Annotated in this window: 111 protein-coding genes (2 of these 111 cut by a window edge); 4 read left to right on the top strand and 107 right to left on the bottom strand. The window is 31.8% G+C overall.

The window, feature by feature from the left end:
* The 5 genes in view from aroB to DWZ69_RS06300 are tightly spaced (at most 35 nt apart) and all read right to left on the bottom strand, a layout consistent with a single transcriptional unit that may run on beyond the window.
* On the bottom strand, positions 1–553 hold the 5' portion of the coding sequence (gene aroB, locus DWZ69_RS06320; protein WP_117999605.1) for a 3-dehydroquinate synthase. 563 nt of this gene lie to the left of the window's left edge; 553 of the gene's 1,116 nt are visible here — the first part of the coding sequence; its start codon is at positions 551–553; the stop codon falls past the left edge of the window.
* 35 nt (positions 554–588) lie between these two features.
* Positions 589–1,344 (bottom strand): YlmH/Sll1252 family protein, encoded by a 756-nt coding sequence (locus DWZ69_RS06315; protein ID WP_117999604.1) that lies wholly within the window; start codon positions 1,342–1,344, stop codon positions 589–591.
* Positions 1,345–1,364: 20 nt separating this feature from the next.
* Positions 1,365–1,949, bottom strand: a complete 585-nt coding sequence (locus tag DWZ69_RS06310) for a cell division protein SepF (RefSeq protein ID WP_117999603.1) — start codon at positions 1,947–1,949, stop codon at positions 1,365–1,367.
* A 14-nt stretch (positions 1,950–1,963) separates the two neighbouring features.
* Entirely contained in the window at positions 1,964–2,656 is a 693-nt protein-coding gene (locus tag DWZ69_RS06305; protein WP_117999602.1) for a YggS family pyridoxal phosphate-dependent enzyme, read from the bottom strand.
* A 15-nt stretch (positions 2,657–2,671) separates the two neighbouring features.
* Complete coding sequence (locus DWZ69_RS06300; protein ID WP_118436485.1) at positions 2,672–4,042, bottom strand: HlyD family efflux transporter periplasmic adaptor subunit; 1,371 nt, start codon at positions 4,040–4,042, stop codon at positions 2,672–2,674.
* 173 nt (positions 4,043–4,215) lie between these two features.
* On the opposite strand from DWZ69_RS06300, the gene DWZ69_RS06295 reads away from it, so the two are divergent.
* Positions 4,216–4,428, top strand: coding sequence for a DUF378 domain-containing protein (locus DWZ69_RS06295; protein WP_022166109.1), 213 nt, complete (start codon positions 4,216–4,218; stop codon positions 4,426–4,428).
* A 103-nt stretch (positions 4,429–4,531) separates the two neighbouring features.
* Here DWZ69_RS06295 and DWZ69_RS06290 read toward each other — a convergent pair whose 3' ends face one another.
* The 55 genes from DWZ69_RS06290 to pta all read right to left on the bottom strand — a co-directional run bounded on the left by DWZ69_RS06290 (position 4,532) and on the right by pta (position 61,968).
* On the bottom strand, positions 4,532–4,930 hold the full coding sequence (locus tag DWZ69_RS06290; RefSeq protein ID WP_022166108.1) for a methylglyoxal synthase: 399 nt from the start codon (positions 4,928–4,930) through the stop codon (positions 4,532–4,534).
* A 39-nt stretch (positions 4,931–4,969) separates the two neighbouring features.
* Positions 4,970–6,112, bottom strand: a complete 1,143-nt coding sequence (locus DWZ69_RS06285; protein ID WP_118436483.1) for an FtsW/RodA/SpoVE family cell cycle protein — start codon at positions 6,110–6,112, stop codon at positions 4,970–4,972.
* Positions 6,112–6,357 (bottom strand): cell division topological specificity factor MinE, encoded by a 246-nt coding sequence (gene minE, locus DWZ69_RS06280; protein WP_117999599.1) that lies wholly within the window; start codon positions 6,355–6,357, stop codon positions 6,112–6,114. Before minE ends, DWZ69_RS06285 begins: the two co-directional genes overlap by 1 nt.
* Positions 6,354–7,151, bottom strand: a complete 798-nt coding sequence (gene minD / locus DWZ69_RS06275) for a septum site-determining protein MinD (RefSeq protein ID WP_117999598.1) — start codon at positions 7,149–7,151, stop codon at positions 6,354–6,356. Before minD ends, minE begins: the two co-directional genes overlap by 4 nt.
* A gap of 57 nt (positions 7,152–7,208) precedes the next feature.
* Entirely contained in the window at positions 7,209–10,034 is a 2,826-nt protein-coding gene (locus DWZ69_RS06270) for a penicillin-binding transpeptidase domain-containing protein (RefSeq protein ID WP_117999597.1), read from the bottom strand.
* Positions 10,024–10,557: a rod shape-determining protein MreD gene (mreD, locus tag DWZ69_RS06265; protein WP_022166104.1), complete on the bottom strand. Its 534-nt coding sequence runs from the start codon at positions 10,555–10,557 to the stop codon at positions 10,024–10,026. The genes DWZ69_RS06270 and mreD overlap by 11 nt, the downstream gene beginning before the upstream one ends.
* An 18-nt stretch (positions 10,558–10,575) precedes the next feature.
* Positions 10,576–11,427 carry a rod shape-determining protein MreC gene (mreC, locus tag DWZ69_RS06260; protein ID WP_117999596.1) on the bottom strand — a complete coding sequence of 284 codons (852 nt, stop codon included), beginning with the start codon at positions 11,425–11,427 and terminating at the stop codon, positions 10,576–10,578.
* Positions 11,428–11,472: 45 nt separating this feature from the next.
* On the bottom strand, positions 11,473–12,504 hold the full coding sequence (locus DWZ69_RS06255; RefSeq protein WP_199521889.1) for a rod shape-determining protein: 1,032 nt from the start codon (positions 12,502–12,504) through the stop codon (positions 11,473–11,475).
* Between the two features lie 80 nt (positions 12,505–12,584).
* Positions 12,585–13,265 carry a DNA repair protein RadC gene (radC, locus tag DWZ69_RS06250; RefSeq protein WP_117999594.1) on the bottom strand — a complete coding sequence of 227 codons (681 nt, stop codon included), beginning with the start codon at positions 13,263–13,265 and terminating at the stop codon, positions 12,585–12,587.
* A gap of 123 nt (positions 13,266–13,388) precedes the next feature.
* A complete protein-coding gene (locus tag DWZ69_RS06245; RefSeq protein ID WP_117999593.1) occupies positions 13,389–14,684 on the bottom strand; it encodes a methionine gamma-lyase family protein in 1,296 nt (431 codons plus the stop codon).
* 139 nt (positions 14,685–14,823) lie between these two features.
* Positions 14,824–15,765, bottom strand: a complete 942-nt coding sequence (miaA, locus tag DWZ69_RS06240; protein WP_117999592.1) for a tRNA (adenosine(37)-N6)-dimethylallyltransferase MiaA — start codon at positions 15,763–15,765, stop codon at positions 14,824–14,826.
* An 8-nt stretch (positions 15,766–15,773) separates the two neighbouring features.
* Positions 15,774–17,768, bottom strand: a complete 1,995-nt coding sequence (gene mutL, locus DWZ69_RS06235) for a DNA mismatch repair endonuclease MutL (protein ID WP_117999591.1) — start codon at positions 17,766–17,768, stop codon at positions 15,774–15,776.
* Between the two features lie 9 nt (positions 17,769–17,777).
* Positions 17,778–20,468: a DNA mismatch repair protein MutS gene (gene mutS, locus DWZ69_RS06230; RefSeq protein WP_117999590.1), complete on the bottom strand. Its 2,691-nt coding sequence runs from the start codon at positions 20,466–20,468 to the stop codon at positions 17,778–17,780.
* A 2-nt stretch (positions 20,469–20,470) separates the two neighbouring features.
* Positions 20,471–21,877, bottom strand: a complete 1,407-nt coding sequence (miaB, locus tag DWZ69_RS06225) for a tRNA (N6-isopentenyl adenosine(37)-C2)-methylthiotransferase MiaB (protein ID WP_117999589.1) — start codon at positions 21,875–21,877, stop codon at positions 20,471–20,473.
* A 22-nt stretch (positions 21,878–21,899) separates the two neighbouring features.
* Positions 21,900–22,445: a 5-formyltetrahydrofolate cyclo-ligase gene (locus DWZ69_RS06220; protein ID WP_117999588.1), complete on the bottom strand. Its 546-nt coding sequence runs from the start codon at positions 22,443–22,445 to the stop codon at positions 21,900–21,902.
* Position 22,446: 1 nt separating this feature from the next.
* On the bottom strand, positions 22,447–22,656 hold the full coding sequence (locus tag DWZ69_RS06215; protein WP_117999587.1) for a DUF896 domain-containing protein: 210 nt from the start codon (positions 22,654–22,656) through the stop codon (positions 22,447–22,449).
* On the bottom strand, positions 22,657–23,844 hold the full coding sequence (locus DWZ69_RS06210; protein ID WP_117999586.1) for a hypothetical protein: 1,188 nt from the start codon (positions 23,842–23,844) through the stop codon (positions 22,657–22,659).
* Positions 23,845–24,040: 196 nt separating this feature from the next.
* Complete coding sequence (locus DWZ69_RS06205) at positions 24,041–25,618, bottom strand: FAD-dependent protein (protein WP_117999585.1); 1,578 nt, start codon at positions 25,616–25,618, stop codon at positions 24,041–24,043.
* A complete protein-coding gene (locus tag DWZ69_RS06200; RefSeq protein ID WP_117999584.1) occupies positions 25,618–26,787 on the bottom strand; it encodes an aminoacetone oxidase family FAD-binding enzyme in 1,170 nt (389 codons plus the stop codon). Before DWZ69_RS06200 ends, DWZ69_RS06205 begins: the two co-directional genes overlap by 1 nt.
* A 14-nt stretch (positions 26,788–26,801) precedes the next feature.
* Positions 26,802–27,140 carry a BofC C-terminal domain-containing protein gene (locus DWZ69_RS06195; protein ID WP_117999583.1) on the bottom strand — a complete coding sequence of 113 codons (339 nt, stop codon included), beginning with the start codon at positions 27,138–27,140 and terminating at the stop codon, positions 26,802–26,804.
* Positions 27,141–27,220: 80 nt separating this feature from the next.
* Positions 27,221–28,876, bottom strand: coding sequence for a polysaccharide biosynthesis protein (locus DWZ69_RS06190; RefSeq protein ID WP_158561084.1), 1,656 nt, complete (start codon positions 28,874–28,876; stop codon positions 27,221–27,223).
* Between the two features lie 50 nt (positions 28,877–28,926).
* Positions 28,927–30,012, bottom strand: a complete 1,086-nt coding sequence (locus DWZ69_RS06185; RefSeq protein WP_117999581.1) for a DUF3048 domain-containing protein — start codon at positions 30,010–30,012, stop codon at positions 28,927–28,929.
* A 2-nt stretch (positions 30,013–30,014) separates the two neighbouring features.
* Positions 30,015–30,512, bottom strand: a complete 498-nt coding sequence (ybeY, locus tag DWZ69_RS06180) for an rRNA maturation RNase YbeY (protein ID WP_117999580.1) — start codon at positions 30,510–30,512, stop codon at positions 30,015–30,017.
* 85 nt (positions 30,513–30,597) lie between these two features.
* A complete protein-coding gene (locus DWZ69_RS06175) occupies positions 30,598–31,602 on the bottom strand; it encodes a PhoH family protein (RefSeq protein ID WP_117999579.1) in 1,005 nt (334 codons plus the stop codon).
* Positions 31,603–31,606: 4 nt separating this feature from the next.
* Positions 31,607–32,830, bottom strand: a complete 1,224-nt coding sequence (locus tag DWZ69_RS06170; protein ID WP_117999578.1) for a sporulation protein YqfD — start codon at positions 32,828–32,830, stop codon at positions 31,607–31,609.
* A complete protein-coding gene (locus tag DWZ69_RS06165; protein WP_117999577.1) occupies positions 32,811–33,062 on the bottom strand; it encodes a YabP/YqfC family sporulation protein in 252 nt (83 codons plus the stop codon). The genes DWZ69_RS06170 and DWZ69_RS06165 overlap by 20 nt, the downstream gene beginning before the upstream one ends.
* Before the next feature lie 124 nt (positions 33,063–33,186).
* On the bottom strand, positions 33,187–33,363 hold the full coding sequence (rpsU, locus tag DWZ69_RS06160; protein WP_005362674.1) for a 30S ribosomal protein S21: 177 nt from the start codon (positions 33,361–33,363) through the stop codon (positions 33,187–33,189).
* Positions 33,364–33,482: 119 nt separating this feature from the next.
* Positions 33,483–36,119, bottom strand: coding sequence for an alanine--tRNA ligase (alaS, locus tag DWZ69_RS06155; protein WP_117999576.1), 2,637 nt, complete (start codon positions 36,117–36,119; stop codon positions 33,483–33,485).
* Positions 36,120–36,136: 17 nt separating this feature from the next.
* Positions 36,137–37,363: a tyrosine--tRNA ligase gene (tyrS, locus tag DWZ69_RS06150; protein WP_118436481.1), complete on the bottom strand. Its 1,227-nt coding sequence runs from the start codon at positions 37,361–37,363 to the stop codon at positions 36,137–36,139.
* A gap of 95 nt (positions 37,364–37,458) precedes the next feature.
* Positions 37,459–38,925, bottom strand: a complete 1,467-nt coding sequence (gene spoIVA, locus DWZ69_RS06145; protein ID WP_117999574.1) for a stage IV sporulation protein A — start codon at positions 38,923–38,925, stop codon at positions 37,459–37,461.
* 64 nt (positions 38,926–38,989) lie between these two features.
* Positions 38,990–40,558 carry a cardiolipin synthase gene (gene cls, locus DWZ69_RS06140; RefSeq protein WP_117999573.1) on the bottom strand — a complete coding sequence of 523 codons (1,569 nt, stop codon included), beginning with the start codon at positions 40,556–40,558 and terminating at the stop codon, positions 38,990–38,992.
* Between the two features lie 41 nt (positions 40,559–40,599).
* The gene (locus tag DWZ69_RS06135; protein WP_117999572.1) at positions 40,600–41,610 is read right to left on the bottom strand and encodes an NAD(P)H-dependent glycerol-3-phosphate dehydrogenase; all 1,011 of its coding nucleotides are present in this window, start codon (positions 41,608–41,610) and stop codon (positions 40,600–40,602) included.
* Between the two features lies 1 nt (position 41,611).
* Complete coding sequence (plsY, locus tag DWZ69_RS06130) at positions 41,612–42,271, bottom strand: glycerol-3-phosphate 1-O-acyltransferase PlsY (RefSeq protein ID WP_117999571.1); 660 nt, start codon at positions 42,269–42,271, stop codon at positions 41,612–41,614.
* Positions 42,272–42,297: 26 nt separating this feature from the next.
* Positions 42,298–43,620: a ribosome biogenesis GTPase Der gene (der, locus tag DWZ69_RS06125; RefSeq protein ID WP_022166077.1), complete on the bottom strand. Its 1,323-nt coding sequence runs from the start codon at positions 43,618–43,620 to the stop codon at positions 42,298–42,300.
* A 54-nt stretch (positions 43,621–43,674) separates the two neighbouring features.
* The gene (pgeF, locus tag DWZ69_RS06120) at positions 43,675–44,523 is read right to left on the bottom strand and encodes a peptidoglycan editing factor PgeF (protein WP_117999570.1); all 849 of its coding nucleotides are present in this window, start codon (positions 44,521–44,523) and stop codon (positions 43,675–43,677) included.
* On the bottom strand, positions 44,523–44,873 hold the full coding sequence (locus DWZ69_RS06115) for a YraN family protein (RefSeq protein ID WP_158561083.1): 351 nt from the start codon (positions 44,871–44,873) through the stop codon (positions 44,523–44,525). The genes pgeF and DWZ69_RS06115 overlap by 1 nt, the downstream gene beginning before the upstream one ends.
* Positions 44,874–44,960: 87 nt before the next feature.
* Positions 44,961–45,719: a ribonuclease HII gene (locus DWZ69_RS06110; protein ID WP_117999568.1), complete on the bottom strand. Its 759-nt coding sequence runs from the start codon at positions 45,717–45,719 to the stop codon at positions 44,961–44,963.
* 12 nt (positions 45,720–45,731) lie between these two features.
* Positions 45,732–46,571 carry a ribosome biogenesis GTPase YlqF gene (gene ylqF, locus DWZ69_RS06105; RefSeq protein WP_117999567.1) on the bottom strand — a complete coding sequence of 280 codons (840 nt, stop codon included), beginning with the start codon at positions 46,569–46,571 and terminating at the stop codon, positions 45,732–45,734.
* A 72-nt stretch (positions 46,572–46,643) separates the two neighbouring features.
* The gene (rplS, locus tag DWZ69_RS06100) at positions 46,644–46,988 is read right to left on the bottom strand and encodes a 50S ribosomal protein L19 (protein WP_022166072.1); all 345 of its coding nucleotides are present in this window, start codon (positions 46,986–46,988) and stop codon (positions 46,644–46,646) included.
* A 96-nt stretch (positions 46,989–47,084) separates the two neighbouring features.
* Positions 47,085–47,813: a tRNA (guanosine(37)-N1)-methyltransferase TrmD gene (gene trmD, locus DWZ69_RS06095; RefSeq protein ID WP_117999566.1), complete on the bottom strand. Its 729-nt coding sequence runs from the start codon at positions 47,811–47,813 to the stop codon at positions 47,085–47,087.
* Positions 47,813–48,322, bottom strand: a complete 510-nt coding sequence (gene rimM, locus DWZ69_RS06090; RefSeq protein ID WP_117999565.1) for a ribosome maturation factor RimM — start codon at positions 48,320–48,322, stop codon at positions 47,813–47,815. The genes trmD and rimM overlap by 1 nt, the downstream gene beginning before the upstream one ends.
* Before the next feature lie 99 nt (positions 48,323–48,421).
* Positions 48,422–48,649: a KH domain-containing protein gene (locus tag DWZ69_RS06085; protein WP_022166069.1), complete on the bottom strand. Its 228-nt coding sequence runs from the start codon at positions 48,647–48,649 to the stop codon at positions 48,422–48,424.
* 17 nt (positions 48,650–48,666) lie between these two features.
* Positions 48,667–48,912 carry a 30S ribosomal protein S16 gene (gene rpsP, locus DWZ69_RS06080; protein WP_022166068.1) on the bottom strand — a complete coding sequence of 82 codons (246 nt, stop codon included), beginning with the start codon at positions 48,910–48,912 and terminating at the stop codon, positions 48,667–48,669.
* 45 nt (positions 48,913–48,957) lie between these two features.
* Positions 48,958–50,307, bottom strand: coding sequence for a signal recognition particle protein (ffh, locus tag DWZ69_RS06075; protein ID WP_117999564.1), 1,350 nt, complete (start codon positions 50,305–50,307; stop codon positions 48,958–48,960).
* 11 nt (positions 50,308–50,318) lie between these two features.
* On the bottom strand, positions 50,319–50,651 hold the full coding sequence (gene ylxM, locus DWZ69_RS06070; RefSeq protein WP_022166066.1) for a YlxM family DNA-binding protein: 333 nt from the start codon (positions 50,649–50,651) through the stop codon (positions 50,319–50,321).
* A gap of 103 nt (positions 50,652–50,754) precedes the next feature.
* Entirely contained in the window at positions 50,755–51,975 is a 1,221-nt protein-coding gene (gene ilvA / locus DWZ69_RS06065) for a threonine ammonia-lyase (protein ID WP_117999667.1), read from the bottom strand.
* A gap of 19 nt (positions 51,976–51,994) precedes the next feature.
* On the bottom strand, positions 51,995–52,912 hold the full coding sequence (ftsY, locus tag DWZ69_RS06060; protein WP_117999563.1) for a signal recognition particle-docking protein FtsY: 918 nt from the start codon (positions 52,910–52,912) through the stop codon (positions 51,995–51,997).
* A 14-nt stretch (positions 52,913–52,926) separates the two neighbouring features.
* Complete coding sequence (gene smc / locus DWZ69_RS06055; protein WP_118436479.1) at positions 52,927–56,487, bottom strand: chromosome segregation protein SMC; 3,561 nt, start codon at positions 56,485–56,487, stop codon at positions 52,927–52,929.
* Position 56,488: 1 nt separating this feature from the next.
* Positions 56,489–57,178 (bottom strand): ribonuclease III, encoded by a 690-nt coding sequence (rnc, locus tag DWZ69_RS06050; RefSeq protein ID WP_118436477.1) that lies wholly within the window; start codon positions 57,176–57,178, stop codon positions 56,489–56,491.
* Positions 57,179–57,249: 71 nt separating this feature from the next.
* Positions 57,250–57,477 carry an acyl carrier protein gene (gene acpP / locus DWZ69_RS06045; protein ID WP_022166061.1) on the bottom strand — a complete coding sequence of 76 codons (228 nt, stop codon included), beginning with the start codon at positions 57,475–57,477 and terminating at the stop codon, positions 57,250–57,252.
* A 2-nt stretch (positions 57,478–57,479) separates the two neighbouring features.
* Positions 57,480–58,493 (bottom strand): phosphate acyltransferase PlsX, encoded by a 1,014-nt coding sequence (gene plsX, locus DWZ69_RS06040; RefSeq protein WP_117999560.1) that lies wholly within the window; start codon positions 58,491–58,493, stop codon positions 57,480–57,482.
* Positions 58,494–58,786: 293 nt separating this feature from the next.
* Positions 58,787–58,966: a 50S ribosomal protein L32 gene (gene rpmF, locus DWZ69_RS06035; RefSeq protein ID WP_022166059.1), complete on the bottom strand. Its 180-nt coding sequence runs from the start codon at positions 58,964–58,966 to the stop codon at positions 58,787–58,789.
* A 3-nt stretch (positions 58,967–58,969) separates the two neighbouring features.
* On the bottom strand, positions 58,970–59,494 hold the full coding sequence (locus tag DWZ69_RS06030; RefSeq protein WP_117999559.1) for a DUF177 domain-containing protein: 525 nt from the start codon (positions 59,492–59,494) through the stop codon (positions 58,970–58,972).
* Between the two features lie 150 nt (positions 59,495–59,644).
* Entirely contained in the window at positions 59,645–60,838 is a 1,194-nt protein-coding gene (locus DWZ69_RS06025; protein WP_118436475.1) for an acetate kinase, read from the bottom strand.
* Between the two features lie 134 nt (positions 60,839–60,972).
* Complete coding sequence (pta, locus tag DWZ69_RS06020) at positions 60,973–61,968, bottom strand: phosphate acetyltransferase (RefSeq protein WP_118436473.1); 996 nt, start codon at positions 61,966–61,968, stop codon at positions 60,973–60,975.
* A gap of 143 nt (positions 61,969–62,111) precedes the next feature.
* Between pta and DWZ69_RS06015 the strand changes: the two genes are divergently transcribed.
* Positions 62,112–63,329, top strand: coding sequence for a nucleotidyltransferase (locus DWZ69_RS06015; RefSeq protein WP_118436471.1), 1,218 nt, complete (start codon positions 62,112–62,114; stop codon positions 63,327–63,329).
* A gap of 195 nt (positions 63,330–63,524) precedes the next feature.
* Here the strand turns inward: DWZ69_RS06015 and DWZ69_RS06010 are convergent, their stop codons facing one another.
* From DWZ69_RS06010 to DWZ69_RS05895, 23 genes are all read right to left on the bottom strand, one after another.
* Positions 63,525–64,889 (bottom strand): PFL family protein, encoded by a 1,365-nt coding sequence (locus tag DWZ69_RS06010; RefSeq protein ID WP_118436469.1) that lies wholly within the window; start codon positions 64,887–64,889, stop codon positions 63,525–63,527.
* Positions 64,890–64,905: 16 nt separating this feature from the next.
* Positions 64,906–65,178, bottom strand: a complete 273-nt coding sequence (locus DWZ69_RS06005) for an ACT domain-containing protein (protein ID WP_117999554.1) — start codon at positions 65,176–65,178, stop codon at positions 64,906–64,908.
* Between the two features lie 32 nt (positions 65,179–65,210).
* Positions 65,211–66,017, bottom strand: a complete 807-nt coding sequence (locus tag DWZ69_RS06000) for an MBL fold metallo-hydrolase (protein WP_118436468.1) — start codon at positions 66,015–66,017, stop codon at positions 65,211–65,213.
* A gap of 1,319 nt (positions 66,018–67,336) precedes the next feature.
* Positions 67,337–67,930 carry a hypothetical protein gene (locus tag DWZ69_RS05990; RefSeq protein WP_022166050.1) on the bottom strand — a complete coding sequence of 198 codons (594 nt, stop codon included), beginning with the start codon at positions 67,928–67,930 and terminating at the stop codon, positions 67,337–67,339.
* A 2-nt stretch (positions 67,931–67,932) separates the two neighbouring features.
* Positions 67,933–68,421, bottom strand: coding sequence for a pantetheine-phosphate adenylyltransferase (gene coaD / locus DWZ69_RS05985; protein WP_022166049.1), 489 nt, complete (start codon positions 68,419–68,421; stop codon positions 67,933–67,935).
* A gap of 1 nt (position 68,422) precedes the next feature.
* Positions 68,423–68,983 (bottom strand): 16S rRNA (guanine(966)-N(2))-methyltransferase RsmD, encoded by a 561-nt coding sequence (gene rsmD, locus DWZ69_RS05980; RefSeq protein WP_118436464.1) that lies wholly within the window; start codon positions 68,981–68,983, stop codon positions 68,423–68,425.
* A gap of 72 nt (positions 68,984–69,055) precedes the next feature.
* Positions 69,056–70,153: a 30S ribosomal protein S1 gene (rpsA, locus tag DWZ69_RS05975; RefSeq protein WP_118436462.1), complete on the bottom strand. Its 1,098-nt coding sequence runs from the start codon at positions 70,151–70,153 to the stop codon at positions 69,056–69,058.
* Complete coding sequence (gene ispH / locus DWZ69_RS05970; protein WP_118436460.1) at positions 70,134–70,985, bottom strand: 4-hydroxy-3-methylbut-2-enyl diphosphate reductase; 852 nt, start codon at positions 70,983–70,985, stop codon at positions 70,134–70,136. Before ispH ends, rpsA begins: the two co-directional genes overlap by 20 nt.
* Before the next feature lie 25 nt (positions 70,986–71,010).
* Entirely contained in the window at positions 71,011–71,664 is a 654-nt protein-coding gene (gene cmk / locus DWZ69_RS05965; protein ID WP_118436458.1) for a (d)CMP kinase, read from the bottom strand.
* Between the two features lie 15 nt (positions 71,665–71,679).
* A complete protein-coding gene (locus DWZ69_RS05960; RefSeq protein WP_118436456.1) occupies positions 71,680–72,909 on the bottom strand; it encodes an NAD(P)/FAD-dependent oxidoreductase in 1,230 nt (409 codons plus the stop codon).
* A 76-nt stretch (positions 72,910–72,985) separates the two neighbouring features.
* Entirely contained in the window at positions 72,986–74,392 is a 1,407-nt protein-coding gene (locus DWZ69_RS05955) for an oxaloacetate decarboxylase subunit alpha (RefSeq protein ID WP_022166043.1), read from the bottom strand.
* 40 nt (positions 74,393–74,432) lie between these two features.
* Entirely contained in the window at positions 74,433–75,572 is a 1,140-nt protein-coding gene (locus DWZ69_RS05950) for a sodium ion-translocating decarboxylase subunit beta (RefSeq protein WP_117999546.1), read from the bottom strand.
* Between the two features lie 28 nt (positions 75,573–75,600).
* Positions 75,601–75,963 carry an acetyl-CoA carboxylase biotin carboxyl carrier protein subunit gene (locus DWZ69_RS05945; protein WP_117999545.1) on the bottom strand — a complete coding sequence of 121 codons (363 nt, stop codon included), beginning with the start codon at positions 75,961–75,963 and terminating at the stop codon, positions 75,601–75,603.
* Between the two features lie 32 nt (positions 75,964–75,995).
* Positions 75,996–76,829 carry an OadG family protein gene (locus tag DWZ69_RS05940; protein ID WP_243002590.1) on the bottom strand — a complete coding sequence of 278 codons (834 nt, stop codon included), beginning with the start codon at positions 76,827–76,829 and terminating at the stop codon, positions 75,996–75,998.
* A 9-nt stretch (positions 76,830–76,838) separates the two neighbouring features.
* Positions 76,839–78,251, bottom strand: coding sequence for a carboxyl transferase domain-containing protein (locus DWZ69_RS05935; RefSeq protein WP_118436454.1), 1,413 nt, complete (start codon positions 78,249–78,251; stop codon positions 76,839–76,841).
* A gap of 187 nt (positions 78,252–78,438) precedes the next feature.
* On the bottom strand, positions 78,439–80,322 hold the full coding sequence (gene asnB / locus DWZ69_RS05930) for an asparagine synthase (glutamine-hydrolyzing) (RefSeq protein ID WP_117999543.1): 1,884 nt from the start codon (positions 80,320–80,322) through the stop codon (positions 78,439–78,441).
* A gap of 29 nt (positions 80,323–80,351) precedes the next feature.
* Positions 80,352–81,827 (bottom strand): UDP-N-acetylmuramoyl-L-alanyl-D-glutamate--2,6-diaminopimelate ligase, encoded by a 1,476-nt coding sequence (locus tag DWZ69_RS05925; RefSeq protein ID WP_118436452.1) that lies wholly within the window; start codon positions 81,825–81,827, stop codon positions 80,352–80,354.
* Positions 81,828–81,928: 101 nt separating this feature from the next.
* Positions 81,929–82,762 carry a diaminopimelate epimerase gene (dapF, locus tag DWZ69_RS05920; protein WP_117999542.1) on the bottom strand — a complete coding sequence of 278 codons (834 nt, stop codon included), beginning with the start codon at positions 82,760–82,762 and terminating at the stop codon, positions 81,929–81,931.
* 141 nt (positions 82,763–82,903) lie between these two features.
* A complete protein-coding gene (locus DWZ69_RS05915; protein ID WP_118436450.1) occupies positions 82,904–84,115 on the bottom strand; it encodes a D-alanyl-D-alanine carboxypeptidase family protein in 1,212 nt (403 codons plus the stop codon).
* 203 nt (positions 84,116–84,318) lie between these two features.
* Entirely contained in the window at positions 84,319–84,885 is a 567-nt protein-coding gene (gene scpB / locus DWZ69_RS05910) for an SMC-Scp complex subunit ScpB (RefSeq protein WP_118436448.1), read from the bottom strand.
* Positions 84,886–84,887: 2 nt separating this feature from the next.
* Positions 84,888–85,631 (bottom strand): segregation/condensation protein A, encoded by a 744-nt coding sequence (locus DWZ69_RS05905; protein ID WP_022165305.1) that lies wholly within the window; start codon positions 85,629–85,631, stop codon positions 84,888–84,890.
* A 204-nt stretch (positions 85,632–85,835) separates the two neighbouring features.
* Positions 85,836–87,071: a D-alanyl-D-alanine carboxypeptidase family protein gene (locus tag DWZ69_RS05900; protein ID WP_118436446.1), complete on the bottom strand. Its 1,236-nt coding sequence runs from the start codon at positions 87,069–87,071 to the stop codon at positions 85,836–85,838.
* 59 nt (positions 87,072–87,130) lie between these two features.
* Complete coding sequence (locus tag DWZ69_RS05895) at positions 87,131–89,389, bottom strand: LTA synthase family protein (protein WP_158573364.1); 2,259 nt, start codon at positions 89,387–89,389, stop codon at positions 87,131–87,133.
* A 456-nt stretch (positions 89,390–89,845) separates the two neighbouring features.
* Between DWZ69_RS05895 and DWZ69_RS05890 the strand changes: the two genes are divergently transcribed.
* The gene (locus DWZ69_RS05890; protein WP_118436442.1) at positions 89,846–90,874 is read left to right on the top strand and encodes a 3-deoxy-7-phosphoheptulonate synthase; all 1,029 of its coding nucleotides are present in this window, start codon (positions 89,846–89,848) and stop codon (positions 90,872–90,874) included.
* Positions 90,875–91,058: 184 nt separating this feature from the next.
* On the opposite strand, the gene DWZ69_RS05885 is transcribed toward DWZ69_RS05890, so the two are convergent.
* The 15 genes from DWZ69_RS05885 to DWZ69_RS05815 all read right to left on the bottom strand — a co-directional run bounded on the left by DWZ69_RS05885 (position 91,059) and on the right by DWZ69_RS05815 (position 103,704).
* The gene (locus DWZ69_RS05885; RefSeq protein WP_118436441.1) at positions 91,059–91,310 is read right to left on the bottom strand and encodes a hypothetical protein; all 252 of its coding nucleotides are present in this window, start codon (positions 91,308–91,310) and stop codon (positions 91,059–91,061) included.
* A gap of 80 nt (positions 91,311–91,390) precedes the next feature.
* Positions 91,391–92,281 (bottom strand): site-specific tyrosine recombinase/integron integrase, encoded by an 891-nt coding sequence (gene xerA, locus DWZ69_RS05880; protein WP_118436439.1) that lies wholly within the window; start codon positions 92,279–92,281, stop codon positions 91,391–91,393.
* A 403-nt stretch (positions 92,282–92,684) separates the two neighbouring features.
* Positions 92,685–93,137 (bottom strand): hypothetical protein, encoded by a 453-nt coding sequence (locus tag DWZ69_RS05875; protein WP_118436437.1) that lies wholly within the window; start codon positions 93,135–93,137, stop codon positions 92,685–92,687.
* Between the two features lie 37 nt (positions 93,138–93,174).
* A complete protein-coding gene (locus DWZ69_RS05870; RefSeq protein ID WP_117999533.1) occupies positions 93,175–93,714 on the bottom strand; it encodes an NUDIX hydrolase in 540 nt (179 codons plus the stop codon).
* A gap of 9 nt (positions 93,715–93,723) precedes the next feature.
* Positions 93,724–94,518, bottom strand: a complete 795-nt coding sequence (gene proC / locus DWZ69_RS05865) for a pyrroline-5-carboxylate reductase (protein ID WP_118436435.1) — start codon at positions 94,516–94,518, stop codon at positions 93,724–93,726.
* 257 nt (positions 94,519–94,775) lie between these two features.
* Positions 94,776–96,329, bottom strand: coding sequence for a ribonuclease Y (rny, locus tag DWZ69_RS05860; RefSeq protein WP_117999531.1), 1,554 nt, complete (start codon positions 96,327–96,329; stop codon positions 94,776–94,778).
* Between the two features lie 131 nt (positions 96,330–96,460).
* On the bottom strand, positions 96,461–97,084 hold the full coding sequence (locus tag DWZ69_RS05855) for a regulatory protein RecX (RefSeq protein ID WP_118436433.1): 624 nt from the start codon (positions 97,082–97,084) through the stop codon (positions 96,461–96,463).
* Positions 97,084–98,136 (bottom strand): recombinase RecA, encoded by a 1,053-nt coding sequence (recA, locus tag DWZ69_RS05850; protein WP_117999529.1) that lies wholly within the window; start codon positions 98,134–98,136, stop codon positions 97,084–97,086. Before recA ends, DWZ69_RS05855 begins: the two co-directional genes overlap by 1 nt.
* A 168-nt stretch (positions 98,137–98,304) precedes the next feature.
* On the bottom strand, positions 98,305–98,499 hold the full coding sequence (locus tag DWZ69_RS05845; protein ID WP_117999528.1) for a hypothetical protein: 195 nt from the start codon (positions 98,497–98,499) through the stop codon (positions 98,305–98,307).
* Positions 98,500–98,709: 210 nt separating this feature from the next.
* Complete coding sequence (locus DWZ69_RS05840) at positions 98,710–99,993, bottom strand: aminotransferase class I/II-fold pyridoxal phosphate-dependent enzyme (protein WP_117999527.1); 1,284 nt, start codon at positions 99,991–99,993, stop codon at positions 98,710–98,712.
* A 15-nt stretch (positions 99,994–100,008) separates the two neighbouring features.
* Positions 100,009–100,545, bottom strand: a complete 537-nt coding sequence (gene pgsA, locus DWZ69_RS05835; RefSeq protein ID WP_117999526.1) for a CDP-diacylglycerol--glycerol-3-phosphate 3-phosphatidyltransferase — start codon at positions 100,543–100,545, stop codon at positions 100,009–100,011.
* A 16-nt stretch (positions 100,546–100,561) separates the two neighbouring features.
* The gene (gene rimO, locus DWZ69_RS05830) at positions 100,562–101,887 is read right to left on the bottom strand and encodes a 30S ribosomal protein S12 methylthiotransferase RimO (protein ID WP_117999525.1); all 1,326 of its coding nucleotides are present in this window, start codon (positions 101,885–101,887) and stop codon (positions 100,562–100,564) included.
* Between the two features lie 50 nt (positions 101,888–101,937).
* The gene (gene rpoZ, locus DWZ69_RS05825) at positions 101,938–102,183 is read right to left on the bottom strand and encodes a DNA-directed RNA polymerase subunit omega (RefSeq protein ID WP_117999524.1); all 246 of its coding nucleotides are present in this window, start codon (positions 102,181–102,183) and stop codon (positions 101,938–101,940) included.
* A gap of 2 nt (positions 102,184–102,185) precedes the next feature.
* Positions 102,186–102,812, bottom strand: coding sequence for a guanylate kinase (gene gmk / locus DWZ69_RS05820; protein ID WP_117999523.1), 627 nt, complete (start codon positions 102,810–102,812; stop codon positions 102,186–102,188).
* A gap of 13 nt (positions 102,813–102,825) precedes the next feature.
* Positions 102,826–103,704, bottom strand: a complete 879-nt coding sequence (locus DWZ69_RS05815) for a YicC/YloC family endoribonuclease (protein WP_117999522.1) — start codon at positions 103,702–103,704, stop codon at positions 102,826–102,828.
* A gap of 289 nt (positions 103,705–103,993) precedes the next feature.
* On the opposite strand from DWZ69_RS05815, the gene DWZ69_RS05810 reads away from it, so the two are divergent.
* A complete protein-coding gene (locus DWZ69_RS05810) occupies positions 103,994–105,724 on the top strand; it encodes an NFACT RNA binding domain-containing protein (RefSeq protein ID WP_117999521.1) in 1,731 nt (576 codons plus the stop codon).
* A 194-nt stretch (positions 105,725–105,918) separates the two neighbouring features.
* On the opposite strand, the gene glgA is transcribed toward DWZ69_RS05810, so the two are convergent.
* The 9 genes from glgA to dxs form a co-directional block, all read right to left on the bottom strand.
* A complete protein-coding gene (glgA, locus tag DWZ69_RS05805; RefSeq protein WP_117999520.1) occupies positions 105,919–107,361 on the bottom strand; it encodes a glycogen synthase GlgA in 1,443 nt (480 codons plus the stop codon).
* Positions 107,362–107,403: 42 nt separating this feature from the next.
* Positions 107,404–108,252 (bottom strand): sporulation transcription factor Spo0A, encoded by an 849-nt coding sequence (spo0A, locus tag DWZ69_RS05800; protein WP_117999519.1) that lies wholly within the window; start codon positions 108,250–108,252, stop codon positions 107,404–107,406.
* A 221-nt stretch (positions 108,253–108,473) separates the two neighbouring features.
* Positions 108,474–109,241, bottom strand: coding sequence for an FHA domain-containing protein (locus DWZ69_RS05795; RefSeq protein ID WP_117999518.1), 768 nt, complete (start codon positions 109,239–109,241; stop codon positions 108,474–108,476).
* Positions 109,242–109,346: 105 nt separating this feature from the next.
* Positions 109,347–110,573 carry a SpoIVB peptidase gene (gene spoIVB, locus DWZ69_RS05790; protein ID WP_118436431.1) on the bottom strand — a complete coding sequence of 409 codons (1,227 nt, stop codon included), beginning with the start codon at positions 110,571–110,573 and terminating at the stop codon, positions 109,347–109,349.
* Between the two features lie 157 nt (positions 110,574–110,730).
* Entirely contained in the window at positions 110,731–112,419 is a 1,689-nt protein-coding gene (gene recN, locus DWZ69_RS05785) for a DNA repair protein RecN (RefSeq protein WP_117999516.1), read from the bottom strand.
* Positions 112,420–112,455: 36 nt separating this feature from the next.
* A complete protein-coding gene (argR, locus tag DWZ69_RS05780) occupies positions 112,456–112,905 on the bottom strand; it encodes an arginine repressor (RefSeq protein ID WP_117999515.1) in 450 nt (149 codons plus the stop codon).
* Between the two features lie 13 nt (positions 112,906–112,918).
* Positions 112,919–113,773: an NAD(+)/NADH kinase gene (locus DWZ69_RS05775; RefSeq protein WP_117999514.1), complete on the bottom strand. Its 855-nt coding sequence runs from the start codon at positions 113,771–113,773 to the stop codon at positions 112,919–112,921.
* An 8-nt stretch (positions 113,774–113,781) separates the two neighbouring features.
* The gene (locus DWZ69_RS05770) at positions 113,782–114,591 is read right to left on the bottom strand and encodes a TlyA family RNA methyltransferase (RefSeq protein WP_117999513.1); all 810 of its coding nucleotides are present in this window, start codon (positions 114,589–114,591) and stop codon (positions 113,782–113,784) included.
* A protein-coding gene (gene dxs, locus DWZ69_RS05765; protein ID WP_117999512.1) for a 1-deoxy-D-xylulose-5-phosphate synthase crosses the window boundary here: on the bottom strand, positions 114,591–115,343 show its end. 1,116 nt of this gene lie beyond the right edge of the window; the window shows 753 of its 1,869 coding nt (coding positions 1,117–1,869); its start codon lies beyond the right edge, outside the window; it ends in the stop codon at positions 114,591–114,593. The genes DWZ69_RS05770 and dxs overlap by 1 nt, the downstream gene beginning before the upstream one ends.

Below are 115,343 nucleotides of genomic sequence, written 5' to 3'. Positions count from 1 at the left end.
CTGGAAGGGAATTTAAAGTGCTTAAATTCATATAAACTAATTTAGGCATGTAGAAAGCACCAACCATATTTTTGTAAGCTTTAAAGTCAACACCTGTTTTGCCACCAATGCTTGAATCTACCTGAGATAATAATGTTGTTGGAATTTGAACAAAATCAATACCTCTTAAATATGTTGCTGCAGTATAACCTGTCATGTCTCCTGTAACACCGCCACCTAGAGCAAGAAGCATATCGTTTCTGTCAAATTTATTTACGATTAAATCTTCGTAAATGTCGTTAATTGTATCCAAATTCTTATACTGTTCTCCAGCTTTAAATTCGTGTAAAATAATCTGTTTGCAGTGTGGCTTTAGGAGATTTGAAAGTTCTTCTCCATATAAAGGACCAACTTTTGATTCTGTAACGATGCATAATTTTCTGTTTTTTATGTTAAATTTTTCTAATTCTACTAAAAGATTTGTAAAAGAATCTGAGAAAACTATGTCGTAGCATGGCTTTTCCTCGTAGTTTACTGTTATTCTGTTTGATAAGTTTTCTAATGCCTTTATCATTTCTGTCTCCTTATTTATTATGTATTTGATATTAATTATTCATAAACTCTTATTTTAATTAAATTTCTACCTTTTTTCGTTTCTTTAAGCACACCATCATAAATAAATCTACCCTTGCCTCTTACAGATACAATATCGCCTTCTTTAACAGTTGCTCCATTAGATGTGGTTGATTTTCCGTTGATGAAAACTTTTTTCTCTTCAATTAATGGAATAATACTGTTTCTGGTTGCTTTAAAAGCAGTTGCAATAAGACTGTCTAAACGTACATTAGAAATAGTTCCCATTACTTCTCTTAAGTTAGGAACAATTTCTAAATCAGTTGAATCTGACAAATTGATTTTTATTTGAGTGTGTTTTATTTTAAATAAATTATCAATTATATAATCAGCAATATCTTCTTTACAATAAACATAAGCATCTTTTTCCTTAGTAAAAATATCGCCGATTTTACTTCTGTTAATGCCTAAATTTAAAATAGCACCTAAATAATCCCTGTGACTTAAAGTGTCTGAAAATTTGGAATTAATAGGAGCTATGTGTAATACAGATATAGGAATATGTTCAGTATAATATATCTCCTGTGGAGAAAATACTAAAATCTTTCTTTCTGCATAATTATTACCTCCTGTAACATCTATATTAACAGGAGGTAATGTATTTTTTATTTGATTAAATATACTAAGTTCATTAATATTTAGAAAATCAGAATATGTATAAATATTACGGTCGTATGAAATACGAGCTAATTCTTTGATTCTGTTAGTTAAAAATAATTCGTCTTTGTTCATAATATTAACATGTCCCGGTTCTAATAACTTCCTCTGGAAGAATAATTATGTGATGAATAGTCACTTGTGCTGTCGTTTACAGAGTCCTGAAAATCACCCGTAATATCTACTGAATGAGGAGTTACTAAATAAATGTAACCACTGATTTTCTGAAGATTTCCTGAAATAGCATAGCAACCGCCAATAACTGAATCAACAATACGCTGTGCTAAATCAATTTTGATACCTTCTAAATTAAGTACAACTGACTTGCCATCTAATAATGTATCGATAATTTCTTTTGTAGTTTCATAATGTGTTGGTTTGATAACGCATACTTCCATATCTGTTCCTGATGAAGAACCCCTCATAGGTACAACCTTACTGTTTCTTGAACTTCTAGAACTTCTTATGGATTGAGCGGCTCTGCTTCGTGTGTGTGTTGTTGAACGTGGAGCTTCTTCTTCCTCCTGACGTTCAGCTTTTGCGGCAGATCTTCTGGATGGTGTTGGATGATCTATTTCTTCTTCGATTTCATCGTCAATATCATCATAGTAATCATCATCATATTCATCATTATAATCCATTGTAAATACGCTTTTTATTTTATCTCCAAATTTTGACATATTATTCTCCTAATTTAAATATTATAGTTTCTTTCTCCAAAAATTCCGGTTCCAACTCTAATCATTGTTGCTCCTTCTTCTATTGCAACCTGGTAGTCACCAGTCATTCCCATTGAAAGCACATTCATACTAACATTATCAATGTTTTTCTCTGTTATGTCAACCGATAATTTCTTCATATTACGGAAATATTCTCTATTAGTTTCAGGATTATCCGTATATGGCGCAATTGTCATTAAGCCTTTGATTCTTACATGCTCAAGTTTACTTATTTCACGTACTAATTGTTCTGTTGTCTCAGATGTAATACCAAACTTACTTTCTTCATTTGCCATGTTAACTTCAATAAGAATATTGGCAATTTCATTTTTCTTTGCAAATTCTGTTTCGATTTGATTTGCAAGTCTTAAAGAATCAACAGAGTGGATTAATTCAACTTTACCTACAAGATATTTAACTTTATTTCGCTGCAAATGACCAATCATGTGCCATCTTATGTCTTTGGGTAAAATCTCGTATTTTTCAGTTAATTCCTGTACTTTATTTTCACCATAATCTAAAACTCCAGATGGTAGAGCCTCTTCTATTGCTGTGTAAGGTTTGGTTTTGCTTACTGCAATTAAAGTAACTTCTTTTGGATCACGTCCAACTTTCTCGCAGGATTTAATAATGTTTTCTTCTACCTGTTTTATATTTTCTAGTATCATTTATATTCACCCTTTCTATTGGAAAATTATCTGATTTTCTGAAACTTTGCTTGCATCTAATACAATACGGTCATATATTTCAAGACCGGATGTTTCATTTGCCACAATGTAATACTCATCTAAAGTATCTAATATGTTAACAATTGTAAATACTGTGTAACCGTTATTTATATTGTAAACGCCCATAAAATCCCTTGTTCGTTCAACTACATAGCTTGAATGTGAATCGGATTTTGTTATCACATCGCCCGGTTCAAAATAAGACTGGGCTACATAGTAGTTGTCATCGTCGCTGTATGCAATCGGTGGATAGTATATTTCAGATTGATTAGTTTTTGAATTCTGTAGGTTAAATCCTATACTGTTGCCATTCTCACCTTTTTTGCTATATTCTTTTGGAATAACATATAATTTGCTTGTAACAACTGAAGATTTAGGAACTTTTAATCCGGATACAGGTGTTTCAACAATTTCTATATCCAAAAATCTGTCTGTTGCATATCTTATTGCATATTTAGATAATGTAATAACACCATATTTCTTCTTGTCTTTTCCTTTTACAATCTTGAAATTAGCTGTTGTTGTCAAATTGTCCTTCAAAAACTTAACTGAAATTTTTGAAGTGTTTTTGTATTTTTTTATATCGCTTTTGTTAAACTTTAAAACAATGTTCCATTCTTCATCATTTATTGTTTTATAAATAGGTGAACCTTTTTCTATTTTGTCACCTGAAGAAAAATGAGCTGTTGTATAATGATTTTTATCAAAGTCGGACTCTTTAACTCTCTTAGGTGTTATTGTTTCGTAATCATCAACTCTATATAGCACTATACCTGTTGCCTGAGATTTCTGAATTGAAAAAATATCACCTTTTTCTTTTGCCATCTTTTGTAAAGAATTCATATTTATTAAGTCAACAACCGTGCCCTTAATTGTGCTTTTAAAATCATATACAGATGAAAAATCCATGTCATCAAAATTATTTGTAAAATCATTTAATAAATCATTTATTTTAGAGAGATTTTCATCTGTCAGCTTAGAATTATCTTTGCTGGAATCTAAAAGAATGTCACTTAACTGACCTGTTGAATCAATACTATATAAAGTAGAGTTCTTTGACACCCTTGAACCTTCTCTTATAAAATAATCAATGTAACCTGTCTGAGAGGCATATTTTATAATTTCTTTTCTAAGGGCAATTCCATGATAAGAATTGTCCAATTTCTCTGCGTTAGAACCTGCATTTACTTCGTAGTATTTTGTCCTTTCTGTTGTAAAATATATAACAATATTTATAAACAAATATATTAAAATAAGACCGAATATAACGATTCCAACATTAATATTTAAAAATTTAGTTTTTTGTCTGTCTTTTTGTGTACTCATATATAATAAGTTCTCCTTAAACCTCATATAATTATCGTATAAAATACATTGTAAGTCAACTAAAATAGGCTGTTTTAAATAAAAATAGGCTGTTTTTTAATAAAAAAACTATGAATGTATTTTTTTGTAATAATGGGAAAACATATAAATATGCTGATAAAGGAGGTAAGTATATGAATTCAAAAGGATTAGACTATTTTGCATTAGTTGTTACTATAATAGGTGCAATTAACTGGGGACTTATTGGTTTTTTCAAATTTGACTTGGTTGCATTTCTATTTGGCCAAATGTCATGGATTTCACGAATTGTTTATGCAGTAGTCGGTTTATGTGGATTATATTTAATTAGTTTATTTGGAAGAGTATTATCTCTTGGAGAAAAATAACTAAATATTACATTAATAAAAGGAAGTATCTATGCTATATATCGTCATTAACCAACTTGCTAAATGATGTTAACATTTTCACTTCCTTTTATTGATTTAGTATTTAATTCTTATACATTTCACGCCATTCTAAGTCACCACGATTTAATGACTTAATTAAAAGCTCTGCTGTAGCAACATTAGTTGCTAACGGAATATTATGAATATCGCATAAACGAATTGCTTTGTGTATGTCCGGCTCGTGAGATTTTGGATTTTCAGGATCTCTTAAAAAAATTAATAAATCCAAGTCATTTTGTTCTATCTGAGAGCACATCTGCTGTTCACCACCTAAATGGCCGGCTAAATATTTGTAAACATTTAAATTTGCTGCTTCCTCAATTAATCTTCCTGTTGTGCCTGTTGCGTATAATGAATGCTGACATAAAATTCCCCTATATGCTATGCAGAAATTCTGCATTAGTTTTTTCTTAGAGTCATGTGCAATTAATCCAATATTCATAAACATCCTCCTTATATTTTTCAGTATATTTTTGCTTTATTAAAGCATGGCTTTCGTTCTTTGTAATCCTATATTTAATACAACACCTATACCAAAATACAAACTTAACAATGATGTTAACCCATAACTTACAAATGGTAAAGTAACACCTGTATTCGGTAAAAGCATTGTAGCAACTGCTATGTTTACAAGAGTCTGGGTTCCTATTAAAACACCAAAACCATAACAGAACAGCCGTCCCGAATAGGTTGGAGCCCTAGAGCCGGTTATAAAACATTCTAATACAATAAGTAATAATAATATAATAACCGCAGCACCACCAATAAAACCTAACTCTTCACCAACAATTGTAAAGATAAAGTCAGTATGGGATTCTGATATTAAATTACCGTTTTTTACTGATGTAATATCGTTATTATCAAGTCCCTTACCTGTTAAGCCACCGGAACCAATGGCAAGAAGTGAGTTCTCCTGCTGATAACGTAAATCTTTTGCTTTGGCGTTATCTTCCTGAAAGAAACCAACAATTCTTAAATATTGATAGCCATGTAATATTTTGTTATTAGGCTGTGATACATAATATCCTAAAACCAAAACAATTGGTATAGATATAATTATAACTCCGGTAACAATCTTATAATGAATTCCCGATAAGAACATTATAGCACAAAATGTTATAAAAATAACTATAGTTGTTGATAAATCCGGCTCTAAAAATATTAAACCGAATACCATGGCTGCAAATAATGTAACACCGGCAATTGTTTTAAATGTATTAAGTGTTTCTCTTCTTTTATACAAATAGGTTGCAACGAATATAATAAGGAATACTTTTGCAATTTCAGACGGCTGGAATTGAACAAAGCCCAAATCTATCCATCTCTTAGCTCCCTTGCTTGTTGTACCGGCAACCATAACAAGTGCAAGTAAAACAATTGTTGCTGCATATATTAACCAATAAAACTTAAAAACAAATTTATAGCTTAGCAATGTAAAAATAATAAGAACAATAATTCCAAGTGCAAATCCTAGAATTTGTTTAAATTGGAATTCTTCTCCTTCTGTTGCACTTCCAATACAGAAAATTCCTATAAATGTTACTGCTAATACATAAATCAGTAATCTAAAATTCAAATTAGATAATTTGTAGTTTTTAATTGTGCTAAATATTTTTCGTATCATTAAACCTTAACCTCTTTAATTGGTATGTTTGCCATTAGACATGGCCCTTTCTCATGATGTATTTCAACAATACAATTATCTGTATCAATTTCAATATATTTTGAAATAACCCTAATTAAGTCCTTCTTTATGGACTCAGTTGTGTATGGGTTACATCCAATTCTATCTGTTACTAATAATATTTCTAAACGCTCCTTAGCAATTTTACTTGAACGTTTACGTCTGAATAGTTTTCTGAAAATCATCTTGTTACCCCCTTACCGAAAAGTTGCTTGAAAAACATTAATGAAAATTTGTGTTCTTCTTTTTCATAAAGAGGATATGTACCTTCGATTTTCTCTGCAATTTTGTTGATTGCTTTTCCGGATGATGTGTTCATGTTTACTACGGAATCACCTTTATTTGTTGCGATAACAATATTTACATCGTCATTTATGCAACCGATAACATCGCTGTTAAGAATTTCTTTTACGTCCTGACCTGACATCATTTCACCTTTTCTAATAAGGTCAGGTCGTAACTTATTTATTAATAAATAAATAGGATTAATGCCATCTTTTTCAAGAAGTCCTATTATTCTGTCAGCATCTCTTATAGCCGAAACTTCAGGTGTGGTTACAACAATTGCTTTTGTTGCACCTGCAATGGCATTTCTAAAGCCCTGTTCAATACCGGCAGGACAGTCGATTAAAACATAATCAAACTCTTCTTTTAAACATGAAGTCAAATCAATCATCTGTTGTGGTGTAACTGAATCTTTATCTTTGGATTGGGCACTTGGTAATAAATACAAATTGTTGTATCGCCGGTCCTTTATAACAGCCTGTCTTAATCTGCACGTCCCTTCAAGTACGTCTACAAGATTATAAACTATTTGATTTTCAAGTCCCATAACCACATCTAAATTACGAAGACCAATATCTGTATCTATTGCGATAACACTTTTTCCTAATTTAGATAAAGCTATTCCTAAATTGGCGGTGATGGTTGTTTTTCCAACACCTCCTTTTCCTGAAGTGATTACAATTACTTCTCCCATTATTCCCTCCTAAAATAAAATACTTATATTATCTTTTGTACTTTATTTTGGAAAAAATTAATCCTGAGTAGTATTTTTCAAATCTTCACTTTTAACAGCTTTCTTTAAATCTTTATCAGTAAGTTCACCATAATAATACTGTACACAGTTCTTTGCCAATTCTGCTGAATCATGTGATGAGTTGGCAAAAGGTAATACAGTTGATATAGCAATCTTTGGATTGTCATAAGGCGCATAAGCCACAAATAAAGCATGGGAATTACGATGCAAATTCTCCTGAGCAGTACCGGATTTACCGGCAAAAGTTATTTTAGTATCTGTAAAATAATTACGCACAGTACCTGATGTAACTACCTGTCTCATACCTGAATGAATTGCATTCCATGTACTTTGTGATGCTTCTACCTTATTTGTCATTTTAGCTTTGTTGTTTAAAACAAGTTTACCTTTTCTTGATTTAACTTTATCAAGTAATGTTAAATTATAATTTTTACCGCCGTTAGCTACTGTAGATACATATCTTGCAAGCTGCGCCGGTGTATAAGCGTTACTACCCTGTCCAATAGCTGAATGGACAGCACTTTCTGTTGAAAAATGAGGTTCTCTCTCAGTAATTTCAACACCTGATTTCATGTTTAAGCCAAGTTTTGTGGCATATTTTTCCATTTTATCAAGACCAACTGCACTGTCATAGGATGTGCCATTAGACTTACCTAATCTGTAACCCATTTCGTAGAAGAAATAGTTACATGAATTTGCCAAAGCTTCACTAACGTTCTGATATCCATGTGTTCCCTTTGGATAAATCCAACATTTTGGTGACGGTGTTATCTTCTTAAACACACCTGTATCATCAACTGTACTACCAGGTGTAATAATACCTTCAGATAATGAAGCCAAAGCAGTTGTCATCTTGAAAGTTGAACCTGGAGCTGTTGCACCCTGAGTTGATCTGTTATACAAAGGATCTGACTGGTCATCAATTAATTTTGCCCAATATTCTGAATCTACAGAACCTGATAACATATTATTGTCATAACTTGGATATGTTACCATTGCACGAACATCACCATTTCTTGGATCTGTAATTACAACCGAACCTGAACATGGATCAAGAGCAATCTGTGCCGGTGTAATCTTTAATTCTTTTATCTGCTTTACAATAAAGCGGAAAGTCTGATATTTATCAAAGGTTGACAAAGTGTTATAAGCACTCTGGTCCATTTTCAGAACCTTCTGATCAAATAAAAGCATACATATTTCACTGCCGGATATTGTTGAGTCATTAATCAAATACTTAACAACAAGCTTACCAAAAGATGTATTTTTCTTAACGTCTTTTATAATATGATTTACAATTAAATCATAAGTTTCACTTGTTGAAAGGTACTCGTCCTGTACATCAAGGTTATCTAAACTAATCCAGTTCTTCTTTATTGCATATTTTATAAATGCATTTATACTAATCTTTCCATCTACATATTTATTATAAGTGGAATCGTTAGTATCTATGGAAGATGAAATTAATATACCATCATTCTTAAGTAAATCATAAATATAATCACAATATTCCTGAAATTCTGAACTGTAGTCATTATAAACTGCACCGTTAGAATTTAAGTCGGCCTTTAATTTGGCTGTGGCTGTCTGGACACCTGATTTGTATTTACTATATACTCTTGCTTCGTTTGTTGTAGATTTCTTTGATAAGTGTTTCAAACTTACTACATTGTTAGTTACAAGCTGTGCATATACTTTTTTTACAGGTATATAATGCAATTTTTCATCTGTTTCTTTTGATTCATCAATATCATAGTTTACAATTTCTGATATTAAAATTGACGCTATTTTTTTCTCAAGCATTGTATAAACAGCTTTTTGCAATTTAGAATCAATTGTTAGGTAAATGTCATTACCTGCAGCAGAATTTTTCTTTGATATAACACTTAAAACTTTTCCAGTGTTGTCAACAAATATTTTTTCTTCTCCACGTTTTCCCTGAAGATATTCCTCCATTGAGGATTCAAGACCTGATTTACCAACTATATCACTTGCAATATAATTTTTGCCCTGTTTTTTGTATTCTTCTAACTGGGCATCTGAAATTGTTCCTGTATAACCGATAATAGGAGCAAAATATTTGCTCATATTATATTTTCTAATTGTCTGTTCTTCTACTGTAACCCCTGTTAAGTCAGCTTCATTTTCAGAAATACCAACCATTGTTCCATTTGACACATCAGTGGCAATTGTTACACCAACATATTTTTGTGATGATATGGCATAAACATTGTATCTGATTGCCAAAATTTTAAGTAACATTTGGTCACTACATTTTTCTGTAACTTCAAATAAATCATTTTTCAAATAAGAAATGATTTCACCTACTGAAGCATTTGAATAATCATGGTTGTTTTTCTTTAAGGTTTTACCAAAAAGATTTGTCATAAATAATTTCTTTGATGCATCAGATGTGAAATTTTCTTCCCATTTTCCATCATCATTTAATATAATTGGAAAATCTACTGAAATCTTGTCACCGTTTTTTTCGATTATTTTAATTGCTTTTGATACAATAGCATTTAACTGACTATTCTTTTGGTCAGAACTGTCGATTTTATCTTCAATTCTTACGGCATAAGCTAATTCATCATAAGCTAAAACTTTGCCTTTTTTGTCCAAAATCTTTCCTCTTGTACCTGATTTATAAACAGTTTTCTCAGATTTTTGAATATATGTGCTCATGTAATAATTTTCGTTAATTATCTGTAAGTCAAATATTCTATAAATCAAACCTGAAAATAAAGCTATTATTATTACGCTTACGATAAATATTCTTGATTTAATTATTTTTAAAATTGTATATAAAAAATCACTTATCAAAACTTAATGTACTCTCCTGTTTTATTGTTAATATTTTTTCATTTAATAAATAAAATAACTTATAGAATAAAAAGGCTATAAATGTTGTGGCTATCATTTCAGGGAACATTATCTGCCAGAAATAAAAAGAAAAATCTAATTTATTTCTCAATATAAATCTAAAAGTGTAAACTAACAGATTGTATATTAAATCATTAGTAAAAACTAAAACCATTGGCATAAAAACATGGTCGCTGTAGAACATTTTTTTAAATAAGCCACTGAAAAAACCTATATACATATAAATTAATGCATATAAACCAATAACATCACCAAAGAAAATATCCACAAGTAAACCACATATTAAGCCTGTAACCGTTCCATAATTGCAACCACGCATAAAACCAAATATACAGGTTACAAATAAAAGCAGATTAGGTGTGGCAACAATGTTAAAGTTAGCCAGCGAAAATTCACTTTGTAATATAAATGCCATAATTATAATTATTGCTGTTATAATAACTCTAATAATTCTGTGTTTCATGAAAAATCCTTCTATTCATTAATCCTTTAAAACTTCTTTTAATTTTGTAATAACTAAAACTTCATCAATATGCTCAAAGTCTACAATTGGCATTAACTGACCTGATTGGGTAAGTTCGTTTGCATCTTTCTTTGTTTTTGTAACGTAACCTACAGGTATACCCGGTAGAAATTTGTTACTAATTCTTGATGTAACAACCAAATCACCTTCTGAAACTTTTGTTTTTTGTGGAATTTCAGTTAAATTCATGTATCCTTTTGTAATAAGTTTCAAATCACCACTGGCAATTGCTGTGTCGGATGTATTAGCGAAAGATACACTTACACTACTTTCATCATCTATAATTGCACGAACTCTTGCGTAGTTCTTTCCTACACTGGATACAATTCCAACAAGGCCACCACCACTTATAACATTCATGTCAACTTTGATGCCATCATCACTTCCTTTATCAATTGTAAATAAATTAAAGTAATTACCTGTGTCTTTACCAATTACTCTGGCAGCAATTTTTTTATAAGTTGAGTAATCCTTGTCTAATTTGTATAAATCCTGTAAACGTGTAAGCTCATATTTGTTTTGCGCAAGCAAACTGTTTTCCTGAGATAATTCGTTTACCTGCCTCTTTAGTTTTGCATTTTCACTTTTTAGGGATTTAACTGATTTTAAAAGGTCGGCTTTGTTAGTAAACCAGCCTCCAATAGAATTTACTCCGTCCTGTAAAGGTATAACCACTGTTCCTGCAACTGTTTTTATTGGATTTGAAAAACTAGGTGCAACTACAGAAAGTATAAGCGAACCTATACATAACAGAGTCAAAACGAATATTAAAATTTTAGGTTTTATATTTATCTTACTTGGCTTTTTCATATTAATCACCTTATTCTTTTTGTTATATTTTCCTTTGTCTATTATTTAGAATGTGCTTTCTTTCGGCTCATACATTAATTTACGGTATTTTGAATCTGACATAATAATCGAAATACCTCTAATTACTGACTCGCCCGGATTTTTAATAACATTCACATTCAAGTCTGTTTCTTTTTTGATTAACTTATCTAAGTTCTTAATTGATGATGAAGCACCTGTTAAATAAATACCTGCATCAACAATATCAGCAGTAAGTTCCGGTGGAGTTCTTTCTAAAAGATTCTTTATTGCATCAACAATATCATCAAAGAACTGCTCTATTGCTTCATAAACAGTATCCTTTGAAATACCTCTTTCAGATGGAAGACCTGTTATAACGTTTCTTCCGTATACATAAAAGATGTCCTCGTCTGTTACACCGTCTTCCACATACATTGCATCAGATAAAGCTATTTTAATCTTTTCAGCTGTTTTTAAACCTATTAAAATATTATAACGCTTCTTAACGCTTTCACAAATTAACTGGTCTAACATATTGCCACCAATCTTAACAATTCTGCTTATTACTATACCACCATGTGATATAATAGAAACTTCGGTTGTATCAGCACCAATATTAACAATCATGTTACCTTTGGAGCTTGATATGTCTATGCCTAAACCAACAGCATCTGCTATTGGCTTTTCTACGATTTTAATTTCTCTCGCCTTAATATCTGACTTGGCAACTACTTCATAAAATGCTCTTTTTTCAACTTCTGTAATGTCTGCAGGAACTGCAATACAGAATCTACCCATTTTACTGCCTCTTGGACCTGTTAATTTTTTGAAGAACTGCTCAAAAAGCATTTTCATTTTCTTTAAGTCAGCAATAACACCATACTTAATAGGAAATACTACTTCGATATTATCAGGAGCTTTCTCGTACATTTTAAAAGCTTCATCACCTATTTCAAAAAGGTCTGTTTTATTTTTTATTGCTATAATATTTTTTTCATTTAAACTTGTTCTGGTAACACCATTATAAATTTTTATATTGCTTGTACCAAAATCTATTCCGTAAACGCTTTTACTCATGTTTAATCCTTTCAGCTCAGTTTCAATGACTTAATTTCTGTTAAATCATTTAGTTTGAATTCAAGTTTTTTTCATAAAGCCTATATTAGTTTCAAAGCTCGTAAACTGGAATAAGTATTATCACCAATAATAATGTGGTCAATTAATTTAATTCCAATCATTTTTCCAGCTCTTTGAACCCTAATGGTACTGTTGATATCATCTCTGCTGGGTGTTGGGTCACCACTTGGATGATTATGTATTAAAACAATGTTTACACAATTACATCTTAAAGCCTCAACAAAAATTTCTCTTGGAGAAATTAATGACTGATTAATGGTTCCTGATGTAATTAGTTTATCTTTAATTAATTTGCATTTAGTGTCAAGGAACATTACATGCATTTGTTCCTGTTCTAAATGTCTTAATCTTTCCATATAATAATTTGAGATTAATTCAGGAGTTTCAAACTTCACTGAATTATTAAAATTTGACATGGAAATTCTCTTAGCAATTTCTACAACAGCTAGAATCTGTATTGCTTTTACTTTGCCTATACCGTTAATTTTGGTAAGTTGTTCAAAAGAAATACGTGTTAGTGACAATAAACCGTTGTCACTGTCTATTAAGGAGGACGATAGTTCCTTAACATTTACGCCTTTTGTACCATTTCGTAAAATCAACGACAATAATTCGCTGTTGCTCAATGTTTCAACACCATATTTTAATGATTTCTCATATGGTCTTTCATCTTCCGGTAATTGTTTAATTGTATTATTCATTTCTCAACCTTTCCGTTCTCTCCAAGTACAGAAAGTTGTGAAAATTTTAACCTTTGTTATTGTAGCACAATAAAAAAAGCATGTATATGTTTTTTACAATAAAAGACAAATAAAAATTTTTTACTATTTTATTGTAATTAAATCGTCATCAACCATGTTCTGGAATGCTTTTAATATTCCAAGTTTTGCATGCTGCCAGGTAAGACCTCCCTGAAAATATACAGCATAAGGTGGCTTAATTGGACCATCAGCACTAAGTTCAATTGAAGAACCTGACACAAAAGCACCTGCTGCCATAATTACAGGAGCATCATAGCCCGGCATATCCCATGGCTCAGGAGTTAAGTGACTGTCTACAGGTGCTGCTGCCTGTATGCCTTTACAAAAAGCTATAACACATTCAGGTTTTCCAAATTCTATAGCCTGTATAATGTCGTGTCTGCTTTCTGTTCCGTTTGGAATTACATTAAAATTATATTTTTCAAAAAGATTTGCCGCAAAAATTGCACCCTTTAAGGCACTTGCCACAACTGTCGGTGCCAAAAACAAGCCCTGATATAAAAGACTCATAACACCTAAGTTAGCGCCAACTTCTTTACCAAGTCCCGGTGTTGTAAGGCGATATGAACAATTTTCAACACAATCCTTTGTACCACAAATGTAACCGCCAATAGGAGCAAGACCGCCACCCGGATTCTTTATTAATGAACCTACTATCATATCTGCACCTACGTCAGATGGTTCTATGGTTTCAACAAATTCACCGTAGCAGTTGTCTACCATAATCTTAATTTCAGGCTTAATATCCTTTATAAATTTTATTACATTACCGATTTTTTCTACAGATAATGTAGGTCTTGTTGCATATCCTTTGGAACGCTGTATACCAATTAAAGTTACACCGTCTAATTTGTTTTTTATGCCTTCTAAATCAAACTCGCCGTTCTCAAGCAAGTCAACCTGATCGTACTTTACACCATATTCAGCAAGACTTCCTTTTGATGGTCTTATACCGATAACTTCTTCTAAAGTATCATAAGGTTTTCCACTTATGTACATAAGTTTATCACCCGGACGTAAATTAGCAGACAAGGCTAACCCAAGTGCGTGTGTACCACATGTTATCTGTGGTCTTACAAGAGCATCATCTGTGTGGAAAACATCAGCGTAAACTTTTTCTAATGTATCTCTGCCTATATCGTTATAGCCATAGCCTGTTGTTGTGTTAAAGTGTTCCTCTGCCACTTTATTTTTTTGGAAAGCAGATACCACCTTCAACTGATTGTACTCTGCAATTTTGTCAATTTTTTGAAATCTTTGTGATAAATCGTTAATAATTTCATCTGATATATTTAATACATCACTGTTTATGCCCATTCTTTCATATTGTTTCTGTATCTCTTTGTTTAAATTATCCATTTTTTTACCTCTGTATAATACTTTATTTTCTTGTTTGAATAATAACTTTTATTTGTCAATTGCATATAATTATTATTTAATTATATAATTTGTAAATTAATAAAAGTTAATAATTTACTTTGTTAAATAATCTTTACCACTAAATAATTTCTTTGTTTTTTAAAAAATTTAACATTTCATTTAAGACCTTTAATCTGTCATAATTAAATTCATCTATATTTAGCATTGTTACATCTTTTTCTCTTCTAAACCAGGTAAGCTGTCTTTTAGCAAAATGTCTGGTATTTTTTTTGATTAACTCTTTTGTTTCATCTAAAGATGTTTTTCCGTCAAAGTAATTAAAAAGTTCTTTATAGCCGATACCCTGCATAGAAACCAAATCCCTTGTGTAGCCTTTGGCAATTAGTGTTTCCATTTCTTTTAAAAGACCATTGTCAAACATAATATCAACTCTTTGATTTATACGATTATATAATTTATCACGTTTGTCATTTAAAACAAAATAAGCAAAATTATAAGGTGATTTGTTTTCGCGTTCTTTTTCATTATGTTCTGATATTTTTTTGCCTGTTTGTTTATAATATTCCAAAGCCCTAATGACACGTTTTAAATTATTACAGTGAATTGCAGCGGCAGATTCATGATCAACCTCTTTTAACATATCGTGTAAAAAGGCATTACCTTTATCCTTTGCAAGTTGTTCTAAATATTCTCTGTATTCATAATCTGTTTCTGTATCATCAAAATTAATATCATATAACACAGCCTGTATATAGAAACCTGTACCACCAACTATAATGGGAATCTTACCACGGCTAGATATATCATTAATCGCCTTTGTGGCCAGTTTCTTAAAAATGTGTACATTAAATTCTTCTTTTGGCTCTAATATATCTATTAAATGATGGGGAATACCATCGGTTTCTTCTTTTGTAATTTTAGCAGAACCTATATCCATCCCCTTATAAACCTGAATGGAGTCTGCACTGATTATTTCTCCATTTATTTTTTTTGCTAATTGAATGGACAAGTGGGTTTTTCCTACTGCGGTAGGACCTGTTAGAATAACTAATTTATTCATTTTTTCTCCTAAATTATTCGTTTAAACTTCTTTTCTAATTCATATTTGCTCATGGAAATTATAGTTGGTCTTCCGTGAGGACAATTATATGGATTATCTAATTGCAGAAGCTGTTCTATTAGTTTGTCAGCCTCTTCATAAGACAATTTGCTATTCCCTTTAACAGCTGCCTTACAGGACATTGACGCAATTTTTTCATTAATTATGTCAGGCACCATTTTGCCTGTTTCATTAGAAAGATTGTCAACTATGCCCATTAAAACATCTTCGCTGTCTAAAGTGTAAAGGTCTGATGGAACTGCTCTTACAGCATAATCCTGACCACCAAATGGTTCTATTTGAAAACCTATATTTTTAAAGTTTTCTAAATATTTCTCCAGTAACTGACTTTCACTCATAGACAAAGAAAGTATGATTGGAGGATTAATCATCTGACTGCTAATTTCTTTATTTTCCAGTTTGTTCATAAGAGATTCAAACATTACTTTTTCATGCGCTGCATGTTGGTCAATTATATACATTTTGTCGTTATATTCGACGATCCAATAAGTGTCAAATACCTGACCTATTATTTTATGCTTTGGCTTTGCCACTTCACTTAAAAAGTTGTCATACTCTTCAGTAAGCTCTCTTTGAACCATTTTATTATTTGTAATATTATTGATGCTATTTGCTGTTGTGTTATAATTAACATCTTCTTGTAAGGTATTGTTTCCAAATTCAGATGGTGTCATATTTAACTGGTTTGCACCAGTGGTTAAATTGCTATTTAAACTACTATTAAAGCCTGTGTTCAAATCATTGTTTAAATTATTATTTCCCAAATTATCTGGCTCTTTTGGTCCTTCGCCAAAATTATAAAAATCATATTTTACATTTGAACTATTATCGTTTGATAAGTTGTTATTTATTGAATTAACAATATCCTGTCTTTTATTTTCAAAAGGTTCAGGGATGTATTTTATCTGTTCAGCTTTTTCTACATTCTTCTCGAAAGTAACATCAATAATATTTGGCTTTTCTATTAATGCATCATTGATGCATTCTGAAATCATAGGATAAATACTTTCTGATTTCCTGAAACGTAATTCCATTTTGGACGGATGTACATTTACATCTAAATATTCAGGTTTAATTGTAAAATCAATTACCGTAAATGGATATTTGTGCTGCATTAAAATAAATTTATAACCATCTTCTATTGCTTTTGAAATTATATTGCTTTTAATATATCTTCCATTAATAAAATAATTCTCGAATGTTCTGTTTCCTTTGGAAATTATTGCTTTGCCAATATAGCCTGAAATTTTCATAAAGTCATTTTCTTCGTTTATCTCCAGAATATTTTCAGTAATTTCTCTTCCATAGATGCTGTAAATAACATCTTTCAAGTTACCATTACCTGAGGTATGAATTTTGATCTTACCATTACTTTTAAAACTTATTGCAATTTCAGGATGGGATAGAGCAATTTTTTCAATTATATCAGATACATAACCGGCTTCTGTTTGAGCAGTTCTTAAAAATTTTCTTCTGGCAGGTGTGTTAAAGAAAATATTATTAACAATAAATGTTGTGCCCACAGGGATACCGATTTCTTCAAAACCAACTTCTTTTCCACCTTCAATTCTATAGCGGATTCCTTCCATGGCATCAGCTGTTCTTGTTAGAAGTTCAACCTGGCAAACTGCTGCTATACTTGATAAAGCCTCACCTCTAAAGCCAAGAGATGAAACTGTAAGCAGGTCCATGGCAGTTTTAATTTTGCTTGTGGTGTGTCGTAGGAAAGCAATTCTTATGTCCTCCTTGTTTATGCCTTTTCCATTATCAGTTATTCTAATGGATTTAGTACCGCCTTCTTCTATTTCCACTGAAATTCGTGTAGCACCTGCATCAATGGAATTTTCCAGTAATTCTTTAACTATTGAAGAAGGTCTTTCGACTACTTCACCTGCTGCTATTTGATTGATTGTACCTTGATCTAATTCTTTTATTATTCCCATATTATTCCTTTACCAACGGTTTTTTAACTGATTTTGTAATTTAAATAAATAATTTAATCCTTCAATTGGTGTCATTTCACCTAAATTCAATTCCTGAATTTCTTTTATTATTTCATTTTCATTTACTGCATCAAATAAAGTCATCTGGTGCGCTTCTAAATCATCGTTAATGGATGGAAGCACGTTTGTACCAGGCTGTAAGGAAGCTGCAATATTCTTTGCCTTTGCAGTAATATCTGCATTACTTAATTCTGCAACTAATTCCTTTGCCCTGTTTAAAACACTGTCAGGGACGCCGGCAAGTTTTGCTACCTGTATACCATAACTTTTATCTGCACCGCCTTTGATGATTTTTCTTAAAAAGACGATATCATCGCCCTGTTCCTTAACGCTAATACAGTAATTATTTACACCTGGTAGAGTTCCCTCTAATTCTGTCAGTTCATGATAATGTGTAGCAAACAATGTTTTAGCTCCAAGAATTTTCTTGTCACATATATGCTCAACAACAGCCCAGGCTATTGATAAACCATCAAAGGTACTTGTACCTCGTCCAATTTCGTCCAATATTAAAAGGCTGTTTGCAGTAGCATTTCTTAAAATATTTGCCACTTCCGTCATTTCAACCATAAATGTACTTTGTCCACTTGCCAAGTCATCTGAAGCACCTACTCTTGTGAAAATCTTATCGCATATAGAAATATTAGCTTCTTTTGCAGGCACAAATGAACCTATTTGAGCCATTAAAACTATTAAGGCTGTTTGTCTCATATAAGTTGACTTACCTGCCATGTTAGGACCTGTTATAATGGACAATCTGTTTTTGTTTGTATCTAAAAATGTATTATTTGATATAAACATATTGTCGGGTATCATTTTTTCAACCACAGGATGTCTGCCGTCTTTTATGTCAATAACACCTTTTTCATTTATCTTTGGTTTTACATAGTTATTATGTTCTGCAACATAGGCTAAAGAAGCAAAAACGTCAATTTTCGCTATGGCTTTTGCAGTCATTTGAATTCTGTTAATCTGATTATAGATTTCATCTCTTACTGATGTGAAAATATTATATTCCAATGAGAAAAGCTTATCTTCAGCACCAACAATAATTTCTTCCAGTTCTTTTAATTTGTCAGTTGTGTATCTTTCAGCATTAGTTAAAGTCTGCTTTCTAACATAATAATCAGGCACAAGATTTTTAAAGGAATTGGATACCTCTATGTAATAACCAAATACTTTGTTAAATTTGATTTTTAATTTGGTTATGCCTGTTTTTTCTTTTTCCTGAGATTCTAAATCAGCAAGCCAACCTTTGCCTTCTGTTTTAGCAGAGCGTAACTTATCAATTTCTTCATTAAAACCGCTTCTTATGATACCGCCTTCCTTTATATTAATCGGTGGATCATCTGTAATTGAATTAGTAATTAACGAAGTTATATCCTCTAATGTATCAAGTTGCTCATATAATTCTATAAATAAAGGTGATTTAAAATCCTTTATAATATTCTTAATATGCGGCAACATCTCCAATGACGTTTTAAAAGCGATTAAGTCTCTTGGGTTAGCTGACTTGTAGGAAATCTTACTAAGAAGTCTTTCCAAGTCATAAATTGGAGATAAATACTCTCTTAATTCGTCTCTTGTTATAATGGATTTATTTAACTCTTCAATTACTTTTTGTCTGTTGATTATTTTTTCTTTAGAAATTAGTGGCTGTTCAATGTATCCTCTTAAAGTTCTGGCACCCATTGCTGTTTTTGTTTTATCAAGTACCCATAAAAGTGAACCACGTTTTTGTTTTTCCCTTAAGGTTTCACATAACTCAAGATTACGTCTTGTAGATGTATCAAGAATCATAAATGTACTTGTTGAATAAGGTACTAACTTAGATAAATGTGTTAATGAATTTTTCTGTGTTTCATACAAATATTTAAGTAAGGAACCTGATGCTATAACACCAAGTGACATTTCAGAAATTCCAAGACCTGATAAGTCCATGATTCTAAAATGATCTTTTAAAACTTCTGAACAGTTATTTTCGTCAAAATACCATTCTTCCAGCTCAAATACTGAAATGGAAAGTCTGTTCTTAATATCGTCAATATCCATACCACACATTAAAAATGCATGATTACAGATGATTTCAGTAGGCATGAATTTATTGATTTCATCAAGAACATTTCTTTCAGAATAAACTTCTGTTACATAATAATCACCTGTAGTAACATCAGCTATTGATATGCCAAACTTACCACCGATATACGCAATTGACATTAAGTAGTTGTTTTTGCCTTCGTCCATTGCAGTAAGGTTTAAATTAGTACCCGGTGTAACAATTCTTGAAACTTCTCTTTTTACTAAGCCCTTTGCAAGTGCAGGATCTTCTGCCTGTTCTACAATACAGACCTTATAACCTCTTGTAACTAATTTATTTATATACATGTCAACGGCATGGTAAGGAACACCGCACATTGGTGCCCTCTCCTCTAAACCACAACTTTTACCTGTTAAAGTGATTTCCATAACTTTTGATGCTTCTAAGGCATCGTCAAAAAACATTTCATAGAAATCTCCTAAACGATAGAAAATTATACAGTCTTCATGCTGTTTCTTTGTTTCTAAGTAATTTTTCATCATTGGTGTAAGACTTTCAAAATGATTGTCCCACACATCTTTCATCATTTGCGGTAAACTCATAACTATCTCACTATTTCTCCCATATAATAAAATCCTTTAGCTTCGTTTAATCTAACATTTACAAGCTGACCAATATCTTCTTTGTTTCCTTCAAAGTGAACAACTGCATTATTACTTAATCTTCCTGTAACGTAGCCAGGAATCTTTTTGTTTACTTCTTCTATTAAAACTTCCTGAACAGTCCCCTGATATTTTTCAGTTTTCTTTTTTGAAATTTCATTAACTACTGCAAGTAATCTGTCAAAACGGTCTTTAATAACATCATCACTTACCTGATTTACCATTTTTGCAGCAGGTGTTCCTGAACGCTTTGAATAAATAAATGTAAATGCTGATTCATATTCAGCCTGTTTTACAACGTCAAGGGTTTCAAGGAAATCTTCTTCTGTTTCTCCCGGAAAACCTACAATTATATCTGTTGAAATCCCAATATCAGGTATTGCTTCTCTAAGTTTTCTTACTAATTCTAAATATTGTTCTTTAGTGTAATGTCTGTTCATTTTTTGAAGCAAAGCTGTGCTACCTGATTGAAGTGGTAAATGCATCTGCTTACAAATCTTTTTAGATTTTGCCATTACTTCAATTAATTCATCTGATAAATCCTTTGGATGTGATGTCATAAAACGGATTCTCTTTAAGCCGTCTATTTTCTCAACCTGCTCTAATAACTGAGCAAATGTAATAGGATTTTCAAGATTTTTTCCATAAGAGTTTACATTCTGACCTAAAAGCATGATTTCTACAACTCCATTGGCAACTAAATCCTTTATTTCGTTAATAATATCTTCAGGATTTCTACTTCTTTCGCGACCTCTTACATAAGGAACAATACAGTAACTGCAAAAATTATCGCAACCATACATAATATTAACGCCTGATTTAAAGTCATACTTTCTAACAGCAGGTAAATCTTCTACAATTTCTGTTGTGCCATCCCAGATATCTTCGATTTTGTGACCGCTTATTAATCTTTCATATAATAATTCAGCTAATAAAAATACATTATGTGTACCAAAAATCAAATCAATAAACTTGTAGCTTTTATTTAATTTTTCGACAACCTGTGGCTCCTGCATCATACAACCGCAAAGGCCGATAATCATATCAGGGTTCTTCTCTTTAATTTTTGAAAGATATCCAAGTCTGCCATAAATTTTTAAATTGGCGTTTTCTCTTACGGTACATGTGTTATATAAAACTAAATCAGCATGCTCATCTTCTGTTTCTTCGTAGCCAATTTCAGTAAGAATACCAAGAAGTTTCTCTGAATCCTTGAAATTCATCTGGCAACCGAATGTACAGACACACGCTGTTAATTTTCTTCCTAAAGCAGCCTCTTTTGCCTTGATTATTTCTTTACATTTATTAATATAATATTGTTGCTTTTCGCCTTCGCTTGTAAAACTCATATAAATCTCCTATTTTATCTTTTTAGTTATTACTTATTATTTCATTTACGGGAACATCATGTAACTCGGTTGGAATTTCATCAAACACCTGAAAATCATACGCTACACCAATTGAATGACAACTGCTATTTCTAAGATATCTGTCGTAAAATCCACCTGCCTGACCTATTCTTTCCCCTTTAGTCGAAAAAACCACTCCGGGAACCAAAATTAAGTCGGCACTAGGTGCAATTTTTGAGTTGCTTGGCTCCGGAATGTTATATAGACCATTTTCAAATTTATCATTTTTGTTTATTGCAGCAAAGTACATTTGTCCGTTTTTATTGACAACTTTAGGGACTGCCACAGTTTTATCTGCCAATAGTGCATCCCTTATAACTAAACTCAAATCAACCTCATTTTGAATTGCCATATAACAATAAATACACTTGCTTTCTTTGTAAAACTGACTGTTAATAATCTTATTACAGATAATATTACTTTTTACCTGTATATCACTTTCAGTCATTTTTAATCTTTTCTGTTTTATTTCTTTTCTTAATCTGCTTTTTTCTTCACTAATATTCATCTTAATGCTTTCTTCTTGGCTCTACTTTTGAAATTGAACCGTCAGGATTCTTGATTCTAACATTATCAAGATTAGCTGACAGATTATTAATGATAGCCATTCTATATTCTGTTCTAAGCTGTTTTTGTTCTTCAATTTCTTCAGGGGTAAGTCCTGTTTCTTTTGATTTATGATATAACTCGTTAATTCTGTTTATTTTTTCCTTGTCCATTTATTTTAAAAATATATATGATGTATTCTTATCTGAGGTAACACATCCTATATACTCTCCTTTCTCCTGTAAAATTACTTTTTTGTTTGGGAACTTGTGGATGCAAACAACCTGAAATTCTTTACCAAACAATGTTTTTTCTGTTGTTGTTGAAATCACTGTATTATTATTTACAAATCTAATATCATATTCTTCTGAATAAGTTGCATCAATTTCGTTGGAAATTAAATTGAAAAATTGAGTTCCTGATGCAGTATTCATTATCATATATGGTATATCTTCTATTACTGTTGCATTTTTTAGAAGATATTCTCCTGAAGTTGTCTTATTAATACATGTATATATTTCTTTTGTTTCAATGTCATAGAAAATAATATTCTCGTCATTACTTTCGTAATTTACTTTCGAATAAATCAAAAAGTTTTCTATGATTTTTGCACTTACAATTGTTGTGTCATAATATGCCTGATCTACAGCATTCATTATTAAATTAGACTGGTCAAGCTGTAAGTCACTTATAAACTGCTGTATGTTTAAAACAAATAATGATTCAACTGCTGCCTCTTCTTTTGTAAGATTCTCATGTCTGTTATTTTCCGCAACAGAATAGCCGGTTTTCATTATACAGCTTTTTTCATTATATGGAAGAATAAATTCAATTCCATTTTTTACTAAATTTTCATCTTTAATGAAAATCTGTTTATTTTTATCAAAATTAAATAAAATAAGTGAATAATCAAAAAACTCTTTTAAAATTCCGTTTTTGCTGATTCTTGGAAGAGCTCTTTGTATTATAAGATTTGACTCATCCAATATAAAAATCTTAATCTGCTTATTGTCAGGATATAAATTAATATTATCCTTCAAAGATATTATTTTGGTATGGGTATGATCTGTAATGTTGTATCTTACAATACTAAACACATATGTACCGTCATGCATGTCAGAATATTCTGTAAAATATAAGTATTCTGATTCATTTTGGCAATTAGTAATATTAAACACATCTACTTTGTCAGAAAATGGCATAACTTCTTTTCTTACATTTTCCTCTAAATAATATAGATAATATCTTACCTTTGGTAAATTAGTAAAAGGACCCTGTTCGTATTCTTTTTCTAAAACAATGTCATCCTTTATATGTAATCCGTTGAAGTATTCTGACTGCGCTAAAAAACGTATATTCATAATGCCTCTCCTTAACTAACAAAATCTATGTATGTTGTTATTTGGTTCTTTTAAAATTAATAAACCCAATAACCTTTCTAATTATTCACATACATCTTTATATAATACTACATATTTGTAAAAAAGTCACTTTAAAACAGCTTATACGAAATATTTGCAAAATATTAAAACAACCTATACGAAATATTTTAGTATCTTACACGCAATAATTTTTTATAATTTCTTCAAAAATTTTCATGCCGTCAATGGCAGCAGATGTAATTCCACCTGCATAACCGGCTCCTTCTCCTGCAGGAATTAGCCCTTTTATATTTGAATTAAAGTTTTCATCACGTGTAATTCTAATTGGTGATGATGTTCTTGTTTCTATAGCTGATAAAACAGCATCATCATCGTTAAAATGTTCTATTCTTTTTCCAAAAGCTTCAATTCCTTCAATTATGGATTCAACAATGAAGTTAGGAAAAATGTTGTTTAAGTTAGATAATGTATACTTACCTTTTATGTTTGGTGTAATTGTACCTAAATCTGTTGTTTTAACATTATTCTTGAAATCTCCATATTTTTGTAATGGAACTAAGCCAGCTCCTTCTTTGTAGGCTTTTCTTTCAAGGGCACGTTGGAAATCAATCCCTGCTAAGGGACTATCTCCATCAAAGTCATTTGGAGTAACTGTAACAACAATTGCACTGTTGGCATTTTCTCCATCTCTTTTGGAGTAACTCATGCCATTAACAACTTTCCCACCTTCTTCTGAAGAAGAATCAACAACAAAGCCACCTGGGCACATACAAAACGAATAAACACCTCTGTTTGCTGTTGTTGTATGGGTAAGTTTATAATTTGCCGCACCTAATCTGTCATCAGGGAAACCATACATACTATTATTAATAGTACTCTGTTTATGTTCTATTCTTACACCTAGCGCAAACGGTTTCTGTGTCATTTCTACACCGTTGTTATATAACATTTCAAATGTGTCTCTTGCACTGTGACCAATTGCCAGAATACAAAGGTTTGTCTCAATTACTTTTTTGCTACTTAAAATAACCCTGCTAAGTTTACCATTTTCACATTCAAAGCCTTCAAACCTTGTATCAAAGTAAAACTTACCACCTTTTTCCTTGATAAAATCTCTCATGTTTTTTACAACATTTTTCAATACATCTGTTCCAATATGTGGCTTGGCTTCATATAGAATCTTTTCGTTTGCACCAAATTTAACAAAAGTTTCAAGAACAAATTTTATTCGGTTTTGTTTATCTTTAATGCCTGTGTTTAATTTACCATCAGAAAAGGTTCCGGCTCCCCCCTCACCAAATTGGACATTGCAGTTTGTATTTAAAACGCCTGTGTTCCAAAAGTCTTCTACGATTTTTGTTCTGTTTTCGACCATACTGCCACGTTCTATAATAATAGGTTTGTAGCCATTAAGTGCAAGAAGATATGCACAAAACATACCTGCTGGTCCAAAGCCAACAACTACAGGTGAAAAGGTGATTCTTTTCGTGCCTGAAATTTCGTATGTATATTCTTTTTCCTTTGTAATTATCTGCACGTCTTTTCTTGTTTTGTTATATTCTTTTACATACAAACCAATAACATATACCTTATGCATTTCCACTTTTTTTCTTGCATCTATGGATAGTTTTATTATTTTCCAACTACTGACTTTATCTTTTGAAAGACCTGCTTTTTTGAGAGCTTTTTTAAATGCTGTTTTTTCATCTTCTGTTATGTCAACTTTTATGTTCGATACCTGTAATAGTTTCATTAGTTACAATTTCCTCCTGCAATAAGTCCTGTACACCAGGCAAAATGAAGATTATAGCCACCGCAGATTCCATCTACATCCAACATTTCACCAACAATATATAAATTAGGTGATAATTTAGATTCCATGGTTTCAGCATTGATTTCGGATGTATCTACACCACCTGCTGTTACCTGGGCGTAATCAAAACCTCTTTTTTTATCAATAATAACGTTATAATTCTTAATAGTATTAATAAGACTTTCAATGTTTTCTGTTGATAAAGCTTTTGCCTTAATTTTCTTTAAACCTGATTTTTCAGCTAAAACTGATGCCAGTTTTTCATTATATAAGCCTTTAAGTATTTTTTCAGTTGCTAAATCTTTGTATATTTTTGAAAATTTAAATATTATTTCTCTTAATTCATTTGTAGAAAAATCAGGTGCAAAATCTATTACCAAATTATCATTTGTTTCTAATGTTCTGCTTATATTAAAAACCGGAATTCCTGATACACCATAATCTGTTATTTGAATTTCACCGGTGTGCTTATAATTTCCCTTTGAAACTGTACCTTTTACCCTTACGCCTGAGCTTTTTGTGAGAATATCTTTTTTTATTACAAGAGCTGTAAGAGCTGGAGAAAGTTTTGTTATAGTGTGCCCAAACTTCATGGCTAATTCATAACCACTTCCATCAGAGCCTGTAACTTCATAACTTTTTCCACCTGTTGCCAAAATCAAATTATCACATTCCAAAGGTATACCTATATCAACAACATATTTCCCATTATTCTGCTGTATACTATTAATATTATTGTTAGTTTTGATTTTAACACCAAGCTCCATGGCATATTCTCTTAAAAATTCACATACGGTCTGCGCCTGCATACTTGAAGGATAAATATAGCCGTTTTTCGACACTGTGCATATACCAATATTTTTAAAAAAACTTCGTATATCATCAGGTGAATAAGCTTCTAATACTTTTTTAATAAAAGAACTGTTGCCATAAAACTTATTCTCATTCATAGCCTCATTAGTAATATTACAACGACCGTTTCCTGTTATAAGTATTTTTTTCCCTACCTGTTTGTTATGTTCAATTACCGTAACACTAGAGCCAGCATTAGCAGCAGCTATCGCTGCCACAAGACCTGATGCTCCTGCACCAATAACAATTGTTTTCATTTATTGTCCTTTCATCAACTGGTGTTTGCCTCGAGAAATTTAAACAGTTCCTCAGAGCTTTCAACATAAATACCATTTATAATTATTTTTCTATCTTTTAAAGACATATTCGATATGTTTATGTCCGTTTCAGCAATTTCTGTTTCTTTATCACTTTTATATACATACAAAATATTATCTTTTGCAATAAGCCAGTAGCCTTCTTTTTTATTTTCATTGTTAGCTTTAACCGCATCAGACTTAATGGCTACATTTTTCAAATCTGAAGTTCCCATTTTGTATCCACATAAATATGAAATACTGAATCCAACAACAAATATAATTAAATAAAAAATATATGCACGTTTATTCATAAATTACCACTCCTTTTATCTGATAAAATATTCCTTTACCTGCATATATTTTTTACAATATTTGTATATTTATACCTTAATTATTTCAATAATCTGAATTTCTTCAAAATTCTTACAATCTGATTTCCCTTGGGAATAGAATACAACTCATCCTCAGTTATTGTCTTAGTAAATACTAAAGAAACAGCATATATTACCACTGCAATAAGTATTGATAAAACTGTCCAAATGAAATTAGATGGTAGAATCATCATTCCAAGTTTGTAAAATACTAAACAGAAGATACCCATTATGGCTGAACAAACAAATGGGCAAACTAAAGTGTAATGTACTTCCTGTTTGTAGCCAAGGTATTTCTTAATGGAAAATGAGTTAAGTACCGCAACTGTCATTGCAAATGTAAAGTCTCCAATTACAACGGCATATATACCAAGTCTGAATACTAATAAAAGTATCAGTAAGAAAATAATGTGTATACCAAGTGATATTGCCGAGTTTCTAATTGGCACATTTAATTTATCTATACCCTGTAATATTGCATTACTGATTGTTGATAAACTAAAAGCTACTACAGTAAAAATACTGAAAATCATAATAATTGATGTGTATTCAACTTTTTCACCAAATAAAAGTGAGTTAATTGGCCCACCTAAAACTGATAATCCCATACCACAAGGAAAAGCAATTAACATTGAGAACTTCTGTGCTAACATAACTTTTCTTTTAACGACTAATTTGTCCTTTGCTATATACGACCTAACTAATGATGGTACAATAGCCGTCGACAGTGAAGAGGCTATTGCTATTGGCATTGTAGTCAAAAGTCTGTAATAGCCTGAATAAACGCCCCATGCAGCACTATTGGTTGTTTCACTTACGTGGAAGATACTTGACATTATATTCTGATATATTGGGTTGTCCAAAAGATTTCCAATATTGTATATTGTTGTACTAAACAAAACCGGAGTAATTGTTAAAAGAATGACTTTGGTAATCTGACCATAGCTGTCCTGGACTCCTGTTCTGTCTTTTTTCATTTTTTTGCGGAAATAATTTCTATTTACATATACTATAAAGAACATAAAAATCAATGCAATTAAAGCACCTGATAATGTTCCTAATGTTCCCCCGGCAGCAGCATAAGAACCTTTTAATACTTTCTGCTCACTGGCAATTTTTGATAAAGTATAACCGTAGGCACCTAATTCATAAGCAGCTATAACACTGACTACGGCATTTACTATCTGCTCAAAAATCTGCGAAACAGCAGTTGGAACCATATTGCCCATACCCTGAAAATAGCCTCTTACTACACCTAAAATACAGGCAATTGTAAGGGTTGGTGCCAATACTCTTAATGCTATTGCTATTGGTGGCTGTTTGTAAACTCCTGCAATGAAATCTGCCCCAAAGAACAAGAATAGTCCAAAGGCAAGTCCTATAAAACCACCATAAAATAATGCTCCCTTAAAAACCTTGTGAGCATTTTTATATTCCTTTTTTTCAAGCTTTTCAGATACTATCTTTGATACGGCTAATGGCATACTTTGTGATGATAACAAAATCAACACATTGTAAAACTCAAAAGCTGTGCCATAATATCCTAAACCAACATCTCCTAAAATTCTGTTTAAAGGTATTCTATAAATTAATCCTATTACACGAACAAGTATACCTGCCATTGCCAAAATACTGCCCTGTATTATAAAACTATCTTTTTTAGACTTACTACTCATTTTTTTATCTTCCATTTTCCTTATGTTATTGTCTTGTTATATTTGGTTGTTTATTTTGAAATTTTAAAATTAGCTTTGTCATCATTTCCCACAACGCATATCCATGTCTTACCTGTGTTTAATGTTATTTCTTTTCCATTCTTATCAAGGTATTTTGTTCTGCCTGTCATTTTTTTATCTTTTGACCAGGTAATTTTTTCGGCTTTGCCATTTGTAATAAACCAGCCACTACCCTTGCCTGTTAGAGTAATATCCAAGCTCTTATTATCAGGATATAATGTATAGTTTACAAACTGAACAATAATGTTAGAACAATGTAACTGCTTCTTGTTCTGATCATCAATATGCTTCTGGTTATATTGATATCTGTAATATTGACCGTCTTTTTTGTTATATACAAAATATGGATGATTTATTCTATAACCAATTTCAACTTTTTTAGCTGTTTTTTTACTGTCTAAAGCAATCTTGCTGCCACTTTTTGCAAAGTTGAAATGAGATGTATATTTTTTCTTGTATGAAGTTCTATATTTAAACTTTTTAATTGCAGAATCAAGTCCTTTTCCTGATGTAAAACAGTTATGAGGGGCAACTCTGTCTGATGTACGATAAAAAGCTGACTCAGCATTTAGTGAACCTACTTTGTCAATTGAACCACTTTTTAAATAATCAAGTGCATATTTTGACTGTCCAAAGTGACTGTAAATAGCATCCCACTCATTTGCAAAGGCACAATAATATATTCTGCAGCTTCTAACCGAACCCATTTTCTTGAGTTTTGAATAATTTTCAAAAATGCCCATAATTCTTGTAATTGAGCCTTCTACCGGTGCTTCATAACATACATCTGCATTATAAAGTCCTGAATGTGGAATTGCGTTAATAATATTGTTATACATTAAAGCAACAGGTCTTTTATTGGCAATAGATTTCTTAACATACTCTCCTGTTAATTTACTAATTACCTTGCCTGCATTTGGATCTGCTGTAGTTGTTTCAGTAACTGTTGTCTGTTCAGGTGTTGTTGTAGGCGTATTTGTCTGCTTTTTGGCACTACCAAACACAACTGCAAGAATAACACCAACTATTATTACTGCAACTAAAATTGTTATAGCTATGATTTTGTTTCTCTTCATAATTACTCCCTTGTTATTCCTAAATTATTTAAAATTTCTTTTTGCTTTTGTTCCATTTCCATTCTTTCCTTATCATCAATATGGTCATAGCCAAATAAATGAAGCATACTATGTGCCACTAAAAAAGCAAACTCTCTTATAACAGAATGATTATACTCTTCTGCCTGAGAAATTACTTTGTCGTAGGAAATCACAATATCTCCTAATGTAAGTTCTCCTGTGTCAGGATCAAATGCATATAAATCATTTTCGAATTTATCAAAATCACCTGGTTTATCATATTCCAGCATTGGAAATGATAAAACATCTGTAGGTCTGTCAATATTTCGTTGACTGTTGTTTATTTCATGTATTTCATCGTTGTCAACTATAGTAACATTCACCTCACATTCGTAGGGGCATTTTACATAATCAATAGCTTCTGATACGACCATATTAATTAAATTTTCGTAATCAATGTCAATATTATTTTTGTATTGATTTTCAATATATATATTCATGTTTTTTCCTTTTTTATTATCTGATTGAATTAAGATTATTAATTAACTCTGTACGAGTCTTTAATTATTTTTTTGCCAATCTTTTTTATTTATCCTTAGTTTTGCCATTTGGTTTATTTTTTAAATATGACGATTTTCTATTTTCATATTCTTCGTATGCCTTGACAATTTTTTGAACTAAAGGATGTCTGACAACATCGTTGTTATCTAAAAAGGCAAAGCCAATATCATCCACTTTCGACAAAACTTTAAGTGCTATATCCAAACCTGATACAACATCTCTTGGTAAATCCTTCTGGGTTCTGTCACCGGTAACTATAACCTTTGAACCGAAACCTATTCTGGTTAAGAACATTTTCATCTGAGCAGGTGTTGTATTTTGAGCTTCGTCAAGTATTATGAAAGCATTATCTAAAGTTCTACCACGCATGTAAGCAAGTGGTGCAACTTCAATAATTCCTTTTTCTGAATTAGAAATAAAACTTTCAGCTCCCATAATTTGATAAAGGGCATCATATAACGGGCGCAAATAGGGATCAACCTTGCTTTGTAAATCTCCTGGCAAAAAGCCTAAATTCTCACCGGCTTCAATGGCAGGTCTTGTTAAAATAATTTTATTTACTTCATTATTTCTTAAGGCTGTAATTGCCATTGCCATTGCCAGATAGGTTTTACCTGTACCGGCAGGCCCCACACCAAAAACTATCATTTTATCTCTTATTAAGTCTACATATTTCTTTTGACCTAATGTTTTGGGTTTAATAGGCTTCCCCATTATTGTTCTGCAAATAATGTTATCATCTAATTCAACTATTGCAGATTCTTTTTCCTCAAAGCTTAAAGACAATGCATAATCAACATTTTGTTCTGTGATTTCATTTCCTCTTTTTGCCAATTCAATTAATTGGTTAAACACGCTTTTCGCTCTTTTGGTGGCCGTTTCACCACCGATTATTTTCAAATCTCCATCTCGTGAAATAATCGTAACATGTAAGGTCTTTTCAATCTTCTTAATATTATAATCAAATTGACCAAATACAGTTTTCTCATATTCTGCAGGAATATCTATAATATTTTCTATTACACTCATTAATTTACCTGTCTGCTGTTGTCTGCTCAACAGATTCCTTTTCTTGTTTTATTTTGTTTAAGGTTGAATCTTTTATGTATTGCACCTTGCCAACGGGTAAAATGCATATAACATCGCCCTTATATTGGTAAAATTCTTTTTTCCGTACTATTCTAACATTTTTTGCTAATATTTTGTAGCCTTTTTGTTCTAATATTGCTAATTTATTGTTTAACTTAGATGATAAAACTTTTTCTGCCTGCTTTTTTGAATAATTTGCAGTTTTTATTGTATAATCTTTGCTTACATATTTGCCAAAGCCTATTGGAAAATAATAATTTTCAAAAAATTTTATTTTTGATTCGCTGTATTCAATATCTTTATTTTTTTTACTTTTAATATGCCATCTGTAGTTTTTTATAAAAGGGATGTAATAGGTTTTAGAGGAATTATATATTTTATATTTATGTTTAACAGGAATTTGGTCATTATAATTAAATTTAATTTTCCCTAAAATATCTCCGTCAGAGCCGGTAATAACCGAGTAAAGCTTTTGACCTGATTCATCTGCAACGTCTGTTACACCCTTAATAAGAATTTGATTTTTATGTACATATTGATTTTTCTTAACTAATGGCGTACCTTTTCTAACCACTATAGATTGGATTTTTCCTGAATATTTGGAAACAATGTTATAAGGACGGCTTTCTTTTTTTGCAATTTCAGTAATATAATTTTCCTTTATGTGAATTATAAGATTAGTGCCTTTTATTTCAGCACATACCCAACTTATGTCATTATAATTTTCTCTGATGTTTTTTTCTATATTTTCGCAATTTACTTTATTTTTCAAAACCCCTTCTGTTACATTAAGGCATCTGACATAATCTAAAATTTCTTTTTGGGTATATGAATAGTTGCCGTTTATTGTTATCTTCCAAATAAATTGAGTGGAAATAACTATAAATAAAATAAAGAATATAGCAAATGTTGCAGCTAATTTAATAAAAAAACTATGAGTAATTTTTTTATACAAGCCAAACTCGTGAACATTTATTATTTTTATATTATTATCTTTCGCTATTCCTGTAACAGTATTAAAATCTGACGAATTAATTGTAAAAGATGCCAGAGAATCATTTCCATTTTGATTGAAAGTTATATCTCTTATTTTTATCTCTTTAGTATTGTTTAAGAATCTGTAAATATGTTTGGAATTTATTGTTATTCTATATAAATGAAATTTCATTTAATACCCCACTTACAACCATAGACTCGCTATTGTAATATTTTATGTTTAACTTTTCGCCTTTTATTAATAAATTATATTTTTTGCACATGACTAATATTTCATTATCTTTTATCTCTTTTAAACATCTATAGTTTTCTACAACAAATTCATTTCTGCCAATAATTTCTATTAACGAATCTTTATGTACAACGTCTCTTGGAAGGTCGTATTTATCATCAACATTAAACATGGCGTTTGCTCCTTTGGAATTAATTAGGCAGTATTAAGCAGATTATTTATATTTATTAGATTATGTTAAAGGTAAAGATTTTATTACATAAAAAAGCCAGGACATAGGTCCTGACTTTTTATAATTAATTATATTTGCGCTTTCTAGCAGCTTCTGATTTCTTCTTACGCTTTACGCTTGGTTTTTCGTAATGTTCTCTTTTACGAATCTCCTGCTGAATACCAGCCTTTGCGCAATTTCTCTTGAATCGACGTAATGCACTGTCGATTGATTCGTTTTCTTTTACGATAACGCTTGACATCTGTTCTTCCCTCCCTTCAGTTATAGATTCCTAAAACTGTAGGTATTTGTGTTAAAACACTTTAAATATTATAACATATTTTTTCAATGCGTCAACCTTATTTTTGAAATAATACAAAATTATAACTGGCTTTCCAAAATCTCTTTTGCCTTTTCAATTGCCATATCAGCACCGGCTGGATTTTTACCACCTGCTTGAGCCATATTTGGACGACCACCGCCGCCACCTCCGACACATTTAGCAATTTCTTTAATCATATTTCCGGCATGAGCTCCCTTTGAAATCGCATCATTATCAGCCATAACAATTACATTGGCTTTGTCATTTGTTGTTGAAACAATAACAACAACTCCGCCACCCATTTTTTCTTTTAACTGATCACCAAGATTTCTTAAACCATTCATATCCACATCTGCTACCTTTGTAGCAAGAAGTTTAACTCCCTTTACTTCCACAACGTTGTCTAATGCGTCTCCAACAGATTCGTTAGCTAATTTTGCTTTTAACTTTTCATTTTCACTTGATAATGATTTGATTTCATCATTTAATGAATGAATCTTCTTTGTTAAATTATGTGCATCACTTTTGGCAGCCTTTGCAGCTTCATTTAATAATTTTTCCATTTCTTCAAAATGCTTAATTAAGCCATTTCCTGTTAAGGCTTCAATTCTTCTAACACCTGCAGAAATACCGGCTTCAGAAATAACCTTTAAGTATGAAATTTCCTTTGTGTTTGAAACATGAGTACCACCACATAATTCAACAGAAAAATCTCCCATAGATACAACTCTAACTGTATCTCCGTATTTTTCTCCAAATAATGCCATAGCACCTGTTTTCTTAGCTTCTTCTAATGTCATTTCTTTTGTGACAACATCTAATCCATTAGCAATCTGTTCATTGACAATAGATTCAACTTTGGCAATTTCTTCTTTTGTCATTGCCTGGAAATGTGTAAAGTCAAATCTTAATCTTTCAGCATCAACATAAGAACCTGCCTGCTCAACATGTTCGCCTAAAACAAGTTTTAATGCCTTCTGTAATAAATGTGTTGCACTATGGTTTTTAGCAATTGCTTCTCTGTTAGCGCTGTAAACTTTAAGAGCTACTTTATCTCCAACCTGAACCATACCTTCTACAACATATCCAACATGTCCAATCATTGAGCCATGAAGCTTAATTGTATCTACAACTTTAAATTTTCCGTTAGCTGTTTCAATAATACCTTTATCACCTGTCTGACCACCCATTGTTGCATAAAATGGAGTCTCATTTACAAGAATTGTGCCATTATCACCTTCAGCTAATGCCTGAACAACTTCTTTTTCTGTTGTTAAAGCTGTAATTTCTGATTCATTTTCCAATTTGTCATATCCAACAAACTTTGATGTTAAATTCTTATCAAGACTTTCGTATACTGTTTCATCTGCACCCATGTAGTTAGTTGTCTTACGGGCATTTCTTGCCTTTTCTCTCTGAACTTCCATAGCTTTTTTGAAACCTTCTTCATCTACGCTAAATCCTTTTTCTTCAAGAATTTCTTTTGTAAGATCAAGTGGGAATCCATAAGTATCATATAACTTAAAGGCATCGTCCCCTGATAAAGTCTTGTTTCCTTCTTCTGAAATTTTTGCTTCCATTTCAGCCAAAATATTAAGACCTGTATCAATTGTTTTGTTAAATTTATTTTCTTCTTCAGTTAATACTTTGAAGATCATATTTTTCTTTTCTTCAAGTTCAGGATAACCATCTTTAGAACTTTCAATTACAGTTTCTGAAAGGTCTGAAAGGAACATTCCATCAATACCTAATAATCTTCCATGTCTTGCAGCACGTCTGATTAATCTTCTTAATACATATCCTCTACCTTCATTTGATGGCATAATACCGTCAGAAATCATAAATGTAGCTGAACGGATATGATCAGTAATGATTCTTATGGAAACATCCCATTTATATTCTTTCTTATATTCTTTTCCTGAAATTTCGCATACTTTATCACGTAAAGCTTTAATAGTATCAACATCAAAAATAGAATCAACATCCTGAACGACTGTTGCAAGTCTTTCAAGTCCCATACCTGTATCTATGTTCTTCTGCTTTAATGTTGTATAATTTCCTTTGCCGTCATTTTCAAACTGAGTAAATACGTTGTTCCAGATTTCAATATATCTGTCACATTCGCAACCTACAGTACAATCTGGTTTACCACAACCATATTTTTCACCACGGTCATAATAAATTTCTGAACAAGGACCACAAGGGCCTGCACCATGTTCCCAGAAGTTATCTTCTTTACCGAATTTGAAAATTCTGTCTTTTGGAATACCCATTTCTTTATTCCAAATATCAAAAGCTTCATCATCTTCTAAATAAACAGAAGGGTATAATCTGTCAGCTTCAAGTCCAACAACTTCTGTTAAAAATTCCCAAGACCAATGAATAGCTTCATGTTTAAAATAATCTCCAAATGAAAAATTACCAAGCATTTCAAAGAATGTACCATGTCTTGCAGTCTTACCAATATTTTCAATATCGCCTGTTCTAATACATTTCTGACATGTCGCCATTCTTGTTCTAGGTGGAACTTCCTGACCTGTAAAATAAGGCTTTAAAGGCGCCATACCTGCATTAATAAGCAATAAACTGTTATCATTATGTGGCACTAATGAATAACTGCTTTTTACTAAATGTCCTTTTGACTCAAAGAAATCAAGGAACATTTGTCTTAATTCATTTAATCCGTATTTCTTCATTGTAAGTTCCTCCTAAACTAATCAGCTTTAATCTGATGGAAAGCTTTTTTACCCTTCTTAATTAAGATAACACCTTCATCATTAAAATCAGTTGTAGTTAATGTTTTATCTATAGCATTTACTTTTTCTCCATTAACAGAAACACTGTTCTGGTTTACTAAAGTTCTTGCTTCACTTCTTGATTTTGCAAGTTTTGTATCTACTAAAATTGTTAAAATATCAATTCCCTGTTCTAATTCAGCCTTTGCATATGTTGTTGTAGGAATATCACCTGAAATTCCTCCTTTAGCAAATATATTCCTAGCTGCATCTAATGCTTTTTTAGCTTCTTCTTCACCATGAACTAACTTAGTTAATTCATAGCCTAAAATTTCTTTTGCCTTATTAAGTTCAGCACCCTGCCATTTTTCCATTTCTTCAATTTCTTCTAATGGAAGGAATGTAAGCATCTTCAAGCATTTAATAACATCTTCATCATCAACGTTTCTCCAATACTGGAAGAATTCGTATGGTGATGTTTTTTCAGGATCAAGCCAAACTGCACCACTAACTGTCTTACCCATCTTCTTACCTTCTGAGTTAAGAAGTAATGTAATTGTCATAGCTGAGGCATCTTTTCCTAATTTACGTCTGATAAGTTCTGTACCACCAAGCATATTACTCCACTGATCATCTCCACCAAACTGAAGATTACAACCATAATCCTGGAATAATTTGTAGAAGTCATAACTCTGCATAATCATGTAGTTGAATTCTAAGAAACTAAGTCCTCTTTCCATTCTCTGTTTGTAACATTCAGCAGTAAGCATTCTGTTTACACTGAAATGTGGTCCAACTTCTCTTAAAACATCAATATAATTTAAATCCATTAACCAGTCTGCATTGTTTACCATTAATGCTTTTCCGTCAGAAAAGTCGATAAATTTGCTCATCTGTTTCTTGAAACATTCAATGTTGTGGTCAATAGTTTCTTTTGTCATCATTTTTCTCATATCAGTCTTTCCTGATGGGTCACCAATCATTGCAGTTCCACCACCTAAAAGAGCTATTGGTTTATTGCCGGTCATTTGAAGTCTCTTCATAAGACATAAAGCCATAAAATGACCTACATGAAGACTGTCTGCTGTTGGATCAAAGCCAATATAGAAAACAGCTTCACCTTTATTTATTAAATCACTAATTAATTTTTCATCAGTAACCTGTGCTATAAGGCCACGCGCTTTCAACTCTTCGTATGTGTTCATAATCTTATCTTCTCCTTCTATAGCATTATTTATGCTCAATCAAATAACAATTTTATCATAGTAGTTAAAATTTTACAATAACCGCTTTTCGTTATTTAAAGCAAAATACAAATAACTCCTTTGCTTTGATCATTTGTTATTTTTTCAACAGTCCCCTGCATTCTGGCTCTTGTATCTTCTGTTAAGTTATCAATTTTATTGCTAATGCCTTCTTCCACTATCTGACCAATTGTTTTTCCGAAAATGTTTGTATCCCAAATATCATTATGTTCTTCATTGGCATTTATAAATTCTATTAAATCCTTCGCCTGCTCTTCGTTACCTATAATTGGAGAAATTTCAGTTAATATATTCGCTTTTACAAAATGAATAGACGGTGCTGTTGCTTTTATTTTTACACCATAATTGCTACCGTTCTTTATTAATTCGGGACTATCTAAAACTATTTCTTCCTTGTCAGGCATAACAATTCCATAGCCTGTTTCCTTCACTTTTGTTATGGCTGAATTCACTTTATCATAACCTGTTTTTTTTGCTGCAAGTTCTTTGATAAATCTTATAAGATGCAACTGATTTTCAATTTTGCTGCCTGTAATTTCTGATAATGTGTCATAATAAGAACTTTCGTCCACAGAAAAATCCATAACAACTTTACCATTGGACAACTCAACCATTGATACAGACATATTTTTTACATAATTTTTGTCAGGACTAAAAATAAGATTTTTTATATCTTTAATTTTAGTAATTTTTTCTAAAATCTGTTTAGAATATTCTATTATGTATTTCATCATATCACTGTCTAAATTGATTATTTCAAGCCATTTTGGAACATTAAATACTATTTCGGTAATTGGAAATTCAAATAATATATTTTCTAAAATATTATTAATGTCATCTTCGTTTAATTTAAGACAGTTTATTGCTATTGTTGATACATCATATTTGCTTTCAATAGTTTTTTTCAATTCCAGACACTCTTTTGATGTAGGCTCCATTGAATTAACAAGAATAATAAAAGGCTTATTAATTTTTTTTAACTCATTAACTGTTTTATCTAATGCCTTGTTGTAGTCTTCAACATTCAAGTCAGTAAAACTTCCGTCACTTGTTATAACTACACCAATTGTTGAGTGTTCTGAAATTACTTTCTCTGTACCAATTTCAGCAGCTTTTGAAAAAGGAATTGACTGTTCAAACCAAGGTGTTTTTACCATTCTTTCAGAATCTTCCTCCATGTGACCTGTAGCCCCATCAACCATAAAGCCAACACAGTCTATTAGTCTAACATTAATATTAGCTTTGTTACCAATATTAATTGTCACCGCTTTATTAGGTATAAATTTAGGCTCTGTTGTCATTATTGTTTTACCGGCTGATGATTGTGGCAGCTCATCCATTGCTCGTTTAACCTCATTTTCATCTTTTATATTTGGCATTACAGCCACATCCATAAAATTCTTAATAAAAGTTGATTTTCCAGTTCTAACAGGTCCCACAACCCCTATGTAAATTTCCCCCTTTGTTCTTTTTTCAATGTCATTATATACATTAAAATCCATAAAAACCTCCCAGTGCATATATTAATACTAAAATATATGGCAATGAGAGGCTTTTTATTACTTTTTACATTAACGGAGAAATTAGTCTTAATAATTTCCCGCATACTTTATACCATAAAGGCCTGTTTCTACATTCTATTAAAGAAACCTTTTTTGATACAGCAAGCATATTTTCATAGTCGGCTTCTATATCATAAATTACATTATTTTTATAAATAAAGCATCCATTTTCAAAATGTAAATATAAACTTCTATAGTCTAAATTAATTGTTCCAACAGTTGCTTTTTCATCATCACTAATAAACATCTTAGCATGAGTAAAACCGGGTGTGTATTCATAAATTTCCACACCGGCTTCGATTAACTCACTGTAATATGTTCTTGCTATACAATAAGCGTATGGTTTGTCAGGTATACCTGGCATGACAATTTTTACATCTACACCACGTTTTGCCGCAAACTTTAACGCAGACATCATAACATTATCCAAAATTAAATATGGTGTAACAATATGAAGATATCTGTTGGCTGTATTAATCATATGTAAATAAACAGATTCACCAACTCTTTCTTTTCCAACCGGCTCATCACCGTAGCCTATTATATAACCATTATCGTCATATATTTTTGGAATTTTTATATCTAAATATCTGTCAAAATTTCCAATTGTCCGCTCTGTTACATTCCACATTTGTAAGAATAAAAGTGTATAGCTTTTTACTGCATCACCTTTTAACATAACCGCAGTATCTTTCCAATAACCGAATTTTTCAACAAGGTTCATATATTCATCTGCCAGATTAATACCACCGGTAAAAGCAACTTTACCGTCAATAACAAGAATCTTTCTATGATCTCTGTTGTTTTGCTCAGTTGTAAAAAAAGGTCTCGCAGGAGCAAAGGTTTTTGACTTTATGCCCATTTGACGTAGTTTCTTATAATAGCCAACCGGTAACTTTGTAAGGGAACAAAGGCCATCATACATTACTCTTACTTCTACGCCTTCTTTTGCCTTTCTTTCAAGAATATTAAGAACTGAGTCCCAGACTTTTCCCTGCTGAATAATAAAATATTCCATAAAAATAAAATCTGTGGCATTCTCCAATTCTTCAATTAAGGCTGTGTACTTTTCCTCTCCACAACTAAAATATGAAACATCAGTATTTTTATAAACAGGACAACCGGTGTAGTCATAAACATACTTTGCAAGCATCGAGACCTGTTTATCCTGTATTTGTAAATCATTGTATATTTGCTGTTCAGGTTGCAAATATCGTTGAGACTTTAAATCAATATGTTCTATTTTTTTTCGAAGTTTTATTGAACCAGGTTGCAATTTAGTGTACAAATACATCAAAACACCAAATCCCGGAACTACAACGATAAAAATAACCCATATCAGTTTCATTGTGGGATCTGATTTATCGCTAACTATATATACAACCGATAAAACCTGCAACAATGTTACAACGTAAGAAACACTTTTATCTAAAACAACGTTGTAGGCAACTGCCCAGAAAAATAAAATCTGAATAATAATCATTAAGCCAAAAATAAAAATTCGACTAAATAAAAATGTGGCAATGCCTTTTTTACCTTTATTTTTTGTCTTATCTAATTTGGTCTTATCCATTAAACTCCCCTTAAATATAATATATGTTATACTATATTAATTTATCTCCATTCTAAATCATGAAATTCGTTTGTCTGTTCACGCTCCATTAATTCCCACATTGCTTCTTCAGCAGGTTTGTTGTCAAAAAGGACTTCATTTACAGCTTCTACTATAGGCATGTCCACATTATATTTTTTTGCAAGTTCTAAAGCGGCTTTAGCTGAAACTGCACCTTCAACAACCATTTTTACTTCTTTAACAGCCTCATCTAATGTGTAGCCTTTGCCTATAAGGACACCGGCTCTTCTGTTTCTTGAGTGCTTACTGTTACATGTTACAATTAAGTCACCAATTCCTGATAGGCCATTGAAAGTTCTTGAATGACCACCCATTTTGACACCAAGAGCTGTAATTTCCTTGATACCTCTTGTAATTAAAGCAGCCTCTGTATTATCACCAAAACCAAGACCGTCAATTATGCCCGCTGCAAGGGCTATAACATTCTTTAAAGAGCCACCTAATTCAATACTCTTTCTGTCAGGACTTATATATGTTCTAAAATATTTATTTGCAAACATTGTCTGAACTTTCTGTGCTACTTCTTTCTTCTTAGCACCAATAACTACAACTGTAGGTATGTTACGTCCTACCTCTTCAGCATGGCTTGGACCTGAAAGTACAACAGCCTCGCATGTTGGTAATTCTTCTTCCATAATTTCTGTCATTGTATCAAAAGTCTTATCTTCAATTCCTTTTGCAACATCAACAATTATTTGACCGTCAGGTATAATATCTTTTAATAATTTAGATGTACTTCTGACAAATGATGAAGCAACTGCCATAACGATTAATTCAGAATTCTTAACAGCTTCTTCAATATTATTTGTAATTATAATATCTTCTGGAATTTTTATTCCAGGCAAGCTTATTTTATTTTCTCTATCTTTGCTTAATAAATCTACTTCTTTCTGCAATGCAGACCATATTGTTACATCATGTCCGTTTCCATATAATATTTTTGAAAGAGCAATGGCCCAACCACCACCGCCTAATACTGTAACTTTTGACATATTATGCCTCCTTTTTCTGACCAATTTTTCGTTCTGTTCCATTGACCAGTCTTTTTATATTATCTTTATGTCGTATATAAGACAAAACCATCATGATTCCAACCAAAATATACGATTCTAATTTTTCACTTTGATTTAAGTTATGCACCATGTTCAACTGACCGAATATTACCATTTCCAAAAAGAAACCTGTCATTAAGCATAATGAACTAAACGAAACATATTTAGTTAAAGCAAGTGCAACAAAAAAAGTTATTAAACCAAGAGCTAAAAATTTCCAGTCAAAAAAGACAAGTGAGAAAATAACTCCCGATGATGCTGCAATGCCTTTCCCTCCTTTAAAATTCATATAAAAAGGAAAATTATGGCCTAAAATTGTACCAAGCCCTGTATATAAGGCAATTGCAATTAAACTGTCATTACATGAATTTCTAAAAAGTAAATATGTAACACCTACGGCAAAAACAGCTTTAAGTGCATCGCCGAAAAATGTCATAAAACCATATTTTTTTCCAAGTGTACGCATGGCATTCGTTGTTCCTGAATTGCCACTTCCAAATTCTCTAATGTCTATATTATGCATTTTACCAATTATAAAACCTGTTTGAAATAAGCCGAAAATATAACCGATAACAATGCAAATTATTTTCTGCCAAACCATCGCAAATACTCCTTAAATTAAAATGTTTATTTTTCTTTTCTTTCTCTAATAATAAATCTTAATGGAGTTCCTCTGAAACCAAAAGCTTCTCTGATACGGTTTTCAATGTATCTTGTATAGGAGAAATGCATTAATTCCTTATCATTTACAAAAATAACAAATGTTGGTGGCTTTACTGATACCTGAGTAATATAGTAAAGTCTTAAACGTTTACCCTTATCTGATGGTGGCTGTTGCATTGCTACTGCTTCTGCCATAATTTCATTTACAACACCTGTTTCTATTCTCATAGTGTGATTTTCAATTACCATATCAATCATATCAAACAACTTAGGTAATCTTTGACCTGTTTTTGCTGAAATAAACATAATTTCTGCATACTGCATAAAAGAAAGAATCTGTCTTACTTTATTAGTATACTCATAAACAGTCTTGTCATTTTTCTCAATTGCATCCCATTTATTTACGGCAATAATTATACCTTTTCCATTTTCATGGGCAATCCCGGCAATTTTTGCATCCTGTTCAGTAACCCCTTCAGTTGCATCAATAACAATAACCACCACGTCTGCTCTTTCTACAGCAGTAACAGTTCTAATAACACTGTATCTTTCGATATCTTCTTTTACTTTTGATTTTCTTCTAATACCTGCAGTATCAATAAAAACATATTCTTTTCCATTCCATTTAACATCAGTGTCAATGGCATCTCTTGTTGTGCCTGCAATATTAGAAACAATAACACGGCTTTCACCTGTTAGTTTATTGATAATTGATGATTTTCCAACATTTGGCTTACCAACAATGGCGACCTTTGGTCTGTCATCTTCATCTTCTTCTAAATCAAGTGATTTAAAATGTTCAACAACCTTATCAAGCATGTCACCTATACCACTTCTCTGTGATGCAGAAATTGGAACAGGATCACCTATACCTAAATTATAGAATTCATAAACATCTGCCATCATTTTATTAAAATTATCTACTTTATTTACCACTAAAACAACCGGTTTCTGACTTCTACGAAGCATATCTGCAACCTTTGCATCAGCATCAATTAAGCCCTGCTTTACATCTGTCATAAATATAATAACATCTGCTGTATCAATGGCAATCTGCGCCTGCTCACGCATCTGTGCTAAAATAATGTCACTGCTATCAGGTTCAATACCACCTGTATCAATCATTGTGAAATTATAATTAAGCCAATCAATATCAGCATATATTCTGTCTCTTGTGACGCCCGGAGTGTCTTTTACTATTGAAATTTTTTGTCCTGCTAAAGCATTAAATAATGTTGATTTTCCAACATTAGGTCTACCTACTATAGCCACAATTGGTTTACTCATATTCTCTCACCTCACCATTAGATTTTACAATAAGTACCATTATTTGTAAATTGCTTATTTTATTTCCAAAAAAGCCGCCAGATTTCCTCTTTTTCCGTTAGTTGCTCTATGGGAAAAGAGCATCTTATGGTTACAGCATGTACAAATATCAGGTAAATGAATATTCTCTTCTAATACACCACATTCCCTGAAAACTATTCTGTTACACTCCCATAAGTCCAACATATATTTACCATTTCCTTTATTCAAAAGGATATTGTCTATATTGTCAGGAAATGCCATCTTAAATTCATTAGCCACATCTTCACTAATTTCATAGCAACTCATACATATTGAAGGACCAATGCAGGCAATAACATCCTTGGAATCAGTACCGTAGTTTTCTTTCATTTTCTTTAGAGTACATGCGCCTATTTTTCCAACTGTACCTCTCCAGCCGGAATGAGAAAGACCTATGGCCTTATTTTTTACATCTACCATATATAATGGAACACAGTCTGCAAAATATGTTGCCAAAACTACATTCTTTTCATTTGTAATCATTCCATCAATGTCAGTAAAACAATTTTCTTTATAAATACCGTTTCCCTTAAATTCTTTTCCAACTACAGCTACATTTGTAGTATGAGTCTGTTTACTACAAACGATATTTTTACTTTCAAACCCAATTGCATTTGCAATTATCTTGTGATTATTTACTACATTTTCTTCTAAATCGCCTCGACCAAAGCCTAAATTCATAGAACTTAAAACTCCCTGGCTTACACCACCTATTCTTGTGGAAAAGCCATGTGTAAGCCATGGTATCTCATCCATTGCTTTATATGAAATATATGGAACATCGTTTTTAAATTTTATAACAGTTGAATTTCTGCTTTTTTTGTTTAACAATACTATATTCATTACATTACTCCAAAACAATTATAAATATACCGAATTTGCTCCTCTGTTATTGCTATAACATCAAAACTGCACTGAAAATCCATAAAAATCTGGTTTTCATTTAAAAACCACATTGCTGTTTTGTAGATTTTCTGTTGTTTTCTATAATTTACCGCCTCTAAAGGATTGCCATACATAAGATTTTTTCTATATTTTATTTCAATAAAATGCAATGTATCTTCCTTAGATGCAATTACATCGATTTCCCCTATTTTACAGGAATAGTTTGATGCAATAATTTTGAAATTCTCTTTTTTCAAATATTCAATGGCTTTTTTTTCGTAAAAACCACCAACTTTTCTTGTATTCATAGTCCCCCTTAAAATCATTATCTTACAAAAATAATTTAATAAATCATTTATCTTTTTATAAACAAACAAAGGGTAAATTATAATAATCTACACAAAATTCTTTATAAAAGTTTTTCTATGTATAGGACATGGACCTACCTTTTTCAAAGCTTCAATATGTTTTGCCGAACCATAACCTTTGTTTGAAGCAAAATCGTATTCAGGATAAATCTTATGGTATTCAACCATCATTGCATCCCTTGTAACTTTTGCTATTATACTTGCTGCACCAATGGAAATGCTTTTTGCATCACCCTTTATAATCGGAATCTGCTTCATATCAAGCCCCGGAATGTTTACAGCATCGTTTAACAACAAATCAGGCTGTTTTTCCATTGAAGCAATTGCTTTTCTCATTGCCTCGTATGTTGCCTGTAAAATATCGATTTCATCTATTCTCTCAGGACTTGATTGAGCAGTTTTTGCACATATGGCTTTTTCCATTATTTGTGGATACAACTCTTCTCTTTTTTTGGCTGAAAGTTTTTTTGAGTCATTAATGTATAAAATATTACATTCTTTTGGTAAAATCACAGCTCCTGCAACAACAGGACCGGCCAAAGGACCTCTACCAACCTCATCTATACCGCATATTAATTCATAATCAGAATATTTTCTTTCAAAATATTGTAAATTATAAATTCTTTCTAACTCTAAAAGATACTTTTGGTGGTCTTTCCTTGCCTTTTCAACTAACTTTAAAACACCGCTTCTTTCATCACTTTTATATTCTTCAGCAAACTGTAATAAGTCTTTTTCATCCAAAAATGATAATTCTTTTTTAATATCTGCAATACTTTTTCCCATTGTTTCTACCTTTTAATTTCTATCTAAAGTGATTCTGCCTAATTTTCCACTTCTAAAGTCATCTAAAACTATCTTACTTGTTTTGTCCAAATCAGGCTGATTTCCTTTCAATTTGCAACCTCTTACCTCTGCTATCTGATACATAATCTGTAGAATGTTATCATCACCTTCAATACTATATCTGTCTTTGATTGCATTTGGATATAAGTTTTCTAATAGTTTAATTAGCTGGAATGCAAGTTCAGATACATCTAAAATATTATCATTCATTGAGCCAATAAAAGCTAAATGCATACCGATTTTCTGGTCATCAAATTTAGGCCATAAAACCCCAGGTGTATCCAAAAGTTCAAGATTCTTATTAAGTCGAATCCATTGTTTTCCTTTTGTTACTCCCGGCTTGTTACCTGTTTTTGCACAGTTCTTTCCTGCATAAGCGTTAATAAAAGTAGATTTACCAACATTTGGTATACCAACTACCATAGCTCTAATTGGTCTGTTTTTAATGCCTCTTTTTAAATTTCTTTCTATTTTTTCTTTACAGGCAATATTAACAGCATTATTAATTTCCTTAATGCCCTGCTTATTTTTAGAATTGATTTTTAAAGCAACAATTCCTTTTTTCTTAAAATATTCAATCCATTTATTATTTTGCTTTTCATCTGCTAAATCAGCTTTATTTAATAAAACAAGTCTTGCCTTATTCTGACCAAGATTGTCAATTTCAGGATTCCTACTACTTAACGGAATTCTTGCATCTAATAATTCAATTATTAAATCTATTAATTTTATATCTTCCTTCATTTGACGCATGGCTTTTGTCATGTGTCCCGGAAACCATTGATAATCCATAATCTTTCTCCTAAATTTTCTATTAAATAAAAAAGGAACGAGAATAAACCCGCTCCTTTTTTAAAGTAATAATTATTTAACTAATTCTTTTACCTTAGCAGCCTTACCTACTCTGCTTCTAATGTAGTTAAGTTTAGCACGTCTTACTTTACCCTGTCTTACTACTTCAATCTTAGCAATGTTTGGTGAGTATAAAGGCCAAGTTCTTTCTACACCAATACCGTTTGAATTCTTTCTTACTGTGAAAGTAGCTCTGTTGCTTCCACCCTGTTTCTTAAGTACAAGACCTTCGAAAATCTGAATTCTTTCTCTGTTTCCTTCAACGATCTTAGCGTGAACCTTAATTGTGTCACCTACGTTAAAAGGTGTTACTTCCTTAATCTGTGCATCTTCAATTTCTTTAATTAATTCCTGCATAATTTCCTCCTTATTTATTCCGATGTTCTTAATACATAATGTAACAGAGGACCATCTTTTTTTTATACAGCGTTTGTTATAATAACATAAAAAACTTTATTTATCAAGTGTTTTTATGAATTTTATATCTTCTTTTGTCAAATTAGCTTCTTCCATTAAATCAGGACGTCTTTCAATTGTTCTAATAATAGATTGTTTTCTTCTCCATTCATCAACCTTCAGATGATTTCCCGATAAAAGAATAGGTGGTACTTCCTTGCCCATAAATTCAGCAGGCCGTGTGTATTGTGGGTATTCGAGTAAATTATCATTAAATGACTCAAACTCTGCAGACACCTCATTATTTAACACTCCGGGAACAAGTCTTGAAATTGCATCAATCATAACCATGGAAGGCAATTCACCACCTGTAAGGACATAATCTCCTATTGAGACATTATCTGTAACTATCATTTCAAGAACTCTTTCATCAATACCTTCATAATGGCCACACAAAAACACTAAATCTTTTTCTTTTGACAACTCTTCCGCCATTGACTGATTAAAAACTTTTCCTTGTGGAGTTAAGTATACAACCCTTGGTTTATAACCAATTTGTTCTACTACCGATTCATAACTTTTATATACAGGTAATGGTTGCATTACCATGCCTGCCCCACCACCGTAGGGATAATCATCTATCTGACCATATTTATTGCCGGCAAAATCTCTTATATTTATAGCATTCAAGCTAATGAGACCGTTCTTAATGGCACGACCGGTAATACTTGTATTTACTCCCTGATTAATCATTTCAGGGAATAATGTTAAAACATGAAAATTCATTAATCCATTAATCCTTTCATAACATGAACTGTAATAGTTTTATTTTTAATATCCTTATTTAAAACACATTGCTCTATAACAGGGAACAGTACTTCCCTACCTTCAGGTGTTTTTACTACATATACCCCATTGGCACCTGTTTCCATTACATCAACCAGTTCACCAATGTAATTTTTTTCTTCATCAACAACATTGCACCCTATTAAATCAACGATAAAATGTTCATCTTCACCTAATGGAATTGCATTTTCTCGAGACACAAGCAAATCCAGTCCTTTAAATTTCAAAATATCATTAATGTTGTCGTATTGCTTAAATTTTAAAATAACCATATTTTTAAAATATTTTACACCTGTTACATTTACATTTATATATTCTTTTCCCGTATCAATTACAGCTTCTTCTAAATAATCAAATCTTTTTATATCATCTGTAGTAGGAAATACTTTAACTTCTCCTTTTATTCCATGAGAGTTTGTAATAACTCCAACTCTTAAATACTGTTCCATAATTTCTCCCTCTCACATAAAATGAACTTGAACATTGTCTTTTATACATAACAAGGCTGGAAAATCTTCCAGCCTTGTTGCACTTGTACTAAAGTGATTTTATTGAATTTCAACTTTAACTTTTTTGTCGCTTTTAGAAGATGCAGCCTTAACTACTGAACGAATAGCCTTAGCAATTCTTCCCTGCTTTCCGATTACTTTTCCCATATCGTCACTGGCAACATGTAAAGTAATAAGTATTTCTCTTTCGTTTTCAGTTTCAGATACTACAACTTCATCAGGAGAGTCAACAAGTGCTTTTGCAATTGTTTCTACCAATTCTTTCATGAATTTGCCCTCCGATATTATTTTTCAATACCAGCAATCTTTAAAAGCTTTCCAACTGTTTCTGTTGGCTGTGCTCCTGTTGATAACCATTTCTTTGTAGCTTCTTCGTTTAAATCAAATATACTTGGTTCCTGATTTGGATCGTATGTTCCGATTTCTTCGATGAATCTTCCATCTCTAGGTGCTCTTGAGTCAGCAACTACTATTCTGTAGATTGGATGTCTCTTCTTTCCCATTCTCTTTAATCTAATCTTTACTGCCATTTTTTCTTTACCTCCGTAAAATAATTTAATTTCTAATATTTATGTTTAAAAGCCAAAAGGCATTTTAAATCCACCTTTACGTTTTCCTTTTCCACCCATCATGCCAGGCATGCTCTTCATCATTTTTCTTGCCTGTTCAAACTGTTTTACAAGCTTATTAACTTCGCTTATATCAACACCGGCACCCTTTGCAATTCTCTTCTTTCTTGAAGGATTCATAAGGTCAGGATTGCCTCTTTCTTCTTTCGTCATCGAATAAATAATTGCTTCAATCTTACCAAGCTGTTTATCATCAGGAAGCATATCTTCCTTTATCTGACCACCAACTCCCGGTATCATCTTAAGCAAGGATGATAAACCACCCATGTTTCTAATCTGAGCCATATATTCAAGATAGTCATCAAAAGTAAACTGTGCTTTCTTAAGCCTCTGTTCCATTTCTTTTGCCTTATCCTGATCAATTGACTGCTCAGCCTTTTCAATAAGAGAAAGAACATCTCCCATTCCTAAAATTCTTGATGCCATACGGTCCGGATGAAATTGTTCTAAATCTGATAACTTTTCACCCATACCTATATATAAAATTGGCTTGCCTGTAACTGCCTTAATTGAAAGAGCAGCACCACCTCTTGTATCACCGTCTAATTTTGTAACAATAATACCGTCAATACCAATCTTATCGTTAAATTCTTTTGCAACATTAACTGCATCCTGTCCTGTCATAGCATCTACAACCAAAACAGTTTGTGTAATGTCTACATTATCTCTAATCTCCACAAGTTCGTTCATCATGTCTTCATCTACATGTAAACGACCTGCTGTATCAAGGATTACAACATTGTTGCCATTTTTCTTTGCATGTTCAATAGCTGCCTTTGCAATATTTAAAGGCTTTTGTTTATCTCCCATTGAGAAAACAGGTACCTGCTGTTTTTCACCGTTAATCTTTAACTGCTCAATGGCAGCCGGTCTGTAAACGTCACAGGCTACAAGTAAAGGTTTCTTACCTCTTCCTTTAAGCTTGCCTGCAATCTTAGCAGTTGTTGTAGTTTTACCGGCACCCTGAAGTCCCATCATCATAATAACGGTAATTTCATTATCCGGTAACAATTTAAGTTCTGTTGTTTCAGAACCCATTAAAGCTGTAAGTTCTTCGTTTACAATCTTTATAACCATCTGACCTGGTGTTAAACTTGTTAAAACATCCTGACCAATGGCTCTTTCATTTACTTTTTTAATGAAATCTTTAACAACCTTAAAGTTTACGTCAGCCTCAAGTAAAGCAATCTTTACTTCTTTTAAAGCTACTTTAACATCTTCTTCTGTAAGACGCCCCTTGCCACGCAAATTTTTGAATATATTTTGTAATTTATCGGATAAGCTTTCAAATGCCAAAGCCCTACCTCCTAGTAATTATCTAAAATTTCCTGTGCAATTGTTTTTATTTCATGAATGTTGTTCTTGTCACCGCTGTCTGCTAACTGACATATTTTTTCAACATCCTCTTTAGTTTTGGAAAATCTTTCAAGTAAATGTAACTTTTCTTCATAACCATTCAAAGTCTTGTCACATCTTTTTACTAAATCGTGTACACCCTGTCTGGATATACCTCTTTCTTCTGCGATTTCTCCTAAACTTAAGTCATTTAAAATAAAATCTTCATATATTTCTTTTTGATGATTAGTTAATAGTTCTCCATAAAAATCATATAATAAAGAACTTTTAAATATATCTTTCATAAAAACGCACCTTGCCTACCTGACATATATTACACTAAAGAAAAGGAGGTGTCAAGTATTTTTTCTTGACACCTTCCAGCTTTATTTTTCAGCAATTTATTTTCTATAAGTTTGGAGCCTGCTCTACAGGACTATAGCCTGCTTTGCTTAATGCTTTTAATATCTGTTCCTTATGGTCATGACCAAAACATTCTAATGTAACTTTAAGTTCCACAGCCGCATTTCTGTTTACTGATACAAACTGGTTATGGTCAAGCTTAATTACATTACCCTGCTGTTTTGCAATTGTATTTGCAACCTTAACAAGTTCGCCCGGCTTATCAGGAAGTAAAACAGAAACTGTAAATACACGTCCTCTTTGAATTAAACCATGCTGCAATGTAGAGGACATTGTAATAATATCCATATTACCGCCACTGATAATTGAAACAATCTTCTTATCCTTACATTTCAAATGCTTTAATGCAGCAATTGTAAGAAGACCTGAGTTTTCAGCAACTAATTTATGATTTTCTACCATATCAAGGAACGCATCTATTAATTCATCGTCTTTAATGGTGATAATTTCATCAATATTTTTCTGTATGTATGGGAAAATATTTTCTCCCGGTGTTTTTACAGCTGTACCGTCAGCGATAGTGTTGGCACTTGGTAAAGTTACAACATGTCCTGCTTCTAAGCTTGCTTTCATGCAGGCTGCATTTTCAGGTTCAACACCAATTACCTTAATTCTAGGATTTAAAAGCTTGGCAAGTGTACTTACACCTGTTGCAAGTCCACCACCACCAATTGGAACTAAAATATAATCAACTGTTGGTAGTTCCTTGAAAATTTCCATTGCAATACTACCCTGACCCGCAGCAACATCTAAATCATCAAATGGATGAATAAATGTATAACCTTCTTTTTGTGCAAGGTTAAGAGCATACTTGCATGCATCATCATATACATCCCCATATAAAATAACATCTGCCCCATAATTCTTTGTTCTGTTTACTTTCATTAAAGGTGTTATAGTTGGCATAACTACTGTTGCCTTAACGCCAAAGAGTTTTGCAGCATAGGCAACGCCTTGTGCATGGTTACCGGCCGAAGCAGTAATAAGACCTCTTTCTCTTTCTGCTTCAGATAAAGTACTTATTTTGTAGTAAGAACCTCTTACCTTATAGGCGCCTGTAAACTGCATGTTTTCAGGTTTAATATAAACATCATTTCCTGTCTGTTCACTAAAATAATCACTATAAATTAAATTAGTGTTTAATGTTACTTTTTTTACTGTTTCACTTGCTTCCTCAAATTTCTTTAAAGCTAATTTGTCACTCATCATTGTCCACACTTTCTTTTTATTCTGTAAATAGAGCCTCTACAAACTCTTTCGAATCAAATCTTTGCAAATCATCAATCTGCTCACCAACTCCAATGTATTTAACCGGTATACCAAGTTCAGCCTGTATTGCTATTGCTATACCACCCTTTGCCGAGCCATCCATTTTAGTAAGAATTACACCTGTTATATCAGCACATTCCTTAAACTGTCTTGCCTGTTCCAGAGCATTCTGACCGGTTGTTGCATCAAGTACAATAAAATTCTCACGTCTTGTTTCTGGAAATTCTTTGTCAATAATTCGATTTAATTTCTTTAATTCTTCCATTAAATTCTTTTTATTGTGAAGTCTTCCTGCTGTATCACAAAGTAAAATATCTGCATTTTTATTTTTAGCAGAACTAATTGCATCGAATAATACTGAACCAGGATCGGAACCTTCCTTTCCTGATACAATATCAACCCCTGCCCTATTAGCCCATTCTATAAGCTGATCTGCAGCAGCAGCTCTAAATGTATCCGCAGCAGCTAAAACTACTTTCTTACCATTATTCTTAAATTGGCTTGCAAGTTTACCTATTGATGTTGTTTTACCTACACCATTTACACCAATCATTAAAATAACAGATTTTTCATTTTCAAAATCATAAGCGTTTTGGCCAATGTACATTTGTTCTTTTATGTTTTCAATAAGTAAATCCTTACATTCCATAGGCTCTTTTATATTTTTTTCTTTTACCTGAGCACGCAAATTATCAAGGATTTCTTCTGTTGTATTAACACCAATGTCACTCATAATAAGGATTTCTTCTAATTCCTCATAGAAATCTTCATCAATGTGAGAAAAACCTGTAAAAATAGAATTCAAACCTGAAACAATATTATTTCTTGTTTTTGTCAATCCTGATACAAGTTTCGAAAAGAATTTTCCTGCCATAACTTCCTCCTATTTTATTTATCTAAGTCATTTTCAAGTAAGTCTACAGAAACAAGAGCTGAAATACCCTTTTCCTGCATTGTAATACCATACAAGCGGTCTGTACAATTCATTGTACCACGTCTGTGTGTAATTACAATAAACTGAGTGTTCTTTGTAAGTTTATGTAAATATTCAGCAAATCTTACAACGTTAGAACCATCAAGCGCTGCCTCAATTTCGTCTAACAGACAGAAAGGCGATGGTTTCAAATTCTGTATTGCAAATAACAAACTAATGGCTGTTAATGCTTTTTCACCACCGGATAACTGCATCATATTTTGAAGTTTTTTACCTGGTGGTTGAGAAATAATATTAATTCCTGCATCTAAAATATCTTCAGCATCGGTTAATTCAATTGTTCCTTTTCCACCACCAAATAATTCCTTAAACACAATATCAAATTCTGTTTTTATTTCTTCGAACTTTTCTTTGAACTGCTTACGCATTCCAACTTCAAGCTCATCAATTATTTTAAGAAGGTTTTCTTTTGCTTCCATTAAGTCTTCATGTTGCGATTTCATAAACTGATAACGCTCATTTACTTCCTTAAATTCTTCAATGGCATTAATATTTACATCACCTAAAGACTTCATTTGCTTTCTAATTGAATTAATGTTGTCTCTAATTTCACTCTTATTTGTAAAATCATAATTTTTCATTTCAGCAGCTGTTCTATATGTGATTTCATATTCATTCCACATATAAGCTTCTTTGTTTTCACTCTTTTCTTCCAGAGCTTCTTTTTGGCTACTTAAACGATAAATTTCTTTATCAAGAGATGAAATTCTTTCTGACAATTGTTCTCTCTTTTCAAAGAATTCCTTATGTTCTTTACTTTGATTTTCTTTTTCAGTAATTGCCTCTTCAATCTCTTTATTTAACTGTTCAGTTAAATCTCTTGCTTTATTAGCCTCTTTAGTGAGATTTTCTATAGCTTCCAATCTTGCAGAAATTTCAACATTGTTTTCTTCCGAATTATTTTTTATGTTATCAAGTTCTTTTGTAAGGGAATTAATAACATCTTTTGCTTTATTGATTTTTTCAACAATAAATTCATGCTTTTGCTTATAGTTAGCAATTTCAATGTTAATTTCTTCTAAGATTGAACTCTTCTCGCCTATATTTTCTTTTAGAGAATTCAATTTTTTGGTCTTTTCAACCACTTGTTCTTCTAATTCACTGTTTTTATTTTCAGTACCGGTTAATTCTTCATTTAACTGCGTGCTGTTTTTACTAATGTCGCTAATTTCAGACTGCATATTAGAATTTTCCTGCTCAAAACTCTGATACTCAAGCATAATACTGTCTTTTCGTGCATTAGCCTGCTTAAGATTAATTTCCAATGTGTTTTTAATAATCATTTGTTCCTGAAGAACTTTATTTATTTTTTCTTCCTCTTCACTTAAAACACCTGACTCACTTTTATTTTCTAGAAGTTGTTTGTCTAAATCTTCTTTTTCCTTTTTTAATTTAGTTAAAGACTTTTCGATTTCTTCAATTTCTCTACGTCTTCCTAAAAGATTACTGTTATTCTTAAATGCACCACCTGAAATAGAACCACCTACATTTAAGTATTCACCTTCAAGAGTTACAATTCTAACAGCGTATCTATATTTTCTTTCAATGGAAATGGCATTATCAATTGTATCAACAACCATAACCCTTCCCAAAAGATATTTAGCAACACCCTCATATTCTTTCTTTATTTCCACTAAGTCACTGGCAAGACCTACAACTCCTTTTTCTTCCAAAGCATCCGGAGCATTAAAGTTTGTCTTATTACTCATACTGCTTAAAGGAAGAAATGTAGCTCTACCATATCTGTTTTTCTTCAAATATTCAATTGTATCTTTGGCTGTTGTTTCTGTATCAGTAACAATATTTTGAATATTTCCGCCAAGGGCTGTTTCAATTGCCACTTCATATTTTTTATCAACCTTAATAATATCCGCAACAACACCAATTATACCTTTTTTAGATTCCTTAAGTTCCATTACTCTCTTAATACTATTGCCGTAGCCTTCGTATCTTTCAGTAATATTCTTTAAAGTTTCTAAATTAGATTTTAATTTATGATATTTCTCCTGATTTTCAGATAAACGTTTACTTAATTTACTGTTTTCAATTCTAAGAGAAACTATTTTTTCTTTGTATTCCTGAAGTTTTCCCTGAACTTCTTTGATTTCCTTATTAACATCTTCTAACTGTTCTTCAAACTGTTTAATAGCATTTTCCTGACCATCTTTTCTGTTTTGAAAATCAATCAGTTTCTGATTAAGCTGTGACTTTCTAATATTAATCTGCTCTAACAAAGTATCAAATCTTTGAATTTTGCTTTTGATAGATGACTTTGTATTTAAAAGATTAATTATTTCTTCTTTATCATGCTCAATTTCCTGTTCTAAATGAGATATTTCGTCGTTAACACTTGCAATTTCTTCATTAGACTTTGTTTGTGTTTCGATAATCTCATTTAACTGCTTTTCATTTTCTTCTTTTTCTTTTGTGGAGTCATCTAATTCTTTTGACTGTTGTTCAATTTCCTTTGTAATTGAATCAATTCTCTGGTTAATATATGACTCATTGTTTTTGGCAGAATTAATCTGTTCCTTAATAACATTAATCTGACCTTCAAATTTCTCAATGTTTAAAATTGTCTCATTTAAAGTACCCTTTTTAGTCTCAATTGAACTATTAATATCTTCTATTATCTGCTCTAACTTTGTGTAATCTTTCTTTATATTTTCAAATTCATCGTTTGCAATTTGCATGTCTGATGAAGCAATTTTTATTTTTTCATCTAATTGAACTAATCTGTTTTTAATTTCATCAAATTCAATTAAGAACATATTTACATCATTTACTTTCAAGTCTTCTTTTAAAAGCAAATACGTTTTAGCCTTTTCACACTGTTTCTCAAGAGGTATAACCTGTCGTTCAAGTTCTCCTAAAATATCCGTAACACGAACAAGATTCTGATTTTGGTCATCAAGTTTTTTCATGGCATCATTTTTACGACGCTTAAACTTAACAATTCCTGCAGCTTCATCAAAAAGTTCTCTTCTCTCTTCCGGTTTACCGCTTAGAATCTGATCAATCTGACCCTGTCCAATAATGGAATAACCTTCTTTACCAATACCTGTATCATAGAAAAGTTCATTTACATCTTTTAATCGCACCTGTGTACCATTAATCATGTATTCACTTTCACCTGAACGGAAAAGTCTTCTTGACACTGTAACTTCATCATAATCAATGTTGAGCTTATGGTCTGCATTATCAAAAGTAATTGCCACATAAGCATAACCCATAGGTTTTCTGTTTTCTGTACCGGCAAAAATAACATCTTCCATTTTTGAACTACGAAGCTGTTTTGTTTTCTGCTCACCAAGAACCCATCTTACCGCATCAGCAACATTACTTTTTCCTGAACCGTTTGGTCCTACAATACCTGTAATTCCGTTATGAAACTGAAAATTTATTTTATTTGCAAAGGACTTAAATCCATGAATTTCTATATTTTTTAAATACATACTAACTCCTGTTATCTAAAGTTTTAAGTGCGTTATACGCTGCCTGTTGTTCAGCGGCTTTCTTAGTATGACCACTACCTCGTCCAATTACCTGTTGGTCAATTTTGGCAACTGCTTCATAATTTTTGTCGTGGTCCGGTCCACTTTCGCCTACAATCTCATAAGACAGATTTCCTATTTTCACCATATTTACTCTTTCCTGCAAAACAGTCTTGCAGTCATGGAATAATCTTTTCTTTTCAATATCGTTTAATGCAAACTGTAAAATAAAACTTCTTGCAGCATCAACCCCACCATCTAGAAATATTGCACCGATTAAAGCTTCAAAAGCATCTGATACGATGGAATCACGTTTTCGTCCACCTGTAGCTTCTTCACCTTTGCCAAGGTAAATAAAAGACTCCAATTCTATTTCTCTTGCATCAATTGCCAAAGTAGGTTCACATACAAGACTTGCACGAAGTTTTGTCATTTCTCCCTCAGGCATTTCGTTCATGTTTTCAAATAAAAATTCGCTTGAAACCATTTCAAGTACAGCGTCACCTAAAAATTCCAATCTTTCATTATCTTTTATTTTTTTTACTTTATGCTCATTTGCAAAAGATGTATGTGTAAGAGCATTTATTAATAAATTTTTATCTTTAAATACATATTTTATATTTTCTTCCAAAATAGAATAATCTGTGTTCATAAAAATACCTCTATAACGCAACTTAAAGCCCTATTAAAATAGGGCTTTAGTATACTTGTAATGTTTTGTTCTTAAAGAGCTTCCTTTATTTTTTCATAAGCATCTCCAACTGTTACAATTGATTCTGCCTGATCTGTTGGAATTTCAATACCAAATTCATCTTCAATTCCCATAATTATTTCTAAAACATCAAGAGAATCTGCTCCTAAATCATCTACAAACTTACTGTCGGCAGTGATTTTATCCTTATCCAAATCTAAAACCTCTGCAATGGCATTAATAAGTCTATCTAATTCCATAATTAATCCTCCTTGCTTTCTAATGAAAGCTTTTCCTTAAATTTATTGTTAATATCCAATTCATTAAATGTTATACATTGTAAAATTGAATTTTTAATTTCAATTGCTTTTGAACTTCCATGTGTCTTAACTAACAGACCATTTAGTCCTAATAACGGAGCTCCACCATGTTCTTCCAGTGAAAATCCTTTAAGCGTTTTCTTTAAATCTTTCTTAATTAAAAGTGCTCCAATCTTTGTTTTGATAGAATTCATCATAGAACCTTTAATCTTGTCAATTAAAACACTTGCAACACCTTCATATAATTTAAGAATTACATTACCTACAAAAGCATCACAGACAATAACATCTGCATCCCCGTTAGGAATGTCTCTTGCTTCTATATTGCCAATAAAATTAATGCCTTCCATTTCTTTTAATAGTGGGTATGTTTCTTTAACTAAAGCATTTCCTTTTTCTTCTTCTGCACCAATATTAACGAGTGCAACCTTAGGATTCTTAATTCCAACAACATTTTCCATATAAACGGAACCCATCTTAGCAAACTGTAATAAATGTGATGGTCTTGCGTCTACATTTGCTCCACAGTCAATTAACAAAGAAAAACCTGTTTTTGTGGGAATTAATGGTGCTAAAGGAGGTCTTTCGACACCTTTTATTCTGCCAATAATAACATGTCCTCCAACAAGATTGGCACCTGTACTTCCAGCGGAAACCATAGCGTCTGCTTCACCTTTTTTGACCATATACATACATTTAACTAAAGAAGAATCTTTTTTCTTTCTAATAGCTGCAACAGGCGGTTCTCCTGTTTCAATAACTTCTTTAGCATCAACTATCTCTAACTTGTCAGATGAAGGATATTTTTCAAGTTCTTTTTTTATATCATCTTCCCTACCAACAAGCTTTATTAGCATATCTTTATTTTCATTAGCTGCCAAAACAGCACCCTTTACTATTTCGCCAGGCGCGTTATCTCCGCCCATGCAATCTAATGCAATTATAGTCTTCGACATATATAGTCCTCCTTTTGCGCATAATGATAATATACTAAAAAATCCTAATAAAATCAAGAAACATATACCAAAAGAATACTATACAAGCTATATAGCAATGTTCAGTATTCAATTTTCTATTACAAACGAATGCTAACCCCTACTGGATTATATCTAACAAATATTTCAAAGCATAGCTTTTTGATGTCCTTGCTCCAGGCAAATGCTATTTCATGCAAGCACAATATGACCTGCCAGGCTTTTGCCACAAAAAATAAGACTCTGTGAAAACTCACAAAGTCTTATTTTTATAATTAGTCAACTGAAACTATTTCTTTTTTGTTGTAGCTTCCACATGCCTTGCATACTCTATGTGGCATCATTAATGTTCCACACTTGCTGCACTTTACAAGGTTTGGAGCTGACATCTTCCAGTTTGCTCTTCTCTTATCTCTTCTTCCTTTTGAAGATTTGTTCTTTGGACAGATAGACATGGTTTACACCTCCTTAAACTGATTAAAAACATCTAATATTTTCGACATTCCCGTTCCTGGTTTTGCGTCTTCGCAATTACAGGATCTCAAATTGAGATTTGCGCCGCATCTATTACAAATTCCCTTACAGTTTTCACTGCAAAGAACTTTCATAGGAAAATTAACCAGAATCTCGTTATTAATAAATACCTCTGAATCAATTTTTGTACCATCCAGATAATTAGTTTCATCCAGATCTGCTATACGTTGTTCAGATGTTTTATTCAAATCTAAGTCCTTGAAACTATCAATATTAATTTTGTAATCCACAGGTTCTAAACACTTATTGCAAGGAATTGCTAAAGTAACATACCCCTTTGATGTAAAAGAAATGTGTTTCTTGCCATCATTATGAAAGATAAACTTTATTTCACAATTCGTTACAGGATATGATTCTCTTTTAGTTTTGAATTTCTCATTTTCATAAGTTGGAGAAAAAACTTTCTCCCCGTCTTCTTCCTGTAGAAGTTCGTATAAATCAATTATCATAATATTCCTTCTTCAAAGACACCTAAACAATTATACATATCCATCACATATTTGTCAAGCGTCATTATTTTTTTATATAATTTAAGAATTGTTCTATATTTTATTTTACAAAAACATGCTTATAAGGCAATCATTTCTCATAAAATCACATTACTTAACAAGTTCAACTGTTTCTCTTGCAATAGCTAATTCTTCATTAGTTGGCACTACATAAACTTTAACTTTTGAGTCTGCAGTTGAAATAAGTTTCTCTTCACCTCTTATCTTATTAGCTTCTTCATCTAACTCTACACCTAAATATTTAAGATGCTTTACAACTCCTGCTCTTACTGCACTGTTATTTTCGCCAACACCTGCTGTAAATACAATTGTATCAACGCCATTCATAACGGCAACATAAGCACCAACAAATCTTACAACAGTTCTAATATAAGCATCAAGGGCTGATTTTGCAACTGCATTGCCTTCTTCAATAGCTTTAGTTATATCTCTGAAGTCACTTGAAACCTGTGACAAGCCGGCAACACCCGATTTTTTATTAAGAATATTAGTTATTTCAGATACACCTTTGTTTTCCATTTTAGCTAATACTTCTAAAATTCCAGGATCAATATCACCTGATCTTGTACCCATCATAACTCCTGCAAGGGGTGTAAGTCCCATACTTGTATCAACCGACTTTCCCCCATCTACTGCACAAATACTTGCACCGTTTCCCAAATGGCAAACAATTGTTTTAAGTTCTTCTACAGGCTTATTTATAATTTGAGCAACTCTCTTTGATACATAACTATGCGAAGTACCATGGAAACCATAACGTCTTATCTTATGTTTTTCATAATATTCTCTTGGAATACCATATAAATATGCTTCTTCTGGCATAGTCTGATGAAAGGCTGTATCAAACACAACAACGTTTGGTGTATCTTTCATTATCTTCATACACGCCTTAATTCCAATTACATTTGCCGGATTATGAAGAGGTGCTAAATAATTGCACTTTTCAATCTTTTCAAGAACATCTTCATCAACAATAGCTGAAGATGAAAAATATTCTCCACCATGAACAACTCTATGACCAACAGCCTTAACTTCACTCATATCATTTATAACACCTGTTTTTTCATCTGTTAAAGCAGATATAACAGCATTGATTGCTTCATTGTGAGTAGGCATGTCAACTTCTTTAGTCATTTTCTCACATTTATCGCTCTGGTATGTAATAGAACTTTTATCAATTCCTATTCTCTCACACAAACCTTTAGCTAAAACATGCTCTTTTTCTGAATCAATTAACTGAAATTTAAGTGATGAGCTTCCACAATTTATAACTAATACTTCCATTTGTTCCTCCCATACAAATTGTTTTAAATATAATTATATTTTCTGATATCCTAAAAATTAGCTTGTATTAAAAAATACAAGCTAATAAATACATATATTATAATATCAAATTCAAAAGATTTTTCCAATAAAAATTAAACTATTTGTGCCTGAACTGCTGTAATTGCCACTACACCAACAATATCCATTGCACTACAACCTCTTGATAAGTCATTAATAGGTTTTGCAATTCCCTGACATAATGGTCCGTAAGCTTCTGCACCACCTAATCTCTGTAATAATTTATAACCGATATTTCCTGCATCCAAATCAGGGAAAACCAAAACATTAGCTTTTCCTGCAACAGGACTTCCCGGTGCTTTAAATTCTGCAATTTCAGGAATTAAAGCTGCATCTGTCTGCAATTCGCCATCTATTAAGAACTGTGGATATTCTTTCTTTGCAATAGCTGTTGCTTCAACAACTTTATCCACATCGTTATGAGCAGCACTTCCGTATGAAGAATGTGATAACATTGCCACTCTCGCCTTTTCACCAACTAAATATTCAAATGACTCTGCACTACTTGCAGCAATATCTGCAAGCTGTGTTGGGTTAGGATTCTGATTCAGACCACAATCTCCCATAACAAATACACCATTAGCTCCCATATCTTTATTCTTTACACAAACTACAAAAAATGCTGATACTAACTTACTACCAGGTTTTGTCTTTATAATCTGAAGTGAAGGTCTAAGTGTGTTAGCTGATGAGTGGCACGCACCTGATACTACGCCGTCTGCATCTCCACATTTAACCATCATACATGCAAAATACATATGATCACTAACAACCATGGCTAAAGCCTGGGGTTGTGTCATTCCTTTTGCTTTTCTTAACTCATAAAAACCTTCAGCATACTCCTTTGTTTTTTCATAATTTAAAGGATTAATTATCGTAGCACCCTCAATGTTATACCCACTTCCATATGTTTCTAATTCTTCGTCAGTTGCTAAAATTATAATGTCCGCAAAATCTTCTTTTATAATTTGTTCAGCAGCCTCGTATGTACGTTTGTCCATTCCTTCCGGTAATACAATCTTTTTTCTGTTCTTTCTTGCTTTTTCTTTTAACTCTTCAATAAAGCCCATATTTTTCTCCTTCTAAAAATTATTCTCCAATCCAATATTTATTATAGTATAAGCATAAATTTTAAACAACACCTAAAAGTGCCCTAATTTGTTGAAAGGTTGGTGCAATAATGATAAAATATCCACTTGTGAGGTGATAATATATGAAAACAATGGGAATTATAGCAGAATTCAATCCGTTTCACAACGGACATAAATATTTAATAGAAAAAGCCAAAAAAATTACAGGTGCCAAAAATGCCATTATAGTTTGTAGCGGCAATTATGTTCAAAGGGGGATGCCTGCTTTTTATGACAAATCCCTTCGAACCAAAGCAGCATTGAGAAATGGTGCAGATGTTGTTTTAGAACTTCCATGTTGCTATGCAACTGCTTCTGCAGAAACTTTCGCAGCATCAGCAGTTAAACTTTTGGACTGTTTAAATTGTGTGGACTATTTGTGTTTCGGCTGCGAAACTGACAACATAAAAGTTTTACCTAAAATCGTAAGTATTCTTTTAAACGAACCTGATGATTTCAAAAATATGCTGTCATTATATTTAAAAAACGGATATTCTTTTCCAAAATCAAGAGCCAAAGCTCTTACAGATTATTGTTTAGAAAATAATATTTTACAATTTGATGAATTGGATAATCTTCTTAACAAACCTAATAATATTCTTGCTATTGAATATTTAAAGGCTATTAAAAGATTAAATTCAAGTATCAAACCGGTTGCCATAAAAAGAGTGGGTGCAGGATATAATTCTAAAAAGACTAACACAACTTTTGCTTCTGCAACAGGTATAAGAAATGAAATAGCATCAGGTAATTCCATTGAAAGCCTGATTCCTTCAAACTGTAATAATTTATATGGTAACAATTATTTGGAACTAAATGATTTTAGTCAAATACTTGCTTACAAACTTTTAACCGAAGAAGATTTTACTGTTTATTATGATATAAACGAAGATTTAAGCAATCGAATCAATAATTTGAAATATAATTTTTGTAATGTAGAAGAATTTATAAAAGATTTACAATCAAAAAATTATACTTATGCCGGATTATCAAGAGTTTTAATGCATATTGCACTTAACATTAAGCAGGAAGACGTAAATTCCTTTATTTCCAACGGCTATGTTTTCTATGCAAGAGTTTTAGGTTTTAACAGAGATACATCTTTAATGAGATTATTAAAAATGAACGCATCCATAGACTTAATTGGAAAATTTTCAAGCTACTACAACTATTCATCAGGTTTAACAAAAAAGATGTTAAACTTATCCTTGCAGGCTGATGATTTATATCGATTAGTTTACATGAATAAATGCCAAAAGAAGATTCCAAGGGAATTTCAAAGAAAAGTTATTGTTTTATAATATGTAATTTAAAACAAATAATTTAGAATAAACTTTTTAGAATAATCATCACTTGTATTAACAACAAAAAGAAGATTATAAAAGCAATTGTTTTATAATCTTCTTTTTTGTACTTATATTAAATTTGATAGAAAACATAAGCCAACTTTTTTATTTCTCTATATTTTCTATATATTATAAAATTCAAATATAATATTAATTCTTAAAGCTATGTATTGGTGCAGGAATACGACCTGTTCTATTTACGAAATTATCGCAAGAGAAATTATTTACAGGCATAATAGGTGCATATCCAAGTAAGCCACCAAATTCTACTGTTTCTCCAACTCCCTTTCCAATTACAGGAATAATTCTTACAGCTGTTGTTTTAGCATTAACCATACCAATTGCTGATTCATCTGCAATAATACCGGCAATTGTTGTAGCCTTTGTATCTCCCGGAATTGCTATCATGTCAAGTCCAACTGAGCATACGCATGTCATTGCTTCTAATTTTTCAATAGTTAAAGCTCCTTCTTTTACAGCATCAATCATACCCTGATCTTCACTTACAGGAATAAAGGCACCACTTAAACCGCCAACATATGAAGATGCCATTACGCCACCTTTTTTAACCTGATCGTTTAACATTGCAAGAGCTGCTGTTGTACCAGGCGCACCGGCTCTCTGTAAACCAATCTCTTCTAAAATATCAGCCACACTATCACCAATTGCAGGTGTAGGTGCCAAAGATAAATCTATAATACCAAAAGGGACATTTAATCTCTTCGAAGCTTCCTTTGCAACTAACTGGCCAACTCTTGTAATCTTGAAAGCTGTCTTTTTGATTGTATCACATAGAACCTCGAAGTTTTCTCCACGAACTTTCTTTAATGCATGTCTTACAACGCCAGGTCCTGAAACACCTACATTAATAATTGCATCTGCTTCAGTAACACCATGGAAAGCACCTGCCATAAAAGGATTGTCGTCAGGAGCATTACAAAAAACAACAAGTTTAGCGCAACCTAATGAATCATCCTCTTTTGATTCTTCTGCTGTTTCCTTAACAATTTCTCCCATTAATCTTACAGCATCCATGTTGATACCTGTTTTTGTTGAACCAACATTAACTGAACTGCATACACGTTCTGTGCAAGCTAAAGCCTTTGGTATAGATTTAATAAGATTTTCTTCTGCCTTTGACATACCCTTGCTAACTAATGCTGTGTATCCACCAAGGAAATTAACACCAACTTCCTTTGCTACCTTGTCTAATGTTTTTGCAATAGTCACAAAATCATCAGGTGTCTTACAGGCACTTGCCCCAACTAAACCAATTGGTGTAACGGAAATTCTTTTATTAACAATAGGAATACCGTATTCTTTTGAGATATCTTCTCCTGTTTGAACTAAATTACCTGCAAGTTTTTTAATTTTATTATAAATATTACTATTTAACGTTTCTAAATCATTACTAATACAATCCATAAGACTAATACCTAATGTAATAGTTCTTACATCCAGATTGTAATCGTCAATCATTTTATTAGTTTCAATAACTTCAAATTTATTAATCATTTTTTTCTCCCATTAACTAGATTCTGTGCATACTGTTAAAAATATCTTCATGCTGCATTTTAATTACAACACCGATTTCATCGCCAATTTTTTCTAAATCATCTGATAATTCATGCACAGGCTTTGATGCGTTATTACAATCAACAATCATCATCATGTTAAAATATTCCTGAACAATTGTCTGAGAAATATCAAGTATGTTTACTTTATTGTCTGCTAAGTATGAACATACCGCTGCTATAATGCCTACTGTGTCTTTACCTACCACTGTAATAATTGTCTTTTTCATAAGTTCCTCCTAGTAATTATGATATTATATATTTAAAATTTAATATTGCAGGAAGGTTCGTACCTACTTGCAACTTTTAAATCAATTTGATTTACATCCTCTACCGCCTTGGCAAAATTCAGCTCGTTTTTTACAGCCTGAAATGCTAATTCGGGATAATTATTTTCGCCACTTAAATGACCCAAAATAATATGTTTCATTCTTTTATTAATGATTTTATTAAGAAAATCACCACATGCTTCATTTGACAAATGACCTTTAGTTCCCCATATTCTTTGTTTCAAACGAAAGGGATATGGGCCCATCTGTAACATTCTCACATCATGATTTGATTCCACTAAAATACTGTCTAACTCCTGTAAGCCATTAACCAACTTTCCATCATATGTACCTAAATCCGTAACTATGGCACCTGATGAATTGTCCACAGAGTCATCATCAAACCTATAGCATACAGGATCTACAGCATCATGGCTAATTTGAAGCGGTGATATTTTAGTATTTTTTATGTAAAAACTTTTATTTTTTTCTATTGAAAAAAATAATTCTTTATCAACTTCTCCAATGGATGATTTATTTAAAATATAATCTATTGTATCTTCAGTAGCATAAACAGGAATATGATATTTTCTTAAAAATACTCCCAACCCTTTAATATGGTCACTATGTTCATGAGTAATTAATATTCCATCTAAATCTTCCGGATTTTTGCCAAAATGCTCAAACCCTTCGAGAACTCTTTTCCTACTTATTCCAACATCTATCATCAATGTTGTTTCTTTATTATCTAATAAAATACAATTTCCTTTACTGCTACTGGAAATTGAAAACAATTCCATATATATACCTCAATTCTTCTCCATACATTTTATTGTATTTTGCAATTAATTTCAACACATTAAAGTAATATAATTTGTTTCAAAATAATATTATAATAAAAAAGGCCTATGAAAAAATTATATTTATTAATATTTTGTGCACTATGCATAACTTTAACTTTAGCTTTTCCCGTTGAAATTTCTGCAGGTATAAAAAAAGGGATTATACTTTCATTGTACTCTGTAATTCCATCGCTATTACCTTTCATACTAATTAATAATTATATGTACGAAAAAGGTTTATGCTATTACATCGGAAAACTTTTGTATCCATTACTAAATTTTTTCTTCAAAGTAACAATAAATGGTGCTTACATTATACTTGTGGGCTTTTTGTCAGGCTATCCGTTAGGTGCAAAAGTCATTGGTGAAATGGTCTCATCGGGCAATATCTCAAAAGCCGAAGGGAAATACCTTATAACTTTTTGTAATAACACAAGCATTTCTTTTCTTATAAATTATATAATATGCACATGTTTGAAAAGTTCGTTACCAGTTTTGGGTGATACTAAACTTACCACTTTGCATATTGTTTTGTTTGTTTTTCTGCCTTCCATCATAACCGGGATATTAAATAAATTAATTCTAAATTTTAGAGAAACACATTATCCCGCTTTTCAAACAAGCATAAACACATTAACCAAAAACGAAAACATAATTAAAAAAACATATTTTTCTCTAATGACATTATGTACATACGTTATATTTTTTTCAGCATTAACGCAGTTAATCAATATCATACCACTAACTTTTTTTCAAAAAAATATAGCAATTTCATTTTTAGAAATTACAAACGGTTGCTTTCTTATAACAAAGTGTCAATTAGAGGATGTTTATAAAATATATTTTATGCTTCTATGTGTAATATTGGGTGGTATTTCTATTTTTATGCAATCCTTATCCCAAATAAAAGATAAATCAATTATGTTATATTATGTTTTAGGCAAAATAGAATGTTGTTTATTTTTTACTATTTTATATTTAATTATCTATAGTTTGTAATTTTGTGTGATAGAAATAACTAATAACGCTTCTATGTAGTAATACTAGCAATACTAAGTAGTTATTTTGTGTAATAGTTATAACAAACAACATTTTTATGCAATGGTAATAACAAGTAATCATTTCACAAATAGAAATAGCAAACAACATTTTTTATGCAACGGTAATAACAAATAACAATTTCATAAATAGAAATAGTAAATAATTTTCTTAGTGTTATTTAAATATACAAAAAAGAAAGCTAAACATAGCTTTCTTTTCTGTATAAAGTATAATAATTACATTAAATCAACTGCAATGTCATCATTATTTTCAGGCTGTGAATTATCTTCATCCTGACCATTTAATTCTTTTCTGCTTTCAACAACAACATTTAATGAACTGTTTAACGATGTCATCATCTGGCTCTGTGCATTTTCAAAGCTATTCATACCTGTTGTAAGTATGCTCTGAACATTTGATAAAATATCATCTGTATACTGCATAGCTCTCATTCTATAATCATTTGCTTCTGATGTAGCATTGTTCAAAATATCCTGAGCTTCCTGCTGTGCCTGTTCAATAACCTTGTTGGCTTCATCATATGCTTTCTGCATAATTTCATGTTCACTAACCAACTGATTAATGTGTGCTGTAGCTTCAGCAATCATAGCTTCTGATCTTTCCTTAGCATCGTTTAAGATTGCATCCTTATTAGCAATAATCTTCTGATATTTCTTGATTTCATCAGGAGTTCTTAATCTTAATTCAGCTAATAATTCATCAATATCGTCTTTATTTACTACAATCTTAGATGTTGATAAAGGCTGAAACTTACAGTTATCAATATATTCCTCAATTTCTGTAATAATCTGTTCAATCTTACTACTCATTTTTATTCTCCTCTTTCCTTAAATTTATCGTAAACCTGTTGTACAACAGATTCTGGTACAAATTTGCTAATATCAGCTCCAAAATACGCCGCCTCCCTTACTGTACTTGAACTAAGGTAAGCATATTCCAAACTTGTTGTAAAAAATATTGTATCAACGTTTTCATTTAAGACTGTGTTTGTCTGAGACATTTGAAGTTCATACTCAAAATCTGTTACAGCCCTTAAACCTCTAACAATAATTTGCGCATCAACTTTTCTTGCAAAGTCCACAAGCAATCCCTCAAAAGACATAACCTTGACATTTGGTAAATCTTTTACAACATCATTTAACATTTTAACACGTTTTTCAACTGAAAACAACGGAGATTTAGAATTATTATTCAAAACACCTACTATTAGTTCATCAAATATTTTAGATGCTCTTTTAATAATATCTAAATGTCCTAGTGTGACCGGGTCAAAACTTCCAGGATAAATTGCTCTTGTCATATTATTCTCCTAGTTTTTTCAAAAATATATGTTTATTTGTTTTATATATTTTTTCTTTTTTAATTTCGTATCCTAAATTCAAAGTAAAAGAGAAATCAGTCTCCAACGAAGCTTCAACAATTATCAAAGTGTCATTATCTAAAATACATGAATCTTTTAGAAACTCTAAAACCTTGTTTTCTAATTGCTTATTATAAGGTGGATCCATGAAAATAATGTGAAATGTCTGTTTTTTTAATTGTAAACTTTCAAGTGATCGCATAACATCACCAAAAACAATATTTCCTTGTTCTTTTAGATTAGTTTTTTCCAAATTAGTCTCTATACATTTAATAGCATTTCTATTATTTTCTACAAAAGTTGCACTATTAGCTCCACGACTTAAAGCTTCAATTCCAATGGCGCCACTTCCACTAAACAAATCCAAAAAATCAATATCATATAAATCATTATTTATAATATTAAACAATGTTTCTTTAATTCTATCAGTTGTAGGTCTTGTATTATTTCCTTTAACTGTTTCTAATTGTATTCTTCTTGCTGTTCCTGCTATTACTCTCATTAATTCTCCATAAGCCTTATAAAATTAAAAGCAAGCAAAAAATGCCTGCCTTTAATCTATATTGTTTAAAAATTATTCTTCTGAAGCAACATCTTCCTGAACTTCTTCAGCTTCGTCTTCATCTGGAAGTAAAGCTTTGATACTTAAGCTAATTTTCTTTTCTTCTTCATTAAAATCAACAATCTTAGCTTCAATTTCCTGACCAACCTTTAATTCATCGGATGGCTTTTCAACATGGTGTTTTGCAATCTGTGATACATGAAGTAAAGCATCAACACCAGGTTCGATTTCAACGAATGCTCCAAAGTCTGTCATTCTTGCTACCTTACCTGTAACAATTGCTCCAACTGCAAATTTTTCTTCAGCGTTAGCCCAAGGATTTGTATCTTCGAACTTTAAGCTTAATGCAATCTTATCACCATTAATTTCTTTAATAAATGTTGTAACCTTGTCGCCCGGCTTAAATAACTTTCTAGGATTTCCAACTCTACCCCATGACATTTCTGAGATATGTAAAAGTCCGTCAGCACCACCGATATCAATGAATGCTCCAAAATCAACAACGCTCTTAACTACACCTTCAACTGTGTCTCCAACCTGAATCTTTTCAAATAAAGCTTTCTTAGCTGCTTCTTTTTCTGCAACAACTAACTGCTTTCTATCTCCAATAATACGTCTTCTTCTTGGATCAAATTCAGTTACTACAAATTCGATTTCCTGATTTAAATATTTATCTAAATCTCTTTCGAATACGTCTGATACAAGGCTTGCAGGTATAAATACTCTACCGCCTTCAACATCAACACTCAAACCACCTTTTAAAATCTGTACAACTGGTGCTTTAAGAACTTCTTTATTTTCAAAAGCTTCTTTAATCTTCTCATTTGCTTTCTCTGCAGCAAGTCTCTTATAAGATAAAGCAACCTGACCTTCGCCGTCGTTTACCTTGAGAACTTTAACTGTCAGTTCATCGCCTACTGAAATTACAGTTGTCAGATCTACTGGTGTGTTAGAGTATTCATCTCTTGTAAGAATACCGTCAGCCTTATATCCAACATTAAGAACTGCATAGTCTTCTCTTACACTGATTACCTTTCCTTCAAGAACTTCTCCATTATGAATTGTCTTGAATGATTCATCCAACATTTGTTCAAAACTCATCTCTGACATTAAGAACGACCTCCTCAATAATTTTCTTTGGGGTCGATGCCCCTGCTGTAATACCTATAGACCTCAATGAATCGACATTCTTCAAATTAAGGTTACTAACAGTTTGTATATAATAAGTATCCTTGCACTCATTCTTACATATGTCATATAACTTCTGTGTATTGGAACTATTCTTACCTCCAATAACAATCATTGCATCTACTTTTGATGCAATTTCTTTTGCCTCAACTTGTCTTAAGTGTGTCGCATTGCAAATCGTATTTACAACATTTATATCATAACCCTTTTTAGTTATAATTTCAACTAAATATTTAAATTTATTGTAGTTAAATGTCGTTTGTGAGACAATACATATACTTTCATTTCTAAAGGAATCTATTTTTTCTATGTCTTCCTCGTCTTTTATAACTATAGCTTCACCTACAACCCAACCTTTTATACCTTCAACTTCAGGGTGATTATCATTTCCTATGATTACAATTCTTTTACCTTTTTCGCTTTCCTTCTTAACAATGTTATGAATCTTTTTTACGAAAGGACAGGTAGCATCTACTATTTCCAAATTTTGTTTTTCTATAGCATCATAGATTTTCTTTGGAACTCCATGAGATCTGATTACAACACTTCCCGATTGAAGATTTTCAAGTTCTTCAATTGTATCAATAACCGACACGCCTTTTTCTTCCAAATCTTCTACAACCTGTTCATTATGAATTATCGGTCCAAAAGTATATATCGGTTTTTTTCCTGTTTCAATTTCCTTATAAACACTTTCAATCGCTTTTTCCACTCCAAAGCAAAATCCGGCGCTTTTTGCCACTAATATTTCCATTTAAACACCTGTGTAATTATATTTTTTATTGAACTAACCCTGTAATTTTTTCCACAACCTGTTCAATTGACATGTCAGATGAATCAACTAAAATCGCATCTTCAGCCTGACAAAGTGGAGAAACTTCTCTGTGCATGTCTCTATAATCTCTGTCTTTGATGTCTGCCTCTATTGCATCAACATCACATTGTTCTCCCTTTTCCACAAGTTCTTTATAACGTCTCATTGCTCTTGTTCTTGAGCTGGCAGTTAAATATATTTTCAAATCAGCATTTGGTAATACTGCTGTACCAATATCTCTGCCATCCATAACTACATTATTTTCTTTTGCAAATTTCTTTTGCATTTCAACCAATTTTTTTCTAACTTCAGGATATACTGCAATAGCACTTGTCATATTACCAATTTCTTCCTGTCTGATTAATGTGCTTACATCTTCTCCATTAAGATACACTTTCTGTGTTCCATCTTCATAGCCAAGTGAAACATCTACGGACTCACATTTTTCTGCCACCTTTTCATGTTCTTTTGCACTAATACCTTCTCTATGACACGCTAAAGCTATTGTTCTATACATTGCACCTGTGTCAACATAAATAAAACCTAACTCCTTTGCCACAATTTTTGCTATTGTACTTTTTCCCGCTCCTGCAGGACCATCAATTGCTATATTATACATTTGTTCCTCCATTATTTAATATATACTACTTCCTGCCAAATATCCTGTGCTCCAGGCGATTTGCAGGTTATAACCACCTGTTTTTGCATCCAAATCCAATACTTCACCAACAAAATACATATTCGGAACAATTTTCGACTCCATTGTTTTCGGATTAATATCTTTAACAGAAATTCCTCCTCTGGTTATAATTGCCTCATTAAATCCTCTCGTTCCTGAAATTGTTAAAGGTATGTTTTTTATGTTTTCAACAAGAATTTCTCGTTCTTCTTTTGTAATTTCATTGACTTTTTTATAAGGATCTATATTGCACAATTCAATAATTGGTTCAATCATCTTTTTAGGCAATAACTTGTCCAAAGAATTATTAAAATTCTTATTTATATTTTCATTAAAATCTTTTAGAATTCTCTTATCTAAAGTTTCTTTATCCAATGCTGGTTTCAAATCTATATATGCATAAAAATCATGCTCTTTAAATTTATCGCATATATAACAGCTTGCTGATAATACAAGGGGCCCGCTTATACCAAAATGAGTAAAAAGCATTTCGCCCTGTTCCTTGAAATAAACCTTTCCCTTTTCATCGGTTATAGTAAGTTTTATATTTTTCAGGGAAAGCCCCTGCAATTGCTTGCACATTTCTTCTTTAATATTGAAAGGCACAAGTGAAGGATATGTTTTACTTACAGTATGTCCCATTTCTTCTGCGAACTTATAACCATCACCTGTTGACCCGGTAGTCTCATAAGACATACCTCCTGTAGCCACTATACATTTATCACCTGCAAACTTATTATTGTGTTTATCTATTAAAATAACCTTATTGTTAGAATTTTCAATTTTAGTAATCTCTGACTTTAAATGAACATTAACGCCAATATCTTTCATCATGTTATCAAGTGCCCATATAACGTCAGATGATTTATCACTTAAAGGAAAAACTCTGTTTCCTCTTTCTATCTTTGTTTCTATGCCTGTACTTTCTATCATATTGCATATATCTTCACTGGAAAAATTATTATATGCACTGTACAGAAATTTTTCATTATAAATTATATTCGAAAAATGATTTTCAATTGAAGATGCATTTGTAATATTGCATCTGCCTTTTCCTGTTATAAAAATTTTTTTACCTAATCTGTCATTTTTTTCAAATAAATGGACTTCATTTCCATTATATCCGGCAGCAATCGCAGCCATCATTCCAGCAGCTCCACCGCCAATAATTAAAACACTACTCATATATTAAAACATCCTAATCGTTATATAAATATGACACCTATGCCTATTAAAGCATAAGGTGTCATATAATACAAATTTAAACCGGATATGCTCCGTTTTCTTTGTCTGCTACAGATGGATCAACCTTTGTCTGCTGAGCTTCTCTGTATTCAAAGAATTCTTTTGCAACCTGTGGGAATAAAGCGTATGTTAACACATCTTCATCCTGCTGTTTCCACTGAGCACATTCCTTTTCGAACTTATCAAGTGATGGTTCAAGTAAATCTGCAGGTCTGCATGTAATAGCTTCTTCATCACCGATAGCCTTTTTCTGAACTTCTTCGTTAAATGGCTTAACTGTCTGGCCATATTTTCCTGCAAGAAGATCTTTAGCCTGCTGGTTAATCATTTTATATCTTTCGCCCATAACTACGTTAAGAACTGCCTGTGTACCAACAATCTGGCTTGATGGTGTAACAAGTGGTGGTTCACCAAAGTCTTTACGAACTCTAGGAACTTCTTCTAACACCTGATCAAACTTATCTGACGCACCCATTTCATCCAACTGTGAAACAAGGTTTGAAAGCATACCACCTGGTACCTGATAAAGAAGTGTATTGATATTAACACCCATAACCTTTGGATTTAATAATCCATTAGCTAAACATTCTTCTCTATATGGTTTGAAGTAATCTGCTATTTCTTTTAATAACTTCTGATCTAAGCCTGTATCGTATGGTGTTCCCTTAAATGTTTCTACCATAACTTCTGTAGCAGGCTGAGATGTACCCATTGAGAATGGTGAAATTGCAGTATCAATAATATCGCATCCTGCTTCTACAGCCTTCATATATGTCATGGCTGCAACACCTGATGTATAGTGTGTATGAAGATCGATAGGGATATCTGTTCCTTCTCTTAAAGCCTGAACTAATTCAGTTGCCTTATATGGTGTAAGAAGTCCAGCCATATCCTTGATACAAAGTGAGTTAGCACCCATATCTTCGATTCTCTTAGCTGTTTCTTTCCAATAATCAAGTGTATACGCATCACCAAGTGTGTATGATAATGCAATCTGTGCATGACCATTTTCCTTATTAGCAGCCTTTACTGCTGTTTCTAAGTTTCTTAAGTCATTTAAACAGTCAAAAATTCTAATAATATCAATACCATTAGCAATTGACTTCTGAACAAAATATTCAACAACATCATCTGAATAATGGCTATATCCTAAAATATTCTGTCCTCTAAAAAGCATCTGTAATTTTGTATTCTTAAATCCATCTCTTAATTTTCTTAATCTTTCCCATGGATCTTCTTTTAAGAATCTAAGTGAAGCATCAAAAGTTGCACCACCCCAACATTCTACAGCATGATATCCAACCTTATCCATTGTATCAATGATAGGAAGCATTTCTTCAGTAGGCATTCTTGTTGCGATTAATGACTGATGAGCATCACGTAATATAGTTTCAGTAATTTTTACTGGTCTTTTTTCTGCCATTTTAATTTTCCTCCAATATTTCTCATGTAATAGGATAACTTTAGATTCCAAAAATAGCCATAAATGTACCGGCTGCTACTGCAGTACCAATTACACCAGCTACGTTTGGTCCCATAGCATGCATCAATAAGAAGTTTGTTGGATCAGCTTCTGCTCCAACCTTCTGTGAAACTCTTGCTGCCATTGGTACTGCTGATACACCAGCCGAACCAATAAGTGGGTTAACCTTACCATGAGTTGCTAAACACATTAATTTACCAAACAGTACACCTGCCGCTGTACCAACAGCAAATGCTACAAGTCCTAAAATAACAATCTTAATTGTACTAATATTTAAGAATGCTTCAGCAGATGTTGTTGCACCTACACTTGTACCAAGTAAAATAACTACGATATACATAAGTGCATTACTAGCTGTTTCCTGTAACTGTTTAACAACACCAGATTCTCTAAATAAGTTACCTAACATAAGCATACCTACTAATGGTGCTGTTGTAGGTAAAATCATTACTACAATTATTGTAACAATAATTGGGAAAAGAATCTTTTCTAACTTTGAAACAGGTCTAAGCTGTTCCATTTTGACTTTTCTTTCTTTTTCAGTTGTGAACAATTTCATAATTGGTGGCTGTATAATTGGAACTAATGCCATGTATGAATAAGCCGCAACAGCAATAGGTCCAAGTAAGTCTGTCTGACCTAATTTACCAGCAAGGAAGATTGATGTAGGTCCATCAGCTCCACCGATAATTGAGATTGCAGCAGCTGCTTTTCCACCAAATCCCATGAAAATTGCCAAAAAGTATGCTGAATATATACCAAACTGTGCTGCAGCACCAAGTAAGAAACTCTTAGGGTTTGCAATAAGCGGACCAAAGTCAGTCATTGCACCTACACCCATAAAAATAAGTGATGGTAAAATACTCCATTCATCTAAAATATAAAAATAGTGAAGTAATCCACCTGCTTCATCTCCTACAGGAGCTTTAATAATGTCCGGATACATATTAACTAATAGCATACCAAAAGCGATTGGAACCAAAAGCAATGGTTCATATCCTTTTTTTATTGCTAAATATAGGAAAACACAGGCAACCAAAATCATAATGTAGTTTCCAACAGATAAGCTGAAAAATGCTGTTTGGTTTACCAAATTTTCCAATGTATCTAAGATGTTCATTTGTTACCTCCAGTTCTTTATAAAACAACTAATTTAATGTTGCAATAACTGCGCCTGCTTCAAATGAATCACCTACGCCAAATGCAACACTTGCAACTGTTCCATCTTCAGGAGCAACTACAGAGTTTTCCATTTTCATTGCTTCAAATACTAAAATTGTGTCACCCTTCTTTACTGACTGTCCAGGGTTAGCATTAATTGATAATACCTTACCAGGCATTGGTGCTGTTACCTTAACGCTTCCTTCACTGCCTGTTGCAGCTGGAGCTGGAGCAGCGGCTGGAGCCTTTGCAGGTGCAGCTGCCTTTACAGGTGCACTAGGTGTAGAACCTGTTTCTTCTACAGTAACGTCATAAACATTACCATTTACTGTTATTGTATAACTTTTCATTTTTAAATTCCTCCTAAATTTACAAAAGTAATTTATCTTCTTCTAATTGATCTTACAACGAAGCTGTCTGTTGATGTATTTTCACTGGCTGCAATAGCTGATGCAATAACAGCAATTAATTCCAAATCATCTGACACATCAACGGTTTCATTTGCTGATACAGTTTCAGACTTGTCTTCTTCTGTTGTAATATTTGCTTTTTTGTTTTTATTTGCTCTAGCTTCAGTAATCTTTGGAATAACCTTAAAGCATGAAATAATTAATGAAATAAAAATAAGTACAGCGAATACTGTTCCCATTCCCATTAATGTATTAGCTCCTGCAGAAGCCATTTTTGCTCCGATAGAATTGTCTGCTGTGTCAGGCAAACTGAATTCTACAGATGTAGCCTGTGGTCCTAAAGTATCAAATAAAGAAATATGCATAATCATCTTTAAATCTTTATTTTCAAAATGTAACATTGAAGTTGCATCAATTGTTCCATCTTCATTTTCTGTTACTTCTATCTTGCCATAGTCTTTGTATGTACCACAAGGTTCATCTCCAACAGCTTTAGCAAAGTTTTCAAACATATCTGTCTGTGAACTATAATATTCACCAAGATAGTCTAACTCATCCTTAGAACATTCTCCATAATTAGCTAATCCGTTTGTTACATAGTTTTCAAACAATGACTTAATCTGTGCCATTGTAATTTTACCGTTTGCAAATGTTTTCTGATCTTCTGCTGATAAAGTTGTTTCAGCAGCATTTGTGCCACTTAAATCAACAGTTTGATCTGCAAAAACACATGTGTTTGAAAATACTAAACACATAAGTAATGAAGCAAGAGAAATTACTAAACGCAATCTTTTCATAACCTTCATAATATCCTCCTACTGTCTCTTTGTGTATAACATTTCAAGGGCACCGATAACATATTTTCTTACATCAACAGGTTCTACGATATTATCAACATATCCTCTTGATGCTGCCTTTGTTACACTTCCCTGTAACTGAGCATATTCTGCTGTCTTTTCAGCAAGAACGCTTGCATCTTCTTCAATTTCTTTTGCATACATAATCTTTGCTGCAGCGTTTGCATCCATCATTCCTACCTTTGCAGTTGGAAGAGCAAATACCATATCTGCACCAATTGACTTGCTGTTCATTGTTACATATGCACTACCAAAAGCTTCACCAATAATAACATTTACTTTTGGAACTGTCGCACTTGCAAATGCATAAGTTAATCTTGCAGTTGCCTTAGCGCCACGTTTTTCCTGACACTTGCATGCTTTGAATCCTGTAGCATTTGTGAGTGTAAGAACAGGAATTGAAAAATCATCACAAAAATATACAAACTGTGCAGCCTTATCGCAACCATTAGCTGTAAGCTTAGGTTCGTATTCTGCTACAACTTCCATATTGTCGTCGTAAACTTTTGTTCTATTAGCTACTACACCAACTGTTGCTCCATTTAATTTTATAAATGCAGTTAACATTTCAGGTGCGTAAGCACTCTTTGTTTCAACAACGAAACCATCATCAGAAATAGCTGTTAATGCTAACTTTGTATCTTCTAATCCTGAATCAAAGCCTGTTGCTGCTCTGTTTAAATCATCTGTGCAGTCTGCCAAAACTTCATCTTCATAATTTGAAGGTAAAATTGAAACCAAGTTAATAATACCTGAAATTATTTCTGATTCTGTTCCAACAAAATCTACATTACCAGCTTCTTCGCTCTGGAATTTAGCTGCTGAAGTATCACATACTTCTTTTCTGTTTTCATCAATAGCATTGGGTGAGTTAACAAATAATGCAGCATTATCTTTCTCCATAAATGTAAAATCAGAAAGATTTGCCATTACACTTAATGCTCCACCGCAATTTCCAAATATGGCTGTTACCATAGGAATTACTCCTGAAGCTTCGCTTTGTTTCATATAAATTGAACCAAATGCTTCAAGTCCATCTACTGATTCCTGTAATCTAAGGCCTGTGCTATCCACTAAACCAATAACAGGTGCTCCCATTTTTAGAGCCATATCATAGATATTTGAAATTTTCTTAGCATGCATTTCACCAACAGAGCCACCAAGCACTGATGAATCCTGGCTAAATACATAAACTAATCTTCCATTAATTAATCCATAACCGGTAACAACACCGTCTGATGGAGTATCAATGGCTTTGATGTTAAAATCTGTGCTTCTAGCTGTTACTAATGCACCAATTTCAACAAAACTGTTGTCATCAAGAAGAGCTTCAATTCTCGTTCTTGCTGAAGTTTTAGCTGATGTACTCATAATCAGTCCTCCATTATATTAATAAAGTTTTACATAGTAAAAGCCACTGACAATATTCTAAATACCGTCATTGGCTTTACTTGTGTTTGCAAAAAACAACCACTTTTTCGCCTTATATAGATTAACACTTTTCGTGTCAAATAGCAATTTATATTTCAAAATTTTTCCAAACAAAAACTTAATTATTTTATGCTGTTCTTATTCTGTTTTTAATCCATTCACTATTAATAGGTTTAAAGTCCTCTGTTTCAAAGTAAACATTATACCAAACAAGGAAAACATATACAGTCCAGATTCTTCTGCTGTTATCTGCTTTTCCGTTTCTGTGGTCTTCCATTAACTTAACCAAAATGTCAGTATTAAAGAATTTCTTTGATGCATCTGATGTTAATGTTTCCATTACTTTGTTGTAATATTTCTCCTCTTTTAACCATACTCTGATTGGAACAGGGAAGCCTAATTTTTTCTTGTTCGCTGTCTTTTCAGGTATATGTCTCTTAGCTGCAATTCTAAAAGCTCTCTTTGTAGCCTCTTCGTTACATCTAAAATCAATAGGTAATGTTTTTGCATAATTGAACACTTCAACATCAAGGAAAGGTACTCTTGATTCCAGACAATGAGCCATACTCATTTTATCTGCTTTCAATAGGATATCTCCCTGAAGCCAGAAATTTGTATCAATATACTGCATTTTAGCTATATCATTTAAATGACTTACTTTCTTGTATGTTGGAGCAACGATGTCCTGTGGTGACTTATGTGTTAATTTCGTCTTAAGAAGTTTTTCTCTGTCTTTTACTGAGAACATATTAGCGTTACCAATAAATCTCTCTTCAACTGTTTTGCTACCTCTTATAATAAAATCACGCCCTTTTATATCAGGCATAACACTTGCAACTTTAGCTAAACCTTTTCTTATACACTTAGGTATCTTCTGATAACCTTTTAATGACAATGGTTCATGATAAATATTGTAACCGCCAAAGAATTCGTCAGCCCCCTCACCTGATAAAACTACCTTAATTTGTTCAGCCGCAAGCTGGTCAACAAAATAAAGAGCTATACATGATGGATCTGCTAAAGGCTCATCCATATAATACATTACTGATGAAATAGAATCAAAATATTCATCACTGTCAATTGTTTTACTGTAATTTTCTTTTCCTAATTCATCAACAAGACTTTCAGCATAACGTATTTCATTGTACTTGCTTTGTTTATCAAGAAATCCTACTGTAAAAGTTTTTGTTCCAGGGAACTCTGAAACAACATAACTTGAATCAACACCACTTGATAAAAGTGAACCTACTTCTACGTCAGCAATCATATGTGCATTTACTGTATTGTCAACAATTTCTTCTATCTCTGATACAGTTTTTTCCAAATCACCGTTTTCCTTTGGTTCCATCATCGGGTCAAAATATCTTTTAACAGTCATTTCACCATTTTTATAAATCATATAATGTCCTGCCGGAAGTTTATACACTCCCTTAAAGAAACACTCAGGAAGAACAGAATATTGGAAACTTAAATACTGTTCAAGAGCTTCTTCATTTACTTCCTTCTTAAAGCCCGGAAATTCCAAAATTGCTTTTATTTCTGATGAAAATGCTAAAGACCCATTAATTTGTGAATAATAAAAAGGTTTAATTCCAAAATGGTCTCTTGCACCAAATGCTGTTTTGTTTTTGCTGTCCCAAATCACAAAAGAAAACATACCACGAAGTTTTGACAGCATGTCTGTACCGTACTCTTCATAAGCATGTACCAAACATTCTGTATCAGACTCATTTGCAAAAACATGTCCTTTTGCAATAAGTTCTTTTCTTACATCTAAATGGTTATATATTTCTCCATTAAACACAATAGCAATGTCTCCTGTTTCGTTGTACATTGGCTGTGCGCCATGATTTAAATCAATAATACTAAGTCTTCTATGACCGATTGCAGCATGTTCATCAACATACATTCCCTCATCATCAGGTCCCCTATGGGCAATCTTGTCCATCATTCTTTTTAAAACTGCTTTACTGTTTTCAACTTCTCCTATAAAGCCACAAATTCCACACATAATAAATTCTCTCTTTCATTAGTTATTATTTACAAAATTGCTTTTATTTCATCTTCATTAATAATTTCCTTTATTAAAACACGTTCATCCATTGGATGTTTAACACCTTTAATTTCCTGGTAATCTTCATGTCCTTTACCTGCAAGAACAATTACATCGCCGTCTTTTGCATGTTGTATTGCATATCTGATAGCATCTTTTCTATCAGGAACGGTAACATGTTCTCCGTCACCTTTTTTAATACCAACTAAAATGTCATTTATAATATCCATAGGTTCTTCAAATCTTGGATTATCAGATGTTACTATTGTAAAATCTGCAAGTTTTGATGAAACTTCACCCATTTCAAAACGTCTGTCTCTTGACCTGTTACCGCCACAGCCAAACACAGTTACCAAACGTTTAGGATTGTACTCTCTTAAACTAGTCAAAAGACTTTCTAAGCTCATGGCATTATGAGCATAATCAATCATTAAAGTAAATCTTTTTGAAACCGGTACAATTTCAACTCGGCCTTTTACCCTAACATCTAAAAGTCCCTGTTTTATCGCCTCAATATCCTGTGTGAAATGACTACAAATTGCAATAGCGCAAAGGGAATTATATACACTGAAATTTCCCGGAACATGAATTTCCACCGAGAAGTTCATCTTGCCTGACAAATTATATGAAACACATAGGCAACCAGGTTTAGTAAACAAATTAATATCAGAAGCCTTAAAATCATAATCTCCGTTAACACCAAATGTTTCCAAATCGCAGGTATGACCTTCAAGAACCTGATCAATAAAATCTGCATCCATATTTACAATGCCATGTTTACATTGTTTCAATAACATGCTCTTGCATCTTAGATAATCATCAAAATCCTTATGTTCATTTGGGCCAATATGGTCCGGCTCAATGTTTGTAAAAATACCATAATCAAATGTAAAGCCTGACACTCTGTGAAGCATTAGTCCCTGTGATGAAACCTCCATTACAACACACTTACAACCTTCTTTTACCATTTCAGCAAAAGTTTCCTGTACAACATAGGACTCAGGTGTTGTATTTTTTGCCGGTATAACTTTATCGCCAATAATAGTTTCAATTGTACCGATTAAACCTGTTTTAATACCAACACTTTCAAGAACCTGTCTTACCATATATGTAGTAGTTGTTTTACCTTTTGTTCCTGTAATACCTACAGTAATAATTTTTTCTGCAGGATTGCCAAAATATGCAGCAGACATATATGCCAAAGCAAGCCTTGTATCTTCAACCTTAATTATTGTAAGCCCCTCTACAGGTTCTACATCTTCCATAACTACTACAGCTACTGCGCCTTTATCATAAACATCTTTGACAAATTTATGTCCGTCAAAACCTGCACCTTTAATGCAAACAAAAACATCGTTTTTTTCTACTTTTCTTGAATCATTCTGTAAGTAATTGATTTCTACGGAATCATCACCATTTACAACTTTATATTCAAGTTTTTCCAATAAATCTTTTAATAACATATTTCCGCCTTCTTTAAAAAACTTTGTATAAATATTTTCGTGTACAAACCTTCTGTATAACATTGCCTACACATAAAGCTATTAGTACATTTTCCACTAACTTAAACTTCAATTTTTCCTGTAAAAGAAACTTTTGCCGGACCTGTCATATAAACAGTATTTTCTTCTCTGTTATATTCAATAAACAAGTCGCCACCTAAAAGTTTCACTGTAACTTTGTCGTCTGTTAATCCATTAAGCACGCAGGCCACAACTGTTGCACAGGCACCTGTACCACAGGCAAATGTTTCACCTGAACCTCTTTCCCACACGCGCATCTTAACTGTATTTCTGTCTAATACCTGAATAAATTCTGTATTAACTCTGTCTGGGAAAATAGGATTATTTTCAAACTTCGGTCCAATTGTTTCTATTTCCAAATCATCAGTGTTCTCTATAAATGTTATAGCATGTGGATTTCCCATTGAAACACATGTGATTCTATATTCTTTATCATCAATAACAATAGGCTCGTCAACAACCTTATCTTTATCAGAAACAACCGGCACATCTTTTGGTAACAAAATAGGTGTTCCCATATTAACCTTTACAGTTTCAACTTTATCATTCTTAACATTTAATTCTAAAGTTTTTATACCTGAAAGAGTTTCAACTGTAATTGTTGTTTTATCAGTCATCTTGTTATCATAAACATACTTTGCCACACATCTAATTCCATTGCCACACATTTTTCCTTCTGAACCATCTGCATTATACATGCTCATTTTAAAATCTGCCTTTTCTGAAGGATTAATAACAATAAGTCCATCTGAGCCAATGCCAAAATGTCTGTCGCTAACTATTTCTGATAATTTATTTGGATTATCAATTTTATTTTCAAAACCATTCACGTAAACATAATCGTTTCCGCACCCTTGCATTTTTGTAAATTCCATAATGCCTCCTAAATATACGTCGTCATCTACCATTATTCATGTAAGTTTTTTACACCCACATTAGCTTTAAATATACCACATCTAACTATATAAATAAAGTTAATATTACAATATATTTGCTTTATTCCTTTTACTATTTTCTTACAAAATAAAATACGAAAAAGCTTTTCTTAAACAATAAGTAAAATCAAATTTATATACTTTTTCTTTTGAGATAATTTTAATGTTTTTTACTTTTTTGTTGTTTATATAAACCCACACGCTTCCTACTTTATCTTTAACATTAATAGGAAATTTGTAATCTATTTTTGTTTTTATGTTTATTTTATCTTCATTACTAACAAGTGCTTTCAGCGAAGAATCGAAAGTACATTTTATTTCACTTTTTATTCCGTTTTCAACAGGTAGCATTATCGGTTTGTTCTTTTCAATAATATTCTTGAATTCGTAGTTATCTTTTCCATAATCCATAAGTTTAATAGTATCCTTCCATTTATACCCTTTATTTGGTGGCCAACCGGAAGACAAAACGCAGGACACAAATGTCCGACCATTATTTTTTATTGCACCTACAAAGCAATATCCTGCATTACATGTAAAGCCTGTTTTAATTCCTATGGCATCATTTTCTAAATTCAAAAAATTGTCTTTATTAAACACAGTTATGTTACGTTTGTTTTTTATTTCCGTCAAATTATATTTTTTGGTATTTATAATTTCTAAAAAACTTTTATTTTTTATGGCATAGGCTCCAATTTTTGCCATATCATAGGCTGTGGAATAATGTTCCTTTGCATCTAACCCGTTTGGAGTTACAAAACTTGTATTATTTGCACCGATTTTTTTTGCTTTTTCATTCATCATCTTTGCGAAGTTTTCAATATTTCCACCAATGCTCTCTGCCACTGCAACAGCTACATCATTATAAGATTCAAGCATCATTGCATATAGTAAATCTTTCAGGTAATATTGCTCTCCTTTCATAACATTCATTTTCACTTTCGGCATGGATGCAGCCTTTGAACTTATTTCCACAACTTGATTTGCTTTGCAGTTTTCCAGTGCTACAATGCAAGTCATAATTTTCGTGGTACTTGCCATTGCTCTTTTTTCTTTTTCATTTTTTCCAAAAAGAATCCTACCGTTTTCACCATCAATTAAGACAGCAGCCTTGGCTGACAAATCACTTTCATCTATACTTCTCTCTTTTGCATATGTATTATTTACAAAATTTATAGAAGAACACAAAAGAGCAAATATAACCATTCTACTTAATTTTCTTTTTGATGTTTTAGTTGATTTGGTAAATATTATTTTAGTTAATTTAATAAATATTGTTTTCTCACGTAGCATACCATATACCTGTTTAATTGTTATCTATTAAATATATTCATGGTTTTATTTTTTATTACACAAAAAATGATATGTCTCCTTGCTTTATTACAGGAATACATATCATTTTTCTTTTTCCTTATTTATTCTTCTTACTTTGTTGCCAAAATACATATCTATTTCTTAACTTTAATTATTCTTCTGATTTTTTAAGCATAATTTTATTAGTCATTTGATTTCAATGTTATTTCGTCTTCTGCCTCATGTTTAAACTCTTCAATCATATCAGGAGATATAATTGGTAATTTATCTGAAGACTCAACTCCAAATCTTCTTAAAAATTCTTCCGTTGTTCCAAAAAGAAGTGGTCTTCCTGGAGTCTGCAATCTGCCAACTTCCTCAACAAGCATATACTCTACTAATTTATTAACCGCGAAATCAGATTTAACGCCTCTTATTCTTTCAATTTCTGACTTAGTAATAGGCTGTTTATATGCAATAATTGACAATGTTTCCATCATGACATCTGTTAAAACCTGTCTCTTAGGTTGCTTAGCCACTCTTATTAAAGTTTCATATAATTCAGGCTTTGTACATAACTGATAGGAATTTTCCAATTCTATGATTTTAATTCCTCTGTGATCCTTTGCATAATCTTCCTGCATTTCTTTTACAATTTTTTTCAATTGTCCCTGTGTTATGTCAAGAGCTTTTGCAATTCTATTTTTTTCAACCGATTCTCCCATTGTAAAAAGAATCGCCTCTACCTGTGCTTTGTAATTTATTTCCATAATTATACTATTGAGTCAATATATATATCACCAAAAGTTTTCTCCTGATGAACCTCAATTTCTCCTATCTTTATTAATTCTAAAACAGCCAAAAAAGAAACAATAACTTCAACTTTTGATTTTGATTTTTCAAGTAATTGTTTAAAACTGCATTTTTTCTTTTTCCTTACAGTGTTTGCCACATAATCAATTTTGTCCGGCAAACTTACTTCTTCCATTTCAATTTTTCCAAATTTACTACGAACAGGATCAATTTTATCTACCTGACGTTTTAAAACCATCTGAAATATTTCATTAAGTTTAGATAAATCAACCCCCTCTAAAAGTTGGTCTAAATCAACAGGTTGCTGATACTTGCTAACTTCTTCAGGAATTGTAGGTTCTTTGTATAAGGACTTTCCGGCATAAACCTGCATGTCACGTAACTCAACAGATGCATATTTATACATTTTATATTCAATTAATTTTTCAACAAGTTCGGCTCTTGGATCAATTTCTTCCCCATTTTCGTCAATTTCTTTAGGTAAGAGCATTTTACTTTTTATATCAATAAGAGTTGCAGCCATTACAAGAAATTCACTTGCAAGATCTAAATCATCTTTTGGCATTTTACTTACATAATCCAAATATTGTTCTGTAATTTCAACGATTGGTATATCGTATATATCAACCTTATTTTTTTCAATCAAATGTAAAAGCAAATCCAACGGACCTTCAAACGCTTCTAACTTTACTTCTAATTCCATTAAATATTAATCCTCATAATTTATATTTTTACTCAAAATAGTATTGTACAAAAAAATCAGATTTTTTTCAACTTTTATTATACATACGTTATCAAATCCAGTTATCTTACGCAATTAACTAATGTGGTTATCTAGCGTAGTTATCCAGTGTATTTATATAATATGATTATGCATTGTAGTTGTCTGATTTTATCATATACCTAATTATCCAATTCTAAAAAACATCTGCATGCATTTAATTAATGAAAAACCGTAGTTTATTTTATTTACACTTTCCTCTGATACTATATTTACTTCTCCGATATTCTTTCCTTTTAAGTAATATGAGGCTTTGCCTACTATCTCACCTTTTCTTACCGGTGCCTGAAGGTCTTTCCTGATGCTGATTTTTCTTTTTATTTTCGATAAATCATTATTTTTTGTATCAACATAACTAAAATCAGTTTTTTTAATTTTTAAACTTTCCTTTTTCCCATTGGATATTTTAATATTTCCATTATATTTTTTATTGTCTGTATAAACTTTACAATTTGCAAAACCATAGTTTATAAGTTTTTGGGATATATTAAATCTTTCCTTGTAGTCAGCAGCAGCCATTACTACAGCAATTAATTCCACATTATCTTTTTCAGCAACTGTAGAGACACAATATTTAGCCTTAGAGGTGCTGCCCGTTTTCAAGCCCTTTACATACTTATTTACTTTAAGTAACTTATTTGTATTGGTAAGCATAAATTTTGATTCACCTTTAGCAGTTTTATGAGTAAACATTTCCATCCATATTGTTGAATACTTAAATATTTCCGGGTACTTTGTAATAAGCTCTCTGGACATTGTTGCCACATCTTTTGCTGTAGTATAATGATCATCCGAATCAGTAAGACCGCAGCAGTCTATAAAGTTTGTATTATTCATACCAAGTTTCTTTGCTCTTGTATTCATTTGTTTTACAAATTCTTCCTCACTTCCTGCAATATGTTCTGCCATAGCAACTGAAGCATCATTACCGGAAGCGATGATTATACATTTTATTAAAGTTTCCACATTCTGTTGTTCACCTTCTTCTAAAAAGACCTGTGACCCACCCATGCTTTTAGCTTTTGCACTTGTTGTAACCATATCCCCTAACTTTATTTTGCCACTATGTATGTAATCAAATATCAAAATCAAAGTCATAATCTTTGTAATACTTGCAGGACTTAATTTTTCATTTTCGTTATTGGATTTAATAATGCTACCTGATTTAGCTTCCATTAAAACATAGGACTTTGCATTATACTCATCCTTTGCAGTATCATTTTCCACATTTGAATTAGCAACATTTTTAGTAATGTTTTTAGACATACTTTTATCATTATTTTGTCCTTTGACCATTGCATTCCCCTGTGTACAATTTAAAGTCAAAGCCATTATTAATATAAACGCAATAATTTTTTTCATAAAAAAACTCCATTACATCTTTATATATTGTAATGGAGTTTTAAAACTTATATGCTATTTTATTTTGTATTTTTAGTTTTTTTCTTGCTATTTTTTTGTTTTTTATTTTTTGATGATGAAACAGCTTTTTTAGAAGAAGTTGTTTTCGGTGCTAATTCATCATCAGTAAATGTATACGGTTCAGTTTTTGACAATACATGATCATCAGAATTTTGCTGGTAAACCGAAATCTGGTCGCCATTTTTCAAATCAGGATAATCGATAGTCAAGGTGTTTTTATCAACAAATGTTGTTTCCTTCTTTTCACCGTTCACATAAACTTTGCTGTAGTTTGTAAAATACTTTCCGTATACACAAACCTTACCGTCAGAGTTATACGTCGGTGTAACCGAACTAACTTTCACTTCATGCAAACCAAGCTGTATATTTGTTGGCTTATAAGGATTCGTACCATTGCTGGCATAATTATCACCATATAGCAGGTCATAGGCAAGATTTTTTAATCCTTCCTGATACGATTCGCTATCATCATTCTTGTGTTCCTGTGTATATTTATTAATATCACCGGCATTCATGTTCAATCCACCAAGAATCTTTGATTCTAACTGATAAGCTTCAATGTCTTCATTTTTGTAGTAATCATTTTTGAAGTTAGACCAAATTACATACTGTGTCTGATAAACATCCCCATTTACCAAATCTTCTCCACTTAAGCCGAAACTTGGTAGATGGTCACCATACATTACAAGAATTGTGTCTTCATCGAATTCACTTAAAGTCTTAACAAGTTTACCTATAAACTTATCCATCTGATATGTTTCCATAGCATAATATTGATATTTATTCTTTGTAGCTTCATCAACATCACCACTGACTTTTATAGGATATTTATAGTTACCATCTGTTGGATAGCTTCCATGTCCCTGAACCGATATTGTGTAAATATAATCCTGACCTTTTGTGGACTTAAGAGCTTCCATAATATATTTAGTTAATATTTTGTCTTTAGCCCAGCCCATAGGCGTAAACTTCTTTACATCCATATTTTCAATTGTTGTAAAAGTATCGTAGCCTAAGTTTGCAAATACCTGATTTCTACCATAAAATGTAGCTGTATTATTATGAATGGCATGACACTTATAACCATATTCTTTCAGGTTATAACTAATACTTTCACAGGTAGTATCAACTAATTTTGTTTTAAAAGGATATTCTCCCGGTCCAAAGAAATCCAAATTAATACCTGTCATTACTTCGAATTCTGTATTTACAGTTCCTGCACCAACAATTGGCACATTAAAATAACCACTTGGATAATTCTTAAGAAGATTTTCAAAATTAGGAACAGGATTCTTTGACAACTTAATATTTTTCATATTGTTCATATCAAAAAATGATTCTAACTGCAAAAATAAAATATTCGGTTTTTTCTTTGCCTTGCTTAATTTGATTGTATCCTTCTTTTTTACAATCTTTTTAATTTCTTTATTTGAATATGTGTTTGGTTTTGCAATTCCTGTATTAATCAAACTATTTGAAAAACAATAAACAAAACCGTACTGGTAATAGGAAACTCTTAATTCTCCAAACTTAAGCGATATTAAATTTGAACCTAAACCAAGGGATAAAGTTCCAAAACCTATTAACCATATTATTAAAATTCCAATAATATTTCTTGGATATTTTATTCTATGTCTGACTTTTGGTGCCTTAAAAAATCCGTAAACCAATAATGCAATTACAAATATTAAAGCAAGAATTACTAAAATAATTTGAAAAAATGAAAAATACTTTGTAATAACGCCCAAGCCACTATCAATAAGCATTAAGTCCACTGCAGTAAAAGGCGTTACTCTGTTTGCAAGTAAAACAGCATTTGTTATACCAGATATAATCCATATAACAGAGATTAAAGATAACCCCCAAAGTCGTCTTCTCATTAACAATGTAACCGACAGTGTCATCAAAATAATTACTGAATTGCATAAAAATACATAAGGTGAACCAATCAAGAAATAAATTCCTTTCAGGAAAGAACCTCTTGCCATCATTTCGATTAATAGATTGACCAACAGGGCAATTGTTATATACATATAAATTATGTGTTTATTGTATGTTTTAGCAAAGAAAGCTCTGTAAGTTTTGTATCTTTCTTTCCCTTTTTGAATAATATTAGTAATATCTTTTTTTATTTTTTCATTATCTAATATTGTTTCATCTATTTCATTATCTGATTTCTTTTCATCTATTTTTTTATCCACATTTTCATTGTCCGATTTTTTTTCATTTGATTTTATATCTTTATTTTTGTTATCCAATATTCTTCCTCCATTACATAAATATATAGAAAAACATTTCTTTTTAGGGCGTACCCTTTCACAATGATACAACATTTCACATTTTTTTCAAGTTATTTTTGATATTTACTCTCGTCTTGTTCCTATATAATTATGGTAAATATAGTTATTGCACTTCATCGTATTCCTTAAAAGATTACTTATATATTTACAATAATAAGACAGTAACTGTGTTTACTATAAACAAAATATTTGAAAAAAATATGACTATTTTTATTAGATAGTATTTTTATAAAAATCCAAGTATCCTGCTATGATTTTCACACTTTAAACCGTTGAATTATTTTATATATATGTTATACTACTTTTGCATAATTATGAATTTATGTTATAATTGTTTAGCATATTTTATGTTGCTTTATGATTATGCATCATAATTTTAGACAAATTTATATAACTAATATTTAAGGAGACATTATGGGAAGTACATTTTTTAGGAAATTACCTACACCAATGGAAATCAAGACTATGTATCCTGTTCCTGAGGCTGTAGCAGAACAAAAGAAAAAGAACGATGCAGAAATTCGTGATATTTTCACAGGTGCAAGTGACAAATTTGCTGTTATCATCGGCCCTTGTTCAGCAGATAATCAGGAAGCTGTTGAGGATTACGTTCAAAGATTAGCACGAGTTCAGGAAGAAGTTAAAGATAAACTTTATATTATTCCTAGAATATATACAAATAAACCACGTACAACAGGTAAAGGCTATAAAGGTATGTTACATCAGCCTGATCCTGAAAAGAAACCTGATTTATTACAGGGATTAATCACAATTCGTCAAATGTTTTTAAAGATTATGGAAGATACAAAATTACCAATTGCTGACGAAATGCTTTATCCTGAAAATGCAAGATATTTTTCAGACTGCTTATCATACGTTGCAATCGGTGCCCGTTCAGTTGAAAACCAGCAGCATCGTCTTACATCAAGTGGTTTAGATATTCCTGTTGGTATGAAGAATCCTACAAGTGGAGATATTTCAATTATGTTAAACTCTATTGAAGCTGCACAGGCTTCACATTCATTCTTATATAGAGGTTGGGATGTTCAAACTGAAGGGAACGATTTAGCCCATGCAATTTTACGTGGTGCCGTAAACCAGTATGGTTCATGCATTCCAAACTACCATTATGAAGATATGGTGAATTTACATGAAAAATATGTTGCAAAAGGTTTTGCAAATCCTGCTCTTGTTGTTGACTGTAATCATTCAAATTCAAACAAGAAATATATGGAACAAATTAGAATTGCAAAAGAAATCATGCATAACCGTAAACATTCAAAGGACTTAAAAGGATTTGTTAAAGGTTTAATGATTGAAAGCTACATTGAAGGTGGAAATCAGCCTGTTGATGGTCATTGTTATGGTAAATCTATTACAGATCCATGTTTAGGCTGGGAAGATACAGAAAAATTACTTTACCTCATTGCTGAAGAAGCATAAAAAAAGACAATGTGATTTAAATTTGAATTCAAATCTTTTATAGAATTTTAATACATTAAATTTCTATATATAATTCTGAAAATAAAAGGAACGTTTACTTTATTATACCTAGCCGATTTTATCGGTTAAATATAATTGTTAAGTAAACGTTCCTTTTTTAACTGTCTGTTCTACTTATGTTATATTATTTATTATCGTTCTGTACAATAAAAAACTTAAAAATCTCACCAATAAAAATAAACAAAGTTCCTAAAACAATCGAGAAAAATACTGTTGCAATGCCAATGCCATAATTAACTTCTGATAATGCATCTAGTTCATATCTGTTCTGATATTTAATATTTATCACAAAAGCAATTGCAATGCCAATTACCATTACAATAACACCTATAATTCTTGCTATGTACGTCATTTTTTCAGCATAATTTTTATTCATCTTTAGTTCTCCTTTCCCTCTTTAATATATATATGGCAATCCGCACACTAAAAGCTGATTATTAATCTTACCATAAGTCATTATATAATGTTTTGTGTCTTGTCATATATATTTTTTACTCTACTACTACCTGTTTCCATGTACATGTGTGTAGTTGATATATCTGAATGCCCCAACATTTTCTGTATAACCTTTAAATTCGCACCATTTTCAACTAAATGTGCTGCAAAGGAATGTCTTAATGTGTGAGGTGTTATATCCTTGTTAATTCCAGCTTTTTCACCGTATTTTTTTAGCAGTTTCCAGAACCCCTGTCTACTCATTTCTCCACCGGCGCAATTAGGAAAAAGCACATCACTTTTTATATTCTTGCTTATCAACTGTGGTCTTCCCTCTTCCAAATATTCAGTTAAAGCCTTGTGTGCTTCCTGACCAAATTCAAGAACCCTATCTTTTTTTCGATCATGACATGTAATCTTTTCAACATTAATATTGACGTCTGTTATTTTCAATGTAATAAGTTCTGTAACTCTCATACCTGTCGCATACAGTAATTCAAGCATAGCCTTATCCCTTAACTGTTTTGGTGTTATTCCCGATGGTTGACTTAAAAGCAAGTCAATTTCTTTTACAGAAAGTATTTCCGGTATCTTCTTTACTATTTTAGGTGATTTTAAATTAGCCGCCGGATTAAATTCTATATATGCTTCTGTATACAGAAAATTAAAAAACGCTTTAATGGATGCAATTGTTCTGGAAATTGTTGTTGGCGCTCTTCCTATACTTTGTAAATGAATAATATATTCTTCCAAATCTTCTTTTAAAATAGTGTTAATTTGAACTTTCTTATTTTCCTTTTCAAAATATTCAAATAATTTCCTTACATCTCGAATATACGATTCTTCTGTATTGGGAGATATATTCTTCTTTTTATGCAATTGTAAAACAAATTCATTTATTAAATCCTGCATATACTTATCCCTTTTCTTATCGCTGTATTCCCTATTATATAAGTGTTTTTTTATAAAATCAAATTGTTTTTTTACCTATCTGTTTACCATAATATGTACATTATACAACATATATTATTGAGGTTTTTGAAAGAAACAATATATAGTAATTTTTGTGATTTTCTCAATATTTTTAATATTTTTTCTTGATAAATTTTCTTAATAATTTTTCATAATATTTTTCTAAATGTTTTTTACTGTTTTTAATAGTCTATTTAATATTTTCATATCATATTGTATATTTTTTCATCTATGCTTTTAGATTGATTTTATATTTAACTTTGTAATATTTTACTATTATAAAATTGGGAACTATTTTAATTATTTTATAGTTCGGAATTATTTTTAATTAATTTGTACTATTTTAGAAAATATTTATAAGAAAGCTTTCAATAAATGTAGTTGCAACAAGAAAAGATAGAGATGCTAATCTTTTATATTTTTTCTTACAATATGTTTCATACATAATCATTATTAAAAATGCAAACCATCTAAAACTGCATATAACCCATGAGATATCTGACAACCTTATAGCAATAACAAGTGTTGCTGTAAATTTTATTGTATATACAAATATTAAAACTGCCCAAAAAGCTTCTCTATATTTCAAGAAATTGGGTATACATATAAATATATATCTTTTCAGATTGTTGCATAGCATAATAATAAATATATTAATTAATTGTTCAGTATATATAATTTCTTCTCTTCTTGCAAAAAAATCTATGGCTATTGTATTGTAAACTATTATTCCAATAAAAGCTCCAATTACAATTCCATAGACTTTATAATTTGCAAATACTTTATTTAGGCTCATTTATCATAATATACCTTTAATACTTTTATATATTATATTACTTTGTACAATATTTATGATAGTAAGTCAAAATAGATGATATTGTTTTTGCATCATTGATTTCATTGCTTAAAATTTTCTCAATTAATTCTTCTACAGTATAAACTTCTAAATCAATATATTCATCAGGATCTAAATGTTGATGTGTTTTTTCAAGATCAAAGGCAACATACACATCTATTTTTTCACCTGAATATGCAACTGCCGGAGCTAATGTTTGTAAAAATTCAATTTTCCCTGACTTATATCCTGTTTCTTCTTCCAATTCACGAGCCGCACATTTCAATGTTGGTTCATCAATCGAATCTTTTCCACCAGCCGGGATTTCCAAAGTATACTTGTCAATGGCATTTCTCCACTGTCTTACCATAATAATTCTACCATCAGACATTACCGGTATAACAGCCGCGGCACCTTTATGTTGCAAGAAATCCCAATATACTTTCTTTCCTTCCGGTGTAATAATTTCATCTTTACAGAATCCTAATATTGCTCCATCATAAACTTTTTCTCTATTAATACGTTTAAACTTTTCCATTTCATCACCCTATTCAATACCCTTACATTTTTTATAACATGCATCACTTGCGGCAAAAAGTGCTTTTCTAAAACCATTATTTTCTAACTGTTCAACCGCTGCAATTGTTGTCCCACCTGGAGAACATACATTATCCTTCAGTACACCCGGATGTTCGTTTGTTTCAAGCATAAGCTTTGCAGAACCTAAAACAGTTTGGGTCACAAACTCGTACGCATCACTTCTTTTCATTCCGCATTTAACAACACTATCTGCTAATGCTTCTATAAACATAAACACATATGCCGGAGAGCTGCCACTTGCACATACAACTGCATCCATAATTTTTTCCTCAACAACTCTCATTTTCCCAAATGATGAGAAAATTTTCTCAATTTCTTCTTTTTCTTCTTGAGAGAAAAATTCTTCATTGTAGGATACGCCTGTCATGCCTTCCCCTACCATTGCAGGAGTATTTGGCATTGTTCTTACAATCTTCTTAGTTCCACACATATCTTCCAATTGTTCAATTGTAACCCCTGGTGCCAGTGAAACAACTACAGATTCCTGTGCAATATTTTCTTTTACCTGTGGCAAAACACTCTCAAACATCTGTGGTTTAACAGCTAATATTATGTACTTACTATTCTTTATAACTTCTTCGTTGTTATTAAAAAACTTAACACCTGTTTCTTCACTTATCTTTTCCATTTTTTTCTTGGTACTACTATGGAATACTATATCATCCTTATTATATAATTTAGAAACTCCATTTAATATAGCACTGCCCATGTTTCCCATTCCAATAAAACCTAATTTAAACATATTTCCTCCTATTTTTTCAGTCTATAAAAATTATAGCACAATTCTGTTATCCTGTGGTGGAATTTCTTATTATGTATTAAAGAATGTCGCTTGCGACATTCTACGCACCCAGCATATATTGCTTTTGCAATATTTTTTCTTTTGTGCAAGGGTGCATCCCTAGTGGAACATTTTTATGTAATAAGAAATTCTGCAGAAATTTCTTATTACATAAAAAAAGGAAATGCGATTTCTCACATTTCCTATTATCGTAGATTTTACTTTGCATAATCTATGGCTCTTGATTCTCTCACGATATTAACCTTTATCTGACCAGGATATTCAAGCTCATCTTCGATTTGCTTTGCAATATTTCTAGCCATTAATACCATGTCAGCATCACTAACCTTTTCCGGTATAACCATAATACGAATCTCTCTACCTGCCTGAATGGCAAAAGATTTATCAACTCCCTCGTATGAGTTCGTTATGTCTTCTAACTGTTTTAGTCTGTTTGTGTAAGTCTGTACTGTTTCACGTCTTGCACCAGGTCTTGCAGCAGAAATAGCATCAGCAGCCTGTACAATACATGCTATTAATGTTTCAGGTTCAATATCACCGTGGTGAGCTTCAACCGCATTAATAACTGTAGCTGATTCTTTATATTTTCTACATAAATCAACACCTAACTGAATATGTGTACCTTCTTTTTCATGGTCAACAGCCTTACCAATATCATGTAATAAGCCTGCTCTTTTTGCTACTCTAACGTCCAATCCAAGCTCTGAAGCTAATAGACCCGAGATAAGAGCAACCTCAATAGAATGTTTTAAGGCATTTTGTCCATAACTTGTTCTAAACTTCATCTTTCCTAAAAGTTTAACAAGTTCCGGATGAATTCCATGTACACCAACTTCAAGAGTTGCTGCCTCGCCTTCTTCTCTAATCATAGTCTCAACTTCTTTTTGAGCCTTATTAACCATTTCCTCAATTCTAGTTGGCTGAATTCTTCCATCAACAACCAGTTTTTCAAGAGCAATACGGGCTACTTCTCTCCTAATTGGATCAAATCCTGATAAAACAACTGCTTCAGGAGTATCATCAATAATCAAATCAACACCTGTTAGAGATTCAAGAGTTCTGATGTTTCTTCCTTCTCTACCAATTATTCTACCTTTCATTTCATCATTAGGTAATGAAACTACAGAAATAGTTGTTTCAGCAACATGGTCTGTTGCACATTTCTGAATTGCATTAACAACCAATTCCTTAGCTTTCTTATCAGCTTCCTCCTTGGCCTGTTTTTCATGTTCCTTAATTAATTTTGCAGTTTCAATCTTAATTTCTTCTTCAACAGTTTGTAATAATTGTTCTTTTGCCTGTTCAGAGGTTAATCCAGAGATTCTCTCCAGTTCCTGTATGCGCTGTTCGCTTAATTGTTCTACTTTTTCCTTAGCTTTGTTTAATTCTTCTTCACGAGATTTTAAGCTATTTTCTTTCCTATCAAGGGCATCTGATTTTTTCTCAACTGCTTCTTCCTTGTTAAGAACACGCTTCTCATATCGTTGAACTTCTGATCTACGTTCTTTGATTTCTTTATCAAGCTCATTTTTAGTTTTTAAATTCTCTTCTTTAGCTTCTAAAAGAGCTTCTTTTTTCTTTGATTCTGCTGTTTTAATTGCATCGTCAATAATTCCACGAGCTTTATCCTCAGCAGTACCAATTTTCTTTGCATCAGAATTTTTCTTTATAGAAATTGCAACTAATGCTGAAATCAAAGTGTCCACGAGAATCACTGCAACAAGTATGATAATCCAAGTAGTAGTATTCACAGGAGCACCTCCTTATTTAATTTTCATTGTACATTACAACATATCCATTTTACTTTATTACCCGTTTAATGTCAAGCAAAGTAGTAGTTCTAAAACACTGATTTTCTATATATTTGCATTATGTGATTTCATTACTCATAAAAAGAATTTTTCTGTTCCAAAATATAGTTATCAACTGCTTTTTTTACCATTGAAAAAGAATATCCTTTTCCAACTAAATACCTATAAAGTTTTTGCAAATCCTTTGAATCAGACAAATCATATCTTTTTGCACGTTTTTTTAATACACTAGAAATTGAATCATCTTCCGAAAAATCACTTTCCATAAAAGCTTCATCTATAAGTTCTTTTGAGATTCCTTTAGTATATAAATCCTGTATAATTTTTCGTTTACTATAAACGCTTTTCTTGTAATCAAGATATAACATGGCATATCTCTTGTCATTAATAAGATTATACTCTTCTAAATATTCAACAACTTTGTAAATTATATTATCAGGATACAAACCTGACTTTAACTTATCTATAATTTGTTTTCTTGTTTTATAAGAATCATCTAGAATATAAAGAGCCCTTTCTCGGGCTCTTTTGTATAAAATATCCATAATATCGTTGTATTCTCTATGGGAAATTTCATTATCTTTAATTAATTTTAATCTTCTTACCTCACCTTTATATAGATAGAACTGTAACTCTCCATCCAAGGTTATTTTAAAGCGATTTCCAACAGGTTCCATTTTAATAATTCTATGCATTATTCTTCCTCAGATGCTTTTTCAGTGTTATTAGATTCTGCCTCTGTTTCTTCCTCACCTTCAGGATGAATGTAAAACTCTCTTACCTTTGCATCTACTTCTTCCATGATGTCAGGATGTTCCATAAAATATTTCTTTGCATTTTCACGTCCCTGACCAATCTTTTCGCCATTATATGCATACCATGAACCACTCTTTATAACAATTCCACTCTTAGCAGCTAAATCTAAAATATCGCCTTCTTTTGAGATTCCCTTACCAAACATAATATCGAATTCTGCTTCTTTAAAAGGAGGTGCAATCTTATTCTTAACCACTTTAACTCTGGCTCTATTACCAACCATTTCTCCACCAGCCTTCAATGTTTCAACTCTTCTTACATCAAGTCTGACTGATGCATAGAACTTAAGCGCTCTACCACCTGTTGTTGTTTCAGGATTACCAAACATTACACCAATTTTTTCTCTTAACTGGTTAATGAATACAACTGTGCAACCTGTTTTGTTCATTATACCTGTTAATTTTCTTAATGCCTGTGACATTAATCTGGCATGCTGTCCCATATGAGAATCGCCCATATCCCCATCGATTTCTGCCTTAGGAACTAATGCTGCAACAGAGTCAACAATAATGATATCTACAGCTCCTGAACGAACCATTGTTTCTGTGATTTCCAATGCCTGTTCACCGTAATCTGGCTGCGAAATATACAAATTATCAATATCTACACCAATTGCCTTGGCATATACAGGATCTAAGGCATGCTCTGCATCAATAAATCCTGCCACACCGCCTCTTTTCTGTGCTTCTGCTATCATATGTAAAGCTACTGTAGTCTTACCACTTGATTCAGGTCCGTATATTTCTACTACTCTACCCTTAGGTATACCACCCAAACCTAATGCTAAGTCTAAGCTAAGAGAGCCTGTTGGAATTGTTTCTACGTTAATCTTTCCCGAATCTCCCAGTTTCATAATAGCACCCTTTCCATGCTGTCTTTCTATTTGAGATATTGCTGCATCTAATGCTTTTAATTTTTCTTCTTTATTCATAATTAGTCCTTTCTGTTCGAACCTATGTTCGTTATATAAGTATAATAGTACAATCCGTTCTTTGTGTCAACAATTAATTAATAAATATTATATATGTTTTTTTACTATTATGCAACACTTTACTTATATGTTTAACTTTTATTTTTATGTTACTTTGTGTTAAGGTAATTATATTCTCTTTTCATATTCCATGCAATCACCGCCATCGATTACTTCGTCTGGTTTCATTTCATATATCATACATTTTGATGTATTACAAGGTAACTTTTCATCATCAAAACAATATTCACAATCGTTACAAACCAAATCATTATTTTTAATAATTTCAAATTTTAAAAGGTCATCTACAAATTTATTTGACATTATTTTTTATCTCCATTATGTAAAAAACTATTATAAAAAATTTACGCAAACAACTTAACTGTCATCTTAAATAAATCATTCTATAATAGTTTTTTACTTTTATATATTTTCTCTTTATATGTTTCACTTTACAAAGTTATCTTTAAATAATTAAATTTAAAGCAACATACAACAACCCATGTTATTAAAACTTATAATCTTATACTTCTCTTATAAACCAAGAATTTTCTCAAGAGCTGTAATCTTTGTACAAATTATTAAGATTTCACTAGCTTCCTTTAATTCATCTGGCGTTGCAAATGAAGGTGCAATTCTAATATTCTTGTCTTCAGGGTCTTTTCCATAAGGGAAAGGTGAACCTGCACCTGTTAATACCATACCTGCATCCTTACACATTGAAACAACTTTCTTTGCACAACCTTCCATTGCATTAAACGAAATAAAGTATCCACCGTTAGGATTTGTCCACTCTCCAACTCCACATGGCTTTAATTCAGATTCTAACATATCAAGAACAGCTTTGAATTTTGGTCTCATTTTCTCTGCATGTTTCATCATATGTCTCTTTACACCATCAAAATTCTTGAAATATCTTACATGACGTAACTGATTCATTTTATCATAACCAATTGTCTGAATTGTCATCTGTTCCAAAATAGACTTAACATTTTCTTTTGAAGAAGCCATTGCAGCTACACCTGAACCTGAAAATGTTACTTTTGAAGTTGATGCAAATTCATATACTAAATTAGGATTTCCTGCCTTTTCACATTCTGAAATAATATCTAATATTTCATCCTGTCTATCTTCATATAAATGATGAATAGCGTATGCATTATCCCAATAAATTCTAAAATCTTTTGCTGCAGGTTTAAGTGCTGCCATTCTCTTTACAACTTCATCTGAATATGAAATACCTGTTGGATTTGAATATTTTGGAACACACCAAATACCCTTGATTGAATCATCTTCTGCAACTAATTTTTCAATCATATCCATATCAGGTCCATCTGCATTCATAGGAATATTTATCATTTCAATACCAAAGTATTCTGTAATTGCAAAATGTCTGTCATATCCTGGTACAGGACATAACCATTTTACTTTATCAAGCTTACACCATGGTGTGCATCCTAATACACCATGTGAATAAGCTCTTGAAATAGAGTCATACATTATGTTTAAACTTGCATTTCCGTATATAATAACATGATCTTCTGTTGTACCCATAATATCAGCCATCATTTTCTTTGCCTCAGGAATACCACCTAAAACGCCATAATTACGGCAATCAATTCCATTTGATGCATGTACATCAGACTCACTTGTTAAAACATCTAACATATCCATACTTAAGTCTAACTGTTCTTTGCCAGGTTTACCTCTAGACATATCAAGACTTATATTCTTTTTACAAATCTCTTCATAATCTTTTTTTAAACCTTCAAGTTCTTTCTTTAATTCATCCTTGCTCATTTCACTGTAAGCTAACATATTATTTCCTCCAAATTAATTTTTTAAAACATTAAAATTTTTAGACACATATTCAATCATAGAAATAATTGTAAGTGCCAATGATATCCATATTAAAATCTGTCCAATAATATATAAAACAGAATTGTTTAATGGTGTATTAACAATAAGTACAATAATCATAACCATTGAGAAAGCAGTTTTAAATTTGCCCCACCAACCGGCTGCTAAAACAATGCCCTGATCAGCAGCAAGCATTCTAAAACCACTAATAAATAATTCTCTACTAATTATAATTATTACCACCCATGATGGTATCATTTTTGGTGTTAAACAAATAAGTGCTGCACTAACAAGCATTTTATCTGCCAAAGGATCCATAAATTTTCCAAAATTGGTTACTAAATGATACTTTCGAGCAATTTTTCCGTCAAACAAATCAGTTATACTTGCAACAATAAAAACAATTGCCGCTAAATAGTAATTATATGAAATTGATTCAATTAACATAAATACAACGAAAATTGGAATACATAAAACTCTGAATGTTGTTAATTTATTTGCTAAATTCATTTTGTCTCCTTACCGGCTATATCAGTTCGCCTATTAAGTCATAATCATTTGTACCTGTGACTTTAACTTTTACAAAATCACCAGTCATAAGTTCTTCATCTGTCATAACAAATATATTACTGTCAACTCCCGGACAATCCATATATGTTCTTGCTATATAGGCATGTTCGCCGGAAATTTTTCCTTCTATCATTGCTATAAATTCTTTTCCTACATATTTTTCTGTAGTGTCAAAAACAATGTCCTGCTGAAGTTCCATAATTTCATTTCTTCTGAAATTTTTAACTTCTTCATCTATTTGATCAGGCATTGATGCTGCAGGTGTGTTTTCCTCAGGTGAATAAGTAAATACACCAAGTCTGTCAAATTCCATTTCATTTACAAACTTCATTAATATATCATGGTCTTCCTGTGTTTCTCCGGGAAAACCTGAAATTAAAGTTGTTCTTAAAATTATATCAGGAATTCTTTTTCTTAACTTACCAATGATTTCTCTTAACTGTTTGTTGGAAGTTCTTCTTCCCATACGTTTAAGAATATCGTCACTGGCATGCTGTATTGGAATATCCAAATAATGGCATATCTTCTTTTCAGTAGCTATGGTTTCTATTAACTCATCATAGATTTCTTCAGGATAACAATACAAAATTCTTATCCACTGAATTCCCTGAATTTTGGCTAATTTTTTCAATAGAATATGCAAAGATTTTTTTCCATAAATATCTTTACCATACATTGTTGTTTCCTGAGCCACTAATATAAGTTCTTTTACACCTCTGTTTGCTAAATCCTTTGCTTCTTCAATAAGTACATCCATATCTACACTTCTGTAATTTCCACGAATCTTTGGAATAATACAATATGTGCAATATTTATCACAACCTTCGGCAATTTTTAAATATGCGTAATTGCCTGCTGTTGAAAGGTTTCTTGGAGCATTAACTCCCGCTAATTTATCTATATCATTAATAACATGAATATTTTTCCTGTTTATAAAAAATTCATTTAAGGCATTGGCTATACTGTCTATGGCTGTAGTTCCTATACAAATATCAATTTCAGGAATTTCTTCATCTATTTCTTCATAATATCTTTGAGCCAGACAACCGGCTAAAACTAACGCCTTGCAATTTCCTTCTTCTTTGTATCTTGCCATTTCAAAAATAGTATTAATACTTTCTTCTTTGGCATCATTTATAAAACAGCAACTGTTAATAACAATTACGTCTGCTTCTCTTTCATCGTCAGTAAATTCATAACCGGCTTTAGATAAGATTCCGGACATATGCTCTGAATCCACTAAATTCTTGTCACAACCTAATGAAATAAAAAGTACCTTCAAAAATATAAACTCCTTAAACTTTAAAATAGAATAAAGTGTCTGTTGACACTTTATTCTTCTTCGTCATCTCCTAAAATTCTAATTTTAGATTCTGCTAATTCTTCTACAGCAATTGACAATGGTTTCATACCTTCAGCGTCCTTGTCTAAAAGTGGCTGGTCACCTGCAATAATCTGTCTTGCTCTCTTTGATGTAGCCATAACAATTGAATATCTGCTCTGTACAACCGGCTGTTCACCGTCCTCTACATCACTATTAGCTACTGCCATTAAATCTGAATATGATGGGTGTAACATTTTTATCTCCTTTCGGCGAATTTTAATATTTCGCTTTTTATTTGATTAACAAAATCCATGTCTAGAGACTGAGGATTGTTGTCATTTTTTATATTTTCAATGTGCTTTGCACATTTTTCAACTTCATCATTTAATACGAAATAGTCGTATTTTTCCATATTATCAGTTTCTTCTGCCGCCTTTTTCAAACGGTCATTAATAACTTCTTCTGTTTCTGTATTACGACCGACCAATCTGTTTCTAAGTTCATCAGCACTCGGTGGCAATATAAAAATCAAAATTGCCTCGGGCATATTTTTCTTTACCTGCAAAGCACCCTTTGTTTCAATTTCTAATATTACATCATTTCCACTGTTAAGATTTGTTTCTACAAATTCTCTTGGTGTTCCGTAATAATGATCAACATATCCGGCATATTCTAAAAGTTTGTTTTCATTAATCATCGTTTCAAACTGTTCATTTGAAATATAATGATAATGAACTCCTGGGATTTCATTTGGTCTTGGTTCTCTTGTTGTTACTGAAACCGAAACCTTATAAGTATCCTTATGTTCCTTTAGATACTTAACTACAGTACCTTTTCCAACACCGGAAAAACCGGAAATTACTAATAATTTACCTTTTTTCATAATACACACTCTTTTATTCTATATTTTGTATTTGTTCTCTGACTTTTTCAATGTCAGTTTTTAACATAATTGCATGGTCTGATATTTCAGGATCACTTGTTTTGGACAATGTAGTGTTAGCTTCTCTGTTCATTTCCTGTGCAATAAAATCAAGTCTTCTTCCAACAGTTTCGCCTTTTAGCAAATCTTCGCGCATTGCCTTAATATGACTATCTAGTCTTACAAGCTCCTCGTCAACGCATACTTTATCAGCAAAAACTATAACTTCCTGAGCAATTCGTGATTCATCAATTTGACTGTCTTCTAACAGTTCATGAATCTTATTTGTAATCTTTTCCTTATATTCAGCAACAATAACCGGGGATTTTTCTGTAATAAACTTAACATTTTCAATCATACCGTCAAGTTTTGAAATTAAATCAGCCTGTAAACGTTTGCCTTCTTCTTCTCTCGTTTCTATTAGCTTAATAACAGCTTCATCAATTGCTTTAATTACCAAAGCTTCAATTGCCTCTTCATCATCCTGTGCATTCTCTATTGTAACTACATCTGGACTTCTCATTATGTAACTTGTTTTTACGTCATTTTCTAACCCAAGTTCTCTGCTGATTTGTTCATAACAATCAAAATATTCTTTTGCAAGCATTGAATTGTATCTTATGCATTCGTCACCTTTGCCAAGATTTTCATAGGAAATAAATACATCAACCTTTCCTCTGCTAACAAATTTTTTCATTTCATTACGAACATTTCCTTCAAGGAAATTTAATTTTCTAGGTACCTTTATACCTAATTCCAAATATCTATGATTAACAGATTTCATTTCAACGGTGACCTTTCTATCACCTTCAGAAACTTCAGCTCTGCCAAATCCTGTCATACTTTTTAGCATCTTTCCTCCTCTGTGTCCATTTATCCACAGTTCTATTTATTATAATTCATATAAACACGACCGTCAAGTTACACTTAAATATAAGTAACACTTTCCCTTTAATACAGATATTATTTTTCAAATACTGCATCTAAACAGGAATATTATTTACTAATAAAATGTAGAAAAATCAGGTACAAGTTTTAATGTTGAATTTTAATAACATAATAATTTGCAAATAACACTAAAAACCTATAAAATAAGTGTGATGTAAAAAAATTTATTTTTTAATTTTAAAGGAGATTATTATATGGCATTTGATGGTGTTACCATTTCTGCTTTAGTAGCAGAATTTAATGATAAATTACTTAATGGAAGATTATACAAAATTGCACAGACAGAAAGCGATGAATTATTACTTACAATCAAGAATGGTAAAAATCAATATCGTTTACTGATAAGTGCTAACGCAAGTCTTCCTTTAATATATCTTACAGATAAAAACAAACCGGCTCCTCTTACCGCACCTAATTTTTGTATGCTTCTTAGAAAACATATAAATAATGGACGTATTATTTCAATTACCCAGCCGGGGCTGGAACGAATTGTTGATTTTGAAATACAGCATTTAGATGAATTAGGCGACATAAAAACCAAACACTTAATCATAGAATTAATGGGTAAACACAGCAATATTATTTTTGTAAACGAAGGAACCATCTTGGACAGCATTAAGCATGTTAATTCAATTATGAGTTCAGTCAGACAGGTTCTACCGGGAAAAGAATATTTCATTCCTCATACCTCTGAAAAGCTTAATCCTCTTGATGTAGAAAAGGAAGTTTTCTTTAAAACAGTTTTTTCAAAGCCTATGCCTTTGTCAAAAGCTATTTATACATCTTTTACAGGTATCAGTCCTACTATTGCTGAAAACATTTGTTATGAGGGCAAATTTGATTCATCAATGCCTGCTAATGTTTTAGAACATGGGGATCAGAACATCGTTTGGATGTATTTTTATCAGCTAATTAACAAAGTTAAAAATTGTGATTTTATACCTACAATTTACGAAAAAAACGGAAAACCTGAGGAATATGGTGTAACCATTTTGTCAACTTACAGTGACTGCACAACAACATCCTTTGAAAGTATAAGCACTTTACTTGAAACATATTATTCTAAAAAGAACTTATACACAAGAATGAGACAGAAATCTGTAGATTTAAGAAAAATTGTAACTAATGCTCTAGAGCGAGATAACAAAAAATACAACATACAGTTAAAACAGTTAAAGGACACAGAAAAAAAAGACAAATTCAAAGAATATGGTGACCTTTTAACAACCTATGGCTACTCAATAAAAGAAGGTTCTAAAGAATTTGAAACTGTCAACTACTATAATGGTAAAACAGTTAAAATCACTTTGGATCCTACTATTTCGCCTATTGAAAACGCAAAAAAATATTTTAATAAATATTCAAAATTAAAGCGAACCAGCGAGGCCTTGGAAACAATTATAGTCGAAACAAAAAATTCAATTGACTATCTTGAGTCAATTAACGTTGCAATAGACATGGCAACTACTGAAGATGACTTAAAAGCAATAAACGAAGAATTGGTTCAGACAGGTTTTATAAAGAAAAAACATACCAATAAGAAAGCTAAAAATAATAGCAAACCTTTGCACTTTATTTCATCAGATGGCTTTGATATGTACGTTGGCAAAAATAATATTCAAAATGAACATCTTACTTTTAAAGTTGCAACTGGAAATGACTGGTGGTTCCACAGCAAATCCTTTCCTGGCTCACATGTAATTGTAAAATGCAACAATCAGGAATTGCCTGATAACACTTTTGAAGAGGCCGCAAGACTTGCAGCTTTCTATTCCAAAGGTTCAAACCAGGATAAAGTTGAAATAGACTATATTCAGAAAAAGCATGTAAAGAAAGTTGCCGGTGCAATGCCGGGATTTGTTATTTATCATACCAATTATTCCATGATTGCGGAGCCTAATATCGACAATATAAAAGAGATCTAAAGTAAGGCAAAATATCGACAATATAAATGTAGCTAAATATTGCTAAATATTAACAACCTAAACAAAAAATAAAATATTAATTCTAAAAGAAGGTACTTAAAAAGCAGAGCCATAAAAGCTCTGCTTTTTATAGTTAATAGAAATTCCTTAAGATTCCCTATTATAAATTATAAACTTATATAAACGTTCTACTATTATCCGATTAATTCGTCATATAATTTTTCGTATTTCTTAGCTGATGTATTCCATGAATAATCTACTTCCATGGCTCTATCCACCATCTTATTCCAATCGCGCTTCTTATCATAATAAATATGCTCTGCATATCTAACAGTTCCCATCATCTCATGTGCGTTATAATTCTTAAATGAGAATCCAGTACCTGTATTTTCATATTCATTATAAGGTTCTACTGTATCTTTCAAGCCACCTGTTTCCCTAACAATAGGTAATGTACCGTATCTCATGCTCATTAACTGACTTAATCCACATGGTTCAAACAATGATGGCATTAAGAAAGCATCACAGGCTGCATATATTTTATGAGAAAGTTCTTCAGAATAATATATATTAGCAGAAACATCTTTTCCATATTTCCAGTCAAAATGTCTGAACATATTCTCATATCTTTCTTCACCTGTACCAAGAATAACAAACTGAAGTTCATCCTGACACATTTCATCCATAACACAGGATACCAAATCTAAACCTTTTTGGTCTGTAAGTCTGCTTACCAAACCTATCATCATCTTCTTAGGATTTACTTCCAAGCCTAACTCTTTCTGTAAAGCTGTTTTATTCTTAACTTTTTCTCTTCGGAAATTATCTTTGCTGAAATTCTTTGCAATTAATTTATCTGTAGCCGGATTATATTCATCATAATCAATACCATTTACAATACCTCTAAGACAATTAGATCTTGCTCTCATTAATCCATCAAGACCTTCTCCAAAGAAAGGTGTTTTTATTTCTTCTGCATAAGTATCACTAACTGTAGTAACCATATCTGCATATACAATACCACCCTTAAGGTAATTACCATTATCGTAATCTTTTAACTTATCTGATGTGAAATAATAATCAGATAAACCTGCTAGATCCTTGATTGTATCAATATCCCAAACACCCTGGAACTTTAAGTTATGTATAGTCATAATAGACTTAATGCCCTGATAGAATTCTCCATTGGCAAAACTGTCTTTCAAATAAACAGGAATTAAACCTGTATGATAATCATGGCAATGTATAATATCCGGTCTGAAATCTATTACTGGAAGAGCCGATAATACTGCTCTTGAAAAGAAAGCAAACTTCTCTAAATCATATCTTGGATCACTGTATGGTCTCTCTCCTGAAAAATAATATTCATTATCAATGAAGTAGAATTTAACTCCTTCATATTCCATTTCCATAATTCCAACGTACTGTCTTCTCCAGCATAAGTCCATATAAAAATGATCAACATAAGTCATTTTTTCTTTCCATTTATGGTCAATACACATATAATTTGGAATCATAACTCTAACATCATATTTTTCTTTGTCAAAACACTTTGGTAAAGAACCTACAACGTCTGCCAATCCCCCTGTTTTAATAAAAGGTACACATTCTGATGCTGCAAATAATATCTTCTTCATATCTTCCTCCTCCAGATTAATTCTTTTGTATTATATGCTTAATTATCTACATTTGTATTCAAGTCTAATCTTATCAGCTATTAATGCTATAAATTCAGAGTTTGTAGGCTTACCTTTTTCTGCATTTATAGTATATCCAAACAACTCATCAATAGTATCCATTCTTCCACGATTCCATGCCACTTCAATAGCATGTCTTATGGCTCTTTCAACTCTGCTGGATGTTGTCTGGAATTTTTTTGCAATTGAAGGATACAATATTTTCGTAATGGAATTAAGCATTTCATTGTCATTTACCGACATAATAATTGCTTCCCTTAAATACTGATATCCCTTAATGTGTGCAGGCACTCCAACATCATGAATAATTGATGTAACATCATTTTCAATGTTACGCTCCATAAAATGTTTTCTATCTTCTCCTGCACCAATAATTTTTTTAGTTTCAGGTATTCTCTTGTTGTATGATTTTACACCTTTTACCCTATCTGCTATCATATTTGTTTCAAATGGTTTTAGTAAATAATACCCTGCGCCATAACCAAATGCATCCTGAATAACATTCTCATTACTAATTGCTGAAGTTATAATGAAAAAAGGCATCTTAATCATTGCACCATCATCATTAACCTTATTCATTAACGATAAGCCATCCATCTTTGGCATAATTAAATCTAAAATAACAACATCAGGTGTTGACTTTCTTATTAATTCATAAGCCTCCTGACCATTTTTAGCCTTACCAATAATCTGAATTGCTGTATCTTTTGATAATGCTGAATCTATGTTTTCGATTACTTTTTCATTGTCATCAACAATAATAACAGATATTTTTTCTGAGTTTCCGGTATATGTTTTATTTATATTGCGATTATTTAAGTTCGTGTTCATCATTCCTCCTAATTTTGTCAAAACACAGCACTGTTTAAATTCTTTTGACAAAGAAGATTATAGTTTGTTAGATGAAGATATTCAACTTAAAGAATTCGCATAAAAATCCTTTTTTCGACAATTAAGTTTACATATATTTTTTCACAGTGTTAAAAAATGTAAAAAAGCTTATAAAAACCATATATAAATGTCGATTTTTTTAAAATAATGTCAATATTTTCTTAGTTAATGTACACTACCATTTCTTCCTTTTCAGCAAGTTCAATTCTATAGCCGTCTCTAAGTTCGTAATATACTTTCGGACGTAGCTGTGTACCATTAACCTTAGTTCCGTTAGTTGAATCATAATCTGCAATACGGTATTTTCCATCCTTACATGAAATAACCACGTGAATCTTAGATATGTAAGTTTCCGGCACAACAATATTTGCATTTTCTCTTCCAATTGTAAACGGAATTCTATTAATCTGATATTTCTTATTGTTATAAATAATCATTGCCTGAACTTCATTTTCCACAGACTTTGCAGCAGCCTTCTTTGGAGTTTTGTAATGCTTTGTTGCAGCCAGGTTTTCTCCTGACGTCTGATGTTTCTTTCTAAGTTCTAAATTATATTCTGTAAACGGATTAAGAACCATACCGTTTAACTCTTCACATTCATTCATAAAATTATATGCGTATGTTGCAGAAACCTTTACAAATGAAAAATTTTCCATATAATCATCAGGTATCTGTGCATAAGATGTGAATACCGGAAGCAATCTGCTTCTTCCACCATCTTTCACAATGTCAGGTTTCATTGAAACACCCTCTATAGTTTCATATGACAAAGAAGCATCTTCAAAATCACTCTTCATCGCCATAATGATATCTGCTTTTTGCAATAAATCTACAATATCTTTTTTCTTAACCTTCTTTTCAGGTTTTTTGTTATATTTTTTTATCATTTCTTCTATTTTATATACAATTTCTGTATTATTTCTTGCCATTTTAGGTCTCCTTAAATTTGTTTATTTATACATTATACTACATTTTCCGACTTATTTATATATGAAATATTCATTTTTTCTTTTGAAATATTTTTATAAATCAAATTAATTTGCAAGAAACATATTTTCTGCAAATATACCGTATCCTTTTGTAGAGTCGTTGACTAATACATGTGTTACTGCTCCTATTATTTTTCCGTCCTGTTCAATAGGACAACCACTCATGCCCTGAACAATTCCATTTGTCTTTTTTAATAAATTCTTATCGGTAATCTTAACAATCATATTTTTTTCTTTATTTGTTCTACTTACTTTTAAGATTTCTATATTGTACCAAGTGGCTTTATTGTCCCAAATAAGTTGAATCTTTGCTTTTCCTGTATGCACATTATTTCCTAATGCCATTTCCATTTTCTTTAATTTGTATTTTTTTACAAGATTATATTGCATCTCGCCATTAATACCACAATTGTTATTAGACTTTATGGTTCCTAAATAATTTTCATTATTGTATATAATGCTTCCCAGAAGACCACCCGGCTCTCCGTTTTGTCCCTTTTTAATTCCCCAAATATTTGCATTATAAATAGAACCATTTTTTGAGGACAAAAGCTTACCTGTATCAATGTCACTTATTCCATGACCTAGGGCAAAATATTTATTCTCATAAATAAAAGACATTGTTCCAATTCCCTGAGAATCATCTCTAACCCAGATGCCAAACATATAATTGCCATTTTTTGATTTAACAGGTTTTAGTTTCACTAACTTAATTCCACTATTTGATTTTATAGTAAAAACAACCGGTTTATTCTTATTTTCCTTAATCAAATAAACTAATTGTGCCTTATTACTTATTATATGCTCATTAAATTTTATAATATAATCTCCGGATTCAATTTTATCCTTGGCAGGATTTATTTTTTCTCCTTTAACATTTTCAAAACATCCACTACCAATTACCATCACACCCTGAGTTTTTAAATAAAGCCCTATAGGAAGACCAACAGGATAAACATAAGTTTTATCAATAACATTTACTTTTGTATTTTTTACAGGAAGAATCCCGAAAAGCTTATATTTTCCCGTATAAGAGCCTACTTTTCCCGTAATTATATTATTCTTGCCAGTAAGAGTTATTTTATCCTTTCCGGTAGATTTATTAATATTTAAAGAAACAGGGATCCCAAATTCATAATTAGCATTATCATTTGAATTAACAAAAATAGTATTTGGAAGATTTTTCTGTACATTCCAAATTACTGAAACAACTATTATTAAAACAGCAATACATATAGATGCAATAATTGTATTTCTATATATTTTTCTCATAACATAACCTCCAAATTACTAATTTCTTTTAAACAAATGTGCATCCCTAGGGGAACATTTATTTATGTAGCAAGAAATTACAGAAAATTTTCTTACGTCATAAATAAACAAAAGGAAGACTTTCGCCTTCCTTTTTAATATCTCTAATTTTTCAGTTTTAAATCAAGTAACTTTTTGTTCGTTCTGCCATTTCTTTCATTTCTTTTGCATGAGAAATTGCCGCCTCACTAACAGTACCATCACCATTAATTCTAACAAGTTCTTCTATTGACTCATCACCTGATAATTTCTTAATGTTGGTAATTGTACTATTATTTTCCAACTTCTTTTCAATAAGATAATGATTGTCTGCCATAGCAGCTATTTGTGATAAATGAGAAATACATATTACCTGATGATGCCTACTGATGTTTGCCATTTTTTCTGCTACCATAGTGGCTGTTTTACCACTAATACCTGTATCGATTTCATCAAAAATCAAAGTATCTATCTCATCTTCTGAGGCAAGAATTGATTTTATGGCAAGCATAATACGTGAAAGTTCACCACCTGATGCCACCTTATTCAACGGCCTTACAGGCTCTCCCGGATTTGTAGAAATCATAAAATTAACATTATCAAATCCATTATCCGTAATTGTATTACTTCTTTCAATACTTATTTCAAAATTAACAGCCATGAAATTCAAATCTATTAAAGATTTAGTTACCTGTTCCTGTAAAACTAAAGCTGCTTTTTTTCTTTCCTCAGATATGTCCAATGAAATATTTTCCATATCCAAATATATGGAATCAATTTCGCTTTTAATATTATTTATTTCCTCTTCATAATTAATTAATTCATCTAAATAATTTTGTTTTTCATTTTGATATTCAAGGATTTTTTCAATTGAATTACCGTATTTTATTTTTAAATGATTAATTGTATTTAATCTGTTTTCAATTTCGTTAATATAATTAGAATCAAACTCAAGACTTTCTGTATAATCTACAATGTCACAATCTAAATCCTTACACATGGAGTCAATGTCATAAAGGCACTCTTTAAACTGTGTAATCTTTTCATCATCAGACTTAACGGAATTAATAAGCGAAATAGCTCTGTTAATTTGCGAACCAACACCATTTTCATTTTCACAACTTATAAGCTGATATATGGACGAAAGTTCCACTGCCACATCCTTTGCGCCTGCCATTTTTTTATAAGTTGTTTCCAAGTCAACATCTTCATTTCCTTTTAAATCAGCCTGTTCTATTTCATCTACTTCAAATTTGGCAAATTCTATTTCTCGGGCTCTTTGTGCCTCATCCATAGAATATTCATCTAATTTTTGTTTTAATTTTTTATAATTATTATTTAATTCTTTTAAATGAGCTAACTTATCTTCTATTTTGTCCTTTGCAAATTTATCTAAAATTTCAAGATGTTTTGCAGGATATAATAATGATTGATGATCATGTTGACCATGTATATCGATTAACATTTCCATAATGGTTTTAAGAGTTTTAACATTAACTGTTTCACCATTAATTTTTGAAACACTTCTGGACTCCGTTATTTTTCTTGAAACAGTAATAATATTGTCATCATCAACAAAAATATCCATATTTCTGATAAAATCGGCTTGTTCTTTTTTCGTTGAAAAAGTCAGCTCTACTAATGCAAAGTCTTCACCGTTTCTAATAATGTCCTTTGAAACCTTATTCCCCAGTGCAATATTAACGGAACCTAAAAGTAATGATTTACCGGCACCGGTTTCTCCTGTAAGCACAATAAGTCCATTAGAAAAATCTACGTCAACCTCTTTAATTAATGCCAGATTTTTTACGTGTAAATTTATTAACATATTTCCTCCTTTATGTGCTTCTCTCCATTTGTCCCACTAAGCAATTATTTCCGTAATAATTCCTTTAACCTTTTTTGCATTTTCCTTACTTGTTATTGCAAGAAAAATCGTGTCATCACCTGCAATACAGCCTACAATCTCATTAATTTCAATTGCATCTATTGCTGCTCCAACTGCCATTGCCATGCCTGCAATTGTCTTAATGACCAAAATGTTCTCTGCGCACTGCATAGAAACAATTCCATCATTTAAAACTCTCATGTATTTACTGTCATGTGTAATTGCCGTATTAACGGGCACAGCATATTTTTGACCACCGTTTACAGATGATGTTTTTATTAAATTAAGTTCTCTTATGTCTCTTGATACTGTTGCCTGAGTTACCTTAAAACCACTTTCAATTAATTTTTTTGCCAGTTCCTCCTGTGTATCAATATCATATTCTCCAATTAAATCTATAATTTTTCTTTGTCTTTTTGATTTCATAATTACCCCTACCTTAATTTAGTTTATCTTTTACTGCCTGTAAGAAGCTGCCTTCATCTAACTTAGCAATCTTTGTTGTTTTTTCAGACTCACTTATATTAATTATATCTCCTGATATTATTTTGAAAACGCCATCTCCATCAAAGGAAATCCTACGATTTTCTTCGTTTGCAATACGACTTTTACCAATTTTAACCTCTATATTATCGTGTCTTGACAAAATAAGACTTCTGTTTGCAAGTGTGTGTGGACATATAGGTGTTAGTATAATCATATTTGAATCAGGTCTTGCAACAGGACCACCTGCCGATAAATTATACGCAGTAGAGCCTGTTGGCGTTGATAAAATTATGCCATCTGCATGATAGTTACCTAATATTTCTTTATTAACGTACACCTGATAGTCAGTAATGGCTAAATCTCCACCTCTATGTATTACAATATCATTTAATACTGTTGATGAGTAAACCTGCTTGCCATCTCTTATAATTCTACCATCAAGCATCATTCGTGACTCAATATTAAAATCATCATTTATTAACTTGTCTAAAGATTCTTTTACATTGTCCGGTGAAATTTCAGCCAGAAAACCAAGCGTTCCTTTATTAACACCAACAAAAACAACATCTAAGTCTATAAAATCCTTTGTGGCATGAAGTAAAGTTCCATCTCCGCCAATGCTGATTATACATTGTGTATCACCTGGTATATCCTTACTTTTAAGAACTTTGTACTCCCCTGTGCTATAATCCACATTATCGATTAGCACACACTGGCAACCACTTTTTGTAATATAATCTAATATTTTATAAGAAATTTCCAGTTTATTATCTTTTAAACTATTTGTTATAACGCAAAACTTTTTCATGTAATCCTCTATTTATCCAATTCCTGATGTGATTTTTCCACAACCTCTTCAGGTATTATATCTGATAATTTTTCGCCTTGTTCTTTATTTGTATTCTGTAAATATAATAAATATTCGATATTTCCTTCAGGACCTTTCACAGGTGAAAAATCCAAATTAATAATATCAAATCCAATGCTCATGGCAAATGTTATAACACTTTCTATAACATCTTTATGAACCTTCTTATCTCTTACAACGCCTTTCTTTCCCACGTTTTCTCTTCCTGCCTCAAATTGTGGTTTAATAAGACAAATAATCTGACCATTTTCTGTAAGAAGATTTTTTACAGGTAATAAAACTTTTGTAAGTGATATAAATGAAACATCAATTGAGGCAAAATCTATAACATCATCAATATCTTCAGGTGTTACATAACGGATATTTGTTCTATCCATGCATATAACTCTTTCGTCCTGAACAAGTTTCCAGGCAAGCTGTCCATGACCTACATCAACTGAGTAAACTTTTACAGCTCCGTTTTGTAACATACAGTCTGTGAAACCGCCTGTTGAAGCACCTACATCCATACAGATTTTTCCACCTAACTGTACTCCAAAACAATCCATTGCCTTTTCTAACTTTAAGCCCCCACGACTTACATATTTAAGAGTTTTACCTCTTACTTCAATATTAACATCATCCTTAAAAAAAGTTCCGGCCTTGTCCTCTCTTTGATTATCCACAAAAACAATGCCACTCATAATTATTGTTTTTGCTTTTTCTCTTGAAGGTGCCAAACCTCTTTTTACAAGTAAAACATCTAATCTTTCTTTCATTATACTAACTCTTTAACCTTCTCATATATTTTTTTGCTACTAATGCCGATTTTTTCTCTTAATTCATCAACCAAGCCCTGCTCAACAAAACAATCCTCAATTGCCATGATTTTTACATTACAATCTAAACAGTTTTCCTGAACGTATGTGGATACTGCCTCGCCATAACCACCTTTTTTTATAGCTTCTTCCACTACAATGATCTGTTTATGTCTTTTTGCAACATATTCAATCATATCTTTGTCTAATGGTTTTATGAATCTTGCATTTACAATTGTTGGATTAATGTTTTCTTTCATAAGCAAATTATAGGCTTTTTCTACTTCTTCAAACATATTTCCAACTGCGATTATGGCAATATTATAACCGTCATTTACAATTTCACTTTTTCCAAGTTCAACCGGACTAGCCGTTTTTTTCTCTGCCACATAAGCTGTACCTCTAGGAAAACGTATGGCAATAGGACCATTATATCCCATTGCAAATTTCACAGATTCAATTAATTCCTTTGTATCTTTTGGAGCAATTATTGTTAAATTAGGAATTGCTGACATAAAAGATACATCAAATATTCCCTGATGTGTTTCTCCATCCTGACCTACCAGACCTGCCCTGTCAACAATCATTACAACAGGTAAATTTTGAAGACACACATCATGTAGTATCTGATCATAAGCTCTCTGGTAAAAAGATGAATAAATTGAAACAACAGGTTTATAGCCACTAGCTGCAAGTCCTGCCGCAAAAGTTAC

Origin of the sequence: Eubacterium sp. AF34-35BH, from assembly GCF_003477765.1 — a bacterium.
Taxonomy (GTDB): domain Bacteria; phylum Bacillota; class Clostridia; order Lachnospirales; family Lachnospiraceae; genus Eubacterium_G.
The sequence above is the reverse complement of the archived record's forward strand: the minus strand, read 5'-3'. Positions and strand labels throughout refer to the sequence as shown.

Excerpts from the sequence above, each read along its gene's own strand:
- DWZ69_RS06315 (WP_117999604.1), bottom strand. The coding sequence starts at position 1,344 with ATGAACAAAGACGAATTATTTTTAACTAACAGAATCAAAGAATTAGCT.
- DWZ69_RS06310 (WP_117999603.1), bottom strand. The coding sequence starts at position 1,949 with ATGTCAAAATTTGGAGATAAAATAAAAAGCGTATTTACAATGGATTAT.
- DWZ69_RS06305 (WP_117999602.1), bottom strand. The coding sequence starts at position 2,656 with ATGATACTAGAAAATATAAAACAGGTAGAAGAAAACATTATTAAATCC.
- DWZ69_RS06300 (WP_118436485.1), bottom strand. The coding sequence starts at position 4,042 with ATGAGTACACAAAAAGACAGACAAAAAACTAAATTTTTAAATATTAAT.
- DWZ69_RS06295 (WP_022166109.1), top strand. The coding sequence starts at position 4,216 with ATGAATTCAAAAGGATTAGACTATTTTGCATTAGTTGTTACTATAATA.
- DWZ69_RS06290 (WP_022166108.1), bottom strand. The coding sequence starts at position 4,930 with ATGAATATTGGATTAATTGCACATGACTCTAAGAAAAAACTAATGCAG.
- DWZ69_RS06285 (WP_118436483.1), bottom strand. The coding sequence starts at position 6,112 with ATGATACGAAAAATATTTAGCACAATTAAAAACTACAAATTATCTAAT.
- minE (WP_117999599.1), bottom strand. The coding sequence starts at position 6,357 with ATGATTTTCAGAAAACTATTCAGACGTAAACGTTCAAGTAAAATTGCT.
- minD (WP_117999598.1), bottom strand. The coding sequence starts at position 7,151 with ATGGGAGAAGTAATTGTAATCACTTCAGGAAAAGGAGGTGTTGGAAAA.
- mreD (WP_022166104.1), bottom strand. The coding sequence starts at position 10,557 with ATGAAACACAGAATTATTAGAGTTATTATAACAGCAATAATTATAATT.
- mreC (WP_117999596.1), bottom strand. The coding sequence starts at position 11,427 with ATGAAAAAGCCAAGTAAGATAAATATAAAACCTAAAATTTTAATATTC.
- DWZ69_RS06255 (WP_199521889.1), bottom strand. The coding sequence starts at position 12,504 with ATGAGTAAAAGCGTTTACGGAATAGATTTTGGTACAAGCAATATAAAA.
- radC (WP_117999594.1), bottom strand. The coding sequence starts at position 13,265 with ATGAATAATACAATTAAACAATTACCGGAAGATGAAAGACCATATGAG.
- DWZ69_RS06245 (WP_117999593.1), bottom strand. The coding sequence starts at position 14,684 with ATGGATAATTTAAACAAAGAGATACAGAAACAATATGAAAGAATGGGC.
- miaA (WP_117999592.1), bottom strand. The coding sequence starts at position 15,765 with ATGAATAAATTAGTTATTCTAACAGGTCCTACCGCAGTAGGAAAAACC.
- mutL (WP_117999591.1), bottom strand. The coding sequence starts at position 17,768 with ATGGGAATAATAAAAGAATTAGATCAAGGTACAATCAATCAAATAGCA.
- mutS (WP_117999590.1), bottom strand. The coding sequence starts at position 20,468 with ATGAGTTTACCGCAAATGATGAAAGATGTGTGGGACAATCATTTTGAA.
- miaB (WP_117999589.1), bottom strand. The coding sequence starts at position 21,877 with ATGAGTTTTACAAGCGAAGGCGAAAAGCAACAATATTATATTAATAAA.
- DWZ69_RS06220 (WP_117999588.1), bottom strand. The coding sequence starts at position 22,445 with ATGAATATTAGTGAAGAAAAAAGCAGATTAAGAAAAGAAATAAAACAG.
- DWZ69_RS06215 (WP_117999587.1), bottom strand. The coding sequence starts at position 22,656 with ATGGACAAGGAAAAAATAAACAGAATTAACGAGTTATATCATAAATCA.
- DWZ69_RS06210 (WP_117999586.1), bottom strand. The coding sequence starts at position 23,844 with ATGAATATACGTTTTTTAGCGCAGTCAGAATACTTCAACGGATTACAT.
- DWZ69_RS06205 (WP_117999585.1), bottom strand. The coding sequence starts at position 25,618 with ATGAAACTATTACAGGTATCGAACATAAAAGTTGACATAACAGAAGAT.
- DWZ69_RS06200 (WP_117999584.1), bottom strand. The coding sequence starts at position 26,787 with ATGAAAACAATTGTTATTGGTGCAGGAGCATCAGGTCTTGTGGCAGCG.
- DWZ69_RS06195 (WP_117999583.1), bottom strand. The coding sequence starts at position 27,140 with ATGAATAAACGTGCATATATTTTTTATTTAATTATATTTGTTGTTGGA.
- DWZ69_RS06190 (WP_158561084.1), bottom strand. The coding sequence starts at position 28,876 with ATGAGTAGTAAGTCTAAAAAAGATAGTTTTATAATACAGGGCAGTATT.
- DWZ69_RS06185 (WP_117999581.1), bottom strand. The coding sequence starts at position 30,012 with ATGAAGAGAAACAAAATCATAGCTATAACAATTTTAGTTGCAGTAATA.
- ybeY (WP_117999580.1), bottom strand. The coding sequence starts at position 30,512 with ATGAATATATATATTGAAAATCAATACAAAAATAATATTGACATTGAT.
- DWZ69_RS06175 (WP_117999579.1), bottom strand. The coding sequence starts at position 31,602 with ATGAGTGTAATAGAAAATATTATAGATATTCCTGCAGAATATGAGAAA.
- DWZ69_RS06170 (WP_117999578.1), bottom strand. The coding sequence starts at position 32,830 with ATGAAATTTCATTTATATAGAATAACAATAAATTCCAAACATATTTAC.
- DWZ69_RS06165 (WP_117999577.1), bottom strand. The coding sequence starts at position 33,062 with ATGTTTAATGTTGATGATAAATACGACCTTCCAAGAGACGTTGTACAT.
- rpsU (WP_005362674.1), bottom strand. The coding sequence starts at position 33,363 with ATGTCAAGCGTTATCGTAAAAGAAAACGAATCAATCGACAGTGCATTA.
- alaS (WP_117999576.1), bottom strand. The coding sequence starts at position 36,119 with ATGAAGAAATACGGATTAAATGAATTAAGACAAATGTTCCTTGATTTC.
- tyrS (WP_118436481.1), bottom strand. The coding sequence starts at position 37,363 with ATGAACACATACGAAGAGTTGAAAGCGCGTGGCCTTATAGCACAGGTT.
- spoIVA (WP_117999574.1), bottom strand. The coding sequence starts at position 38,925 with ATGGATTTTAATGTATATAATGACATTGAAAAAAGAACAAAGGGGGAA.
- cls (WP_117999573.1), bottom strand. The coding sequence starts at position 40,558 with ATGGATAAGACCAAATTAGATAAGACAAAAAATAAAGGTAAAAAAGGC.
- DWZ69_RS06135 (WP_117999572.1), bottom strand. The coding sequence starts at position 41,610 with ATGTCAAAAGTTACAGTATTAGGCGGTGGTGGTTGGGCCATTGCTCTT.
- plsY (WP_117999571.1), bottom strand. The coding sequence starts at position 42,271 with ATGGTTTGGCAGAAAATAATTTGCATTGTTATCGGTTATATTTTCGGC.
- der (WP_022166077.1), bottom strand. The coding sequence starts at position 43,620 with ATGAGTAAACCAATTGTGGCTATAGTAGGTAGACCTAATGTTGGAAAA.
- pgeF (WP_117999570.1), bottom strand. The coding sequence starts at position 44,523 with ATGAATATAGTATTGTTAAACAAAAAAAGCAGAAATTCAACTGTTATA.
- DWZ69_RS06115 (WP_158561083.1), bottom strand. The coding sequence starts at position 44,873 with ATGAATACAAGAAAAGTTGGTGGTTTTTACGAAAAAAAAGCCATTGAA.
- DWZ69_RS06110 (WP_117999568.1), bottom strand. The coding sequence starts at position 45,719 with ATGGGAAAAAGTATTGCAGATATTAAAAAAGAATTATCATTTTTGGAT.
- ylqF (WP_117999567.1), bottom strand. The coding sequence starts at position 46,571 with ATGGATTATCAATGGTTTCCGGGACACATGACAAAAGCCATGCGTCAA.
- rplS (WP_022166072.1), bottom strand. The coding sequence starts at position 46,988 with ATGCAGGAATTAATTAAAGAAATTGAAGATGCACAGATTAAGGAAGTA.
- trmD (WP_117999566.1), bottom strand. The coding sequence starts at position 47,813 with ATGAATTTTCATGTTTTAACATTATTCCCTGAAATGATTAATCAGGGA.
- rimM (WP_117999565.1), bottom strand. The coding sequence starts at position 48,322 with ATGGAACAGTATTTAAGAGTTGGAGTTATTACAAACTCTCATGGAATA.
- DWZ69_RS06085 (WP_022166069.1), bottom strand. The coding sequence starts at position 48,649 with ATGAAAGAATTGGTAGAAACAATTGCAAAAGCACTTGTTGACTCTCCT.
- rpsP (WP_022166068.1), bottom strand. The coding sequence starts at position 48,912 with ATGGCAGTAAAGATTAGATTAAAGAGAATGGGAAAGAAGAGACATCCA.
- ylxM (WP_022166066.1), bottom strand. The coding sequence starts at position 50,651 with ATGAAAGATATATTTAAAAGTTCTTTATTATATGATTTTTATGGAGAA.
- ilvA (WP_117999667.1), bottom strand. The coding sequence starts at position 51,975 with ATGAGTGACAAATTAGCTTTAAAGAAATTTGAGGAAGCAAGTGAAACA.
- ftsY (WP_117999563.1), bottom strand. The coding sequence starts at position 52,912 with ATGGCAGGAAAATTCTTTTCGAAACTTGTATCAGGATTGACAAAAACA.
- smc (WP_118436479.1), bottom strand. The coding sequence starts at position 56,487 with ATGTATTTAAAAAATATAGAAATTCATGGATTTAAGTCCTTTGCAAAT.
- rnc (WP_118436477.1), bottom strand. The coding sequence starts at position 57,178 with ATGAACACAGATTATTCTATTTTGGAAGAAAATATAAAATATGTATTT.
- acpP (WP_022166061.1), bottom strand. The coding sequence starts at position 57,477 with ATGGAATTAGATAGACTTATTAATGCCATTGCAGAGGTTTTAGATTTG.
- plsX (WP_117999560.1), bottom strand. The coding sequence starts at position 58,493 with ATGTCGAAGACTATAATTGCATTAGATTGCATGGGCGGAGATAACGCG.
- rpmF (WP_022166059.1), bottom strand. The coding sequence starts at position 58,966 with ATGTCTATCTGTCCAAAGAACAAATCTTCAAAAGGAAGAAGAGATAAG.
- DWZ69_RS06030 (WP_117999559.1), bottom strand. The coding sequence starts at position 59,494 with ATGATAATTGATTTATACGAACTTCTACAGGAAGAAGACGGGGAGAAA.
- DWZ69_RS06025 (WP_118436475.1), bottom strand. The coding sequence starts at position 60,838 with ATGGAAGTATTAGTTATAAATTGTGGAAGCTCATCACTTAAATTTCAG.
- pta (WP_118436473.1), bottom strand. The coding sequence starts at position 61,968 with ATGGGCTTTATTGAAGAGTTAAAAGAAAAAGCAAGAAAGAACAGAAAA.
- DWZ69_RS06015 (WP_118436471.1), top strand. The coding sequence starts at position 62,112 with ATGAAAACAATGGGAATTATAGCAGAATTCAATCCGTTTCACAACGGA.
- DWZ69_RS06010 (WP_118436469.1), bottom strand. The coding sequence starts at position 64,889 with ATGATTAATAAATTTGAAGTTATTGAAACTAATAAAATGATTGACGAT.
- DWZ69_RS06005 (WP_117999554.1), bottom strand. The coding sequence starts at position 65,178 with ATGAAAAAGACAATTATTACAGTGGTAGGTAAAGACACAGTAGGCATT.
- DWZ69_RS06000 (WP_118436468.1), bottom strand. The coding sequence starts at position 66,017 with ATGGAATTGTTTTCAATTTCCAGTAGCAGTAAAGGAAATTGTATTTTA.
- DWZ69_RS05990 (WP_022166050.1), bottom strand. The coding sequence starts at position 67,930 with ATGAGTAGTAAGATTGAACAGATTATTACAGAAATTGAGGAATATATT.
- coaD (WP_022166049.1), bottom strand. The coding sequence starts at position 68,421 with ATGACAAGAGCAATTTATCCTGGAAGTTTTGACCCGGTCACACTAGGA.
- rsmD (WP_118436464.1), bottom strand. The coding sequence starts at position 68,983 with ATGAGAGTAATAGCAGGAACAGCAAGAAGAATACAATTAGAAACAGTT.
- rpsA (WP_118436462.1), bottom strand. The coding sequence starts at position 70,153 with ATGTCAGAGATGAGTTTTGAACAAATGTTGGATGAATCATTCAAGACA.
- ispH (WP_118436460.1), bottom strand. The coding sequence starts at position 70,985 with ATGGAAATATTAGTGGCAAAAAGCGCCGGATTTTGCTTTGGAGTGGAA.
- cmk (WP_118436458.1), bottom strand. The coding sequence starts at position 71,664 with ATGTATAATATAGCAATTGATGGTCCTGCAGGAGCGGGAAAAAGTACA.
- DWZ69_RS05960 (WP_118436456.1), bottom strand. The coding sequence starts at position 72,909 with ATGAGTAGTGTTTTAATTATTGGCGGTGGAGCTGCTGGAATGATGGCT.
- DWZ69_RS05955 (WP_022166043.1), bottom strand. The coding sequence starts at position 74,392 with ATGGCAGAAAAAAGACCAGTAAAAATTACTGAAACTATATTACGTGAT.
- DWZ69_RS05950 (WP_117999546.1), bottom strand. The coding sequence starts at position 75,572 with ATGAACATCTTAGATACATTGGAAAATTTGGTAAACCAAACAGCATTT.
- DWZ69_RS05945 (WP_117999545.1), bottom strand. The coding sequence starts at position 75,963 with ATGAAAAGTTATACAATAACAGTAAATGGTAATGTTTATGACGTTACT.
- DWZ69_RS05940 (WP_243002590.1), bottom strand. The coding sequence starts at position 76,829 with ATGAAGGTTATGAAAAGATTGCGTTTAGTAATTTCTCTTGCTTCATTA.
- DWZ69_RS05935 (WP_118436454.1), bottom strand. The coding sequence starts at position 78,251 with ATGAGTACATCAGCTAAAACTTCAGCAAGAACGAGAATTGAAGCTCTT.
- asnB (WP_117999543.1), bottom strand. The coding sequence starts at position 80,322 with ATGTGTGGAATTTGTGGCTTTATAGGAGAAGTTGAAAACAGTAAAGCA.
- DWZ69_RS05925 (WP_118436452.1), bottom strand. The coding sequence starts at position 81,827 with ATGTTATTAAAAGATTTATTGGAAAAACTTGAATATAAAGTTGTAAAT.
- dapF (WP_117999542.1), bottom strand. The coding sequence starts at position 82,762 with ATGGAATTTACAAAAATGCAAGGGTGCGGAAACGATTATGTTTACGTG.
- DWZ69_RS05915 (WP_118436450.1), bottom strand. The coding sequence starts at position 84,115 with ATGCTACGTGAGAAAACAATATTTATTAAATTAACTAAAATAATATTT.
- scpB (WP_118436448.1), bottom strand. The coding sequence starts at position 84,885 with ATGGAAATAAATTACAAAGCACAGGTAGAGGCGATTCTTTTTACAATG.
- DWZ69_RS05905 (WP_022165305.1), bottom strand. The coding sequence starts at position 85,631 with ATGGAATTAGAAGTAAAGTTAGAAGCGTTTGAAGGTCCGTTGGATTTG.
- DWZ69_RS05900 (WP_118436446.1), bottom strand. The coding sequence starts at position 87,071 with ATGAAAAAAATTATTGCGTTTATATTAATAATGGCTTTGACTTTAAAT.
- DWZ69_RS05890 (WP_118436442.1), top strand. The coding sequence starts at position 89,846 with ATGGGAAGTACATTTTTTAGGAAATTACCTACACCAATGGAAATCAAG.
- DWZ69_RS05885 (WP_118436441.1), bottom strand. The coding sequence starts at position 91,310 with ATGAATAAAAATTATGCTGAAAAAATGACGTACATAGCAAGAATTATA.
- xerA (WP_118436439.1), bottom strand. The coding sequence starts at position 92,281 with ATGCAGGATTTAATAAATGAATTTGTTTTACAATTGCATAAAAAGAAG.
- DWZ69_RS05875 (WP_118436437.1), bottom strand. The coding sequence starts at position 93,137 with ATGAGCCTAAATAAAGTATTTGCAAATTATAAAGTCTATGGAATTGTA.
- DWZ69_RS05870 (WP_117999533.1), bottom strand. The coding sequence starts at position 93,714 with ATGGAAAAGTTTAAACGTATTAATAGAGAAAAAGTTTATGATGGAGCA.
- proC (WP_118436435.1), bottom strand. The coding sequence starts at position 94,518 with ATGTTTAAATTAGGTTTTATTGGAATGGGAAACATGGGCAGTGCTATA.
- DWZ69_RS05855 (WP_118436433.1), bottom strand. The coding sequence starts at position 97,084 with ATGCATAGAATTATTAAAATGGAACCTGTTGGAAATCGCTTTAAAATA.
- recA (WP_117999529.1), bottom strand. The coding sequence starts at position 98,136 with ATGAATAAAGAAGAAAAATTAAAAGCATTAGATGCAGCAATATCTCAA.
- DWZ69_RS05845 (WP_117999528.1), bottom strand. The coding sequence starts at position 98,499 with ATGTCAAATAAATTTGTAGATGACCTTTTAAAATTTGAAATTATTAAA.
- DWZ69_RS05840 (WP_117999527.1), bottom strand. The coding sequence starts at position 99,993 with ATGTTAGCTTACAGTGAAATGAGCAAGGATGAATTAAAGAAAGAACTT.
- pgsA (WP_117999526.1), bottom strand. The coding sequence starts at position 100,545 with ATGAATTTAGCAAATAAATTAACAACATTCAGAGTTTTATGTATTCCA.
- rpoZ (WP_117999524.1), bottom strand. The coding sequence starts at position 102,183 with ATGTTACACCCATCATATTCAGATTTAATGGCAGTAGCTAATAGTGAT.
- gmk (WP_117999523.1), bottom strand. The coding sequence starts at position 102,812 with ATGAAAAAAGGTAAATTATTAGTAATTTCCGGTTTTTCCGGTGTTGGA.
- DWZ69_RS05815 (WP_117999522.1), bottom strand. The coding sequence starts at position 103,704 with ATGCTAAAAAGTATGACAGGATTTGGCAGAGCTGAAGTTTCTGAAGGT.
- DWZ69_RS05810 (WP_117999521.1), top strand. The coding sequence starts at position 103,994 with ATGGCATTTGATGGTGTTACCATTTCTGCTTTAGTAGCAGAATTTAAT.
- glgA (WP_117999520.1), bottom strand. The coding sequence starts at position 107,361 with ATGAAGAAGATATTATTTGCAGCATCAGAATGTGTACCTTTTATTAAA.
- spo0A (WP_117999519.1), bottom strand. The coding sequence starts at position 108,252 with ATGAACACGAACTTAAATAATCGCAATATAAATAAAACATATACCGGA.
- DWZ69_RS05795 (WP_117999518.1), bottom strand. The coding sequence starts at position 109,241 with ATGGCAAGAAATAATACAGAAATTGTATATAAAATAGAAGAAATGATA.
- spoIVB (WP_118436431.1), bottom strand. The coding sequence starts at position 110,573 with ATGAGAAAAATATATAGAAATACAATTATTGCATCTATATGTATTGCT.
- recN (WP_117999516.1), bottom strand. The coding sequence starts at position 112,419 with ATGTTAATAAATTTACACGTAAAAAATCTGGCATTAATTAAAGAGGTT.
- argR (WP_117999515.1), bottom strand. The coding sequence starts at position 112,905 with ATGAAATCAAAAAGACAAAGAAAAATTATAGATTTAATTGGAGAATAT.
- DWZ69_RS05775 (WP_117999514.1), bottom strand. The coding sequence starts at position 113,773 with ATGAAAAAGTTTTGCGTTATAACAAATAGTTTAAAAGATAATAAACTG.
- DWZ69_RS05770 (WP_117999513.1), bottom strand. The coding sequence starts at position 114,591 with ATGAAAGAAAGATTAGATGTTTTACTTGTAAAAAGAGGTTTGGCACCT.